General features: G+C 72.0%; 99 protein-coding genes and 1 tRNA gene (1 of these 100 running past the window's edge). 40 read left to right on the top strand and 60 right to left on the bottom strand.

Going from position 1 to position 115,343, the window contains the following annotated elements:
* Together AB0E05_RS07285 and AB0E05_RS07280 are read left to right on the top strand one after the other, a co-directional pair.
* Positions 1–434 carry the 3' portion of a class I SAM-dependent methyltransferase gene (locus AB0E05_RS07285; protein ID WP_361960215.1) on the top strand. It extends 424 nt beyond the left edge of the window, so the window shows 434 of its 858 coding nt (coding positions 425–858); the start codon falls outside the window, past its left edge; it ends in the stop codon at positions 432–434.
* A 157-nt stretch (positions 435–591) separates the two neighbouring features.
* Positions 592–3,261, top strand: a complete 2,670-nt coding sequence (locus AB0E05_RS07280; protein ID WP_361960212.1) for an ATP-dependent helicase C-terminal domain-containing protein — start codon at positions 592–594, stop codon at positions 3,259–3,261.
* Positions 3,262–3,292: 31 nt separating this feature from the next.
* On the opposite strand, the gene AB0E05_RS07275 is transcribed toward AB0E05_RS07280, so the two are convergent.
* The 4 genes from AB0E05_RS07275 to polA form a co-directional block, all read right to left on the bottom strand.
* A complete protein-coding gene (locus tag AB0E05_RS07275; protein ID WP_361960209.1) occupies positions 3,293–4,282 on the bottom strand; it encodes a DUF3068 domain-containing protein in 990 nt (329 codons plus the stop codon).
* 10 nt (positions 4,283–4,292) lie between these two features.
* A complete protein-coding gene (locus AB0E05_RS07270; RefSeq protein WP_361960206.1) occupies positions 4,293–4,430 on the bottom strand; it encodes an SPW_0924 family protein in 138 nt (45 codons plus the stop codon).
* 145 nt (positions 4,431–4,575) lie between these two features.
* Entirely contained in the window at positions 4,576–6,300 is a 1,725-nt protein-coding gene (locus AB0E05_RS07265) for a lytic murein transglycosylase (protein ID WP_361960203.1), read from the bottom strand.
* 219 nt (positions 6,301–6,519) lie between these two features.
* Positions 6,520–9,258: a DNA polymerase I gene (polA, locus tag AB0E05_RS07260; RefSeq protein WP_361960200.1), complete on the bottom strand. Its 2,739-nt coding sequence runs from the start codon at positions 9,256–9,258 to the stop codon at positions 6,520–6,522.
* Between the two features lie 232 nt (positions 9,259–9,490).
* Between polA and AB0E05_RS07255 the strand changes: the two genes are divergently transcribed.
* The 7 genes from AB0E05_RS07255 (at position 9,491) to AB0E05_RS07225 (ending at position 18,990) form a co-directional block, all read left to right on the top strand.
* Positions 9,491–11,767, top strand: coding sequence for an FdhF/YdeP family oxidoreductase (locus tag AB0E05_RS07255; protein WP_361960197.1), 2,277 nt, complete (start codon positions 9,491–9,493; stop codon positions 11,765–11,767).
* 159 nt (positions 11,768–11,926) lie between these two features.
* Positions 11,927–12,445 carry a hotdog fold thioesterase gene (locus tag AB0E05_RS07250; RefSeq protein WP_361960194.1) on the top strand — a complete coding sequence of 173 codons (519 nt, stop codon included), beginning with the start codon at positions 11,927–11,929 and terminating at the stop codon, positions 12,443–12,445.
* Between the two features lie 858 nt (positions 12,446–13,303).
* Positions 13,304–14,536 carry a branched-chain amino acid ABC transporter substrate-binding protein gene (locus AB0E05_RS07245; RefSeq protein WP_361960191.1) on the top strand — a complete coding sequence of 411 codons (1,233 nt, stop codon included), beginning with the start codon at positions 13,304–13,306 and terminating at the stop codon, positions 14,534–14,536.
* A 110-nt stretch (positions 14,537–14,646) separates the two neighbouring features.
* Positions 14,647–15,579, top strand: a complete 933-nt coding sequence (locus tag AB0E05_RS07240; protein ID WP_361960187.1) for a branched-chain amino acid ABC transporter permease — start codon at positions 14,647–14,649, stop codon at positions 15,577–15,579.
* A 5-nt stretch (positions 15,580–15,584) separates the two neighbouring features.
* Positions 15,585–17,327, top strand: coding sequence for a branched-chain amino acid ABC transporter permease (locus AB0E05_RS07235; protein ID WP_361960185.1), 1,743 nt, complete (start codon positions 15,585–15,587; stop codon positions 17,325–17,327).
* 5 nt (positions 17,328–17,332) lie between these two features.
* Positions 17,333–18,277, top strand: a complete 945-nt coding sequence (locus AB0E05_RS07230; protein ID WP_361960562.1) for an ABC transporter ATP-binding protein — start codon at positions 17,333–17,335, stop codon at positions 18,275–18,277.
* The gene (locus AB0E05_RS07225) at positions 18,274–18,990 is read left to right on the top strand and encodes an ABC transporter ATP-binding protein (RefSeq protein WP_361960182.1); all 717 of its coding nucleotides are present in this window, start codon (positions 18,274–18,276) and stop codon (positions 18,988–18,990) included. Before AB0E05_RS07230 ends, AB0E05_RS07225 begins: the two co-directional genes overlap by 4 nt.
* Positions 18,991–19,061: 71 nt before the next feature.
* Here the strand turns inward: AB0E05_RS07225 and AB0E05_RS07220 are convergent, their stop codons facing one another.
* Positions 19,062–19,715 carry a response regulator gene (locus AB0E05_RS07220; RefSeq protein WP_361960179.1) on the bottom strand — a complete coding sequence of 218 codons (654 nt, stop codon included), beginning with the start codon at positions 19,713–19,715 and terminating at the stop codon, positions 19,062–19,064.
* 99 nt (positions 19,716–19,814) lie between these two features.
* Between AB0E05_RS07220 and AB0E05_RS07215 the strand changes: the two genes are divergently transcribed.
* Positions 19,815–19,887: transfer RNA gene (locus AB0E05_RS07215), tRNA-Leu, on the top strand.
* Between the two features lie 70 nt (positions 19,888–19,957).
* Here AB0E05_RS07215 and pyk read toward each other — a convergent pair.
* From pyk to AB0E05_RS07175, 8 genes are all read right to left on the bottom strand, one after another.
* Entirely contained in the window at positions 19,958–21,391 is a 1,434-nt protein-coding gene (gene pyk / locus AB0E05_RS07210; RefSeq protein WP_361960176.1) for a pyruvate kinase, read from the bottom strand.
* A 132-nt stretch (positions 21,392–21,523) separates the two neighbouring features.
* A complete protein-coding gene (locus tag AB0E05_RS07205) occupies positions 21,524–22,264 on the bottom strand; it encodes an SIMPL domain-containing protein (protein ID WP_361960173.1) in 741 nt (246 codons plus the stop codon).
* Between the two features lie 233 nt (positions 22,265–22,497).
* On the bottom strand, positions 22,498–23,970 hold the full coding sequence (locus AB0E05_RS07200) for a SidA/IucD/PvdA family monooxygenase (RefSeq protein ID WP_361960170.1): 1,473 nt from the start codon (positions 23,968–23,970) through the stop codon (positions 22,498–22,500).
* Positions 23,967–25,370 (bottom strand): pyridoxal-dependent decarboxylase, encoded by a 1,404-nt coding sequence (locus AB0E05_RS07195; RefSeq protein ID WP_361960167.1) that lies wholly within the window; start codon positions 25,368–25,370, stop codon positions 23,967–23,969. Before AB0E05_RS07195 ends, AB0E05_RS07200 begins: the two co-directional genes overlap by 4 nt.
* A 194-nt stretch (positions 25,371–25,564) precedes the next feature.
* Positions 25,565–28,138 carry an aminopeptidase N gene (gene pepN, locus AB0E05_RS07190; protein WP_361960164.1) on the bottom strand — a complete coding sequence of 858 codons (2,574 nt, stop codon included), beginning with the start codon at positions 28,136–28,138 and terminating at the stop codon, positions 25,565–25,567.
* 179 nt (positions 28,139–28,317) lie between these two features.
* A complete protein-coding gene (locus AB0E05_RS07185) occupies positions 28,318–28,671 on the bottom strand; it encodes a chorismate mutase (RefSeq protein WP_361960161.1) in 354 nt (117 codons plus the stop codon).
* Between the two features lie 63 nt (positions 28,672–28,734).
* Positions 28,735–31,866: an endo-alpha-N-acetylgalactosaminidase family protein gene (locus AB0E05_RS07180; protein ID WP_361960157.1), complete on the bottom strand. Its 3,132-nt coding sequence runs from the start codon at positions 31,864–31,866 to the stop codon at positions 28,735–28,737.
* Positions 31,867–32,110: 244 nt separating this feature from the next.
* Positions 32,111–32,863: a serine protease gene (locus AB0E05_RS07175; protein WP_361960154.1), complete on the bottom strand. Its 753-nt coding sequence runs from the start codon at positions 32,861–32,863 to the stop codon at positions 32,111–32,113.
* A 502-nt stretch (positions 32,864–33,365) separates the two neighbouring features.
* Between AB0E05_RS07175 and AB0E05_RS07170 the strand changes: the two genes are divergently transcribed.
* Together AB0E05_RS07170 and AB0E05_RS07165 are read left to right on the top strand one after the other, a co-directional pair.
* A complete protein-coding gene (locus tag AB0E05_RS07170) occupies positions 33,366–34,292 on the top strand; it encodes a hypothetical protein (RefSeq protein WP_361960560.1) in 927 nt (308 codons plus the stop codon).
* A gap of 23 nt (positions 34,293–34,315) precedes the next feature.
* Positions 34,316–35,827 (top strand): ankyrin repeat domain-containing protein, encoded by a 1,512-nt coding sequence (locus AB0E05_RS07165; RefSeq protein ID WP_361960151.1) that lies wholly within the window; start codon positions 34,316–34,318, stop codon positions 35,825–35,827.
* Between the two features lie 81 nt (positions 35,828–35,908).
* Here AB0E05_RS07165 and AB0E05_RS07160 read toward each other — a convergent pair whose 3' ends face one another.
* The gene (locus tag AB0E05_RS07160) at positions 35,909–36,298 is read right to left on the bottom strand and encodes a barstar family protein (RefSeq protein WP_361960148.1); all 390 of its coding nucleotides are present in this window, start codon (positions 36,296–36,298) and stop codon (positions 35,909–35,911) included.
* Between the two features lie 22 nt (positions 36,299–36,320).
* Positions 36,321–36,722 (bottom strand): ribonuclease domain-containing protein, encoded by a 402-nt coding sequence (locus AB0E05_RS07155; RefSeq protein WP_361960145.1) that lies wholly within the window; start codon positions 36,720–36,722, stop codon positions 36,321–36,323.
* 131 nt (positions 36,723–36,853) lie between these two features.
* On the opposite strand from AB0E05_RS07155, the gene AB0E05_RS07150 reads away from it, so the two are divergent.
* Both AB0E05_RS07150 and AB0E05_RS07145 read left to right on the top strand, forming a co-directional pair.
* Entirely contained in the window at positions 36,854–37,396 is a 543-nt protein-coding gene (locus AB0E05_RS07150) for a GNAT family N-acetyltransferase (protein ID WP_361960142.1), read from the top strand.
* Between the two features lie 213 nt (positions 37,397–37,609).
* Complete coding sequence (locus tag AB0E05_RS07145) at positions 37,610–37,996, top strand: VOC family protein (protein WP_361960139.1); 387 nt, start codon at positions 37,610–37,612, stop codon at positions 37,994–37,996.
* Positions 37,997–38,044: 48 nt separating this feature from the next.
* Here the strand turns inward: AB0E05_RS07145 and AB0E05_RS07140 are convergent, their stop codons facing one another.
* On the bottom strand, positions 38,045–38,926 hold the full coding sequence (locus tag AB0E05_RS07140) for an SDR family oxidoreductase (protein ID WP_361960136.1): 882 nt from the start codon (positions 38,924–38,926) through the stop codon (positions 38,045–38,047).
* Position 38,927: 1 nt separating this feature from the next.
* Positions 38,928–39,683 (bottom strand): SDR family oxidoreductase, encoded by a 756-nt coding sequence (locus tag AB0E05_RS07135; RefSeq protein WP_361960133.1) that lies wholly within the window; start codon positions 39,681–39,683, stop codon positions 38,928–38,930.
* A 56-nt stretch (positions 39,684–39,739) separates the two neighbouring features.
* On the opposite strand from AB0E05_RS07135, the gene AB0E05_RS07130 reads away from it, so the two are divergent.
* From AB0E05_RS07130 to AB0E05_RS07115, 4 genes are read left to right on the top strand one after another with little or no spacing between them, the layout of a single operon-like run.
* Positions 39,740–40,516, top strand: a complete 777-nt coding sequence (locus AB0E05_RS07130; RefSeq protein WP_361960130.1) for an enoyl-CoA hydratase family protein — start codon at positions 39,740–39,742, stop codon at positions 40,514–40,516.
* Positions 40,513–41,352 (top strand): CoA-transferase, encoded by an 840-nt coding sequence (locus AB0E05_RS07125; protein WP_361960127.1) that lies wholly within the window; start codon positions 40,513–40,515, stop codon positions 41,350–41,352. The genes AB0E05_RS07130 and AB0E05_RS07125 overlap by 4 nt, the downstream gene beginning before the upstream one ends.
* Entirely contained in the window at positions 41,349–42,095 is a 747-nt protein-coding gene (locus tag AB0E05_RS07120) for a CoA-transferase (RefSeq protein ID WP_361960124.1), read from the top strand. The genes AB0E05_RS07125 and AB0E05_RS07120 overlap by 4 nt, the downstream gene beginning before the upstream one ends.
* A gap of 11 nt (positions 42,096–42,106) precedes the next feature.
* Positions 42,107–43,162, top strand: coding sequence for a nitronate monooxygenase (locus tag AB0E05_RS07115; protein ID WP_361960558.1), 1,056 nt, complete (start codon positions 42,107–42,109; stop codon positions 43,160–43,162).
* Positions 43,163–43,231: 69 nt separating this feature from the next.
* Here the strand turns inward: AB0E05_RS07115 and AB0E05_RS07110 are convergent, their stop codons facing one another.
* Genes AB0E05_RS07110 through AB0E05_RS07100 form a run of 3 tightly spaced genes read right to left on the bottom strand, consistent with a single transcriptional unit; the run spans position 43,232 to position 44,492 of the window.
* Positions 43,232–43,438 (bottom strand): DUF397 domain-containing protein, encoded by a 207-nt coding sequence (locus AB0E05_RS07110; protein WP_361960121.1) that lies wholly within the window; start codon positions 43,436–43,438, stop codon positions 43,232–43,234.
* 20 nt (positions 43,439–43,458) lie between these two features.
* A complete protein-coding gene (locus AB0E05_RS07105) occupies positions 43,459–43,659 on the bottom strand; it encodes a DUF397 domain-containing protein (RefSeq protein ID WP_361960118.1) in 201 nt (66 codons plus the stop codon).
* Complete coding sequence (locus tag AB0E05_RS07100) at positions 43,656–44,492, bottom strand: helix-turn-helix transcriptional regulator (protein WP_361960115.1); 837 nt, start codon at positions 44,490–44,492, stop codon at positions 43,656–43,658. Before AB0E05_RS07100 ends, AB0E05_RS07105 begins: the two co-directional genes overlap by 4 nt.
* A gap of 97 nt (positions 44,493–44,589) precedes the next feature.
* On the opposite strand from AB0E05_RS07100, the gene AB0E05_RS07095 reads away from it, so the two are divergent.
* Both AB0E05_RS07095 and AB0E05_RS07090 read left to right on the top strand, forming a co-directional pair.
* Positions 44,590–44,817, top strand: a complete 228-nt coding sequence (locus AB0E05_RS07095) for a hypothetical protein (RefSeq protein ID WP_361960112.1) — start codon at positions 44,590–44,592, stop codon at positions 44,815–44,817.
* 1 nt (position 44,818) lies between these two features.
* The gene (locus AB0E05_RS07090) at positions 44,819–45,193 is read left to right on the top strand and encodes a hypothetical protein (protein WP_361960109.1); all 375 of its coding nucleotides are present in this window, start codon (positions 44,819–44,821) and stop codon (positions 45,191–45,193) included.
* A 172-nt stretch (positions 45,194–45,365) separates the two neighbouring features.
* Here AB0E05_RS07090 and AB0E05_RS07085 read toward each other — a convergent pair whose 3' ends face one another.
* The 3 genes from AB0E05_RS07085 to AB0E05_RS07075 form a co-directional block, all read right to left on the bottom strand.
* Complete coding sequence (locus AB0E05_RS07085; protein ID WP_361960106.1) at positions 45,366–46,748, bottom strand: erythromycin esterase family protein; 1,383 nt, start codon at positions 46,746–46,748, stop codon at positions 45,366–45,368.
* 236 nt (positions 46,749–46,984) lie between these two features.
* The gene (locus AB0E05_RS07080; RefSeq protein ID WP_361960103.1) at positions 46,985–47,437 is read right to left on the bottom strand and encodes a hypothetical protein; all 453 of its coding nucleotides are present in this window, start codon (positions 47,435–47,437) and stop codon (positions 46,985–46,987) included.
* Between the two features lie 186 nt (positions 47,438–47,623).
* Positions 47,624–48,031 carry a MerR family transcriptional regulator gene (locus AB0E05_RS07075; protein WP_361960100.1) on the bottom strand — a complete coding sequence of 136 codons (408 nt, stop codon included), beginning with the start codon at positions 48,029–48,031 and terminating at the stop codon, positions 47,624–47,626.
* 49 nt (positions 48,032–48,080) lie between these two features.
* Here AB0E05_RS07075 and AB0E05_RS07070 point away from each other — a divergent pair, with 49 nt between their 5' ends.
* Positions 48,081–48,965 carry an NAD(P)-binding domain-containing protein gene (locus AB0E05_RS07070; RefSeq protein WP_361960097.1) on the top strand — a complete coding sequence of 295 codons (885 nt, stop codon included), beginning with the start codon at positions 48,081–48,083 and terminating at the stop codon, positions 48,963–48,965.
* Between the two features lie 143 nt (positions 48,966–49,108).
* On the opposite strand, the gene AB0E05_RS07065 is transcribed toward AB0E05_RS07070, so the two are convergent.
* The 4 genes from AB0E05_RS07065 to AB0E05_RS07050 form a co-directional block, all read right to left on the bottom strand.
* Positions 49,109–50,635, bottom strand: coding sequence for a glycosyl hydrolase family 18 protein (locus tag AB0E05_RS07065; RefSeq protein WP_361960094.1), 1,527 nt, complete (start codon positions 50,633–50,635; stop codon positions 49,109–49,111).
* 186 nt (positions 50,636–50,821) lie between these two features.
* Positions 50,822–51,289 (bottom strand): hypothetical protein, encoded by a 468-nt coding sequence (locus AB0E05_RS07060; protein ID WP_361960091.1) that lies wholly within the window; start codon positions 51,287–51,289, stop codon positions 50,822–50,824.
* A gap of 37 nt (positions 51,290–51,326) precedes the next feature.
* The gene (locus AB0E05_RS07055; protein ID WP_361960088.1) at positions 51,327–51,584 is read right to left on the bottom strand and encodes a hypothetical protein; all 258 of its coding nucleotides are present in this window, start codon (positions 51,582–51,584) and stop codon (positions 51,327–51,329) included.
* On the bottom strand, positions 51,584–51,952 hold the full coding sequence (locus tag AB0E05_RS07050) for a DUF2089 domain-containing protein (RefSeq protein WP_361960085.1): 369 nt from the start codon (positions 51,950–51,952) through the stop codon (positions 51,584–51,586). Before AB0E05_RS07050 ends, AB0E05_RS07055 begins: the two co-directional genes overlap by 1 nt.
* Before the next feature lie 340 nt (positions 51,953–52,292).
* On the opposite strand from AB0E05_RS07050, the gene AB0E05_RS07045 reads away from it, so the two are divergent.
* Both AB0E05_RS07045 and AB0E05_RS07040 read left to right on the top strand, forming a co-directional pair.
* Positions 52,293–55,037 carry an AAA family ATPase gene (locus AB0E05_RS07045; RefSeq protein ID WP_361960082.1) on the top strand — a complete coding sequence of 915 codons (2,745 nt, stop codon included), beginning with the start codon at positions 52,293–52,295 and terminating at the stop codon, positions 55,035–55,037.
* 193 nt (positions 55,038–55,230) lie between these two features.
* Positions 55,231–55,605 carry a beta/gamma crystallin domain-containing protein gene (locus tag AB0E05_RS07040; RefSeq protein WP_361960079.1) on the top strand — a complete coding sequence of 125 codons (375 nt, stop codon included), beginning with the start codon at positions 55,231–55,233 and terminating at the stop codon, positions 55,603–55,605.
* 151 nt (positions 55,606–55,756) lie between these two features.
* Here the strand turns inward: AB0E05_RS07040 and AB0E05_RS07035 are convergent, their stop codons facing one another.
* The 3 genes from AB0E05_RS07035 to AB0E05_RS07025 form a co-directional block, all read right to left on the bottom strand.
* Positions 55,757–56,914 (bottom strand): acetyl-CoA C-acetyltransferase, encoded by a 1,158-nt coding sequence (locus tag AB0E05_RS07035; protein ID WP_361960076.1) that lies wholly within the window; start codon positions 56,912–56,914, stop codon positions 55,757–55,759.
* A 79-nt stretch (positions 56,915–56,993) separates the two neighbouring features.
* Positions 56,994–57,605 carry a TetR/AcrR family transcriptional regulator gene (locus tag AB0E05_RS07030; RefSeq protein WP_361960073.1) on the bottom strand — a complete coding sequence of 204 codons (612 nt, stop codon included), beginning with the start codon at positions 57,603–57,605 and terminating at the stop codon, positions 56,994–56,996.
* Between the two features lie 43 nt (positions 57,606–57,648).
* On the bottom strand, positions 57,649–58,464 hold the full coding sequence (locus AB0E05_RS07025) for an SDR family oxidoreductase (protein ID WP_361960070.1): 816 nt from the start codon (positions 58,462–58,464) through the stop codon (positions 57,649–57,651).
* Positions 58,465–58,505: 41 nt separating this feature from the next.
* Between AB0E05_RS07025 and AB0E05_RS07020 the strand changes: the two genes are divergently transcribed.
* Positions 58,506–59,666 (top strand): acyl-CoA dehydrogenase family protein, encoded by a 1,161-nt coding sequence (locus tag AB0E05_RS07020; protein WP_361960067.1) that lies wholly within the window; start codon positions 58,506–58,508, stop codon positions 59,664–59,666.
* The gene (locus tag AB0E05_RS07015; RefSeq protein ID WP_361960064.1) at positions 59,666–60,631 is read left to right on the top strand and encodes an acyl-CoA dehydrogenase family protein; all 966 of its coding nucleotides are present in this window, start codon (positions 59,666–59,668) and stop codon (positions 60,629–60,631) included. Before AB0E05_RS07020 ends, AB0E05_RS07015 begins: the two co-directional genes overlap by 1 nt.
* Positions 60,632–60,736: 105 nt before the next feature.
* Here AB0E05_RS07015 and AB0E05_RS07010 read toward each other — a convergent pair whose 3' ends face one another.
* Both AB0E05_RS07010 and AB0E05_RS07005 read right to left on the bottom strand, forming a co-directional pair.
* Positions 60,737–61,165: a hypothetical protein gene (locus AB0E05_RS07010; protein WP_361960061.1), complete on the bottom strand. Its 429-nt coding sequence runs from the start codon at positions 61,163–61,165 to the stop codon at positions 60,737–60,739.
* A gap of 69 nt (positions 61,166–61,234) precedes the next feature.
* Positions 61,235–66,244 (bottom strand): RHS repeat-associated core domain-containing protein, encoded by a 5,010-nt coding sequence (locus tag AB0E05_RS07005; protein WP_361960058.1) that lies wholly within the window; start codon positions 66,242–66,244, stop codon positions 61,235–61,237.
* 295 nt (positions 66,245–66,539) lie between these two features.
* Here AB0E05_RS07005 and AB0E05_RS07000 point away from each other — a divergent pair, with 295 nt between their 5' ends.
* Positions 66,540–67,745, top strand: a complete 1,206-nt coding sequence (locus AB0E05_RS07000; RefSeq protein ID WP_361960055.1) for a hypothetical protein — start codon at positions 66,540–66,542, stop codon at positions 67,743–67,745.
* A gap of 188 nt (positions 67,746–67,933) precedes the next feature.
* Entirely contained in the window at positions 67,934–68,404 is a 471-nt protein-coding gene (locus tag AB0E05_RS06995) for a hypothetical protein (RefSeq protein WP_361960052.1), read from the top strand.
* 87 nt (positions 68,405–68,491) lie between these two features.
* On the opposite strand, the gene AB0E05_RS06990 is transcribed toward AB0E05_RS06995, so the two are convergent.
* From AB0E05_RS06990 to AB0E05_RS06970, 5 genes are all read right to left on the bottom strand, one after another.
* The gene (locus tag AB0E05_RS06990; protein ID WP_361960049.1) at positions 68,492–68,995 is read right to left on the bottom strand and encodes a pyridoxamine 5'-phosphate oxidase family protein; all 504 of its coding nucleotides are present in this window, start codon (positions 68,993–68,995) and stop codon (positions 68,492–68,494) included.
* A 43-nt stretch (positions 68,996–69,038) separates the two neighbouring features.
* Complete coding sequence (locus tag AB0E05_RS06985; protein ID WP_361960046.1) at positions 69,039–69,761, bottom strand: VWA domain-containing protein; 723 nt, start codon at positions 69,759–69,761, stop codon at positions 69,039–69,041.
* 158 nt (positions 69,762–69,919) lie between these two features.
* A complete protein-coding gene (locus tag AB0E05_RS06980) occupies positions 69,920–71,449 on the bottom strand; it encodes a glutamate synthase subunit beta (RefSeq protein WP_361960043.1) in 1,530 nt (509 codons plus the stop codon).
* Positions 71,442–76,010, bottom strand: a complete 4,569-nt coding sequence (gene gltB, locus AB0E05_RS06975; RefSeq protein WP_361960040.1) for a glutamate synthase large subunit — start codon at positions 76,008–76,010, stop codon at positions 71,442–71,444. Before gltB ends, AB0E05_RS06980 begins: the two co-directional genes overlap by 8 nt.
* Positions 76,011–76,736: 726 nt before the next feature.
* On the bottom strand, positions 76,737–77,465 hold the full coding sequence (locus tag AB0E05_RS06970) for a VIT1/CCC1 transporter family protein (RefSeq protein WP_361960037.1): 729 nt from the start codon (positions 77,463–77,465) through the stop codon (positions 76,737–76,739).
* Between the two features lie 250 nt (positions 77,466–77,715).
* On the opposite strand from AB0E05_RS06970, the gene AB0E05_RS06965 reads away from it, so the two are divergent.
* The 7 genes from AB0E05_RS06965 (at position 77,716) to AB0E05_RS06935 (ending at position 86,596) form a co-directional block, all read left to right on the top strand.
* The gene (locus AB0E05_RS06965) at positions 77,716–78,774 is read left to right on the top strand and encodes an ADP-ribosylglycohydrolase family protein (protein WP_361960034.1); all 1,059 of its coding nucleotides are present in this window, start codon (positions 77,716–77,718) and stop codon (positions 78,772–78,774) included.
* Entirely contained in the window at positions 78,771–80,270 is a 1,500-nt protein-coding gene (locus AB0E05_RS06960) for an ADP-ribosylglycohydrolase family protein (RefSeq protein ID WP_361960031.1), read from the top strand. The genes AB0E05_RS06965 and AB0E05_RS06960 overlap by 4 nt, the downstream gene beginning before the upstream one ends.
* Positions 80,206–81,402: an ADP-ribosylglycohydrolase family protein gene (locus AB0E05_RS06955; protein WP_361960028.1), complete on the top strand. Its 1,197-nt coding sequence runs from the start codon at positions 80,206–80,208 to the stop codon at positions 81,400–81,402. Before AB0E05_RS06960 ends, AB0E05_RS06955 begins: the two co-directional genes overlap by 65 nt.
* Positions 81,403–82,132: 730 nt before the next feature.
* Entirely contained in the window at positions 82,133–83,650 is a 1,518-nt protein-coding gene (locus AB0E05_RS06950) for an ADP-ribosylglycohydrolase family protein (RefSeq protein WP_361960025.1), read from the top strand.
* The gene (gene rbsK, locus AB0E05_RS06945; RefSeq protein WP_361960022.1) at positions 83,647–84,567 is read left to right on the top strand and encodes a ribokinase; all 921 of its coding nucleotides are present in this window, start codon (positions 83,647–83,649) and stop codon (positions 84,565–84,567) included. Before AB0E05_RS06950 ends, rbsK begins: the two co-directional genes overlap by 4 nt.
* Entirely contained in the window at positions 84,564–85,790 is a 1,227-nt protein-coding gene (locus AB0E05_RS06940) for a CoA transferase (protein ID WP_361960019.1), read from the top strand. Before rbsK ends, AB0E05_RS06940 begins: the two co-directional genes overlap by 4 nt.
* Complete coding sequence (locus tag AB0E05_RS06935) at positions 85,787–86,596, top strand: CoA ester lyase (protein WP_361960016.1); 810 nt, start codon at positions 85,787–85,789, stop codon at positions 86,594–86,596. The genes AB0E05_RS06940 and AB0E05_RS06935 overlap by 4 nt, the downstream gene beginning before the upstream one ends.
* A 448-nt stretch (positions 86,597–87,044) precedes the next feature.
* Here AB0E05_RS06935 and lgt read toward each other — a convergent pair whose 3' ends face one another.
* The 11 genes from lgt to hisI all read right to left on the bottom strand — a co-directional run bounded on the left by lgt (position 87,045) and on the right by hisI (position 96,418).
* Positions 87,045–87,995, bottom strand: a complete 951-nt coding sequence (gene lgt / locus AB0E05_RS06930; protein WP_361960013.1) for a prolipoprotein diacylglyceryl transferase — start codon at positions 87,993–87,995, stop codon at positions 87,045–87,047.
* Between the two features lie 167 nt (positions 87,996–88,162).
* On the bottom strand, positions 88,163–89,065 hold the full coding sequence (locus AB0E05_RS06925) for a thioredoxin domain-containing protein (protein WP_361960010.1): 903 nt from the start codon (positions 89,063–89,065) through the stop codon (positions 88,163–88,165).
* 87 nt (positions 89,066–89,152) lie between these two features.
* Positions 89,153–89,965, bottom strand: coding sequence for a tryptophan synthase subunit alpha (gene trpA, locus AB0E05_RS06920; RefSeq protein ID WP_361960007.1), 813 nt, complete (start codon positions 89,963–89,965; stop codon positions 89,153–89,155).
* Entirely contained in the window at positions 89,962–91,200 is a 1,239-nt protein-coding gene (gene trpB / locus AB0E05_RS06915; RefSeq protein WP_361960004.1) for a tryptophan synthase subunit beta, read from the bottom strand. Before trpB ends, trpA begins: the two co-directional genes overlap by 4 nt.
* 193 nt (positions 91,201–91,393) lie before the next feature.
* Complete coding sequence (locus AB0E05_RS06910; RefSeq protein ID WP_361960001.1) at positions 91,394–91,588, bottom strand: hypothetical protein; 195 nt, start codon at positions 91,586–91,588, stop codon at positions 91,394–91,396.
* 8 nt (positions 91,589–91,596) lie between these two features.
* A complete protein-coding gene (gene trpC / locus AB0E05_RS06905) occupies positions 91,597–92,406 on the bottom strand; it encodes an indole-3-glycerol phosphate synthase TrpC (protein WP_361959998.1) in 810 nt (269 codons plus the stop codon).
* 302 nt (positions 92,407–92,708) lie between these two features.
* Complete coding sequence (locus AB0E05_RS06900) at positions 92,709–93,140, bottom strand: DUF2752 domain-containing protein (RefSeq protein WP_361959995.1); 432 nt, start codon at positions 93,138–93,140, stop codon at positions 92,709–92,711.
* A gap of 143 nt (positions 93,141–93,283) precedes the next feature.
* Positions 93,284–93,562: an HGxxPAAW family protein gene (locus AB0E05_RS06895; protein WP_361959992.1), complete on the bottom strand. Its 279-nt coding sequence runs from the start codon at positions 93,560–93,562 to the stop codon at positions 93,284–93,286.
* A 163-nt stretch (positions 93,563–93,725) separates the two neighbouring features.
* Entirely contained in the window at positions 93,726–94,406 is a 681-nt protein-coding gene (locus AB0E05_RS06890; protein ID WP_361959989.1) for a TIGR02234 family membrane protein, read from the bottom strand.
* A gap of 6 nt (positions 94,407–94,412) precedes the next feature.
* Complete coding sequence (locus AB0E05_RS06885; protein WP_361960556.1) at positions 94,413–96,005, bottom strand: anthranilate synthase component I; 1,593 nt, start codon at positions 96,003–96,005, stop codon at positions 94,413–94,415.
* 17 nt (positions 96,006–96,022) lie between these two features.
* The gene (hisI, locus tag AB0E05_RS06880; RefSeq protein ID WP_361959986.1) at positions 96,023–96,418 is read right to left on the bottom strand and encodes a phosphoribosyl-AMP cyclohydrolase; all 396 of its coding nucleotides are present in this window, start codon (positions 96,416–96,418) and stop codon (positions 96,023–96,025) included.
* 120 nt (positions 96,419–96,538) lie between these two features.
* On the opposite strand from hisI, the gene AB0E05_RS06875 reads away from it, so the two are divergent.
* The gene (locus tag AB0E05_RS06875; protein ID WP_361959983.1) at positions 96,539–97,177 is read left to right on the top strand and encodes a TIGR03085 family metal-binding protein; all 639 of its coding nucleotides are present in this window, start codon (positions 96,539–96,541) and stop codon (positions 97,175–97,177) included.
* Between the two features lie 455 nt (positions 97,178–97,632).
* Here the strand turns inward: AB0E05_RS06875 and hisF are convergent, their stop codons facing one another.
* From hisF to hisD, 7 genes are read right to left on the bottom strand one after another with little or no spacing between them, the layout of a single operon-like run.
* Positions 97,633–98,388, bottom strand: coding sequence for an imidazole glycerol phosphate synthase subunit HisF (gene hisF / locus AB0E05_RS06870; RefSeq protein ID WP_361959980.1), 756 nt, complete (start codon positions 98,386–98,388; stop codon positions 97,633–97,635).
* Positions 98,385–99,113: a bifunctional 1-(5-phosphoribosyl)-5-((5-phosphoribosylamino)methylideneamino)imidazole-4-carboxamide isomerase/phosphoribosylanthranilate isomerase PriA gene (gene priA / locus AB0E05_RS06865; protein WP_361959977.1), complete on the bottom strand. Its 729-nt coding sequence runs from the start codon at positions 99,111–99,113 to the stop codon at positions 98,385–98,387. The genes hisF and priA overlap by 4 nt, the downstream gene beginning before the upstream one ends.
* The gene (gene hisH / locus AB0E05_RS06860) at positions 99,110–99,754 is read right to left on the bottom strand and encodes an imidazole glycerol phosphate synthase subunit HisH (protein WP_361959974.1); all 645 of its coding nucleotides are present in this window, start codon (positions 99,752–99,754) and stop codon (positions 99,110–99,112) included. The genes priA and hisH overlap by 4 nt, the downstream gene beginning before the upstream one ends.
* Positions 99,751–99,915, bottom strand: a complete 165-nt coding sequence (locus AB0E05_RS06855; RefSeq protein WP_361959971.1) for a hypothetical protein — start codon at positions 99,913–99,915, stop codon at positions 99,751–99,753. Before AB0E05_RS06855 ends, hisH begins: the two co-directional genes overlap by 4 nt.
* Positions 99,912–100,505, bottom strand: coding sequence for an imidazoleglycerol-phosphate dehydratase HisB (gene hisB / locus AB0E05_RS06850; RefSeq protein ID WP_361959968.1), 594 nt, complete (start codon positions 100,503–100,505; stop codon positions 99,912–99,914). Before hisB ends, AB0E05_RS06855 begins: the two co-directional genes overlap by 4 nt.
* A complete protein-coding gene (locus tag AB0E05_RS06845) occupies positions 100,502–101,656 on the bottom strand; it encodes a histidinol-phosphate transaminase (protein WP_361959965.1) in 1,155 nt (384 codons plus the stop codon). Before AB0E05_RS06845 ends, hisB begins: the two co-directional genes overlap by 4 nt.
* The gene (hisD, locus tag AB0E05_RS06840; protein ID WP_361959962.1) at positions 101,653–102,975 is read right to left on the bottom strand and encodes a histidinol dehydrogenase; all 1,323 of its coding nucleotides are present in this window, start codon (positions 102,973–102,975) and stop codon (positions 101,653–101,655) included. The genes AB0E05_RS06845 and hisD overlap by 4 nt, the downstream gene beginning before the upstream one ends.
* Positions 102,976–103,170: 195 nt before the next feature.
* On the opposite strand from hisD, the gene AB0E05_RS06835 reads away from it, so the two are divergent.
* The 4 genes from AB0E05_RS06835 to ybaK all read left to right on the top strand — a co-directional run bounded on the left by AB0E05_RS06835 (position 103,171) and on the right by ybaK (position 107,289).
* Positions 103,171–104,772 (top strand): oxidoreductase, encoded by a 1,602-nt coding sequence (locus AB0E05_RS06835; protein WP_361959959.1) that lies wholly within the window; start codon positions 103,171–103,173, stop codon positions 104,770–104,772.
* Between the two features lie 205 nt (positions 104,773–104,977).
* Complete coding sequence (locus AB0E05_RS06830) at positions 104,978–106,000, top strand: hypothetical protein (RefSeq protein WP_361959956.1); 1,023 nt, start codon at positions 104,978–104,980, stop codon at positions 105,998–106,000.
* Positions 106,001–106,011: 11 nt separating this feature from the next.
* On the top strand, positions 106,012–106,752 hold the full coding sequence (locus AB0E05_RS06825) for an LON peptidase substrate-binding domain-containing protein (RefSeq protein ID WP_361959953.1): 741 nt from the start codon (positions 106,012–106,014) through the stop codon (positions 106,750–106,752).
* 21 nt (positions 106,753–106,773) lie between these two features.
* A complete protein-coding gene (ybaK, locus tag AB0E05_RS06820; RefSeq protein ID WP_361959949.1) occupies positions 106,774–107,289 on the top strand; it encodes a Cys-tRNA(Pro) deacylase in 516 nt (171 codons plus the stop codon).
* Between the two features lie 519 nt (positions 107,290–107,808).
* On the opposite strand, the gene AB0E05_RS06815 is transcribed toward ybaK, so the two are convergent.
* The 4 genes from AB0E05_RS06815 to AB0E05_RS06800 form a co-directional block, all read right to left on the bottom strand.
* Positions 107,809–108,489: a hypothetical protein gene (locus AB0E05_RS06815; RefSeq protein WP_361959946.1), complete on the bottom strand. Its 681-nt coding sequence runs from the start codon at positions 108,487–108,489 to the stop codon at positions 107,809–107,811.
* Between the two features lie 34 nt (positions 108,490–108,523).
* Complete coding sequence (locus AB0E05_RS06810; RefSeq protein WP_361960554.1) at positions 108,524–109,330, bottom strand: ABC transporter permease; 807 nt, start codon at positions 109,328–109,330, stop codon at positions 108,524–108,526.
* A 20-nt stretch (positions 109,331–109,350) separates the two neighbouring features.
* A complete protein-coding gene (locus tag AB0E05_RS06805; protein ID WP_361960552.1) occupies positions 109,351–110,325 on the bottom strand; it encodes an ABC transporter ATP-binding protein in 975 nt (324 codons plus the stop codon).
* A gap of 107 nt (positions 110,326–110,432) precedes the next feature.
* Positions 110,433–111,677, bottom strand: a complete 1,245-nt coding sequence (locus tag AB0E05_RS06800) for an NYN domain-containing protein (protein WP_361959943.1) — start codon at positions 111,675–111,677, stop codon at positions 110,433–110,435.
* A 240-nt stretch (positions 111,678–111,917) separates the two neighbouring features.
* On the opposite strand from AB0E05_RS06800, the gene AB0E05_RS06795 reads away from it, so the two are divergent.
* Positions 111,918–112,094, top strand: a complete 177-nt coding sequence (locus tag AB0E05_RS06795; RefSeq protein ID WP_361959940.1) for a hypothetical protein — start codon at positions 111,918–111,920, stop codon at positions 112,092–112,094.
* Between the two features lie 138 nt (positions 112,095–112,232).
* Here AB0E05_RS06795 and dnaE read toward each other — a convergent pair.
* Positions 112,233–115,343, bottom strand: a 3,111-nt coding sequence (gene dnaE, locus AB0E05_RS06790; protein ID WP_361959937.1) for a DNA polymerase III subunit alpha, incomplete at its 5' end; no start/stop codon positions are given.

Raw genomic sequence — 115,343 nt, 5'->3', positions numbered from 1 at the left:
TGCCCTTCCAGGACGACTCCTTCGACCTCGCGTGCTCCGCGTACGGAGCCGTCCCCTTCGTGGCCGATCCGGTGAAGGTGTTCTCCGAGGTGCGCCGGGTACTGCGGCCGGGCGGGCGCTGGGTCTTCTCAGTCACGCACCCCATTCGCTGGGCGTTTCCGGATGAGCCGGGGCCGGAGGGTCTGAGCGTCAGTGCCTCGTACTTCGACCGGACCCCCTACGTCGAGCAGGACGAGGAGGGGCGCGCGGTGTACGTGGAGCACCATCGAACGCTCGGCGACCGGGTCCGCGACGTGGTGAGGAGCGGCTTCCGGGTCGTGGACCTGGTAGAGCCGGAGTGGCCCGCGTGGAACAGCCAGGAGTGGGGTGGCTGGTCTCCGCTGCGGGGCCACCTGATCCCCGGCACGGCGATCTTCGTCTGCGTCCGTGACTGACGCCCCCGACAGGGCACGGGTGCGGACGGTGTGCCACGGGCCCCTGTGCCTTCGCAGCTCGTCAGTCAACAGCCAAATTAGTCATATGAACAGCTGAGCCCACGGGGGCTGTGGGTAACTCTGCGCACGGCTCGCGGGGACGGATGACACTGAGCGCATGATCAGAACCGACGCACTCGACAGCCTCCCGGTGCGGCACGTACTGCCCGCGCTGCTGGCCGCGCTCGACGAGCACGGCACGGCGGTGCTGCACGCGCCGCCGGGTACGGGGAAGACCACGATGGTGCCGCTGGCGCTCGCCGGGCTGGTCGGTGGCGGGGCTGCGCGCAGATTGGTCGTCGCCGAGCCGCGGCGGATGGCGGTGCGGGCCGCGGCCCGCCGCATGGCCTGGCTGTTGGGGCAGGACGTGGGCGAGGCCGTCGGGTACACGGTGCGCGGTGACCGTCGCGTGGGTGCGGGCACCCGTGTCGAGGTGGTCACGACCGGGGTGCTGCTCCAGCGGCTCCAGCGCGACGCCGAGCTTCCGGGTGTGGACGTGGTCCTGCTGGACGAGTGCCATGAGCGCCATCTCGACGCGGACACCGCGCTGGCCTTCCTCGTGGACGTGCGGGCCGCGTTGCGCCCGGAGTTGCAGTTGGTGGCGGCCTCGGCCACGAGCGACGCGGAGGCGTGGGCGCGGCTGCTGACGTCCGCGGACGGTTCAGCGCCAGCGCCGGTGGTCGCCAGTCACGGCGTGGGGTTCGAGTCCCACGTCCACTACGCCCCTCCCCCTTCGGGGATCCGTCCCGCTCATGGGACCCGGGTGGATCCCGCGCTTCTGCGGCACGTCGCGGCGACCGTGCGGCTGGCGCTCGCTCGGCACGAGGGCGACGTGCTGTGCTTCCTTCCGGGTACGGGCGAGATCGCGCGGACTGCGGGAATGCTGGACGGGGTCGACGCTGAGGTGTTGCTGCTCCACGGACGGGCGCCGGCGGCAGTGCAGGACGCGGTGTTGCGGGGTGGCGGCGAGCGGCGTCGGGTGGTGCTGACGACGTCGGTGGCGGAGTCCAGCCTGACCGTTCCGGGTGTGCGGGTGGTGGTCGATTCGGGGCTGGCGCGTGAACCGCGGATGGATCATGCGCGCGGGCTCGGTTCCCTGACGACGGTTCCGGTGTCGACGGCGGGTGCCACCCAGCGGCTCGGCCGCGCGGGGCGGGAGGCTCCGGGCACGGTGTACCGGTGCTGGGCGGAGGCCGACGACGCTCGGCGCCCTCGGTTCCCGTCGCCGGAGATCCGCGTTGCGGACCTGGCCTCCTTCGCCCTGCGGGCCTCCTCCTGGGGTGATCCGTCGGCGGCGGGGCTGGCCCTGTTGGACGCACCGCCCGGTGGGGCGATGGCGGCGGCGGGGTCTGTGCTGCGGGCGATCGGAGCGGTGGACGATCAGGGGCGGGCCACGGCGCGGGGTGCGGTGATGGCCCGGCTCGGGTTGCATCCGCGGCTGGCCAGGGCGCTACTCGACGGGGCGTCGGAGGTGGGGGCCCGCAGGGCGGCCGAGGTGGTGGCGCTGCTGAGCGAGGAGCCGCCGCGGGAGTACGGGGACGACCTGGCCGCGGCTTGGCGGGCCGCGTGTCGGGGTGGCGACGCATATGCGGCGCGCTGGCGTACGGAGGCCCGACGGTTGGAGTCGTCGCTGTCCTCTGACGGAGTAACCGAAGCAGCCACCCCCAGCCGAGGCTCCGGCTCCGGCTCCGGCTCCGAAGGAAGGGGAAGGGGTGGCCCCGGCTCCGGAAGGCCGTCTTCAGGCCACGGGGTCGCCTCGGGTCATGGAGCTTCCTCCGGGACTCTTACCTCCCCTCAGCCCCTTTCTGATGATGCCGCCGCCGGCTTGGTCACCGCCCTGGCGTTTCCGGAGCGGGTGGCGAGGGCCCGTGGGGAGGGCGCGTTCTTGATGGCGTCCGGCACGGGCGCGGAGGTCACGGGCGGCTCCGTGCTGCGGGGCGCGGGATGGCTCGCGGTGGCCGTGGCGGATCGTCCTGCGTCGGCCGCTTCCGCGCGGGTGCGGCTCGCGGCGGTCATCGACGAGGACACGGCCCGGGCGGGCGCCGGGCATCTGTGGGAGACCGTCGAGGAGGTGCGCTGGGAGGACGGCGACGTCACGGCGCGACAGGTGCAGCGGCTGGGCGCGGTTGAGATGTCGGTGCGGACGCTCAAGGAGCCTCGACCACAGGCTGTGCGGGAGGCGCTGTTGGACGGGCTGCGCCGTGAGGGCCTGGGGTTGTTGGGGTGGACGCGGGAGGACGAGAGGCTGCGGGAGCGGTTGGCGTTCCTGCACCGGACCGTGGGCGAGCCGTGGCCCGAGGTGTCGGACTCGGCCCTGTTGGGGCGCGTGGAGGAGTGGTTGGAGCCGGAGTTGTCGCGGGCTCGGCGCCGGGGTGACCTGGGGCGGATGCGGGCGGGTGAGTGCATGCAGCGGCTGTTGCCGTGGGCGAGCGGTGAGGCTGCCCGGTTGGAGGAGTTGGCGCCCGAGCGCATCGAAGTCCCCAGCGGCTCGCGCATACGCGTGGAGTACGGCGGGGAGCAGCCGGTGCTGGCGGTGAAGTTGCAGGAGCTGTTCGGGTTGCAGCAGACGCCGCGGGTCGCCGGGGTGCCGGTGCTGGTGCATCTGCTCTCCCCCGCGGGGAGGCCGGTGGCGGTGACGGCTGACCTGGCGTCGTTCTGGCGGGACGGGTACCGCGCGGTGCGGGCGGAGTTGCGCGGTCGCTATCCGAAGCATCCCTGGCCGGAGGATCCGGCGTCGGCGGAGCCGACCCGGCACACCAAGGCCCGTCAGGACAGGCAGCGCGGTTGAGCGGTCCGGTGGGCGCGGACGACGGCCGGGGTCAGACGGGGACCGGGTGCGGTTCGGGCTCGGGCTCGGGGGCACGGGGGCGACGGTTGCGGGCTTCCAGGGCGAGGGACAGCACCAGGAGTCCGGCGGCCAGGACGAGGAAGCCCCAGGGCAGATAGGAGGTCATCAGGAGGACCAGGAGGCGTTGGGACTTGACCAGTTCGACGGTGTCGGTGACGTAGTCGGGGCGCATCTTCACATGGCCGGCGAAGGCAGTGACCTTGTCGCGGCCTCCGAGGAGGGTGCCGCCGCGGAGTTCCTCGGTGTGGATCTCCTCGCCGTTCACGGGGGCGCCGGTGACCGGGTCCACCCAGAACATGCGCTTGGTGGTGTACCACCGCGTGGTGCCCGTCTGCTTCTCCAGCGTGGTCGCGTCGACGCCGGGGATGGGCATCTTCTTCGGGAAGGGGACCTTGGTCCAGGGGATGGTCTGTTCGAAGTAGTAGACGTCGAGGCCGCGGTAGGTCCGGGTGCCCTTGTAGTGGATGGGGGCGGAGGTGCGGGTCTGGGCGTCGAAGTACTCGTAGTCCCGCTTCTCGGTAAGGAAGGGCCACTTGTACTCGATGCCTTCTCGGCGGACGGGGTCGCCGTCGACGGATTCGCCGGTGGCGTGGACCGGGGCCTGGCTGTGGGCGTCGAAGATGTAGCGCTCGGGGATCTGGGAGACCATCTTGCCGTCGGGGCCCTGGATGTAGGAGAGGGCGTCCCAGACGACGACGTCGCGGCCGGCGGCGCGTTCGATCTTCTCGGACTCCTCGACGTTGCCCTTGAGGGTCTGGACGATGGTGACCTTCTCGACCTCCTTCGCCTGGAGGGTGCCGTAGTCCAGGAGGGTCGCGGGCCGGGCCTCCAGCACCATCTCCTGGTACTGGCTGGGCGGGACCTTCGCGAGCCGGGGGAAGGCGTACCAGCGCAGCAGCGGGGAGAGCGCGGCGAAGAAGACGGCGAGGGCGAGGAGCACGAGGCTCGCGCGGCGGTGCACTGCTGCCCCCTTACTTCTTGGGGCCGGGGACGGTGGTCAGCAGCGGCTTGGGGGAGGTCTCCCCCGGTGGCGCGCCGATCGTGGTGGCGGTCAGGACGAGGGCGAAGGCGGCGGCCAGCCCGACGGCGGCTGCGACGAGGGCGCGCATGCTGGGCCTCCCGGGGATCGACTCCATCTGACGCAGCGTCAGAGCGGGGGCACCGTAGCAATCGAGCCGTGAGAAGAGAACACGCCCCACCGCCCCCTTCGCTGGGTGGCGAAGGGGGCGGTGGGAACGAGCGGTGGCCGGGGCGTCAGGCGGCCGGGGCGACGACCTTGAGTTCGATGGTCAGGGTCTTGCCGCCCGCGGCGGTCAGCCGGAGCACGAAGGTGCCCGTCTGGTCGTCGGTGAGGAGCTGCGGGAGCTTCACCACGCCGTCGGCGTCGGTCGTGAGGTCGGCGAGGACGTGGACCGGCCTGTCGTCGGCGCCCTTGAAGTAGGGGCCGGCCTTGCTCGGGGTCTGCTCGCCGTCGGCGCCGACCTCGAACAGTTCCGCCTTGACCGCGACGCCGGAGATGGCGGCGCCGCCGTGGGTGGCCTTGGCCTCCAGCAGGTGCTCGAAGCCGGCGCCGGGGGCCGCTGTCATCTCCTTGGCGTTCGCCCATTCGATCTTGTCCGCCTCGCGGGCGGTGACCTCGGCGGTGAAGTCGACGGGCGCCACCGTGCTGCCGACGACGCGGGCGCGCACCGTGAAGGTGCCCGTCTTGTCACCGGACTTCAGCACGGGGGCGGTGGCTGAGCCGTTCGCGCCCGTGGGGCGGACAACGGACTTCGTTCCGTCCGCGAAGGCGGCGTCCGTCGCGCCGACGATCTCGAAGCGCACGTTCTGCCCGGCCATGGCGCGGCCGGCGTTGCTCATGACGCGCACGGTGACCCGCTCGGTGAAGTCGCGAACGGTCATCGCGGAGAGTTCGCCCGTGCCCGCGTTGACGATCGAGGCGACCTGGACGGGCTTGGCCGGCTGCTTCGGCGGGGTCGGGAGCTGCGGGGGCTTGCTCGGGGGCGGCGTCGGCTTGGGCGGCTTGGTCACCGGCTCCTTTGCGGGGCCCTCCGGCTTGTCCCGCGGGCCGCTCGTCGGAGGCGGCGTGGGGGTGGTGGGGGGCGTGGCCCCGACCGGCGGGGTGGCAGTGGAGTTCGAGCCGCTGTCGGGGGTGCTGGAGCCGGGCAGCACGCCGGAGCCGTCGGGCACGGTGTGGGTGCCGCGCTTGTAGTAGTCGAACCAGGACAGCACCGTCGTCAGGTACTCGCGCGAGCGGTTGTAGCTGAGGATGGCCCGCTCCAGGTCCTGCGCCTGGGTCAAGTCGCGGTCGTTGGCGCAGAGGTAGCGGCCGGCGGCGAGGGCCGCGTCATAGATGTTGTTGGGGTCCTTGCGCCCGTCCCCGTTGGCGTCCTGTCCCCAGGAGGCCCAGGTGGAGGGGATGAACTGCATGGGTCCGACCGCGCGGTCGTGGGTGGTGTCCCCGTCGTACGCGCCGTTGTCGGTGTCCAGGATGTTGGCGAAGCCCACACCGTTGAGGACGGGGCCGAGGATGGGCGACAGCGTGGTGCCGTTCGCGTCGACCCGGCCGCCGCGCGCCTGTCCGGACTCCACCTTGCCGATGGCCGCGAGCAGTTGCCACGGAACCCTGCACCCCGGGTCGGAGGAGGCGATGGTCCGCTCCGCGCGCTTGTAGGCGTCGAGCACGGTGGCCGGTATGCCCGCCTCGGCCGACCCCTTGGTACCGCCGCTGGGCGAAGTGCCCTGCTTGTTGGGCGAGTCCAGGGGTGGGAGGTCCGTGTAGTAAGGGGAGTCGCCCGTGGCCGGTGTGCCGGGTGGGGGCGTTGCGCCCGATGCCTCGTCCTGGGACCCCTGGCTGTCACCTGAGATGGCGTGTGTGACACCTGGCGCCTGTGAGGCCGAGAGTGCCGCCACGGCTGCCGCCGCGACGGCGGTGGTGGTCGCTCCCCTGCGCAGCCGACGGCCGAAGTGCGCTGCCATACGTCTGTTTCCCTCCCCGGGCGGTCATCCGACGCTCACCAATGCGTCAACTCAGGCGACACTACGGCACCCTCGCCCGCCAGAACACCAGTGCGTGACCGGTTTTCACCGATTCGGCACCTCTCGTTAGCCCAGCGGACCCCCTCACTCCGCTACCGGGCCTCCCGGGCAACGGGTGGCAGCGGCAAGCGGCGTGCGGGGGTCCGCTGGGCGTACACGTCAGTGGGCCGCGGACTCCCAGTCCGACCCGACGCCGACGGACACGTCCAGCGGCGCGCTCAGCGAAGCCGCGGACGACATCTCCCGGCGCACCAGCGCCTCGACGTCGGCGCGCTCGCCGGGGGCGATCTCCAACACGATTTCGTCGTGCACCTGGAGGAGCAACCGCGAGGAGTGCCCGGCCTCCTGCATCGCGGCGTCCACCCGGAGCATCGCGATCTTGACGATGTCGGCGGCAGTGCCCTGGATGGGGGCGTTCAGCGCCATGCGCTCGGCGGCTTCCCGGCGCTGGCGGTTGTCGCTGTTCAGGTCGGGGAGGTAGCGGCGGCGGCCGAACAGCGTCGCCGTGTAGCCGGTGGCGCGGGCTTCGTCCACCACGTGGTGGAGGTAGTCGCGGACGCCGCCGAAGCGCTCGAAGTAGGTGTCCATCAGGGCGCGGGCCTCGGCCGCCTCGATGTTCAGCTGCTGGGAGAGCCCGAAGGCGGACAGGCCGTACGCCAGGCCGTACGACATCGCCTTGATCTTGCGGCGCATCTCGGCGTCCACGGCGGACGTCTCGACGCCGAAGACCTGGGAGGCGACGGTGTTGTGCAGGTCCTCGCCCGAGGTGAACGCCTGGATCAGGCCCTCGTCCTGGGAGAGGTGGGCCATCACGCGCAGTTCGATCTGGCTGTAGTCCGCCGTCATCAGGGACTCGAAGCCCTCGCCGACGACGAAGCCGCGGCGGATGGCCCGGCCCTCGTCGGTGCGCACGGGGACGTTCTGCAGGTTCGGATCGGTGGAGGAGAGCCGGCCGGTGGCCGCGACCGTCTGGCTGAAGGTGGTGTGGATGCGCCCGTCGGCTGCGATCGTCTTGATCAGGCCCTCGACGGTGGAGCGCAGCCGGGCCTGCTCGCGGTGGCGCAGCATGATGACGGGCAGCTCGTGCTCGGTCTGGGTGGCGAGCCAGGCGAGCGCGTCGGCGTCGGTGGTGTAGCCCGTCTTCGTCTTCTTCGTCTTGGGAAGGTTCAGCTCGCCGAAGAAGACCTCCTGGAGCTGCTTGGGCGAGCCGAGGTTGAACTCGTGGCCCACCGTCGCGTGGGCTTCCTTGACGGCCTGCTGCACGGCGCCGGCGAACAGCTGCTCCATCGTCTCCAGATGGGCGCGGTCGGCGGCGATGCCGTACCGCTCCATGCGGGCGAGGAGGAGGGAGACCGGCAGCTCCATGTCGTGGAGCAGGTCGGCCGCGCCGACCTCGGTGAGCTTGGTCGCGAAGGCGTCGCCGAGGTCGAGGACGGCGCGGGCCTGGGCCATCAGCGCGTCCGCTTCGGCGTGCTCGTCGGTGCCGAAGGCGAGCTGGCCGTCGGCAGCGGCGGGGGTCAGCTCCCGGCCCAGGTACTCGATCGCCAGGGTGTCCAGGGCGAAGGAGCGACGGCCGGGCTTGACCAGATAGGCGGCGAGGGCGGTGTCCATGGTGACGCCCGCGAGCTGCCAGCCGTGCTCGGGGAAGACCCGGAGGGACTCCTTGGCACTGTGCAGCACCTTGGGGCGGTCCGGGGCGGCGAGCCATGCGGTGAAGGCCCGCTCGTCGGCCTCGTCGAGCCGGGTCGGGTCGAACCAGGCCGCCTTGCCGTCGGCCGCGGCCAGGGCGACCTCGCTGACGCTGCCCACGCCGAGGGCCCAGCTCGCGACCGTGGCCAGGCCGAGCGGCTGGGCGCCGTGCTCGGCGAGCCAGGGTGCCAGCTCGCCGGCGGCGAGGACGGTGCCGTCCAGCTCCACGCCGGCCTCGGGCGCCGGGGCCTCGTCCTCGGCGGCGCCGGGGTCGACGGCGAGCAGGCGCTCGCGCAGGCTCGGGTTCCGGATCTCCAGGACCTCCAGGAAGCCCTGGAGCGCGGCCCGGTCATAGGGGGCGCGCTCCAGCTCGACGACGCCCTTGGGCAGTTCGACGTCGCGCACCAGCTCGGTGAGGTGGCGGTTGAGCTTGACCGCGTCCAGGTGGTCGCGGAGCGACTGGCCGACCTTGCCCTTGACCTCGTCGGCGCGGGCGACCAGCTCGTCGAAGGAACCGAACTGGTTGATCCACTTCGTGGCCGTCTTCTCGCCGACGCCGGGGATGCCGGGGAGGTTGTCCGACGGGTCGCCGCGCAGGGCCGCGAAGTCCGGGTACTGCTGCGGGGTCAGTCCGTACTTCTCCTCGACCTTCGCCGGGGTGAAGCGGGTCAGCTCCGAGACGCCCTTGGTGGGGTACAGGACGGTGGTGTGCTCGCTGACGAGCTGGAAGGAGTCCCGGTCGCCGGTGACGATCAGGACCTCGAAGCCCTCGGCCTCGGCCGCGGTGGCGAGGGTGGCGATGATGTCGTCCGCCTCGAATCCCTCCACCGCGAACCGCACCGCGTTCATCGTGTCGAGGAGCTCGCCGATCAGCTCGACCTGGCCCTTGAACTCGTCGGGGGTCGAGGAGCGGTTGGCCTTGTACTCCGGGAAGTCCTTGGACCGCCAGGTCTTGCGGGACACGTCGAACGCCACGGCGAAGTGCGTGGGCGCCTCGTCGCGCAGGGTGTTCGCCAGCATCGACGCGAAGCCGTAGATGGCATTGGTCGTCTGGCCGCTCGCGGTGGTGAAGTTCTCCGCGGGCAGCGCGAAGAACGCCCGGTACGCCAAGGAGTGCCCGTCCATGAGCAGCAGGCGGGGGCGCGCCGCACGACCACCGAGGTCGTCGGGCTTCTCTACACGGGTCTTCTTCGATGCTGTCTCAGCCACGGAGACGATCCTGCCACGTACCACTGACAACGCCGCCATCGCCGCGTCCGCACCCGCCCGCCGGACCGCCCCTCGCCGTGTGCGCACCGGTCCGCCGGCCCCTTCGACAACCGCGTCCGCACCCGGTCACGGGGCCGCTGTCAGTGGTCCGTGACACGATGGACGGCAGTAGGTGAAGCGGTGGTGGCACCGGGTGACCGGGCACTCGCCGGGGATATCGAAGGGGAGCACGATGGCCAGCAAGCCGCCCGCGGACGACCCGATCCAGGACGCCCCGCGCATCACCGCGCCCGAGCACGCCGCCGCGGGCATCCCGGCCATCGGGCACACCCTCAAGATCGCCCAGCAGCAGATGGGCGTGGGCCGCGCCACCAGGGCCCTGCTCAAGGTCAATCAGAAGGACGGCTTCGACTGCCCCGGCTGCGCCTGGCCCGAGCCTGACAAGCGCCATCACGCCGAATTCTGCGAGAACGGGGCGAAGGCGGTCGCCGAGGAGGCGACCCGGCGGCGGGTGACCCCCGAGTTCTTCGCGGCGCACCCCGTCGCCGACCTCGCCGCCCGCAGTGGTTACTGGCTGGGTCAGCAGGGCCGCATCACCGAGCCCGTGTACCTGCCCGAGGGCGGCGACCGGTACGAGCCGGTGAGCTGGGAGCGCGCCTTCGCGATCATCGCGGAGGAGCTGACCGCCCTCACCTCCCCCGACGAAGCCCTCTTCTACACCTCGGGCCGTACGAGCAACGAGGCCGCGTTCCTGCTCCAGCTCTTCGCGCGCGAGTTCGGCACGAACAACCTCCCCGACTGTTCGAACATGTGCCACGAGTCGTCCGGCTCGGCCCTGTCCGAGACGCTCGGGGTGGGCAAGGGAAGCGTGTCCCTGGAGGACGTGCACCAGGCGGACCTGATCATCGTCGCCGGGCAGAACCCGGGGACGAACCACCCGCGGATGCTCTCGGCCCTGGAGAAGGCGAAGGCGTCGGGCGCCCGGATCATCTCGGTGAACCCGCTGCCCGAAGCCGGTCTCGAACGGTTCAAGAACCCCCAGACGCCGCGCGGCCTGCTGAAGGGCACCGCGCTGAACGACCTGTTCCTCCAGATCCGCATCGGCGGCGACCAGGCACTCTTCCGGCTGCTGAACAAGCTGGTGCTGGAGACGGACGGCGCCGTGGACGAGGAGTTCGTCCGCGAACACACCCACGGGTACGAGGAGTTCGCCGCGGCGGCCAGGGCCGCCGACTGGGACGAGACCCTGGCGGCCACCGGGCTGGACCGGGAGGTCATCGAGCAGGCGCTGGCGATGGTCCTGGCGTCCCGGCGGACCATCGTGTGTTGGGCGATGGGCCTGACCCAGCACAAGCACGCGGTGGCCACCATCCGCGAAGTGGTGAACTTCCTCCTGCTCCGCGGGAACATCGGCCGCCCCGGCGCCGGCGTCTGCCCCGTGCGCGGCCATTCGAACGTGCAGGGCGACCGCACCATGGGCATCTTCGAGCGCCCCGCGCCCGGCTTCCTCGACGCCCTGGAGAAGGAGTTCGGCTTCGCTCCCCCGCGCCACCACGGCCTGGACGTCGTACGGTCCATCCGGGCGCTGCGCGACGGCGAGGCCAAGGTGTTCTTCGCCATGGGCGGGAACTTCGTCGCGGCCACCCCCGACACGGAGGTGACCGAGGCGGCGGTGCAGCGGGCGCGGCTGACCGTGCACGTGTCGACCAAGCTGAACCGCTCCCACGCGGTCACCGGGACGCGGGCGCTCATCCTGCCGACGCTCGGCCGTTCCGACCGGGACGTCCAGGCGGCCGGCCGGCAGTTCGTGACCGTCGAGGACTCCATGGGCATGGTGCACTCCTCCCGCGGCAACCTCCCGCCCGCGAGCCCGCACCTGTTGTCGGAGCCGGCGATCGTGGCACGGCTCGCGCGCGCGGTGCTGGGCCCCGGTTCGGCGACGCCCTGGGAGGAGTTCGAGCGGGACTACGGCACGATCCGCGACCGCATCGCGCGCGTGGTGCCCGGCTTCGAGGACTTCAACGCCAAGGTGGCGCGCCCCGGCGGCTTCACGCTCCCGCACGCGCCGCGGGACCTGCGCCGCTTCCCGACGGCGACGGGCAAGGCGAACTTCACGGCCGCCCCCGTGGAGTTCCCGCGGGTGCCCGAGGGGCGGCTGCTGCTCCAGACCCTGCGCTCGCACGACCAGTACAACACCACGGTGTACGGGCTCGACGACCGCTACCGGGGCATCCGGGACGGTCGCCGCGTGGTCCTGGTCAACCCCCTCGACGCCGAGGAGTTGGGGATGGCGGACGGGGCGTACGCGGACCTGGTCGGCGAGTGGCGGGACGGCGTGGAGCGGCGGGCGCCCGGCTTCCGGGTGGTGCACTACCCGACGGCGCGCGGATGTGCCGCGGCGTACTACCCGGAGACGAACGTCCTGGTGCCGCTGGACGCGACGGCGGACACGAGCAACACCCCCGCGAGCAAGTCGGTGGTGATCCGACTGGAGCCGGCCCGGCCTTAGAGGTCGTGTCTTCAAAGTCCCGTCCGGCATCCGCGCCCGGGTACGGATGCCGGGGCGCCGGGGAATGCACCCCAGCCGCTAAGCGTTCGCTCAGGCATCTGATAAGACGGTGCACGGAGCACTCATCCGCACTGGACGACCGAGATCGGAGCCGGGCCCATGGGCGAGCAGCGCACGACCAAGTTCCCTCAGGACATCATCGACGAGTACGCCGCGCTGGGGGTGGACCTGCCGGCGCTGTTCTCCGCGGGGCACCTGGGCCAGCGGATGGGCGTGGAGGTCCTGGAGGCGTCGGCCGAGCGGGTCGTCGGCACGATGCCGGTCGAGGGGAACACCCAGCCGTACGGGCTGCTGCACGGCGGCGCGTCCGCCGTGCTCGCGGAGACGCTGGGGTCGATCGGCTCGATGCTGCACGGGCGCAGCGCCAAGATCGCCGTGGGCGTGGACCTCAACTGCACGCACCACCGCGGCGCTCGGTCCGGGCTCGTCACGGGCGTGGCGACGCCGCTGCACCGCGGGCGGTCGACGGCGACGTACGAGATCGTGATCACCGACGAGCAGGACAAGCGGGTCTGCACGGCCCGGTTGACCTGCATGTTGCGGGACGTCAAGCCGGACGACACGACCCAGATGTCGGTGGCCGCCCGAGGCTTCGACGCCGGCACCGAAGGCACCTGACGGCGCACGCGCCCGATTCGTCGGGCGGTCACGGCACGACCCTCACGGCGCCGCGGCGGGGTACGACCTCGCCGCGGCGCCGTCGTCGTGGTCGACCGGCTCCCGACGCGGGCCACCGCACACGTGACCGTGGCCGTGCCCGTACTCTCCGTGATCCATCTGCCGCACGGCCGGACGGCTCCGCAGCCGCTTCCGGAACCACGGGCACCAACGGCACCACGGGGCATCGCCGCAGGGGCCAACACTTCACTCGTACGGGTGAGTTCACCGCCCGCACCCCCGGGCCTCACCCCGATTCGCTGGTCACGGTCCAGACCACTGCCCCGGCACCCCCCGGGCACCTCGGCCGCCCCGCCGCACCCGCCAACCCCGCACCCCCCGAACGGCATTGGACGATCACGTTCCAGTTAGCCGCCCGAACTCACCCGTCATGCCACGTGATATGTCACAGGCTGCCGATAATCTCACGCTGAGTAGTCACTCTCGGGTCGTAAAAACGGGCCGGAGCACCCCGCTGAGCGGCATCGATGATCATGGGAGGGCGAAAGATGTGATAGGCGCCCTGACAGCAGCATGATCACCTCAAGGGCCTTAGCGGAACAGGGCGTTCTCACCATGTGAGCAGGGGACCCGGCGGGGGATTGCCCGATGTGCCCACACTCAGCGCACCGATATCTGGCCTGGTCATAACAAGAGCGTCACATCCTGACTTCACTAGTGCCCCGCTCAACCACCTCCCCTTAGAGTCACCGCCAGTCACCGCGCCGCCGGGCGCATGAGGAGCACGGCGCACATCTGGCGGCCCGGCGATCTAACGGCACCTCTAGGGGGAGGGCCGTGCCAGGGAGAGGACACATCGTGCGAAACCGTTCCTTGCTCATACTCACCGCCGTGGTCACCACGGGAGCACTCACCCTCACAGCTTGCGGATCGCGCGACGACGACAAGAAGGGCGACAGCGGCGGTGACAAGACCACCGTGGTCATCGGCATGGACGGCCCGCTGACAGGTGCCCAGTCGGCGCTCGGCCAGGGCATCAAGAACTCGGTGGACCTCGCGATCAAGATCGCGAACGAGAAGAACGAAGTCCCCGGCGTGCAGTTCAAGCAGGAGGCGTACGACGACCAGGCGCTGCCCGCCTCCGGGCAGACGAACGCCACCAAACTGGTCGGAAACGAGGACGTGCTCGGCGTCGTCGGCCCGCTGAACTCCAACGTCGCCCAGTCCATGCAGGGCGTGTTCGCCCGGGCCGACCTGGTCCAGGTCTCGCCGTCCAACACCAACCCCGCGCTGTCCCAGGGCGACAAGTGGGGCTCCGGCGAGAAGAAGCGGCCGTTCAAGACGTACTTCCGCACCGCCACCACGGACGTGATCCAGGGCAAGTTCGCCGCCACGTACCTCTACAACGACGCCAAGAAGCGCAAGGTCTTCGTCGTCGACGACAAGCAGACCTACGGCGCCGGCCTCGCGGCGATCTTCGCCGACGAGTTCAAGAAGCTGGGCGGCACCATCGCCGGCGAGGACAAGGTCACGGTGAAGACCACGGACTTCGCGGCCACCGCCGACAAGGTGAAGGCGTCCGGGGCGGACTCGGTCTTCTACGGCGGTCAGTACCCCGAGGGCGGGCTGGTGGCCGACCAGGTCAAGAAGGCCGGCGCGAACATCCCCACCATGGGCGGCGACGCGCTCTACGACCCCGCGTTCATCAAGGCGTCCGGCCAGTCGAACGAAGGTGACCTCGCCACCTCCGTCGGCTACCCGGTCGAGCAGCTGCCGACCGCCAAGGAGTTCGTCGAGAAGTACAAGGCGGGCAACTACAAGGACCCGTACTCCGCCTACGGCGGCTACTCCTACGACGCCACCTGGGCGATCATCCAGGCGGTCAAGAAGGTCGTCGAGGAGAACGACGGCAAGCTCCCGAAGGACGCCCGCGCCAAGGTCACCGAGGCCATGTCCAAGGTCGCCTTCGACGGCGTGACCGGCAAGGTGTCCTTCGACGACTTCGGCGACACCACGAACAAGCAGCTCACCGTCTACACGGTGAAGAACGGCACCTGGCAGTCGATCAAGAGCGACACGTTCAACGACTGACCCGCTCCGGTCTCAGGCCCCCAGCCCCGCAGCACATGAACCAGCCGCGCGAGGGCGCCACAGCGCCCTCGCGCGGACTCATATCCGACACGCTCATCGGAGGCTCTGCGGTGAACGAACTGCCGCAACAGCTGGCGAACGGCCTTTCCCTGGGTGCCCTCTACGGTCTCATCGCCATCGGGTACACCATGGTTTACGGCATCGTCCAGCTCATCAACTTCGCCCACGGCGAGATCTTCATGATCGGGGGCTTCGGCGCCCTCACCGCCTACATCGCACTCCCTGACGGGACCTCGCTGGTCGTGGCGATACCGCTCATGATCATAGGCGGCGCGATCGCGGCGGTCGCCGTCGCAGCCGCGGCGGAACGGTTCGCCTATCGGCCCCTCCGAGGCGCTCCCCGACTGGCTCCGCTCATCACCGCCATCGGTCTGTCCATCACCCTCCAGCAGGTGATCTGGGCCTGGTACCCCGACGCCAAGAAGGCCCGGAGCTTCCCCGAGTTCACCGGCAGCTCCTTCCAGATCACGGACCACCTGGCGATCCAGCGCGCGGACGCCTTCGTCCTGATCATCGCCCCGCTGTGCATGCTGGCCCTCGGCCTCTTCGTCTCGAAGAGCCGCAGCGGACGCGCCATGCAGGCGACGGCGCAGGACCCCGACACCGCCAAGCTCATGGGCGTCAACACCGACCGCATCATCGTGATGGCCTTCGCCATCGGCGCCGCCTTCGCCGCGGTCGCGGCGGTCGGATACGGCCTCGACAAGGGGCAGATCCACTTCGAGATGGGCTTCATCCTCGGGCTCAAGGCCTTCACGGCCGCGGTGCTCGGCGGCATCGGCAACATCTACGGAGCCATGGTCGGCGGAGTGGTCCTCGGAGTCGCGGAGGCGCTGTCCATCGCGTACATCGAGGAGATCCCCGGCATGCAGCAGCTGGGCGGTGGCGCCTGGTCCGACGTCTGGGCCTTCGTCCTACTCATCCTTGTGCTCCTCGTGCGACCCCAGGGTCTGCTCGGCGAGCGCGTCGCGGATCGGGCGTGATAGCGATGACCACCGAGAACCAAGCCACTTCCCAGACCGCCGGCGCCACCCCCGAAGGCAGCGGCTCGCGAACCGCCCTGCTGCGTCGGCTCGTTGCGGCCGGTGGCCTCGCGACCTTCGCGAGCACCTTCCTGGCCTGGACGTACACCGACGAGTTCCCCGGTGACCTGACCGTCTACGGATACCCGGGCGGCCTCCAGGTGCTGAGCCTGGTCGGCGGAGTGCTGGTCACCGTGTTCGCCCTGGCGGCCCTCGGCCTCAAGGGCCTCGGCTGGCTGGTGCCCGCCGGCTCGTCCCGGGCCCTGCAGTTCTTCGCCCTCGGCGCCTTCGGCACCACCGGGTACACCGTGGTCGCCATCGCCGTCGACCTCGGCGGCCTGGTCAACCTGGAGCCGGGCGGCTACGTGGCGCTGGTCGCCTCGGCCCTACCGCTGGCGGCCTTCCTCCTGCCGGACGACACCCGCAAGGCCGGTCGTCCCCGCGAACTGCCCTCCTGGGCCGAGATCCTGATCATCATCGGGGTGTTCGCGCTCGGCCTGTACGTGGTGACGTACGGCATCGACACCGAGTACGCCGAACTCTTCACCGGCTACCTCGTCCTGGTCGGCTTCGCGGTGGCAGCGCTCGGCAAGGCCGGGCTGATCGCCCGGGTGTCGGCGCTGACCGCCAAGTACCGCCAGGTCACCGTGGTCGCCGCGTTCGCCGCGGCGGCGGTCTTCCCCTTCACCCAGAACACCGACACGTACACCCTGATCGCGGTCCAGATCCTGATCTTCGCCACCGTGGCCCTGGGGCTGAACATCGTCGTCGGCCTCGCCGGACTGCTCGACCTCGGTTACGTCGCCTTCCTCGGCGTCGGCGCGTACACCGCGGCCCTGGTCTCCGGCTCCACGGCCTCCGTGTTGGACGTGCAGTTCCCGTTCTGGGCGGCGGCCCTGACCGGCGCCGCGGTCTCGCTGATCTTCGGCGTGATCATCGGCGCGCCCACGCTGCGGCTGCGCGGGGACTACCTCGCCATCGTGACCCTGGGCTTCGGGGAGATCTTCCGGATCGTCATGCAGAACCTGGACGGCGAGTCCGGCCCCCAGGTCACCAACGGTCCGAACGGCATCCCCAACATCCCCGACCTGAAGTTCTTCGGCTTCGACTTCGGGGAGTCGCACAACGTCTTCGGCATCGAACTCGGCAGTTACGCCAACTACTACCTGCTGATGCTGCTGGTGACGATCATCGTCGTCCTGGTCTTCAACCGGGCGGGCGACTCCCGGATCGGTCGCGCCTGGGTCGCGATCCGCGAGGACGAGACCGCGGCGACGGCCATGGGCATCAACGGATTCAGGGTGAAGCTGATCGCCTTCGCCCTCGGCGCCTGTCTCGCCGGGCTCGCCGGCACCGTGCAGGCGCACGTCCAGCACACCGTCGTCCCGGAGATGTACCAGTTCGCCGGGCCGGTGCCGCCCAACTCGGCGTTCCTGCTGGCCGCGGTGATCCTCGGCGGCATGGGCACGGTCAGCGGTCCGCTGATCGGCGCGGCGCTGCTGTACATGATCCCGTCGAAGCTCCAGTTCCTCCAGGACTACCAGCTCCTCGGCTTCGGCCTCGCGCTGATCCTGCTGATGCGCTTCCGTCCGGAGGGCCTCGTCGCCGACCGGCGGGCGCAGTTGGAGTACCACGAGAGCGACCAGACCGACGGACCGGACAAGGGACTTCCGGAGTCCGGGGTCGGCCTCACCAAGGCGGGGGCGTGAACGCCATGACGACCAGCACCACCACCGCGAGCCCGGTCGCGGCCCGGACCGTGCTCGACGCCACCGGGGTGACGATGCGCTTCGGCGGCCTCACCGCCGTGCGCTCGGTCGACCTGACGGTCAGCGCCGGTGAGATCGTCGGTCTCATCGGCCCGAACGGCGCCGGGAAGACGACGTTCTTCAACTGTCTGACCGGGCTGTACGTCCCCACGGAGGGACGGGTCCAGTACAAGGGAGCGGTGCTGCCGCCCAAGCCGCACCTGGTCACCCAGGCCGGCGTGGCCCGTACGTTCCAGAACATCCGGCTCTTCGCCAACATGACGGTCCTGGAGAACGTCCTGGTCGGACGGCACACCCGGACCAAGGAGGGCCTGTGGTCGGCGCTGCTGCGCGGCCCCGGTTTCCGCAAGGCCGAGGCCGAATCGCGCGAGCGGGCCATGGAGTTGCTGCGGTTCACCGGGCTGGAGGCGAAGGCGGACCACCTGGCCCGCAACCTCCCCTACGGCGAGCAGCGCAAGCTGGAGATCGCCCGGGCGCTGGCGAGCGACCCGGGGCTGCTGCTGCTCGACGAGCCGACCGCGGGCATGAACCCGCAGGAGACCCGGGCGGCGGAGGTCCTGATCAATGCGATCCGGGACCAGGGCATCGCCGTGCTCGTCATCGAGCACGACATGCGCTTCATCTTCAACCTCTGCGACCGGGTGGCCTGTCTGGTGCAGGGCGAGAAGCTCGTGGAGGGCACCGCGGAGGACGTCCAGGGCGACGAGCGGGTCGTCGCCGCCTATCTGGGCACGCCCTTCGAGGGCGCGCCCGGTGCCGAGGAGGTGGCGGAGGTCGAGGCGGCCGAGGCCGTCGCTTCGGCCGCGGACCGCACCGGCGGCCCCGAGGACGCCAGCCCGCAGGACAGTGACACCGGCACCGCCAGCCGGCCGGAAGGAGAGACCCCGTGAGCGCACTGCTAGAGGTCGAGGACCTCCGGGTCGCCTACGGCAAGATCGAGGCCGTGAAGGGCATCTCCTTCAGCGTCGAGGCCGGTCAGGTGGTGACCCTGATCGGGACGAACGGCGCGGGCAAGACGACGACGCTGCGCACCCTGTCCGGGCTGCTGAAGCCCACCTCGGGGCGGATCGTCTTCAACGGCAAGCCACTGAACGGCGTTCCCGCGCACAAGATCGTCGCGCTGGGGTTGGCCCACTCCCCCGAGGGCCGGCACATCTTCCCCCGGCTGTCGATCGTCGAGAACCTCCAACTCGGCGCCTTCCTGCGGAAGGACAAGGCGGGCATCGAGCAGGACATCCAGCGGGCCTACGAGCTCTTCCCGATCCTGGGAGAGCGCAGCAAGCAGGCCGCCGGCACCCTGTCCGGCGGCGAGCAACAGATGCTCGCCATGGGCCGGGCGCTGATGTCCCAGCCGATGCTGCTGATGCTCGACGAGCCCTCGATGGGGCTGTCGCCGATCATGATGCAGAAGATCATGTCGACGATCGCCGAGCTGAGGGCGCAGGGGACGACGATCCTCCTGGTCGAGCAGAACGCGCAGGCCGCGCTCTCGCTCGCGGACCAGGGGCACGTGATGGAGGTGGGCCGGGTGGTGCTCTCGGGCAGCGGCGAGGAGCTGCTGCACGACGAGTCCGTCCGCAAGGCGTACCTCGGCGAGGACTAGGGCCAACGGGAGTACGCGACGGGCCCGCACCCCGACAGGGATGCGGGCCCCGTGCGTACGGGCTGCGGCGGCTACTGGCCCTTCGCGGCCTTCTTCTCCTCCGAGTCCGCGATGACGGCCTCGGCGACCTGCCGCATGGAGAGCCGGCGGTCCATGGAGGTCTTCTGGATCCAGCGGAAGGCGGCCGGCTCGGTCAGTCCGTACTCCGTCTGGAGCACGCTCTTGGCGCGGTCGACGAGCTTGCGGGTCTCCAGCCGCTGGGAGAGGTCGGCGACCTCCTGCTCCAGCGCCCGCAGCTCGGCGAAGCGGGAGACCGCCATCTCGATGGCGGGCACCACGTCGCTCTTGCTGAACGGCTTGACGAGGTACGCCATGGCGCCGGCGTCCCGCGCCCGCTCGACCAGGTCTCGCTGGGAGAAGGCGGTCAGCATCAGGACGGGGGCGATGGACTCCCCGGCGATCTTCTCGGCGGCGGAGATGCCGTCCAGGATCGGCATCTTCACATCGAGGATGACCAGGTCGGGACGGTGTTCCCGGGCGAGTTCAACGGCCTTCTGACCGTCGCCGGCCTCGCCGACGACCGTGTACCCCTCTTCTTCCAGCATCTCCTTGAGGTCGAGCCGGATCAGGGCCTCGTCCTCGGCGATCACGACGCGCGTCGTCAGCGGCGGAACGTGTGCGGTGTCGTCGTCCGGGACGGGATGTGGCTGGTCGGGGGCGGTCACGGGACTCCTCATTCCAAGGCAGGGTGCTCTCCAAGAGATTACCCAGCTCCTGTATGGTTAGGACACGAAGGGTGCTCTTGACCCTTCGTTTCTAAGGATGCCCCGGTAGCCCAGCGGTAGAGGCAATGGTCTCAAACACCATATAGCGTGGGTTCGAATCCCACCCGGGGTACTTTCCCTTTCTTTTCAAGGTCTGGCGTGTGAGGCCCCTCCGTGGAGTTCCCGGAGGGGCCTCATCGCGCTCAGGCGTCGAGTTCGGCGTCGCCGATGTGGTGCACCCGCACCAAGTTGGTGGATCCGGACACTCCGGGCGGCGAGCCGGCCGTGATCACCACGACGTCCCCGCGCTCGCAGCGACCGATCTTCAACAGCTCCTCGTCGACCTGCGCCACCATCGCGTCGGTGGAGTCGACGTGCGGGCCGAGGAAGGTCTCCACGCCCCAGGTCAGATTGAGCTGGGAGCGGGTGGCCGCGTCCGGGGTGAAGGCCAGCAGCGGGATCGGCGAGCGGTAGCGCGACAGCCGTCGGACGGTGTCTCCGGACTGGGTGAAGGCGACCAGGAACTTGGCGCCCAGGAAGTCGCCCATCTCGGCCGCCGCCCGCGCGACCGCACCGCCCTGGGTGCGCGGCTTGCTCTGCTCGGTCAGCGGGGGCAGCCCCTTGGCGAGGACGTCCTCCTCGGCCGCCGTGACGATCCGGCTCATCGTCCGGACCGTCTCCACGGCGTACTTGCCGACGCTGGTCTCCCCGGAGAGCATCACCGCGTCGGTGCCGTCGATGACCGCGTTGGCCACGTCGGACGCCTCGGCGCGGGTGGGCCGGGAGTTCTCGATCATCGAGTCCAGCATCTGGGTGGCGACGATGACCGGCTTGGCATTGCGCTTCGCCAGCTTGATCGCGCGCTTCTGGACGATCGGCACCTGCTCCAGCGGCATTTCCACCCCGAGGTCACCGCGGGCGACCATGATGCCGTCGAACGCGGCCACGATCTCCTCGATGTTCTCCACGGCCTGGGGCTTCTCGACCTTGGCGATCACCGGGAGGCGGCGGCCCTCCTCGTCCATCACCCGGTGAACGTCCTCGATGTCCCGCCCGCTGCGGACGAACGACAGCGCGATGACGTCGGCCCCGGTGCGCAGCGCCCAGCGCAGGTCCTCGATGTCCTTCTCCGAGAGCGCGGGCACGGAGACCGCGACGCCCGGGAGGTTCAGCCCCTTGTTGTCCGAGACCATGCCGCCTTCGACAACGGTGGTGCGCACCCGGGGGCCATCGACCGCGACCACTTCGAGGGCCACCTTGCCGTCGTCCACGAGGATGCGCTCGCCGGGGGTGACGTCGGAGGCGAGGCCGGCGTAGGTCGTGCCGCAGAGGTGGCGGTCACCGTCCGCGGGCTCGACGGTGATGGTGAACTCGTCGCCGCGTTCGAGGAGGACCGGGCCCTCACGGAAGCGACCGAGCCGGATCTTCGGACCCTGGAGGTCGGCGAGGATCCCCACGCTGCGTCCGCTCTCGTCGGACGCCTTGCGCACGCGCTGGTAGCGCTCCTCGTGTTCGGCGTAGGAGCCGTGACTGAGATTGAGGCGGGCCACGTCCATCCCGGCCTCGACCAGGGCCTTGATCTGGTCGTAGGAATCGGTGGCAGGGCCCAACGTACAGACGATTTTTGCTCGGCGCATGGTCTGAGCCTATGCCGTACCGATGGGTAGCGAATGGGCTCCACGTGACGACTCAACAACCTTTGCGTTAAAGGGTATTGACAATTCGCGGACTGTGCACAGGGGTGCTCCTTTGAGCGTTCGCAGCGGGGGTCACAACTGGGGTGGGGTGATCGTGAAGCGGGCGTTCACCTGGGCGTAAACCGTCTGTCGGTGGGGTTCCAGATCGAGGGCCGGGGCGGCCTCGACGCTCGCGCCGCCGTACGCCCTGGCCATGCCGGCGGGGGCCGGCGCCGCGTACGCCATGGGGGCCTCCGCGCCCAGGTCGGCGAGCTCCACCAGGGCGGCCAGGCTGGCGCCCAGCGCGCCCGCGTACTCCCGGGCGCGCTTGACGGCTTCGAGGACGGCCTCCCGGCGGGCCTCGCCGTGCGCCGGCGAGTCGGGGCGCAGGCCCCACCACGGGCCGTCGACGCTGGTGAGGTCCAGATCGGCGAGGCGGGTCGTCAGCTCGCCGAGGGCGGTGAAGTCGGCGAGCACGGCGGTGAGGTGGACCCGGCCGTGGTACGTCCGCACGCGCTCGCCCCTGCCGTGCCGGGACAGCTCGGGGGTGATGGAGAAGGCGCCCGTCTCCAACTTCTCCACCGCGTCCCCGTACGACCTGATCAGCTCCAGGGCGGCGAGATTGCGGCGCGTCAGGTCCTCCAGGGCGCTGCGGCGGTCGCTGCCGCGGGCCTTCACCGTGATCGCGATGCGGGCGATCTCCGGATCGACCTCCAGGCTGGCCTCGCCGCGCACGGCGACCCGGGGCGCCTCGGGCGTGCCGAAGGGGGCGGCGGGCGCGGCGGACGGGCCGGCCTGCTCGGCGGCGGAGTGGGGCGGGACTTCAGTGCTCATGACGGACTCCCTCGTACGGACCGCGGCGGCGCCGCTGCTGACGTACTGACACTCTCGCATCCGTCGCCGACACACCGCCTCCCCTGTGGACAACCTCCCGGATCGTCCCATCCGCCCAGGTCAACCGCGCGCCACCCGCGACCCCACCACACCGCCCTGCCAAACCACCCGCGACCCCACCACACCGCCCCGCTCCGAGCCCACCGACCCTCAGCGGTTGACGCCGCGCGCGCTCACCACCCCCGCACCAGCGGCGTCAGTCGCTTCCCCTGCCCCGGGATCTTCGGTGCCTCGCGCCGCTCAAGCCCGAAGGTGGTGAAGGAGGTGCGGCGCGGCAGCGGATACGGCTCGCGCCCCGTCAGCGAGTTCAGGATGCTCGCGCTGCGCCAGGCCGCGAGCCCCAGGTCGGGCGCCCCCACGCCGTGCGTGTGCGTCTCCGCGTTCTGCACGTACACCGAGCCCGTCACCGACGGGTCCAGGACCAGCCGGTGCTCCTCGTCGATGCGCGGCCGGTTCGCGGAGTCGTGCCGGACGTACGGGTCGAGTCCGGCGAGCATCCGGCCGACGGGACGCTCCCGGTAGCCGGTGGCGAGCACCACCGCGTCCGTCGTCAGCCGGGAGCGGGCGCCCTGCTGGACGTGTTCCAGGTGGAGTTCCACCCGGGTCGTCGCGACCCGCCCCGCCGTGCGCACCTGCACCCCCGGCGTGAGGACCGCGTCCGGCCAACCGCCGTGCAGCGACCGGCGGTACAGCTCCTCGTGGATCGCGGCGATCGTGTCGGCGTCGATGCCCTTGTGGAGCTGCCACTGGCGCGGGACGAGCCCGTCGCGGGTCTCCTGCGGCAGGGCGTGGAAGTAGCGGACGTAGTCCGGGGTGAAGTGCTCAAGTCCCAGCTTGGAGTACTCCATCGGCGCGAACGCCTCGGTCCGCGCCAGCCAGTGGATCCGCTCGCGGCCCGCCGGGCGCGCCCTGAGCAGGTCGAGGAATACCTCCGCGCCGGACTGTCCGGAGCCGATGACCGTGACGTGGTCGGCGGCGAGGATCCGTTCGCGGTGGTCGAGGTAGTCGGCCGAGTGGAACACGGGGGCGGCGGGCGCGTCCACGAGGGGCCGCAGCGGATCGGGGACGTACGGCTCGGTGCCGACGCCCAGCACCACGTTCCGGGCGTGGGTGCGGCCCAGGGCCTCCACCTCGCCGTCGGCGCCCACCTGGGTGAAGTCGACCTCGAACAGGTCCCGTTCCGGATTCCACCGCACCGCGTCGACCTGGTGCCCGAAGTGCAGGTCGGGCAGGTGCTCGCTGACCCAGCGGCAGTACGCGTCGTACTCGGCGCGGTGGATGTGGAGGCGCTCGGCGAAGTAGAAGGGGAACAGCCGCTCGCACGAGCGCAGGTAGTTGAGGAAGCTCCAGGGGCTGGCGGGGTCGACGAGGCTGACGAGGTCGGCGAGGAAGGGCACTTGGAGGGTGGCGCCGTCGATGAGGAGCCCGGCGTGCCAGCTGAAGCGGGGGCGCTGCTCGTAGAAGGCCACCTCCACGCCCTCGGCCTCGCCCCCCGCACCGCACGCGACGCCGGGCCGCGGCCGGTTGAGCCCGTCGGCCAGCGCCGCGAGCGAGAGATTGGCCGGCCCGATCCCGATCCCCACCAGGTCCAGGGGTCGTTCCGCGGGTCGCGTCCGGTCGGTTGGCGGTGCTGGCGTGTCGTTCATCGTCGGGTGCTGCCTTCCACGAGGGCGATCAGGTCGTTCAGGTCGCTGGTGGTCGTACGGGGGTTCAGCAGGGTCGCCTTCAGCCAGAGCCGGCCGTCCGCGCGCGCCCGCCCGAGCACGGCCGCCCCCGCGACCAGCAGGGTGCGCCGGGCGGCGGCGACCTCCTCGTCCGTGGCGCCGGCCGGCCGGAAGAGCACGGTGGTGAGCGTCGGCGGCTCCCACAGCTCCAGCCCCGGCCGCCCCGCCACCAGGCGCGCGAACTGCTCCGCGAGGTCCACGGTGCGGTCCACGAGCGCGGCGAGCCCGGTGCGGCCGAGGGCCCGGAGGGTGACGGCGACCTTCAGCACGTCGGGGCGGCGCGTGGTGCGCAGGGAGCGGCCGAGGAGGTCGGGGAAGCCGGCTGCCGTGTCGTCGTCCGCGTTCAGGTAGTCGGCGGTGGTGGCCAGCGGCGCGAGCCTGGCCCGGTCCCGTACCGCGAACAGGCCGGCGGCGACCGGCTGCCAGCCCAGTTTGTGCAGGTCGATGGCGACCGAGTCGGCCCGGTCCAGCCCGGTGAGCCGGGTCCGGTGCCGGGGGCTGAACAGCAGCGGCCCGCCGTACGCGGCGTCCACGTGCAGCTCCGTGCCGTGCCGTGCGCACACGTCGGCGATCTGCGGCAGCGGGTCGATGCGCCCGGTGTCCGTGGTGCCGGCGGTGGCGACGACGAGGTGCGGGGGCGGTACGTCGGTGAGCGCGCCGTCCAGCGCGGCCGGGTCGAGCACGTCCCCGGGCCCCGGTACGGCGACGGGCTCGGGCAGCCCCAGCAGCCAGGCCGCGCGTCGTACGGAGTGGTGCGCGGCGGCTCCGCAGACGACCTGGACCGCGCCGTGCCGCTCGCGGGCCAGCAGCAGGCCGAGGTGGTTGGACTCGGTGCCGCCGGTGGTGACCAGGGCGTCGGGGTGCGGCGCTCCCTGGACACCCGGTACGCCCGGGTAGACCTCGGCGGCGAGGGCCGCGGTGATCGCGGCCTCCAACTCGGCGGCGGCCGGCGCCTGGTCCCAGGAGTCCATCGACGGGTTCAGCGCGCTGGCCGCGAGGTCGGCGGCGACGGCGACCGCCAGCGGCGAGGTGTGCAGATGGGCGGTGCACAGCGGGTGCGCGGGGTCGGCGGCGCCGTGCGCCGTCACCCGCACCAGGCTGCGCAGCGCCTCCTCGGCGCCCGTGCCCCGCTGGGGGAAGGGGTCGCCGAGCGCGTGCCGCACCTCGGATCCGACCTTCTGGGGGCCGCCGGCGGGAAACGGCCCGTCACGGGTCACGGCGCCTTCGTGCAGCGCCGCCAGGACGACGTCGACGAGGGGCCGCAGCGCGCCGGGGCCCTCGGCCCCACCGGCCGCGGCGGCGTTCGAAGAGGGCACGGCCATCGCGCGGCGCTCCTTCGCGGGTCGTGGGCGGTGAAGTGCCCGGGACCCGGGACACCACGCTGCACAACGACGCCGAGGCCGGCGGGTGTTGGGCGGAGCCCGTGATGGCCCGGTGCGCCTGCGCGAAAAGGCCGCGGCCCGGACGACGGAGGATCGTCGTCCGGGCCGCGGCGCGAAACGCCTTCAGCGGGCGCTCAGGGCGTGGGCTGGGCACGCACCGCCAGCGCGCGGCGCAGGTCCGAGAGCTGGTCGACGAGCTGGCGCCGCAGCGCCGGCACCAACGCCGGGTCTTCGAGGGCCCGTTCGCCCTGCTCCAGCACCTCGTGGTCCACCGCGTGCAGCGGGAACGCCCAGCGCCCGGCCGCCGTGGCGATCGCGGGGCCCCGGCGGGCGCCGAGCGCGGCGGCGTCGGTGAAGTAGCGCGTCAGGTACGGGCGCACCAGCTCGGCCTGCTCGGACTGCCAGAACCCCTGCGCGGTGGCGTTGAACAGGTAGTTCGAGAGGTCGTCGGAGGCGAACAGGGCCTCCCAGGCCGCCGCCTTCGCGCCGGCCGTGGGCAGCGCGGCGCGACAGCGGGCCGCGCCCTCCTGCCCGGTGGCGCTGGGGTCGCGGTCGAGTTCGGCCGTGATCGCGGCTTCGTCGACCGCGCCGAGGACCGCGAGCCGGTACAGGATGCGCCAGCGCAGCTCGGGGTCGAGTTCGGGTCCACCGGTGACGCTGCCGTCGTTCAGCCACTCCTGGATGGTCTCGGGCTGGGACGTCGCGTCGATCACCTGGCGGACCGCGATCAGCCGCAGGCTGCTGTCGCTGCCGTCCTCGGTGCGGCGCAGGATGTCGCGGCAGACCGCACGGATCGTGCCGAGCGCGGCGGACCGTTCCTCCTCGGGCAGGTAGCGCTCCGCGATCTGGTGGTTGGCGAAGGCCAGCACGCCCTGCACGACCGCGAGGTCGGACTCCCGCGGCAGGTGGGCGCGGGCGAGTTCCAGGTACGCGGTGGGCGCCAGCTCCCCGTCGCGGACCATGTCGCGCGCCGCGTTCCACACCACGGCGCGGGTCAGCGGGTCGGGCACGCAGGACAGGGACCGTACGACCGTGTCCCAGGACGAAGTGTCGAAGCGGACCTTGGCGTACGTCGTGTCGTTCTCGTTGAGGACGACGAGGGAGGGGCGGCGGCCCGGCTGGGGCTCGGCGGCGGCGCCGACCGACGGCACGTCCACCTCGAACCGGCCGCGCGGCACCAGCCGGTCGGGGTCGACCGGGTCGGTGTCGTACGCGGCGACGGAGATCCGGTGCGGCCGGCTGCCCTGCCGCGCCACCTCCAGCGACCAGCTCCCGCCGCCGTCGGTGAGGACCGGGCGCAGGGTGTCCACGCCGTCGGTGCGCAGCCAGGACTCGGCCCAGGCGTGCACGTCGCGGTCGGTGGCCTGGGCGAGGGAGTCGATGAAGTCGGCGAGGGTGGCGTTGCCGAACTTGTGCCGGGCGAAGTGGATGTTGATGCCGGCGAGGAAGTCCTTCTCGCCGAGCCAGGTCACGAGCTGGCGCAGCGCGGACGCGCCCTTGGCGTACGAGATGCCGTCGAAGTTCAGCAGCGCGGACGCGGTGTCGGGCACGGCGTCGGTGGCGGGGGCCACCGGGTGCGTGGAGGGGCGCTGGTCGGCGTCGTAGCCCCAGCTCTTGCGGTTGGCGGCGAAGTCGACCCAGGTGTCGGTGAAGCGGGTGGCCTCGCTCAGCACCTGGTAGCCCATGTACTCGGCGAAGGACTCGTTCAGCCAGATGTCGTCCCACCAGGCGAGGGTGACCAGGTCGCCGAACCACATGTGCGCCATCTCGTGCGAGACGACCATGGCGCGGGTCTGGCGCTCGGTCTCGGTGACGGCGGAGCGGAAGACGAACTCGTCGCGGAAGACCACGAGTCCGGGGTTCTCCATCGCGCCCGCGTTGAACTCGGGCACGAACGCCTGGTCGTACGAGTCGAAGGGGTACGGCTCCTCGAACTTCTCGTGGTAGCGGTCGAAGCACTGCCGGGTGATCTCGAACAGCTCGTCCGCGTCCTCGTCGAGGTGGTGCGCGAGGGAGCGCCGGCAGTGCAGTCCGAAGGGGAGCCCGGCGTGCTCGGTGCGCACCGAGTGGAAGGGGCCGGCGGCCACGGCGACGAAGTAGGTGGCGAGCGGCGGGGTGGGAGCGAGGCTCCAGGTGCCGTCGCCGTCGTCGGTGGCGATCCCGTTGCCGAGGACGGTCCAGTCCCGGGGCGCGGTGACGGCGACCTCGAAGACGGCCTTGAGGTCGGGCTGGTTGAAGGAGGGGAAGACGCGTTCGACGTCGTCCAGGAAGAGCTGGGTGTAGACGTACGTCTCACCGTCCACGGGGTCGGTGAAGCGGTGCATGCCCTCGCCGGTGCGGGAGTACCGCATGCGGGCTTCGACGACCAGCTCGTGCTCCCCGGCGGTCAGTCCGGTGAGCGGATAGCGGTTGTCGTCGAGCGCGGCGACGTCGAGGGGGGTGCCGTCGAGGGTGATCGACAGCAGTTCGGCCGGTTTCACTTCGACGAAGGTGTCCCCGGCCGCGCGGGCGGTGAAGTGTATGACGGTCCGCGAGCCGAACGTCTCGGCTCCCGGCGCGTCCGCCGCCCCCGACCCGGTGTCCGCGGCGGCTGCTCCGGTGCCTTCGGCTCCTTCGGTCCCCGTGGTCAGGTCGAGGCCGATCGTGTAGCGGTGGACGTCGAGGAGCTGGGCTCGGGTCTGCGCTTCGTCACGCGTGAGTACGGGCATGGAGGCCATGCTGCCTGATGGGGGTCGGATCGCACACCGGGTGGGGGTTGCGCTCTGAGCGCACGGGATCGTGCGGGTGACGGTGGGCGTACGGAGCGTGCGCCTGCTGCGCCGGCCGGTGCGGGTCGGTACGCGGCGCTCGCGGATCCGGGCGGGCTCTCCCGGATCTCCCCCAACGGTCAGGAAGGCGCCCCCGAGTCGTCCCGAGCGGTCTCCGCCGCCGCCTCCGGGTCGCTCGCCAGTTGCTCGTGGTGGCGGATCACCTCCGCGATGACGAAGTTCAGCAGCTTCTCGGCGAACGCGGGGTCGAGCTTCGCGCTCTCGGCGAGTTCGCGCAGGCGGGCGATCTGGCGGGCCTCGCGGGCGGGGTCCGCGGGCGGCAGTTGGTGCTGGGCCTTGAGGCGGCCGACCTGCTGGGTGCACTTGAAGCGTTCGGCGAGCATGTGGACGACGGCGGCGTCGATGTTGTCGATGCTGCCCCGGAGGCGGTCCAGCTCCGCGGTGACGCTTTCGTCGATGTCCCTGGTGGTCATGGTCACCGAGCTTACGTCGGGGGCGGTGGGCGGGGCGGGGCAGCTCAGCTCGTGGGACACGGGTCAGTCCGCCTCCCGCACCTCGAAGCCGTCGAGGACGAACTCGGCCTTCCCGTCCGTCCCCGTCTTGCGCAGGCCCACCCACGTCTCGGCGCCGTCGCCGCCCTCGGGAGCGGTGAAGTCGTACGCGTACGTCGTCGGCGCGGTCGCCACCGGCAGCGCGGCCCGGGTCAGCTCGCGGTCGTCGACGCCGGTCACCCAGGCGTACTGCTCGGCCTTCTCGTTCTCGTACCGGAAGGAGACCCGGTAGCGGCGGCCCGGGACGAAGCGGACGGTGTGCTGCACGGTGCGGTACACCAGGCCCTGGTTCTCGCCGCGGGACTTCAGGGATTCGGTGCCGTCCCCGATGTCGAGGACGTCGTCGATCACTTTGCCGTTCCAGCCTCGCTGGGTGTACGGGGCGTGACGCTGGGCGATGTGGGTGCGGGGGTCGGTGGCGCCGCCGGCGTCGCCCTTGACGAAGACGCCCCAGCCCTGGGGGACGTGCTCGAAGTCCTCGTAGGCCACCGCGCCGGGCCGTGACGTGGCGGGGGCCGCGGCCACGACCCGGACGTTGTCGAAGCGGACGCGCGCGTCGCCGGCGTCGGCGCGCAGGGTGAGGGTGACGGGGCCGCCGCCCTCGGGGACGGTGAAGCGGGTGAACATCCGTTGGAAGCGGGTGCCGTGCTTGCGGTCGGCGGCGACGTGGTTCGTCGCGGTGGAGACGTCCGTCCAGTTCGCGGCGGTGATGCCGTCGGCGGTACGGACCTCCAGGCTCGCCCGCCGGCGCTGGCCGGCCCGCTCCCCCACCTCGACCTGGACGGACGCGGCGTACGTGCCGGGCGCGAGCCGGGTCAGCCGCTGGGCGACCGCGGCGGCGGGGCCGGGCGGCAAAGTGAGTTCACGGTCGCCGTGCGGGGTGACGGCGACGGCCGCGGCCCCGGTGACGGCCCACGCGTCGAGGGTGCCGGAGTGGAAGCCGGGGTCCCTCAGCGCGGTGCCCTGGCCGAAGCGCGGCGGGCGCGGAGCCGGCACGCGGGTGCGGTGGACGACGTAGGGCTGTCCGGGCTCGGCGTCGATCGTGACCTCTCCCCCGGCCCGTACCCGCAGGTCGCGCACGTGCACCCGGCCCTGGTCGGTGAGGCGGTACAGCGCCGGTCGGCTGCGGCCGGCCCAGCCGCGCGGCAGCCGCCAGGTCGTCGTCCCGCCGGCCGGGTTGTAGTGGTACAGCTTCGCCGGGTCGGTGGCGTCCCGCGGCTCCCACGGCAGCAGATAGGTGCCGCCGTCGTAGACCGTACGGCCGTCGGTCACGATCCGACGCGTGCCGTCGGCGTCGGACACGGCGGTCGCCTCGGGGCCGAAGAAGGTGATCTCGTGGTCCGTCCACCGCTTGATCGGGCGGGCCTGGAGGTACTTCGCAGGAAGCGAATCGGTCCAGATCTGCCGGTGGAAGACGGTCCAGTCGACCTTGCCGACCCAGCCTTCGTAGTTCCCGGTGCGCGGGATGCCCAGCAGGGTGGGCCACTTGTCCGCGAAGACGTCCTTCTGGTGGTTGCGGATGAAGCGGATCAGCTTCGAGTTGATGCCGCGGGAGGTGTCGGGGCCGTAGTCGGTCTCGGTCGCCCAGTGCGCCCACAGCGCGGAGCGCTCCAGGCCGTGGCCCCACTCCGTGGTGATCAGCCAGCCCTGGTCGCGCAGGGCGCGCTGGAGCCGGTCCGAGGTCCAGCCGGACTCCCGGAAGACGTCGATGTACAGCATGTTCAGCGCGGGGTCGGTCTCGGCGCGCAGATCGGCGAAGCGGCGGACGACGTCCCCGGAGGTCAGGTCGCGGCGCTGGTCGATGCGGTACGACTGGTCGAGCCAGTCCCATTGTTCGTTCGTCTTGTCGACGAGGGTCTCGGAGAAGGCGTTGGCGACGGGGTACGACTCGGTGACGTTGACGTGCACGCCGAAGTCGCTGCCCCAGGCGCGGCCTTCGCGCACCAGCGCGTTGAGGTCGGCGAGCCCGCCGGCGCGCTTGTTGTGGTTGCCCGCGTAGTCGGGGTGGGCGGAGTCGTGGCCCTCGGACTGGTAGCCCTTCAGCAGGGTGTACTGGCGCAGCCCGTCGGTCGCCAGTGAGATCCGCTTGACCTCGTCGAGGGTGGCGAGGAAGGGATTGGTTGCCTGGGACGCGAAGTTGAAGGGGATGTGGGGGACGACCCTGAGGTGCTGCTCGTCGGCGCCGAGCGGTTCGACCATCACGTCCCGGAACGCGATCGCCGCGTCCTGCCAGTCCACGACGCCGTCGCCGTTGCGGTCGCGGGTGACGATCACCGTGGCGTACGGGAGGGGTTCGACGTCCGCGATCTCGGCGCCGGCCGCGCGGTGCGTCCACTGGCCGGGGCCGAGCCGGGCGGTGCGGTGGCCGTCGCGCTCCACGGTCTGCCGCCACAGCCGGCCGTTCTCCCAGGTCGTGCCGGCGGCGGAGGTCGGCTTGTCGTAGACGGCGTTCGTCTCGACGGCGCCACCGAGCCGGTCGTGGGCGACGACGGCGTACGCGCAGCCCGTCGGGGCCGGCTCCGTCGGGGTCCCGGGAGTGAGGGCGACGAGGGTGTCGCCGCTGCCCGCCTTGTCGAGGTGGATGCGCGCGGCGTACAGGGCGGCGCCGGGCTGGTCGCTGCGGACGGCGAGCAGCGGATGGGCCTGGAGGGTGCCCACGCGCAGCTCGGGGGTGTCGGCGAGGCGCGTCACGCGCCAGTGGACCTGCCAGCCCTCGACCCGTATCTCCACGTCGATCTCGGTCGGTCCGAAGAAGAGGGTGTACGCGATCCGGTCGGCGCGGGCCCGGGCGGTGACGGAGCCGGGGGTGCGGGCCACGGAGTCGATCGTCAGGGACGTGACGGGCTCGTCCAGGCCGTGCAGGACGGCGCCGGTGCCGCGGTCGGTGTACGACACGATCCGCGGGAAACGGCTGTCGACGAGCACGTCCAGCTGGCGCGAGCGCAGCACGGTGGTGTTGGCCGTGCGGGAGTACGGGGCGTAGGGAGCGGCGGCCCGGGCGCTGCCGGGGGCGGCGACGAGCCCGGTGGCGGCGGCGAACGCGGCCGAGGCGACGACGGTACGGCGCCGGGGGCTGCTTGAGGTGGAAGCCGTACCGGCGGTCGGGTCGTGGTGCACGCGGGGTCTCCTCGAACTCGCCGGACAGCGGCGGGACTTTCCGGCCACGCCCGCACCGGACCCGCCGGACTTCCAAGGCTTTCAGGCTTGCGGACTTCCAAGGCTTTCAAGGCTTTCAAGTCGTGCAGGCCCCACAGGGCTTGTGGCGGGCGGGCGCTCGGGCGACGACCTATCCGGCTGGCAGCGAGGGGCAGGCCGTGGACCCGAGGTCCACGCGCCTGCCCGCAGGTGGTGCGCGTCGCTGCTACAGGCTCGCCGCGGCCGACTTGATCTGGGCGGCGAAGTTGGAGACCTCGGCGTACACGCCCGGGTAGTTGGGCCGGGCGCAGCCCTGGCCCCAGCTCACTATGCCGACCTGGACCCAGGCGTTGGCGTTGTCCCGGCGGAACATGGGGCCGCCGGAGTCGCCCTGGCAGGTGTCGACGCCGCCCTGCGGCAGTCCGGCGCAGATCTCCTCGTTGGCGACCAGACCCGGGTACGCCTGGCGGCAGGTGGCGTCGGAGACGAAGGGCACCGTGGCCTTCAGCAGGTAGCGCTGCTGCGCCCCGCCCTCGCGGGCCGCGCCCCAGCCGGCGACGGTGAAGTTGCCGGTGTTGTACTGCGCGGTCTCGGCGATCTTCAGCGTCGGCAGGTTGATCGGCTGGGCGAGCTTGATCAGCGCCCAGTCCTTGCCGGTGCCGTTGTAGCCCGGGGCCTGGAGGACCTTGGTCGAGCGGACCTTGATGGCGCTGCTGCTCTGGAGGTCCACGACACCGGCGGTGGCGGTGATGCTGGTGTTGTTGCCGGAGCCGCTGACGCAGTGCGCGGCGGTGAGCACGATCTGCTGGGTCAGCAGGGAGCCGCCACAACCCATCGAGAGCCGCACCATGAAGGGGAACTCGCCCTGCGCGGCGCGCGTGCCGCCGACGACCGGCGGCGGGGCGGCGAAGGCGGCGGTGGGCTGGAGGCTGACGGCGGCGAGCACGACGGCGCCGGCGGCGACGACTCTCTTGAACATGCTGAGGAGCTTCAAGGCTCTGCCCTTCGTGGGGGGTCGGTGTCCGACTGACGTGACCATGACAGAAGAGGGGTGATGAATCTGTCATGGGCCCGACAAGACGTGATCCGGATTATGGAGAGTCCGCCACGGGCGCCACAAGGCGCGGTTTTCAGCCATGGCTCGGACCGGCGCCCGGCCCGGCGGACGGGCTCGACGTGCCGACGGACGCCGTCCCCGTACAGTGGATTGCGGGCCGACCGTCGTACAGGGGGTACGGGACGTGGTGGCGAACGACAGGGGGACCGCCGGGCACGGGAGCGCCGCCGCAGCGGCCGGAGCCGTCGGCAGGGCCGGGGGCGCGGGTACGGCCGAAACCATCCGCACGACCACAGCGGCGAGCCCGGCCACGGCCGTGAGCGCGGCCGAAACGACGAGCCCGGCGGCCACCGCGAGCCGTGTGACGACCGTGAGCGCGGCCGGAACGGCGAGCGCCACCGCAGCCGCCGGCGCCGCCGAAGCCATCCGCACCGCCAACGTCGCCGGCACCGCCGGCGCCGTCGCCCACGGCTTCCCCCACCTCCGCACCGTCCGCGCCGCCATCACCGCCCTGCACCGCACCCTGCCGCCCGACGCCCTCCAGGCGTACGCGCTCAGCGTCCTCCCCGCCGACGTCGCCTTCTCCGACGTCGACGACCTGCACCTCGGCGCCCAGCGCGTCGCCCGCGCCCTCGTGCGCCACCTGCGCCTGCCCGACGCCCGGATGATCGTCAGCTTCTGCCCCATGGAGCACGCGGCGAGCGTCGAACTGACCGACGGGCCGGAGTACTTCATCGAACTGAACGACCGCTTCCGCACCCACCGCAGGGACATCGGCGCCGCCCTCGCCCACGAGGTCACCCACGTCCTGCTGCACCGCCTCGGCCTGTCCTTCCCCGACACGGGCGCCAACGAGATCCTCACCGACACCGTGACCACCTACCTCGGCGCCGGCTGGCTGCTGCTGGACGCCTTCCGCGAGGACGCCCTGACGAGCCAGAAGCTCGGCTACCTCACCCCCGAGGAGTTCGGTTACGTCCTCGCCAAACGCGCGCTCGCCTTCGACGAGGACCCCTCGCCGTGGTTCACCTCGCCCCAGGGCTACACGGCGTACCGCAAGGGCCGCGCGCACGCGCTGCGCGACGCCCAGCAGCCGCCGCTGACCACGGCCGGCTGGACCGGCCGCCACCGCTACGCCAAGGACCGGCGCCACGCGCGCGAGTCCCCCGAGAGCCTGCGGCCGGCGTGCGCCGTCGAAGGCACCGCTGAGTACGCCTTCGAACACGGCCCCGACGGCCTGCGGGTCGCCTTCCCCTGCCCCACCTGTCACCAGCGCATCCGCGTCCCGGTCCGCGGCCGGGTCCGGGCCCGCTGCGGGCTGTGCCGGACCATTCTCGAATGCGACACGTGAACGATCTTCCGTACGCTCGGATCATGCGAGAGGGAGAGAGCGTGGGCGTGGGACCGGAGGCGCTGTTCGCGGCGGTCCACGAAGGCGACGCCGACGCGGTGGTGCGCGCGCTGCGGTCCGGCGTGCCGGCCGACGCCACCGACGAGGACGACCAGACCGCGCTGTACGTGGCCGCCCTCCACAACGACCTCGACGTCGTGCGCCTGTTGCTGGCGGCCGGCGCCGACCCGGAGCGCCCCAGCGGCGACGACGGCGGCGACCTCCCGCTGTGCGGTGCGGCCGTCGGCGGCCACGCACAGGTCTGCCGGGCGCTGTTGGCCGCGGGCGCCCGCCCCGACACCGCCGAGTCGATGGGCTTCCGCGCGCTGACCTGGGCGGTCCAGCAGGGGTACGCGACGACCGCGCGGGTCCTGTTGGAGGCCGGCGCGGACCCCGACCTGCCGGGCCCGGGCGGCGAACCGCCCCTCGTGGTCGCCGCGCGCCGGGGTTCGCCCCGGACCGTGCGCGCCCTGCTCGACCACGGCGCAGCGGCCCACCGGGCGACCCTGACGGCGGCCCTCGCGGAGGCCCGGCCGTGGCTGGAACGCGACGTCGCCCAGGAGGTGCGCACCACGCTCCTCGACACCTGGGACGACGTGTCCGGCACGGTCACCCGTCGCATCACCGAGGAGGGCGGGGTGACCGTCGTCGTCGAAGTCCTGCGGGACGGGCGGACGGTCGGCGGTCGCGAGTCCCAGACCGGGCACCCCGCGGTCGTGACGCTGCTGGAGTCCGCGCTCGGGATACGCACGCCCTACGCGCAGTTGGCGGACCGGGCGCTGCGCTGCGGCCACCGCGCCCAGGACAACTGGACCGAGCAGGTGCTGGCGCTGTGGGCGCGCGGCGACGAGGAGACGTTCCAGGCCGCGCAGGCGTGGTGCGCGAGCACCGATCCGCTGCGGCGGGCCTTCGGCGCGGACGTCCTGGCCGAGTTGGGCGGCCCCGACGGCGCGCTGGCGGGGCGCGCGGTGCAGGAGTTGCGCACGGTCGCGCGGGAGGCGAAAGAACCCGTACTGATCGAGACGACCGTCGCGGCGCTGGGCGTACGGGCGGACGCGGCGGCGCTCCCGGAGGTCCTTCGGCACGCGGCCCACCCGTCCCCCGCCGTCCGCCTCCAGGTCGCCCGGTCCCTCGCGCACCTGGTCACCGGCGACGCCGGCGAGGGCGTCACCGCGCTGATCACGCTCAGCACGGACGCGGACGCCGACGTACGGGACCGGGCCACGGCATCGCTCGCGAAGTCCCCCGCGGACACCCCGGAGGTCCGCGAGGCCCTGGCCGCCCGCCTCGACGACCCGACCCCCGCGACGTCCGCGGAGGCCGCGGGCGGCCTGGCCCGCCGCCAGGACCCGCGCGCCGTCCCGGCCCTGGTCCGCCTCCTGGCGGACGGCGCCCCGGACAGCCCGGCGTACGAAACGGCCCTCGCAGCGGTGGACACCGTCACGGACGAACCGACCCGCCGCCGCCTGGAGTCGACGGTGCCGCGCTGTCGCTAGGGAGTGTCTTCAAAGTCCCGTCTGCCCGTCGTGCCCTGGTGCCCGCCCAAAGGGCGGACGACGCTACTGTGAAGACACTCCCTAGCGCAGGCGCACCCCGCCCGGGTGGCGGCGCTCGATCGTCTCCACCAGCCGGTCGAAGAGCGTGGGTCCTTCGCCCGCCTCGGCGTGCGCCAACTCTTCCCGGATCGCAGGATGGTTGGAGGGATGGGCCCGACGCAGCTTCTGCGCCAGATATCGGGTGGTCTCCGGATGCCCCAGGGCGGTGCGGGAGTGCTCGTGGTCCCGCCACTCGAAGACGACGTCGTCGTCATCGTCGGGGGTGCCGTAGCCGCCGCTGAGGCAGTCGGCGAGGGCGTCGAAGTTGCTGCCGAAGTAGCCGCCGGGCCCGTTGACGGCCTCGCCGATCGCCCGCCAGAAGTCGGGCAGACCGGCGATGGTCGAGCCGTCGATCACGTACGTGGTCGTCATGGTCCCTGTTTTACCGCCAGGGCTAACAGCCGTGGTCGACCAGGTCGAACGACGCGTAGTGGTCCCGGGTGTAGTAGTCCTCCTGGTGCTGCTCCCCGGTGACGATGCGCCGGGTCCCGCGGTTGCTCGCGCCCGGCGTCTTGACGGTGTACTCGTGGTAGTACGCGGCGGGCTGCTGCGGCAGCAGCCCCTCCCGGTTCTGGAACACTCCCCCGTCCTGCGGGTACGGGAAGGGTCCGTCGGACTCGATGAGCCGGAGGGTGGTGTGGGCTTCGGGCGGCAGGGCGGAGTAGCAGATCTCGCCGAATCCGGCGGCGGACGCGGGGGTCGCGGTGGCGGGGGTCGCGGTGGTGACGAGGAGGGCGGCGGCGAAGGCCGCGCCGAGGGCGGCGATGCGTCGGTGAATGCGGTGGGGGATGCGCATGCGCCCATGATGGCCCGCATGGGCATGCACGCATCAACCCCATGTGCGGTGTGTTCGCCGGACGTTCACCCGAAGGCCGGAGCCCGGCTCGCGCCTTGATCGCCCACGAGCGGGCTGATTGGCTGACCGGCATGACCGACCTCGGCACCTCCGCCCCCTGGCCGCCCGCCCCGATCACGACCGAACGGCTCGTGCTCCGCGAGTCGCAGGCGCGGGACCGGGCGGCGTTCGTCGACCTGTTCTCCTCCCCCGAGGTCAACACCTATCTGGGCGGCCCGCAGCCGCGCGACGCGCTCGAACGCGACATGCCCGCGGTGCCGGGCCGCCGTTCCGGCCTGTTCGTGGTCGACCTCGCCGGAACGATGATCGGCCAGGTCATCCTCACCCGCGACTCGGGCCACCTCCCTCAGGCCGCGGGCCGCGTGGAGTTGGGCTACCTGTTCCTGCCGTCCGCGTGGGGCCGGGGTTACGCCACGGAGGCGTGCGGGGCGGCCCTCGCCTGGTTCGACTCCACGCACCCGGGCGAACCGCTGGTCCTGGCGACGCAGACGGCGAACGCCGCGTCCATGCGGCTGGCGGCGAGGCTGGGCTTCGAGGAGGTGGAGCGCTTCGTGGCGTACGACGCGGAGCAGTCCTTCGCGCTCCGCCCGCCCACCACCACTGGCCTGACCTGACCTCCCGGGCAGCCGGCCGCACCACCTGACGCCCGCGCCGTGGCCGTGCGGGCACCTGCCCCAGCGTCGTGGTGGGGCGGTCCGCGGAGGTCGTCGCATCCCTCCGGAGGGTGGGACGGCTGTCGACGAGGCCCCAGGGGCCGCCCGGCAAGCCATACTCGTCGCCTGTGGATCGGCCCACCTCGCCAGCGGCCGTTCCTGAAGGGAATCAACGTGGCATCCATCAAGGACATCGTCTTCGACAGCCCTCATCCGGCGTCGGCCGCCCGATTCTGGGCACAGGCCCTGGATGACTACGCCATCGCGCCCTACGACGAGGAGGAGTTGGCCCGGCTGCGCTCCCTGGGCGTCGACGACCCGGAGGACGACCCCACCGTCCTGCTCGTCGGCGCGGACGACAGGCTGCCTCGCATCTTCTTCCAACGGGTACCGGAGGAGAAGCGGACCAAGAACCGGGTCCATCTCGACCTCAGCACGACCGATGCAGCCGCTGAGGTCGAGCGGCTACGTGCGCTGGGAGCGACGGTTCAGGCCGAGCGCGACGACTGGATCACGATGCAGGACCCCGACGGCAACGCATTCTGCGTCATGCGCTCGTGATCGAGGGCGAGACCGTCAGGCGGCGCCGCGGCCCGCACGGTGCGAGCCTCATCCCGCCCCGTACACCCGCCCCGGATCCTCCGACGCCGCCAGCAAGCCGCGCACCACCTCCCCCGTCTCCGACGGCGTGCGACGGACAGACGCCTCGTCCGTCGGGCCCGGACGCCAGCCCTCCATCACCGTCAAACGGCCCGCCTCCGACTCGAAGACGCGGCCCGTCACCCCCTCGCTCGCCGCCGAGCCGAGCCACACCACCAGCGGGGAGACGTCCTCCGGCAGCGCGGCGAGGTCCGTGAAGACGCCCTCCGTCATGCGCGTCCGCGCCGCCGGGGCGATCGCGTTCACCTGGACGCCGTAGCGCGCCAACTCCGCCGCGGCGACGAGCGTCAGGCCCACGATGCCGGCCTTCGCCGCGGAGTAGTTCCCCTGGCCGACGCTGCCCAGCAGGCCCGCGCCCGACGTCGTGTTGATCACCCGGGCAGCAAGGGCCCGGCCCGCCTTCGACTCCGCCCGCCAATGCGCCGCCGCGTGCTTCAGGGGCAGGAAGTGGCCCTTCAGATGCACGCGGACGACCGCGTCCCAGTCGTCCTCGTCCAGGTTCACGAGCATCCGGTCCCGCACGAAGCCCGCGTTGTTGACGAGGGTGTCGAGTCGGCCGTACGTCTCCAGCGCGGTCGCGACCAGCGAAGAAGCGCCCTCGCTCGTCGCGATGTCGCCGCCGTGCGGCACCGCTTCGCCTCCCGCCGCGCGGATCTCCGCGACGGCTTCGGCCGCGGGGCCGCGGGACGTGCCCGCACCGTCGAGGGAGGCGCCGAGGTCGTTGACGACGACCCGTGCTCCCTCCGCGGCGAAGGCGAGCGCGTGCGCCCGCCCGAGCCCCCGCCCCGCACCCGTGATCGCCACGACTCGGCCTTCGCACAGTTCCGTCATCTCAAGCCTCCCCGGAGTCAGTTGTGGCCGCGGCGAGGAACGCCGGACGTTCGCCCCCGCCGTGGACGTGCAGCGACGCCCCGCTGACGTACGCGGCCCGCGCCGACGCGAGGAAGACCGTGGCTTCCCCGACGTCGGACGGCTCGGCGAGCCGCCCCAGGGGCACGGTCGCGCCGACCGCCGTGACGCCGGCCGCGTCGCCGTAGTGCACATGAGAAAGCTCCGTGCGGACCATCCCGGGCACGACCGTGTTCACCCGCACCTCGGGCGCCCACTCCACGGCCATGGACCGCGCCAGGTTCGCCAGCCCCGCCTTCGCCGCGCCGTACGCCGCCGAGCCAGGCGAGGCCCGGTCCGCGCTGACGCTGCCGATCATCACGATCGAGCCGCGGGCCGCCCGCAGGTGCTCGTACGCCGCGAGGGACGCGGTCAGCGGCGCGGTGAGGTTGAGTTCCAGCACCCGTACGTGCCGGGCGACGGGCGCGTCGGCCAGCGCCCGGTGCGGCGTCCCGCCCGCGTTGTTGACCAGCACGTCCAGCCGTCCGTACCGCGCGGCGACGTCCGCGAAGAAGTCCTCGACGGCATCGGGGTCCCGCAGGTCGAGCGGGACGAACTCGGCGCCGTCGACCGGGACTTCGGGCGGGCGCCGGGCGCAGACCACGACCGTCGCCCCGGCCCGCAGCAAGGACCGTGCGATGCCCGCGCCGACGCCCCGCGTGCCGCCGGTGACGACCGCGACCCTCCCGTCCAGCTCCATCCGCTGCTACCTTCCTCACCTAACAAATGTTTGGTGGAAAGGTAGCTGATCCTGTCATGGGTGTCTCCACCACGAGCACGGTCTCCGCCACGGACACCGCACCGGGCGTGCGGACGGTCACCGTCGACCGCCCGCCCGTCAACGCGCTGCCCGCCCGCGACTGGTACGCCCTCGCCGACGCGGTCCGCGCCGCCGGCCGGGACCCGGAGGTGCGCTGCGTCGTCCTCGCCGCCGCCGGCCGCGGCTTCAACGCGGGCGTCGACATCAAGGAACTCCAGGCCGCCTCGGACAGCACCGCGCTGATCGACGTCAACCGCGGCTGCGCGGAGGCGTTCGCCGCGGTGTACGAGTGTGAGGTCCCGGTCGTCGCCGCGGTCGCCGGCCACTGCCTCGGCGGCGGCGTCGGCCTCGTCGGCAACGCGGACGCGATCGTCGCCGCGGACGACGCGACCTTCGGCCTGCCGGAGTTGGACCGGGGCGCGCTGGGCGCGGCGACGCACCTTTCCCGGCTGGTGCCCCAACACCTCATGCGCACGCTGTACTTCACCTCCCGCACGGTGAGCGCGCACGAGTTGCACGGCCACGGCTCGGTGTGGCGGGTGGTGCCGCGCGCGGAACTCGACGCGGCGGCGCTGGAGCTGGCGCAGGAGATCGCCCGCAAGGACGGCACGCTGTTGCGGCTCGCGAAGACGGCGCTCAACGGCATCGACCCGGTGGACGTGCGCCGTAGCTACCGCTTCGAGCAGGGCTTCACTTTCGAGGCGAGCGTCAGCGGGGTGGCAGACCGGGTCCGCGCCGCCTTCGGACGGTCGGAAGGGGGCGAAGGAGCATGAGCGACAAGGTCATGTCACTGGACGACGTCGTCGGGCGGCTGCGCAGCGGAATGACCATCGGCATCGGCGGCTGGGGCTCGCGCCGCAAGCCGATGGCGTTGGTGAGAGCACTGCTCCGGTCCGAGATCACCGATCTCACCGTGGTGTCGTACGGCGGCCCGGACATCGGCCTCCTCGCCGCCGCCGGCCGGATCCGCCGCCTGGTCACCGCCTTCGTGACGCTCGACTCCATCCCCCTCGAACCGCACTACCGCGCCGCCCGTCAGGCCGGCGGCTTCCCCGTCACCGAGATCGACGAGGCGATGTTCATGTGGGGCCTGCACGCCGCCGCGAACCGGCTGCCGTTCCTGCCGGTACGCGCCGGCATCGGCTCGGACGTGCTGCGGCTCAATCCGGAGCTGCGGACGGTGACGTCTCCGTACGAGGACGGGGAGGAGTTCGTCGCCGTGCCCGCGCTGCGCATGGACGCCGCCTTCGTGCACCTCAACCGCGCCGACCGCCTCGGCAATGCCTGCTACCTGGGCCCCGACCCGTACTTCGACGACCTGTTCTGCGAGGCCGCGGACACGGCGTACGTCTGCTGCGAAGCGCTGGTTGACACGTTCGGGGACGTCCCGCCGCAGTCCCTGCTGGTCTCCCGCCACTCGGTCACGGGCGTGGTGGAGACCCCGAACGGCGCGCACTTCACCTCCTGCGCCCCCGACTACGGGCGCGACGAGGCGTTCCAGAAGACGTACGCGACGACGCCCTGGGAGGAGTTCGCCGCGCGCTTCCTCGACGGTGACGAGAAGGCGTACCAAGCAGCCGTCGCCCGCTGGCAGGAGGGTGCCCGATGAGCATCAAAACCACGGCGACCCGCGCCGAGTACTGCGTCGTCGCCTGCGCCGAGGCGTGGCGCGGCGACGGAGAAGTGCTGGCCAGCCCCATGGGCCTGATCCCGTCCGTCGGCGCCCGGCTCGCGAAGCGCACCTTCTCCCCCGACCTGCTCCTGACCGACGGCGAGGCGATGCTGGTGGGGCTCGACGGGTCGGTGGAGGGCTGGCTGCCGTACCGCCGCCACCTCGCGATGGTCACCGGCGGGCGCCGGCACGTGATGATGGGCGCGAGCCAGCTCGACCGCCACGGCAACCAGAACATCTCCGCCATCGGCCCCGACTTCGCCCGCCCTTCCCGCCAACTCCTCGGAATGCGCGGAGCGCCCGTCAACACCCTCAACAATCCAGTCAGTTACTGGGTCCCCAAGCACTCGACGCGCGTCTTCGTCCCAAAGGTGGACGTGGTCTGCGGAGTGGGTTACGACCGCGCCGCCGCGGCCGGGCCGAGCGCGACCCGCTTCCACCGCATCCCCCGCATCGTCACGGACCTCGGCGTCTTCGACTTCGCGACGCCTGATCGCGCGATGCGGCTGGTGTCCGTGCACCCGGGCGTGACGGTGGCGGACGTACGGGCCGCGACCGGTTTCGAGCTGGTCGCGGACGATGTGGTGCCGACCCGGGAGCCGACCCCCGAGGAGCTACGGCTGATCCGCGAGGTGATCGACCCGGACGGCCTGCGCGAGCGCGAGGTGAAGGCCGGATGACCGGCGCGGTGCTGGAGACGGCGCTGACCCGGCTGACCGGCGTGCGCCATCCGATCGTGCAGACCGGCATGGGCTGGGTCGCCGGCCCCCGCCTGGTCTCCGCGACGGCGAACGCGGGCGCCCTCGGCATCCTCGCCTCCGCGACGATGACCGTGGACGAGTTGCGGCACGCCGTGCGCGAGGTCGCCGCCCGCACGGACGCCCCCTTCGGCGTCAACCTGCGCGCCGACGCGGCGGACGCCCGCGAACGGGTGCGGATCATCGTCGACGAGGGCGTACGCGTCGCTTCGTTCGCCCTCGCGCCCTCCCGGGACCTGATCGCCGAACTCAAGGACGCTGGCGTGGTGGTGATCCCGTCGGTGGGCGCGCGTCGCCACGCGGAGAAGGTCGCGGCGTGGGGCGCGGACGCGGTGCTGGTGCAGGGCGGCGAGGGCGGCGGCCACACCGGCGCGGTCGCCACGACCGTGCTGGTCCCGCAGGTCGTGGACGCGGTGGACATCCCCGTCGTCGCGGCCGGCGGCTTCCACGACGGCCGCGGCCTGGTGGCCGCGCTCGCGCTGGGCGCGGCGGGCGTCGCGATGGGCACCCGCTTCCTGCTGACCTCCGACTCCACCGTCCCGGCCGCGGTGAAGGCGCGCTATCTGGCGGCGACGGTGAACGACGTGACGGTGACGCGGGCGGTGGACGGCCTGCCGCACCGGATGCTGCGTACGGACTTGGTCGCGGCCCTTGAACGGCACGGCCGCGCCCGCTCCCTGGCGCTGGCGGTACGCCACGCGGCGGCGTTCCGGAAGCTGTCCGGGCTGACGTGGCGGTCGATGGTCCGCGACGGCCTCGCGATGAAGCACGGCAAGGAAATGACGTGGGGCCAGGTCCTGTTGGCCGCGAACACCCCGATGCTGCTGCGCGCGGCGATGGTCGACGGCCGGACGGATGTGGGTGTGATGGCGTCGGGCCAGGTCGCGGGCGTGCTGGACGACCTGCCGAGCTGCGCGGAGCTGGTGGAGCGAGTGGTACGGGAAGCGGACGCGGTGCTGCGCGGGCTGGGCGGGTCGGGGACGCGCTGAGCCCCGTACGACGTGTGCCGTACGGGGCTCAGGGAGTGCGGGTGGCGCTGTGTGCGGTGGAGCTACGGGCTACAGCGCGGCGCCTCGCGCGAGGGCCACCAGCCCGGCGAACGCATCAGCCGACACAAGCAGCGCGGGCCCCTCGGGCCGCTTGCTGTCCCGGACGGGCACGGTGCCGTGGGTGGCTGCGTATGCGGAGGCCCATTCGAGGCAGTTGCCGCCGTTGCTGCTGTAGGAGGACTTGGTCCATTGAGCTGTGGCGAGTTCGACGCTCATCGTGCAGCTCCTTTGAAGACTTACAGCGCGGCGCCCCGCGCGAGCGAGACGAGACCGGCGAAGGCGTCCGCGGACACGACGAGGACCGGCCCACCGGGCTGCTTGCTATCCCGGACGGGAACGACCCCGGTAGCGACGACGTTCACGGCGACCTCCACACAGTCACCGCCATTGCTGCTGTAGGAGGACTTGACCCAACGGAGTTCGGTCGTGGTCGTCATGGAGTGCCCTTCCGTACCTGATTGATCATGTCCACAGTCGCTGCCGACGACAGCGAGACGGCCTGCAACTGATGGTAGGCCGCCAACAGGGGCAGAATGACGGGGATTTCGCGCTCCATGTGCCCCTGCATCTGGGACTCAGCGTACGCGACCATGGAGAGGTCCGGCAGGGTCAGCAGGTTCAACGGGAGGTTGAACGGCCGGCGCTCTCCTATGGCGTACGGCGCGATGTGCAGCATCGCATTGGGCTGCTCGGCGAACGCCATCAGCCGGTCGAGCTGGGCGTCCATCACCTCACGGCTGCCGACCTGTCGGCGGATGCAGCTCTCGTCCATGACGACGAACATCATGGGCGTCCGGTCGCGTACCAGGGCGGCCTGTCGCTTCATGAGCACGCTAACTCGCTCCTCAGCCTGGTCGGCCGAGATGGAACCTCGCTGCACTTCGCCGCTTTCGAGGGCGGTTGCGTACTCCTGCGTCTGCAACAGCCCAGGGATGATCCCGATTTGATACAGCCGCAGCTCGACGGCCCGCCCCTCGTACCCCAGGTACTCCGGGAAGCCTTGCAGCAGCGCACCATGCCGGATCTCTCTAAACGCACGTTCGAACGTGTCAGCCGCACCTTCGAGTTCGAAGACCTTGTCGGCACTCAGCGAGAATTGGCGCGTTGGCGTTCTCCGGCCGGTTTCGACGGCTGAAATGTGCCGCCCCGAGTACCCCATAAGGGATGCGAGTTCGTCCTGAGTTAACCCTCGCCCATCGCGCAGACTGCGTAACCGTGCTCCGTACGCCGCCTGAGCAGATGCTTCAGGATTCAACTCCTTGCGGTTCACCAACGTGCTCTCCTCGCCCGGTCGCGTTGAGGGGAGCACCAACCTTAGGCCAATCTGACTGCGCCCGGTAGCGGTTTGGCTACAGAGAGGAGCAGTCATGTGCAGTGACCTTGGTGAACTCAGCGTCGGCGAACTCGCGTACGACACCGAGACCCGGGAACTCGGCGTGGTGATGGAGGTGTTCAGGAACTACTACGCCCTCCGCCCGCCCCGGGGCGGCATCGAGTGGGACGCCCTGCGCGACCTCACCCGTAGGGCGACGAACAACGACCGGATCACGCCGGCCCTCAGCGAGCGCAACGCCAACAGCAGTCAGCGGAGCTGACATGGGATCCCCCCACATCCCCGACCCGCCCCGCACCTGCCGCGCCACCGCCGTACTGCCCCCGGAATTAGTGCTCGACGCCCGGGACGCCGAGGGCCACGCGCCCGAAACGCTCATGGCGATCCAGACGCGCCTCGCCTGCGAACTCGAAGCGCACGAGGACGGGCCGCACGCCGCGCTCGTCCGCCTGCTGCCGGCCCCGCACGGCGAGAACCTGTGGACCCACTGGACGGACGACCGCGCCCCGGAACAGATCACCGCCCTCACCGACTGCGCCCGGACGAACGGCGCGCCTTCGGGGCGGGACGACGTCTGCTTCCTGTACGGGAACCACCCGGGCCGCTGCTCGTTCGACCTCGCCACCCCCGACCCGTGACTCCCGACCCGTAACTCCCCCCACCCCCAATCGCCCGCCGGCCATCGCCCCGGCCGCGCGGGCCAGCCCGCCCCGAGGTCACTGCCCCCGACCTCCGGGGCGGGCCCCAAGCCGCCCGTCCGGCCCACCTGGGCAAGGGTCAGGGCCGGACGGGCCCACCGAACCAACCCGGTCACGGCTTGCGCGGGTCGGCCTCCCTGACGTCGTGCAGGTGGATCAGGACGTCGAAGGAGCGGCCGAGCGCCAGGTCGTACAAGGGGTAGTTGGCGTCGAAACCGGTGCCGATGGTGCGGGTGGGACGCGCGGTGTCCAGCCAGCGGCGCGCGTTGGGCGCGGCGGCGCGCAGATCGGCGTAGTAGTCCTCGTGCCGGACCCGGTCGAGGGTGTGCTCATTGGTGCCGGGAGCCGCGGCGCCGACGGTGAACTTCTTCCAGTCGCCGCCGATGCCGGTCTTCTGGGCGAGGAAGGAGCCGCGGTCGAAGGTCATGCCGATCGGCAGGTAGTTCCGGCCCAGTGCGTCGCGGAGGAGGGACCCCTGGGTCTTGGGGTACATCGAGGCGGTGCCGGCGATGAGGCCGAGGTGGTCGTTGTGCGCGGAGACCAGCATCTTGTGACCGGTGCGCTTCTGCCACCACAGGACGTTGTCGGCCATGGCCTTGTCACGGATGCGCTGGAAGTCGGGCATCTTCGCGGGGTCGCTGGGATCGGCGGTCAGGAACCTGGTGGTGTCGGCGACGGAACGGGCGTTCTGCACGGCCCACTCGTGGGCGTTCCGGTCCTTGCCGCCCGCCGCGCTGATCAGGTCGAGTGCGCGCTGGGCCCGGTCGGCGAAGGCTTGGCGCTCGGCGAGCGGCTTGTTGAGGTAGGCGAAGACGTCGTCGAGGGGGCGCAGCCCCGTGTAGAGCTCGTCGATGCGCGGTGCCAATGTCGGGTGGTGCTGTTCGACATAGCCGGTGATCCGGGCGAAGAAGTCGTCGGTGATGGCCGGGCCGCCGAGGTCGTTGCCGACGAAGTGCACGGTGCGGGTGGGGTTGCGGCGGTTGTGCTCGCGCATCCACTCGATGAGGTCGACGAACTCTTCGCGGTCCCAGGGGGTGCCGCCGAGGGTCTCCTTGACGACCTGCCGGGCGTCGCCCTTGCCGGTCTGGAGGTAGTCGTTGATCCGCAGGCCGGCGGGCCAGCTGAACTCCAGGGAGAAGGCGCGGAAGCCCTTCTCCTGGACGAGGTAGCGGAAGAGTCGCTCCTTCATGGTGAAGAACTCGTGGGAGCCGTGGGTGGCCTCCCCCAGGCCGACGACCTTGGCACCGCCGATCATCGCGCCGAGCGCCCGCAGGTCGGTGCTCTTCCCGCCGGGCTCGGTGGAGCGCAGCGGGTGGGCGATCCGGTCCAGCGCGCGGACCACGGGGTCCTGGGCCTGCTCCCGAGCGGCGGCCCGCGGCGCCCCGTCCGCGACCGGGGCGGCGTACGCCGCCCCGGCGACGAGGGCCGCCCCCATGACGCCCGCCGTCGTGGCGAGCAGTGCCCTGCGGCCGATGCGCTGGTGGTACCTGGTCATGCTGGTGAGCTCCTTCTGTTCGTCGCCGAAGACCTGAAGGAATCCTCACCGCGCCGAGCCGGCGGCGCACGGGGGCAGCCTCTCCGGTCTTAGGGGAGCTAGCTCCCCCTGAGGGAAGCGACCGCACGCGAAACCAGGGCCCCCGACGGGCCCGAAGCGCGTCGCTCTCCGGGCAGCCGTGCGGCCCTGGCTTCACTCGCATCCGGCCCGCTCATTCAGCAGGCCGGAAAATCGCGCTACGAAATCCCGTTACAGTAGGCCGTGCTCCCGCCGGGCGTTCCGACAGAGGTGTACACCTTGCGCCCCTCAGGGATATTGAACGTGTGGGTCTGGGAGCCACCGGTCCCAAGGCTCATCTCCCAAGTCCTTTCCATGCGGCTGCCGTCCGCGGTCGCCCACTGGAGCTTGAAGCGCATCATGGCCCCCGACCAGTTCCTGATGGTCAAGGTCTCACCATTGCCCTTGAAGGACGAAATGGCGCCCTTACTTGAGTCACCCGTCTTGTAGATCATGGCGATCAGGTCGTGGGCACCCGGATCGCCCGGCGCAGGCGACTTGTCGCAGTCCACGGTCCAGTAGGCGGCTTCCGCCGCGTGCGCCTGGCCCGGCATCGTCAGGACGCCGGCAGCCAGGGCCGCAGCCATCAGACCGACAACGCCGGTGAGGTTCTTCCTCTTCAGAATCTGCATGACCGGTTCTCCCTCTCTCGCACCTGAGTGGTCCCTACAGCGATAGAGACTCCCCCAAGGGAAGGCCATGGATCAACAGATCACCACGTGATTCCCCAATTTAATGGGCGCGCGCCCATCAAATGGTGAGTGAATGATGAGAGGGCGAGTCCCACTCACCTGGACGGGCCGACGGTCCCCGACGGCTCAGGTGGAGACGGGCTCCAGGTCGGCGCCGTCGAAGGGGGGATAGCTCTCACCGCCCATGCGCTCGGCCGCGTCGATGTAGCTGGCGAGAGCGTCGCGGGACTGGGCGAGGCTGTCCATCTGCTCGTCCAGTCGCTGGAGCCGTGACCGCATCGCAGCGACCAGCTCGGGACACCCGGGCAGCTGCGGGTCCTCCCCGACGGCGCAGGGCAGCACGTACGCGATGTCCTCGGAGGACAGACCGGCACCGAGCAGATGTCGGATCTGTCTGACCCGCAGCACGGCGTCCTCGTCAAACTCGCGGTAGCCGTTCGTGCCGCGGTCCGCCTCCAGCAGGCCCTGGGCCTCGTAGTAGCGCAACTGATGGGTGTTGACGCCCGTCCGGCGCCCCAGTTCCCCGATCCGCATCGCAACCTCGCTTGACCTTCACACCGGTATGAACGTTGACGATGCTGCCATGGACAACACGACCGAAACACCTGTGACGATCATCGGCCTCGGACGGATGGGCCAGGCGCTGGCCAGCGCGTTCCTCAAAGCCGGCCACCCCACCACCGTGTGGAACCGCACGGCCGCCAAGGCCGACCAGTTGGTGGCCGAGGGTGCCCTGCTGGCGCCGACGGTGGGCGCCGCGCTCAAGGCGGGCCCCCTGACGATCGTCTGCGTCAGCGACTACCGGGCCATGCGCGGTCTGCTCGGGGCGGACGACGTCGAGCTGGACGGCGTGACCTTGGTGAACCTGACCTCGGGTGACTCGACCCAGGCCCGGGAGGCCGCCCGATGGGCCGAGCAGCGCGGCGCCCGCTACCTGGACGGCGCCATCATGGCGATCCCGCCGGCCATCGGAACCGCTGACGCGGTGATCCTGCACAGCGGGCCGCAGGCCGACTTCGAGGCGCACAAGACCACACTCGACGCGCTCGGCACCGTCACCCACCTCGGTGCGGACCACGGGCTGGCGTCGCTGTACGACGTGGCGGGCCTGGCCATGATGTGGAGCGTCCTGAACGCCTGGCTCCAGGGCACGGCCCTGCTCAGGACGGCCGGTGTGGACGCCGCGACGTTCGCGCCGTTCGCACAGCAGATGGCCACCGGAGTGGCCGCATGGCTGCCGGGCGAAGCCGAGCAGATCGACAGCGGCTCCTTCCCTGCCGATGTGGCGTCCCTGGAGACCCATGTCGGGTCGATGGCACATCTGATCGAGGAGAGCGAGGCGGTGGGCGTCAACGCCGAACTACCGAAGTTGATCAAGGCGATGGCCGACCGGGCGGTCGCCGCCGGACACGGCGGGGAGCAGTACGCCGTGCTGATCGAAGAGTTCAGCAAGCCCCGCGCCGAGTGACCGGACCCGGCACCGGGATCTCCCCTCGGGCCTCAGGGCACGCCGCTCCCGGGACGGACGCCCGGGAGCGGCGCGGTGCGCGCCCTTGAGGGACACAAGGGTTCGCAGGGGTTCGCAGGGGTTCGGAGCGGGCCCTCAGTGCCTCAGGGCTTGAAGGCGTTGGTCAGGGCGGTGAGGAGCTCGCCTCGTGAGGTGTCGCCGCGGAGGTTCGACAGGAAGCCGCCGCCGAGTCCGTACCGCTTCATGTACGCGACCTTTCCGGTGACCGTGGCCGGGGTGTCGTAGGTCCACAACTGGCTGCCGCAGACCGCGTAGGCCGTCTTCCCCATTTCGCCGGTCGGGGCGCAGCGGGCGCTGACCGTCCGGTAGTCGTCCAGTCCCCGCTGGGAGGGGCCGTCCACCGGGCCGTCGGCGTGGTACTGGCCCGGCGGCCCGCTGGGGCTGCGGATGCCCTGCCAGCCCCAGGCGTGGGTGGGGAGGCCGACGACGACCTTGTTCGGGTGGACGCCCTTCGCGGTCAGGTTGCGGAGTTCGAAGTTGGCGTCCCGGCCGTACTCCAGGCCGTTCCAGGAGGAGTCGAGCGGGGCGGCGGGGGCGGTCTTCTGGGCCCAGTGCGGATCCAACGGCGTGTAGTAGTCGAACGTCTTCACGTTGTACCAGTCCACCAGGGGCGCCGCCCCGGCGAAGTCGGACTGCCCGTAGACGCTGTCGCCGCCGCCGCGGCGGCCGAAGGTCACCGTCAGGGTGCGGTCCTTGCCCAGCACGGTGCGGAGCTGCGTCGCCAGGGCCTTCACCGAGCCCGCGCCGCCGAGGTCGCAGGGGGCAAGCTGGCAGGGCGGGTACTCCATCGCCAGGTCGATCCCGTCGAAGAGACCGGCCCAGCGCGGGTCGTCGATCAGCCGCTGGCAGGAGGTGGCGAAGGCACCCGGGCGCTGCCGGGCCCCGGCCCAGTCGCCCGCGCGCTCCGGCCCGCCGAAGGACCACAGGAGCTTGAGATTCGGATGACGGGCCTTCAGCTCGCGGAGTTGGTTGAGGTGTCCGCGCAGGGGCTGGTCCCAGGTGTCGGCCCGGCCGGACACGCTCTGCTCGGCGGTGAAGGTCCGCTCCAGGGCCGCGTACCGGTCTCCGATGCCGCACTGGCCGCCGCTGACCGTGCCGTACCCGTACGTCAGATGGGTGAGCCGGTCCGCCGAGCCGCCCGTGTGCAACTCCTTTACGTGGAAGCCCCGTTCATAGCTGTCCTCCTCGGCGAAGACGCCCATGGCGACCGGTTTCGCGGGCATCGGCGGCACCGTGCCCGTCGTCCGGACGGGCATGTGACGGCTCGACCAGCCCGACCCCGGGCCGCTGACGGCGACCACGGCGAAGTGGTACTCCGTTTCGACGTTGAGGTGCGTCGCCGTGAAGGTGGTGCCGGTCGTGATCCCGATGTCCGTGCCGAAGTCCTGTTCGATCCGGTAGTACAGCACCTCGTCGGGACGAGGCGGCGGGTCCCACTTGAACGTGACGGTGGTGTCCGTGACCGCCGTGAAGACGGGCGGGCCGGGGTGGTTGGCCTCCTCGGCGTACGCCCGGCCCGAAAGGCCCGCGAGTAGTCCCAGCAGCGTCGCGAGCCCTGCCAGCGCGGCGACGATCCTGGTTCTCGGGCCGGATAAGAGACGCGTTTCCATCGCTCCTCCAGACATGGACGCGACGGACACCGGGCCACTCCCGGGACGTTGCGGAGCGCCGCCTTCCGTCGCGAGTCGGGGACACGGTAGGAGGGGCGGGTCTGCGTGGTGTTGAAGATGAGGCAACTCCCATGGGGATGAGGTCACTTCTCATCCCCATGGGTCGGGCTCACGGGCCCGGTGGCGTCACTCGCAGAAGACCTGGACCGTGGAGTCGGGGTCGTCCACGTTGACGTGGATGTCGTCGAGGTGCTCGACGAGTTCCTCAAGGTGCTGCGGCTTGAGTTCGGCGAGGTCGATCGGGATCCCGTTCCGGTGCAGTTGCTCGTTGACCTTGGTGAGCGCCTGTGGCGGGATCAGGCTCGCGAGCCGGACTCCGGCGCGCAGCAGTTGCAGCGGGATGCGGACGTTGATCCGGCTGGGGCCGTCGCCGCCGGGCTCGTCCGAGTGGACCACCACGCGCAGGTACTTGGGGCGGCGGTCCTTCGGGCCGGACGCGGCGCCCGGCGACGTCGTCGGCTGCTGGCGCTCCAGCGCGTCGATCAGCCGTCCCGCCTCGTCAGCGGTGATCTTGCCGTCGGCCAGCATCTCCAGGATCTGGCGACGCTGCTCGTTCGGTACCGTACCCGCGCTCGCACCCGTGCTCGTACTCATGTCGTACTCCCCCTCTGTCTCAGCTCTCTCAGCTGCCTCAACTGACCTTGATCAGCACGGCCGTCCGGCCCTGCTGCATGTCGAACCGGGCCCCGGGCAGCGCCCACAGCAGCCGCCCGACCCCGCCCAGCGCGCCCACCGGGCGGATGCCGAAGACGCGGCAGGCGATCAGCCCGCCCACCACGGCGAGCAGCACCAGCGGCGAGAGCACGAGCAGCAGCGGGAGGACGGGGACGTACAGCCGTCGCGTACGCCCGTCGGCACGGCGGTAGCGCGCCGTCACCAACTGCGGCATCACCGCGGACCCTCCAACTCCGCCAGCGCCTCCTGCACACTGATCTCACCCCGCTGGAGGCGGTCCACCACGTCAGCGGTGCCGGCGGTCGGCGCGGGGTCGGTGTCGACGAAGTCGAGGCGCTGCGCGATCCGGTTCAGCCGGGACTTGACCGTCGGGTAACTCACCCCGAAGACCCGCTCCATCTCCTTGATGGAGCCGTGCGCCCGGACGAACGCGGCGACGAACACCTGATCGTCCACGTCGAGCTGAGCCAACTGCGGCGGCTCGAACCGCCCCTCGATCGCGACATCACTGTCCGCGAGGCGCACCCGCTCGACCACGAACGACCGCCCCTGCGTCAGGTCCGTCAGCTCCTGCCACTCCACCCGTGGGCTCCCTCGAAACTCGGCGACGCGCACTCGGCGCACCCGATGGCGCACCCTGCCCTTCATTTATAGCTTGAGTTTTTCAAGGGAGCAACGAGGAGACCTTGATTTTCTCAACTTGCACCTGAGGAAAGGCGAGGTCGACAGCTCACCACTTCGACGGTCGTCACGTCCGGGACCCGGGAGGAGCACGCGGCGGTGACGGCGGTCCACCCGCTCGGCCGACAATCGGCCAAGAGAACGCGGACCGGCATATTCATGGGTGCCGGACGGGGAGAGGGAGACAGATGGGCCGCCAGTCCGGCCGACCGTCTGCCGTCACCCCGGGGAGAGCCAAGAGATGCTTGTGGGCCGAGACACAGAGCGCAAGGCGATCGAAGAACTGGTTGCCGGAGCGCGGGCCGGCCGCAGTGGCGTGCTGGTGGTGTGCGGTGAGATCGGCATCGGCAAGACCGCGCTCCTTGAGCACGCCCGCGGTGTCGCATCGGGGTTCCGGGTGGAGCGTGCGGCCGGCGTGGAGTCCGAGACGGGGTTCGCGTTCGCCAGCCTGCACCAGTTGTGTGCGCCGTTGTCGGACCGGCTGGGTGCGTTGCCCCGTCCGCAGCAGGCCGCCTTGGAGGTGGCGTTCGGGGTGCGCGACGGCGACCCGCCGGACCCGTTCCTGGTGGCGCTGGCCACCTTGGGGCTGCTGACCCGGGCAGCCGGGGAACGGCCGCTGCTGTGCCTGGTGGATGACGCCCAGTGGTTGGACGCGGCATCCGCGCAGGCACTTGCCTTCGTGGCGCGGCGGGTGGAGGCCGAGCCGCTGGGGCTGGGGCTGGTGTTCGCGCTGCGCGACCCCGACCTCGGCCCCTGCGACGTACATACGTTCGCAGGGCTGCCGAAGCTGGGCCTGGCCGGGCTCGGTGAGGCGGACGCACGGAAGTTGCTCGCCACGGCGGTCAGGGCGCCCTGGGACGAGCGGATATGTGACCGGGTCATCATCGAAGCGGGGGGCAACCCGCTGGTTCTGACGCAGTTGCCCCTGAGCGCGGAGCCGGCGAAGCTCGCGGGAGGATTCGGATTGCCGAACGAACTGAGCGTGCCGCGCAAGATCGAGGAGTGCTTCCAGCGCCGGTCGCGCGGCTTACCGGCCGAAACACGGTTGCTGCTGCTGGTCGCGGCGGCCGAGCCGCTCGGCGACACCGCGCTGATGTGGGCCGCGGCCGAGCAACTCGACATCCGCGCTGACGCGGCCGCACCGGCGGAGACGGCAGGGCTGGTGGAGGTCGGCACCTGGGTGCGGTTCCACCATCCGCTGATGCGTTCGCTGATCTACCGGGCGGCCACGTCGTCCGACCGCCGCCGCGTGCACCGCGCCCTGGCCGCGGCGACCGACGCCCGGGCCGAACCCGACCGCCACGCCTGGCACCGTGCGCAGGCCACACCCGGGACCGACGAGACGATCGCCGCGGACCTGGAGCGCTCGGCCGATCGGGCACGGGCCCGCGGCGGGCTGGCCGCGGCAGCCGCGTTCCTGGAACGGGCGGTCGTGCTCACCCCCGAGCCCGGCGACCGTGCCCGCCGTGCGCTGTGCGCCGCGGGCGCCAAGCACAAGGCCGGCGCGCCCGACGCCGCTCTGGAGCTGCTGACCCTCGCGAAGACCGGGCCGCTGCCTGCCGCGGAACGCGCCCGGGTGAAGCTGCTGGGTGCCGAGATCGCGTTGTACACGACGGGGAACGACGACGTGCTCGGGATGCTGCTGGACGTCGCGACGGAACTCGCCCCGCTGGACGCCCCGCTGGCCCGCGAGACCTTCCTGCAAGCCCTGGAGTCCTCCCACATGCCCGGTTCGTCCAGACGCGGGGTGCTGGACGTGGCCGAAGCCGCCCGGGCCGCGCCGGCACCGTCGACGCCGACACGGGCGGTGGACCTCTTCCTCGACGGGCTGGTGGCCAGAGCCACCCACGGATACGAAGCATCCGTACCCGTCCTGAGGCGGGCGCTGACCTCACTCGGTGACAGCGGTCACGACCCCCGCCAGCCACAAGGAGACGACGCCGACAGCCGTTGGCTGCTGCTGGGGTGCCGCGTCGCGATGGCGCTGTGGGACGACGAGGCGCTCCACACGCTCGCCGTTCGCCGTGTCCGCCTCGCCCGGGAGGCCGGGGCGCTGGCGACGCTGCCCACCGCGCTCAACTGCCTCGCCGCCGTGTCCTTGTTCACCGGCGAGTTCGCCCGGGCCGCCGAGCTGGGAGCCGAGGCCACCGCGTACACGCGGGAGACGGGTGCCGCGCCGCTGCCCAGCAGCGACATCCTGCTGGCGGCCTGGCGCGGCCGGCGGGCCGCGGTCGACACGCTCCACGCGGTCATCGTCCGGGAAGCCACCGGGTACGGCGGGGGTGGTCTGGCCCAGTACTCCCTGGCGGTGCTGCACAACGGCCTGGGAAACTACGACGTCGCCCTCGCCGCCGCGGTACCGCCGTGCGAGTCCGACGAGCTGGTGCACAGCAGCATGGTGCTGCCCGAGCTGATCGAGGCGGCCGTCCGCGCCGACCAGCCGGACCGCGCCACCACCGCCCTGGAACTGCTGAGTTCGCGAGCGCGCGCCAGCGGTACCCAGTGGGCCCTCGGGCTTGCGGCCGTCTCACGCGCGCTCACCAGCACCGGGCCGGCGGCCGAAGCGTCGTACGGCGAGGCGATCGAGCGGTTCGGCCGCTGCCGGATGGTCGCCCATCTCGCCCGCGCCCACCTCGTCTACGGCGAGTGGCTGCGCCGCGAACGCCGCCGTCAGGACGCCCGCGAGCACCTCCGCACCGCTCACCAGATGCTGTCCGACATGGGTGCGGAGGGGTTCGCCGCCCGCGCCGCCCGCGAGTTGCGCGCCACCGGTGGGCAGTGTCACCAGCGGGCCGCCCGACCGGCCGACGCGCTCACCGCCCACGAGCTGCACATCGCGAGGCTGGTGGCCACCGGGGCGACCTCCAAGGAGGTCGGCACCCAGTTGTTCCTGAGCCCGCGCACCATCGACGCCCACGTGCGCAACATCTTCCGCAAGCTCCACATCACGTCCCGCCGCCAGCTGCGCGACCTGCCGCTGACCTGACCCGCGGGCCGACCCGCGCGAACTCCCGCGAAGGATCTCCGGGTGGATCGCCGGGTGTAGGCGATGTTTGCCGATGCGACGGCGGTACCGCGGTGGCGACCATGGAAACGCGTCCCGGGACGACCGCACCGGATCCATCGCGGCCGGGCTCCTGGACGTACGGGCACGTGTCCGCATCCAAGAAGGAGCAAGCATGAAGCTGTCCATACGTCGGCCTCTCGGAGTCGCTGTCGCCACGGTGGCCGCGATGGCCGCCATGGCCGTACCCGCCGTCGCGAGTACCCCGAGCGACGACTTCTCCACGCTCATCAACGGCGTGCCCTGCAACCAGACCGACTTCCTGGAGATCCACAACAACAACGGCCAGAGCACCCTCTGCTTCGCCAACGGCGGGTGGATGGCCGTCGCCATCTACGGCGTCAACTGGGTCGAGTCCGGCAACAACCGGGTGAAGCTCCAGTTCCAGCGGAACCTGAGCAACCCGACGCTCGAAAGCGTCACCATGGCGAAGTGGAGTTCGTGGAACCCCGGCCACGTCCACAAGATCATTCGGATCGAGATCTACTGACGTCCGAGGGGTGAGCGTCCCGCTGTGACGCCGTGTCCCCGGGCGGGCGCTCCAAGGGCCGCGCCCGCACGGGGACCGTGCCCGGCCCCGTGACGCGCATCGTGGGCGTCGACCCCGACCACCCCCCTCGGCGCCACCGGGGCACGGGTCGTCAGATCCGTTCGATGATCGTCACGTTCGCCTGGCCCCCGCCCTCGCACATCACCTGGAGGCCGAGCCGGCCGCCCGTGCGCTCCAACTCGTGCAGCAGGGTCGTCATCAGCCGGGCGCCGGTGGCGCCGAGGGGGTGGCCCAGCGCGATCGCACCGCCGTTGACGTTCACCTTCGCCGGGTCGGCGCCCGTCTCCTTGAGCCAGGCGAGGACGACCGGGGCGAACGCCTCGTTGATCTCGACGAGGTCGACGTCGTCGAGGGAGAGACCGGTCTTCTTCAAGGCGCGGGCGGTCGCCGGGATGGGGGCGGAGAGCATCCGGATGGGGTCCTCGCCGCGGACGGAGAGGTGGTGGATGCGGGCGCGCGGGGTCAGGCCGTGCTCGCGCACCGCGGCCTCGCCGGCGAGCAGCAACGCCGCCGCGCCGTCGGAGACCTGGGAGGAGCAGGCGGCGGTGATCGTGCCGCCCGGCACGACCGGGTCCAGGGCGGCCATCTTCTCCAGGGACGTGTCGCGGCGCGGGCCTTCGTCGCGCACGACGTCGCCGTACGCCACGGTCTCGCGCTCGAAACGGCCTTCGTCGACGGCGCGGGCTGCGCGCTCGTGGGAGCGGAGCGCGTACTCCTCCTGGTCGCGGCGGCTGATCCCCCACTTCGCGGCGATCAACTCGGCGCCGTGGAACTGGTTCACGGGCTGGTCGCCGTAGCGGGCGCGCCAGCCCTCGCTGCCGGCGAAGGGGCCGTCGGTCAGCCCGAGGGGGTCGGCGGCCTGGCGGGAGGCGTACGCGATGGGGATCATCGACATGTTCTGGGTGCCGCCCGCTACCACCAGGTCCTGGGTGCCGGAGAGCACGGCCTGCGCGGCGAAGTGGACGGCCTGCTGGGACGATCCGCACTGGCGGTCCACGGTCACGCCCGGCACCTCCTCCGGCAGCCCGGCCGCCAGCCACGCCGTACGGGCGATGTCGCCGGCCTGCGGGCCGACGGCGTCCAGGCAGCCGAAGACGACGTCGTCGACGGCGGCCGGGTCGATGCCGGAGCGTTGGACGAGCGCGGTCAGGACGTGGGCGCCCAGGTCGGCGGGGTGGACCCGGGCGAGTCCGCCGCGGCGCCTGCCGACCGGGGTGCGGACCGCTTCGACGACGTATGCCTCGGCCATCGCACTCTCCTCCTACGGATCCATGTGCGTACGGTTCATGTGCGTACTCATGTGTGCCTGCGGTTCATGTGCCTGCGGTTCACGTGCGTACGGCGATGCCGTCCAGGACCATCGACAGGTACTGGCGGGCGATCTCCTCGGGGCTGTGCAGTCCGCCCGGGCGGTACCAGGACGCGGCGACCCACACCGTGTCGCGCACGAAGCGGTACGTCAGCCGGACGTCGAGGTCGGCGCGGAAGACCCCCTCCGCCACGCCGCGCTCCAGCGTCCCAAGCCACGCCTGCTCGAACTTCTGCTGCGAGTCGGTGAGGTAGTGGAAGCGGGGCTGGGCGGCCAGCGCCCGGGACTCCTTCTGATAGATCGCGACCGCGGGCCGGTGGCGGTCGATCTCCCGGAAGGACTCGGTGACCAGCGCTTCGATGGTCTCGCGGGGGCCGAGGTCGGCGGCGAGCACGGCGTCGTACCCCTCCCACAGCTCGTCCAGGAAGGTGGAGAGGATCTCGTCCAACATCGACTCCTTGGAGTCGAAGTGGTAGTAGAGGCTGCCGGCGAGCATGCCGGCCTCGTCCGCGATGCGGCGGACGGTGGTCGCGTTGTACCCCTGGGCGGCGAACACTTCGGCGGCGAGCTGGAGCAGTTCGCGACGGCGCTCCGGCGAGGCCGTCACCTGGGTCTTCTTCGTCTTCGGCACGACTCCATTGTCTTCTCTCGGGGGAACTGCCCGTCGGAGCGGGTCAGGCGCGCTGGCTGCTGACCGAGACCACCTCGCCCGTCAGATAGGACGCGTAGTCGCTGGCCAGGAAGACGATGGTGTTCGCGACCTCCCACGGCTGCGCGTACCGGCCGAACGCCTCCCGCTCCGTCAGCTCCGCCAGCAGTTCGGCGGAGGTCACCTTCGCCAGGTGCGGATGCACGGCGAGGCTGGGGGCGACGGCGTTGATCCGTACGCCGTGCTCCGCGGCCTCGATCGCGGAGCAGCGCGTCAGGGCCATGACGCCGGCCTTCGCCGCCGCGTAGTGCGCCTGGCCGGCCTGGGCGCGCCAGCCCACGACGGACGCGTTGTTGACGATCACTCCGCCACGGCCGGTGTCGCGGAAGGCGCGCAGGGCGGCGCGGGTGCAGCGGAAGGTGCCGTTCAGGGTGACGTCCAGGACCCGGCTCCACTGGTCGTCGGTCATGTCGACGACGGTGGCCGTGCCGCCGAGGCCGGCGTTGTTGACGACGACGTCCAGCCCGCCGTGCTCCTCGGCGGCGCGCGCGAAGAGGGCGCCGACCTGGGCTTCGTCGGTGACGTCACAGGGCTGCGCGGTGACCGCGTCCGTACCGAACTCGTCGGCGAGGGCGGCGCGCGACTCGCCGAGGCGGCGTTCGTGGGCGTCGCTGACCAGGACCCGGGCGCCCTCCTCCAGGAAGCGGCGGGCGGTCGCACCGCCGATGCCGGCGCCGGCCGCCGCGGTGATCACGGCGGTGCGGCCGGCGAGCAGGCCGTGGCCCGGTACGTACACGGGCGGCTGCGCTGGTCCCGGTGCGTTCGGCTCCCTGTTGCTCATCACCCCGGCACGTTAACCTACCAAACACTTGTTAGGGAAGAATGGGGGTCGCTGTGGACCTGGAACTCGACGCCGCGCAGGAGGCGTTCCGCCGCGAGGCCCGCGACTGGCTTGCGGCGCACGTGCCCCGTGACCCCCTCCCGTCCCTGGAGACGCGCGAAGGGTTCGCCGAACACCGCGCGTGGGAGGCGGAGTTGGCGGCGGACCGCTGGTCGGCGGTGTCGTGGCCGGTCGCGTACGGCGGACGGGGCGCCGACCTCGTGCGCTGGCTCCTCTTCGAGGAGGAGTACTGGGCGGCGGGCGCGCCCGGCCGGGTCTCGCAGAACGGCATCAGCCTGCTGGCGCCCACGCTCTTCGACCACGGCACCGCCGAACAGCGCGCCCGGGTGCTGCCGTCGATGGCGAGCGGCGAGGTCGTCTGGGCGCAGGCGTGGTCCGAGCCGGAGGCGGGGTCCGACCTCGCGGCGCTGCGGTCGCGCGCGGTGCGCACGGAGGGCGGCTGGCTGCTGCGGGGGCAGAAGACCTGGTCGTCCCGGGCCGCCTTCGCGGACCGCGCGTTCGGGATCTTCCGCACGGACCCGGAGGTGGCGGCGGACCGGCCGCACCGGGGGCTGACGTATCTGATGTTCGACCTCACGGCGCCGGGCGTGACCGTGCGGCCGATCGGACGGCTCGACGGCAAGCCGGCCTTCGCCGAACTCTTCCTCGACGACGTGTTCGTCCCCGACGAGGACGTCATCGGCGAACCGGGGCAGGGCTGGCGGATCGCGATGTCCACGACCGGCAACGAACGCGGGCTCACCCTCCGCTCCCCCGGCCGCTTCCTCGCGGCGGCGGACCGGCTCGTGGCGCAATGGCGCACGGCGGGGGCGCCGGGCGGGGCGCTGCGCGACCGGGTCGCGGACGCGGTGATCGGGGCGCGGGCGTACGAACTCTTCACGTGGGCGGCGGCGTCCCGGTTCGCCGGGGGCGAGCCCTTGGGGGCGGAGTCCAGCCTGAACAAGGTCTTCTGGTCCGAGTACGACATCGCGCTGCACGAAACCGCGCTCGACCTGCTGGGCGAGGAGGGCGAGTGCGGTGACACGGCGTGGGCGGAGGGCCACCTCTTCGCCCTCGCCGGCCCCATTTACGCCGGGACGAACGAGATCCAGCGCGACATCGTCGCCGAGCGGCTGCTCGGCCTTCCGAAGGGCCGCCGCTGATGCGCTTCTTGCTGACGGACGAGCAACGCGCCTTCGCCGCTTCGCTGGACGCGCTGCTGACGGCGGGGAACGCGCCGGCCGCGGCGCGTGCGTGGGCCGCGGGCGACCGGGAGCCGGGGCGCACGCTGTGGGCGCGGCTCGCGGAGACGGGACTCTTCGCGCTCGCGGCGGACGAGGCGTACGGGGGCGTGGGGCTGCTGCCGCTGGAACTGGCTTTGGGTTACGTGGAGTTGGGCCGCCATGCGATGCCGGGACCGGTGGTGGAGACGGCGGCGGCTGCGGCTTTGTTGAGCGGGGTGGGTGCGGGGCGGTCGTTTCCCGGCCGGTTGCTTCCCGGTGTGGTGCGCGGCGAGACCGTGGCGACGGTGGTCCTGTCCGGCGGCGGTCGCTTCGCGCTGGACGCGGACGCGGCGGACGTGGTGCTGGTCGAGTCGGACGGGGTGCTGCGGGTGGCTCCCGGGCACGGCCCGGTCCGGGTCTCGTCCGACCCTGTGCGGAGGTTGGCGGTGCCGGAGGGGGGCGGCGAGGTGGTGGCGTCGGGCGTGGACGCGGGTGCGGCGGCGCGGCTCGCCCGCCTCCTGACGGCGGCGCAGTCCCTGGGCGTGGGCCTGGCCCTCCTGGAACGCACGGTCGCGTACGTGACCCAACGCGTCCAGTTCGGCACCCCGATCGGCTCCTTCCAGGCGGTCAAGCACCGCCTCACGGACACCCTGGTGGGCCTGGAGTTCGCCCGCCCGCTGGTGTACGGGGCGGCGCTCACGCTGGACCGGAGGGATGTGGCGGCGGCGAAGGTGGCGACGGCGGACGCGGTGTACGCGGCGGCGAGGGCGGCGCTCCAGCTCCACGGCGCGGTGGGCTACACGGACGAGCTGGACCTCGCGCTCTGGCTGCGCAAGGCACGCCCGCTGCGGGGGGCGTGGGGCACGCCGGCGGCGTGCCGCGAGGTGGTGCTGGCGGGTGGGTGAATTCGCCGCAGGGGGCCGTGTGCGGTCTCCGCGGCCCGTCTGTGGCTGATCGCGCACTTCCGCCCCCACACCCTGAGGGCGTGGGGGCGGGTTGGGGAGTGGGGGTCAGAGGGCCTTGATGGTGATGGGGGTGTGGTACTTGCCGTTCTCGGAGTCGTAGACGGCCTCGCCCGCCGGTGGCTTCACCTTGACGCCCAGCTTGAGGGGGTTCTTGGTCGGCTTGGAGAAGTGGTGGATGTCGTACTTGATCGTCTGCACCCCGTCGTGTGACGTCATGTGCTTCAGAGGCTCGTAGGACCAGTCCGGGTCGACTCCCGGTTCCTTGCGGGGGATCTCCTCGTCGTCCTGCACGTAGTCGACGAGGTGCACGTCCGCGTACAGGTCGTCCTCGGACACCTCGATCGACTTACCGTCCTTGCCGCCCGGCCTCAAGCTGACCAGCACGGTGACCGTGTCGCCCTCCTTCACCTCGGCTTCGTGTTGCCCGGTGCTCAACACCAGGGAGAGATCCTTGACCGATGCCCACTCCGCCATGCCTTGCCTCCTGTTGATTTGCGCTCATGGGTGCGTTCGCCCCGCTGCCGTCCGCGTCGACGATGCCGACTACGACCCGACGTACGAGACGCTGGGCTGCAGTTCGAGGATCTTCCGCAGCCGGTAGTCGTTGCGGCTGAAGCAGAACGCCGCGATGACCGAGGTGTGTTCGCGGTTGAGGATCCGCGACAGCTTGTTCTCCGTCAGGTCGGGGAGGTTGTAGACCTTCACGCCCTGCTGGAGCAGACGCTGGTCTTCCTGGAAGAACGCCGGTTCGATGTGCCGCGACGTCCGGTTCCCGCTGGCGGAGCCGTGGGTGCCGGAGAGGATGGCGACCTTCTCGCCGTGCGTCAGCGCGTCGTCGACCATCTCGTCGAGTTGGGCGCCGACCGCCTCGTACTCGGTGAGGTGGACCCGCTGGCCAAAGCGGTTGTGCACGTACTCGAACTTCCGGTCCCGGTACCAACGGGAGCTGGTGATCCCGACCTTCTTCGGCTTGCCGTGGCCGAGGCCGCGCGCGAGGTGCTTCCCGACGCCTGCGGCGTCGTCCGCGGAGCCCGCCACGACACCGGCGACGCGGTAGGACGTCGTGCCCGCGAGCACGGCCATCCCGGCCTTCCCCATGCTCACCAGGCCGGGAACGCCGGTGCCGAACGAGACCCAGCCGAGGATCGAAGACGCCTTGGGCGCCGCCTTTTCGAGCGCGCCGCTGGCGATCCCGGTCACGCTGGACGCGATGCCGACGGAGAACATCGCCCACTCGGTCGCGTTGGAGGCGATGATCCCGCTGGTGCCGACGGCCAGCGTCGTCGCCTCGGACGCGCTCAGCGCTGCGCCCACGACGCCCGCCATCGCCATCGACGCGCCGCCGCTCACCACCGCGAACGCGATGCTCCCGATCCCGATGGCGATGCTCGCCCACGCTCCCCAGCTCAGGTGCCCGGACGGGTCGTTCCGGTTGACGGGGTCCCCCAGGCAGTACGCGTAGGGGTTGATCCCGCCGGCTCCGAACGGGCTGAGGCTGTCGGGCGTGGTGAACCGCATCAGCACGGGGTCGTAGGCGCGGTAGCCGTTGCCGAGGTGGAACCAACCCAGGGCGGGGTCGATCCGCTGGCCGTCGTGGCCCAGGACGCTGCCCTTCGCGTTCGCCTTGCGGTAGCCGTAGGCGGTGTAGCCGTACTCGTCGTGCTGCTGCCCCGCGCTCGACACCAGCACGGTCCGCTTGCCGTCCGTGCCCAGCAACCGGGTCTCGGTCTGGTCTCCGCTGCGGATCTGGGCCATGCAGCCCTCACCGGAGCGCAGGAACCGGGTCTGCTGCTTGCCCTCGGTGACGGCCGCGAGCTCCTCGCGCCGGTAGGAGAGCACGCTGGTGGTGCCGTTCGCCTGTTGGGTGAGCAGCCGGTCCAGCGGGTCGTAGGCGTAGCCGCCGAGCACGGTGTTCCCGGAACTCACGGACGCCAGGCGGCCCAGGGCGTCGTACACCAGCTTCCGTCCGGCCGCGTCGACGGTGAGCCGGCCGGCCGCGTCGTAGGTCAGCTTGGTCTGCGACGTCGGTTGGGTGTGCGTGACGCCCGTGAGCTGGCACGGGTCGTCCTTGTTCTCGTACGCGTACGTCGCGGTGTCGGAGCCGCTGGGGAACGTGGTCGTGCAGGTGGTGACGTTGCCGAAGCCGTCGTAGGCGAAGGTCTGCCGGGTGACCTCGTCGTCGTGCTCGTCCCGGGGGCGCGCCGAGCCCGTGCAGGCGTACTCGGTGAGCCGGTTGCGCTCGTCGTAGGTGAAGGCTTCGTCGCGGAGCGTGGACGTGCCGCTCTTCAGCGTCCGCTTGCCGAGGAGGTCGTTGGGGAGCCAGCCCTGCGTCAGGGTCCACGTCGCGCCGTGGCCGTCGCTGATCGTGCGTTCGACCTCCCGGCCGAAGTCGTCCCGCTTCAGCTCCGTCGTGAGGGTGTTCTTCGCCTTGTCGGTGGTCGTCCACCCGGACACGCGGTCCGCGTCGTCGTAGCGCGCCGACACCACCGCGGCCGGGTCCTTGATCTCGGCGATCCGGCCGTGCCGGTCCCTGGCGATCTCCTCGGCGGCGCCGTCCACGCCGTGGTAGCTCAGTTCGGAACCGTTCAGCGTGTACGTCGTGCTCGCGGTGCCGTTGGAGTGGCCGGCTACCTCGGTGATGTCGTCCTGGAGGCGGCCCGAGGCGTGGTAGGTGCGCTTGACGGTGGCGCTGCTGCCCTGCTCGGCCGTGGTCAGCAGGCCCGATCGCTCGTCGTACGAGAACTTCTGGGTGACGTCGCCCGCCGTGAGCTGGGCGAGGGCGTTGCCGAGCTCCTTGACGTACGTGTAGTGGACATCGTGGTCGGGCGCCTTGGCGACCGAGGGGAGCGGGCACTCCGCCTTGTCGTACGTGTAGGACCAGGAGCGACCGCCCGACGTGGCGGCGCGCAGTCTGCCCAGCCCGTCGTAGGACTGGGTGCCGTAGGGCGTCTCCTTGCCCTGGGTCTTCACCGTGAGCCCGGTGATCAGGTCGTCGGGCGAGAAGGGCGCGTGGTCGCGCGTGATCTGCGTCGTCCCGTCCGGCAGCGTGGTGCGGACGAGTCGGCCGCGGGCGTCGTACTCGTAGAGCGTCTTGTGTCCGCGCTCGTCGGTGTCCCGGCGCAGCCTCCCCCAGCCGTCGCGCTCCAGCAGGCGCGTGGCGACGGGCTTCTTCGGGTCGCCCTTCGCGTACCGCTCCACGCGCACCACCGAGCCGCGCAGGTCGTGGGTGGTCACCTCGGTGCCCGAGACCGTGCCCTTGTCGCCCGTCAGCTGGGTCGTCGTGGTCTGGTGGACGGGGTCGCTGCGGGTGAGGTGGGTCGCGCCCGTGCTGGAGGCCGCGGTCAGGACCTGGCCCCAGTCGTCGTAGGTGAAGGTGCGGACGGTCTCGTACGTGCTGCTGCCCGCCCGGTCCCCGACCGTGACGGTCGACACCTCGCCCTGCTCGTCGTAGCTCACCGTCCGGACGGGGTACCACTTCTTGTCCCCGTCGAGGTCCAGGCGGTCCTGCTGGAGAGACCGCCCCGCGCCGTCGAAGCTCTCGCGGAGCTGGTTGCCCCGCACGTCGGTGGAGGTGTGGACGAGCCTCTTCTTGCCCCCGTCCACCGTGTAGGCGTGGGTCGCCTGGGCCTCGTACGGGGTGCCGGGGTTGTCGACGCGCGTCAGCAGGCGGCCGAGCCAGTCGTAGCTCGCGTCCGTGGTGTTGCCCTGTGCGTCGGTGGTGGACCACAGGCGGCCCGTGAAGGGCGAGCGCTTCTCGGTGCGCGTCACCGCGAGCGCGTCGTGGGTCCGCAGCTCGTGGGTCTGGACCAGGGCCTTGGCCTTCGCGGTGCCCCACTCCTTGACCTCGAAGGTGAAGGAGTGGGTCGTCGCGTACTGCTTGGCGTCGTCTCCGTGCTCGGTCTCGACGCACCTGACCAGGCGCCCGAACTCGCCCTTGTGCTGCGCGTCGGTGGCGGTGCTGTAGGTGAACCCCTTCTGCTGGAGGACCTTGCCGTCCGCGCTCTCCTGTTCCCCGGTCTTCAGCACGACGGTCTTCACGTCCGTGTCGGCGGTGGGGTAGGCCCCGTACTGGTAGGTCGTCGTGTACTCGGGAGCCTTGAGAGCGCCGTCGACGCCCAGCGTCGACGGCTTGCGGGTCATGCTCTTGACCAGGCGGGTGAAGCCGTTGGGGTCGTCGGCCGCGCCCTTGGACTTGTCACCCTTGGCGTCGTAGTACTCCCAGATCGTCACCCTGCCGTCGGGGTCGGTCTGCTTCGTCGGATTCCCCGAGGTGTCGAACTCGGTCGTGGTGATCTCGGGTTGAGTGCGGGACTGCCCCTGTGCGTCCGTCCAAGTGACCTTGCGTTGGTAGGGGAGCTGGAACTGCTTCAGCTGGTCCTTGAGGGCCTTTCCCGGCACCGCGTAGTACTGGGTTTCGACCAGCCGGACGCAAGCCTCCTGCTCTCCCGTCCAGGCCGTGGTCCGCTCGGACTTCTGGAGGTGGAACTGGTTGTAGGCGCGCTCGATCTCGGTCGTCCTCTTCCCGCAGATCCGCTTCTCCGTGGAGGTGTAGCCGTAGTCGGTCACCAGGTCGTAGAGGTTGTCCTGCTTGGACTTCCAGTCGCTGGTGTGGGAGAGGCCGCCGACGAAGTTCTCGGCGGAGTACGAGTAGGACGCCTCGATCTTGAGCTGGTCGCCGCCGGGCACCTGGGTGAAGGCGGTCACGTAGGGAAGCTTCTGCGACGGGCCACCGTCGGGAAAGGCGTGCCCGTCCTGGCGGTACTCGGCGGACTCGGACATCAGGACCGTCCCGGACGCCCCGTCCTTCATGGTCACACCGGTGATCCAGTTCCCCCAGAACCCGTCATCCCCCATCGACTTCTGCTGGAACTCCCATACGAGCGACTCCTTGAAGCCCTTCGGGCCGTGGCGCACCGTCCCCAGCAGCCCGTTGTCCAGTGACAGTTCGACGACGTGTGCCTCCCCGGACTCCGGAAGGACGTGCACGGTGGCCTTGGCGCTGGTGTCGTCGTACTCCACGGTCAACAGGGGGCCGTACGCGTCCCGGACCTCCTTCAGGCGCGGCGGCTGCTGGGTGAAGTCCCACGACAGGGTGAGCCGGTGCCCGGCGGGCGTCAGAAGGTCGGTCGGCACCTTGAGGGGGTCGGCGTTGTCGGGACCGGTGAGGAGTTCCACGCTGCCGGACTTGTGGACGACCCGGTACGCCGACTTCTCCTTGGTGACGTGGACCGCGTCGAGCGTGTTCTGTTGCAGCACCACGCTGTCGCCGACCTCGTCGACGACGTACTGCCCGCCGGCGGACAGGCTCAGCACCCCGCTCTTGGTGTCGTAGGTGGTGAGCCCCAGCGAGACGCCCTGTCCGAGGCCCATGTTGGTCCAGGTGAGCGGCGAGTAGCTCAGGTCCAGGGGGAAGGACGGGCCGAGGTTGCGATTGCCGACGAGATTGCCCAGCGCAAGACGGACGTTGAACGTTCCGGTACGGGGATCGACACCCCCTGCCGATCCGCTGCTGAAATTGGTCGCATGCGTGAAGAAGTCAGAAGTCGAACCCACGCCGGAATCCTCCCGATGGCAGCCGTTGCCGAGCCCTTGGAGTCAATCATCACCATCGACTCCGACGCACCGCCCGCACAGGGTCGCCACCTGAACGAGTGCCCTCCCCGAAATGCCGCCGACCGCCCTTCCTGCGAAAAATCGTTCCGTTCACGATCGAGCGAATTGACCTTTACGGGTGACCGCTCGCCGATAATGCCGCGTCGATGCCTCGATTCAACTTCGATGGGCTCACCGCAAGGACGGAAATTCGCGTGAATCGTGAACATTTTCGGCAGTGACAGAGAGGTGTTTCATGCGTGTACTTTTCGGGGCCACGGCGGGAGGGGCGGTCCTCGCACTGACCGCGGCCCTCCTGGGGCCATCGGCCGCGGGCGCCCACGGCACCGGGCGGGCGGCCGTCGACGCCGACAGCGCCGTGATCGCGCTCGGGGACAGCTTCATCTCGGGGGAGGCGGGCCGTTGGCGGGGCAACGGGAACACCCCCGACGGCTCGGCGTACGGCACCGACCTCGCCACGATCCCGTCCTCCTGCGACGAGACCGAGGAGAGCTGCGCCAACGACCCCCACCGGGTGTACGGAGACACCTACGACCCCGCCGGGAAGAACGGCTGCGACCGCTCGGTGTGGTCGGAGATCACCTACGCCGAATCGGTCAAGGTGGGCGGCGTCGACTACGCGATCCCGAAGGCGAACCGCCTCAACGCGGCGTGCTCCGGGGCCACCACCGAGGCCGTCGTCAAGGACGGCTTCAAGGGGGAGAAGGCCCAGACCACGACGCTCCGTCAGCACGCGGCGAGCAAGAAGGTCCGCATGGTCGTGCTCTCGATCGGCGGGAACGACATCGGGTTCGGCGCCATCATCGCGGACTGCATGAAGGGCTTCATGGAGGGCAGCATCTTCGGCTGGCACTGCCACGAGTACCACGACCCCGACATCGACGGCATGAAGGAGCGCGTCCGCGGGGCCGTGCGGGCGATCCGCTCGACGATGAAGACCGCGGGCTATGCCAAGGACTCCTACCGCCTCGTCCTCCAGTCCTACCCCGCCCCGATCCCCCGCGGCGGGGAGTTCCGCTACCAGGAGAGCGGCTACGACCGCTACACGTACGGCGGTTGCCCCTTCTGGGACGACGACGCCACCTGGGCCCACGACACGCTCGTCCCCAAGATCGCCGACGCCCTGCGCGACCTGGCCACGGAGGAGAGCAAGACGGGCGAGGGGGACGTCGGCTTCCTCGACCTGCGTCGGGCGCTCGCCGGACACGAGGCGTGCGCCAAGGCCCCGGTGGGGCAGTCCGTGCCGGGGAACACCCTGAGCAACCCGCGCAGCGAGGCCACGAGCGAATGGGTCCGCTACTACGGAGGTTGGGTCGAGCCGCAAGGGCAGGAACAGGAAACCCTGCACCCGAACTTCTACGGCCAAAAGCGCCTGGGTGCCTGCCTCAACCAACTCGCCACCCGGGCGGACCGCGTCTATTCCTGCCCGCAACCTTCCTGACCACCGGTCATAAAATGCAACCAAGGAGCACCGAATACCGGAACCAGGTGTCGAATAACTCGACTGGCCCTCGCAGTCAATATCTCTACACCCGAACCGATCGACACGGAGCAAAAGCCCCGTTCCCCTTCCCGCGCATGCGATAGAAGAGGAGCGTAAACCGTCACCTAATGACCCAGGAGGTCATCGTGAAGACTCTTCTTCACGTCTCACGCAAGGCAGCAGCCGCTGCCGCACTGAGCGCCGTCGGGGCGCTGCTGCTTCCGTCCACCACCACGGCACAAGCAGCCGCCGTCCCTTCCTACGAGATCACCTTCCACATCAACTTCTCCCAGCCGGGCGACCCGGGGGGGCACCCCGAGCCCTATGGCTACGTACGGCTCGACTTCGAGGGCGGAACTCACCACACCCTCTGGGAGCAGTCGGAAGACAACGCGTCCACCAGAGAGACGTACGGGCCGGAAACGTACACCTACACGGGTGACCTGAAGAACATCAAGTCCATCAGCGCCGACGTGGACGAGGACGACGCTTGGCCCAACGGGGACGACTCGATCGGTTACGGGACCGAGCCCTGGCGCGGGCAGGGTGACTACACCTTCACCGAAGACGACGGGTCCACCACGGTCGTCATCGAGCGGGTCAAGCCGTTGAACTAGGCGGTACGCACCTGCCCGGACGGCTCCGCCCGGGCAGGTGCACCAGCACCGCCACCGCCTCACCTACGAGGTCGCGGCGCGGCGGCCTTACAACCGGCGGTGGGTACGGATCGCGGCGCCCGGGCGCCAGGCCCGTACCACCAGTTCGTCGCCCTCCACCGACGTGCGGACCACCTCCGTGAGGTCCGCGCGGAAGAGGTGGAAGGGCTCCGGCGGGCGGACGCCCGCCACGAAGCGGCTGAACTCCTCGGGGTCCGTCACCGGCACCGCGCGGCCCGACACGCGGACGTCGCCGAGTCGGGACGCCGTATCGCCCTCGCCCGGGTTGCCGTGGAGGGCGAAGCGCGGGTCGCGCAGGAGGTCCTTCGCCTTCCAGGAGTCCTGCATCATGCCCAGGTACAGCTCGCCGTCCCGGAAGGTGACCTCCAAGCCGCTCACCCGCGGTGAACCGTCCTTGCGGAGCGTCGCGAGGACGTGGTGGAGGTACTGCTGGAAGCGGGCCCGGACGAGGTCCGCGAAATCGGGCTCGGCCGCGTGGAGGTCCGCCCAGGAGGTGCGCGCAGACGGCTGCGGAGGGGTCTCGGTGCTCATGGAGCACAGTTCAGCACCCCATCCGGACACCTACCGTCTGGATTCAGCGCACGATCCCCTGCGCCCGCGCCGCCGACAGCCACCTCGGGAACTCCGCCAGCATGCGGTCGTACAGCTCCGCGTCCGGGACCTTCGACGGCTCCGCGCCGGCGTGGAAGAAGCCCGCGTTGTCCACGGCGCGCTTGGTGGGGACCGGGAGGTCGTCGAGCTTGCGCAGGAAGTCGAACTGGGTGCTGCGGGTGTTGCCGAAGCCGACGAACTGCCAGAACAGCGGCAGCTTCGACGACTTGCACAGATAGCGCTCGGCCGCGAGCTTGTTGATCGGGCCGCCGTCGGTCTGGAAGACCACCAGCGCGGGGTCCCTCGCACCGCTGTCCATCTGGTCGACGTAGTGGTCGATCACCGCGTCCATCGCCAGGTGGTAGCTGGTCTTGCCCATGTGGCCGAGGCCGGCGACGATCTCGGCGATCCGGCCGTGGTGGTTGTCCAGGGAGATCTCGGTGACGGCGTCGACGTCGGTGGAGAAGAAGACCGTGGGCACCCGGCCGTCGTCGTCGAGGTTCGCCGAGAGGCTGAGGACCCGGTCGGCGAACGCCTGCACGCTGCCGTCCCGGTAGTAGTCCTTCATCGAGCCCGAGTAGTCGAGCACCAGGTAGACCTGGACCCGCTGGCCCTCCATGCCGCGCTGGCGCAGCGAGCGGCCGGCTTCCTTGTAGAGGCTGACGAGCGCGGGGGCCGTCTCCTGGACCTTGCGGAGGTCGATCATGTCGCGAGATTACGCCATCTGTGGGATATCACCGGCAGGATCACCCGAACACCTGTCGCACACACGCCGCGGCGCCCACCCTCAGTCCGGTCGGGGACAGGGCGAGCGCCGCGTTCAGTTCCGTACGCCGTTGTACGGGACGTCTGTGGGGTGTTCCGTCAGACCGTGAGCGCGCGGTCCGTCGGGCGGATCGGCGCGGGCAGGTCGCTCGCGCCCGTCAGGTAGCGGTCCACACCGCGCGCGGCCGAACGCCCCTCGGCGATCGCCCACACGATCAGCGACTGACCGCGGCCCGCGTCACCCGCGACGAAGACCCCGTCCACGTTCGTGGCGAAGTCGGCGTCGCGCGCGACGTTGCCGCGCGCGTCCAGCTCCAGGCCGAACTGGTCGACCAGGCCGTTGGACTGGTCGATGCCGGTGAAGCCCATGGCCAGGGTGACCAGCTGCGCCGGGATGCGGCGCTCGGTGCCCGGCTTCGGGGTGAACTTGCCGTCGACGAACTCGACCTCGACGAGGTGGAGCGCCTGGACGTTGCCGTCCTCGTCGCCCTCGAAGTGGGTCGTCGAGACCGAGTACACCCGTCCCTCCTTGCCCCCTGTCGGGCAGGAGGGTCCCTGCTCCGACGCACCGTCACTCCTCATGCGCGCCAGCTCCGTGGTCTCCTCGTGCGCCGAGGTGACCTTGTACAGCATGGGGAACGTGGGCCACGGCTGGCCGGTGCTGCGCTCCTCGCCCGGCCGGGGCATGATCTCCAGCTGGGTCACGGACGCCGCGCCCTGGCGGTGCGCGGTGCCCACGCAGTCCGCGCCGGTGTCGCCGCCGCCGATGACGACGACGTGCTTGCCCTCGGCGGTGATCGGCGGGGCGACGAAGTCGCCCTCCTGGACCTTGTTGGCGAGCGGCAGGTACTCCATCGCGTAGTGGATGCCGGCCAGTTCGCGCCCGGGCGCGGGCAGGTCGCGGGAGACGGTGGCGCCGGCCGCGATGACCACCGCGTCGTACCGGCGGCGCAGGGCGGCGGCGTCGATGTCGCGGCCGATCTCCACCTCGGTGCGGAACTTGGTGCCCTCCGCGCGCATCTGCTCGATGCGCCGGTTGATGTGCACCTTCTCCATCTTGAACTCGGGGATGCCGTACCGCAGCAGCCCGCCGATGCGGTCGGCGCGCTCGAAGACGGCGACGGTGTGGCCGGCGCGGGTGAGCTGCTGGGCCGCGGCGAGCCCGGCCGGGCCCGAGCCGATGACGGCGACGGTCTTGCCGGAGAGCCGCTCCGGGGGCTGCGGGGTGACGTCCCCGGAGTCCCACGCCTTGTCGATGATCGAGACCTCGACGTTCTTGATGGTGACCGCGGGCTGGCTGATGCCGAGCACGCAGGCCGCCTCACAGGGCGCGGGGCAGAGCCGGCCGGTGAACTCCGGGAAGTTGTTGGTGGCGTGCAGCCGCTCGGACGCGGCGGTCCAGTCCTCGCGGTAGGCGAAGTCGTTCCACTCGGGGATCAGGTTCCCGAGCGGGCAGCCGTTGTGGCAGAACGGGATGCCGCAGTCCATGCAGCGGCCGGCCTGCTTGCTGATGATCGGCAGCAGGGAGCCGGGGACGTAGACCTCGTTCCAGTCCTTGACGCGCTCGGCGACGGGGCGGGTCTCGGCGACCTCGCGCCCGGTGGTCAGGAAGCCCTTGGGGTCAGCCATTGGTCGCCGCCTCCATCATCTTCTCGGTGGTCTCCTGCTCGGAGAGACCGGCGAGCTCAGCGGCGTCCTTGGCGGCGAGCACTGCCTTGTACGTGGACGGGATGATCTTGCTGAACCGGTCGGCGTTCGACGCCCAGTCGGCGAGCAGCTTCTCGGCGACGGTGGAGCCCGTCTCCTCCTGGTGGCGGCGCACCACGTCGTGCAGCCACTGCTTGTCGGCGTCGCTCGGGGCCTCGACGGCGGCCAGGTTGCCCGCGTTGACGTTGTCCTTGTCGAGGTCGATGACGTACGCGACGCCGCCGGACATGCCGGCCGCGAAGTTGCGTCCGGTCTCGCCGAGGACGACGGCGTGACCACCGGTCATGTACTCGCAGCCGTGGTCGCCGACGCCCTCGGAGACGACGGTCGCGCCGGAGTTGCGGACGCAGAAGCGCTCGCCGGTGCGGCCCCGCAGGTAGATCTCGCCGCCGGTGGCTCCGTACGCGATGGTGTTGCCCGCGATGGTGGAGTACTCGGCGAGGTGGTCGGCGCCGCGGTCGGGGCGGACCACGATCCGGCCGCCGGACAGGCCCTTGCCGACGTAGTCGTTGGAGTCGCCCTCCAGGCGGAGGGTGACGCCACGCGGCACGAAGGCGCCGAAGGACTGGCCCGCGGAGCCGGTGAAGGTGATGTCGATCGTGTCGTCCGGCAGGCCCGCGCCGCCGAAGCGACGGGTGACCTCGTGGCCGAGCATGGTGCCGACGGTGCGGTTGATGTTGCGGATGGCGACCTGGGCGCGCACCGGCTCGGCGGCTTCGGCGGAGTCCGCGGACAGCGCGTCGGCGGCCAGCTTGATGAGCTGGTTGTCGAGCGCCTTCTCCAGGGCGTGGTCCTGGGCCACCAGGGCGTGCCGGACCGTGCCTTCGGGCAGCTCGGGCACGTGGAACAGCGGCGCCAGGTCCAGGCCCTGGGCCTTGAAGTGGGTCACGGCCCGCTCGGTGTCGAGCAGTTCGGCGTGGCCGACGGCCTCCTCCAGGGTGCGGAAGCCCAGCTCGGCCAGGAGCTCGCGGACCTCCTCGGCGATGTACTCGAAGAAGGTGACGACGTGCTCGGCCTTGCCGGCGTACCGCTCGCGCAGCACCGGGTTCTGGGTGGCGATGCCGACCGGGCAGGTGTCCAGGTGGCAGACGCGCATCATGACGCAGCCGGAGACGACCAGCGGCGCGGTCGCGAAGCCGAACTCCTCGGCGCCGAGCAGCGCGGCGATGACCACGTCGCGGCCGGTCTTGAGCTGGCCGTCGGTCTGGACGACGATCCGGTCCCGCAGGCCGTTGAGCAGCAGGGTCTGCTGGGTCTCGGCGAGGCCCAGCTCCCAGGGGCCGCCCGCGTGCTTGAGGCTGGTGAGCGGGGAGGCGCCGGTGCCGCCGTCGTGGCCGGAGATCAGCACGACGTCGGCGTGCGCCTTGGAGACGCCGGCGGCGACCGTGCCCACGCCGACCTCGGAGACCAGCTTCACGTGGATGCGGGCCTGCGGGTTGGCGTTCTTCAGGTCGTGGATGAGCTGCGCCAGGTCCTCGATCGAGTAGATGTCGTGGTGCGGCGGCGGGGAGATCAGTCCCACGCCCGGGGTGGAGTGCCGGGTCTTGGCGACCCAGGGGTACACCTTGGGGCCGGGCAGCTGGCCGCCCTCGCCGGGCTTGGCGCCCTGGGCCATCTTGATCTGGATGTCGTCCGCGTTCACCAGGTACTCGCTGGTGACGCCGAAGCGGCCGGAGGCGACCTGCTTGATAGCGGAGCGACGGGTGGGGTCGTAGAGGCGCTCGGGGTCCTCACCGCCCTCGCCGGTGTTCGACTTGCCGCCGAGCCGGTTCATCGCGATGGCGAGGGTCTCGTGGGCCTCGCGGGAGATGGAGCCGTACGACATGGCGCCGGTGGAGAAGCGCTTGACGATCTCGGAGACGGGCTCGACCTCGTCCAGCGGCACGGGGGTGCGGTCGGCGGCGAAGCCGAACAGGCCGCGGAGCGTCATCAGCCGCTCGGACTGCTCGTTCACCCGCTGCGTGTACTGCTTGAAGACGTCGTAGCGCCCGCTGCGGGTGGAGTGCTGGAGGCGGAAGACCGTCTCCGGGTCGAACAGGTGCGGCTCGCCCTCGCGGCGCCACTGGTACTCGCCGCCGATCTCCAGCGCGCGATGCGCCGGGGCGAGGCCGGAGGCCGGGTACGCCTTGGCGTGGCGGGCGGCGACCTCGTCGGCGATCACCGCGAGGCCGGCGCCGCTGATCTTGGAGGCGGTGCCGTGGAAGTACTGCTCCACGAAGCCCTCGTCGAGGCCGATCGCCTCGAAGACCTGGGCGCCGCGGTAGGAGGCGACCGTCGAGATGCCCATCTTGGACATCACCTTCAGCACGCCCTTGCCGAGGGCGTAGATCAGGTTGCGGATCGCCTGCTCGGACTCGATGCCGTCGATGAAGGTGCCCGCCCGGACCAGGTCCTCCACGGACTCCATGGCCAGGTACGGGTTGACCGCGGCGGCGCCGTAGCCGATGAGCAGCGCGACGTGGTGCACCTCGCGGACGTCGCCGGCCTCGACCAGCAGTCCGACGTGGGTGCGCTGCTTGGTGCGGATGAGGTGGTGGTGGACCGCGGAGGTCAGCAGCAGCGAGGGGATCGGGGCGTGCTCGGCGTCCGAGTGGCGGTCGGAGAGCACGATCAGCCGGGCGCCGTCCTCGATGGCCGTGTCGACCTCGGCGCAGACGGCGTCGAGGCGGGCGGCGAGGTCGACGTGGCCGCCGCCGACGCGGTAGAGGCCGGAGATCGTCGCGGCCTTCATGCCCGGCATGTCGCCGTCGGCGTTGATGTGGATGAGCTTGGCCAGCTCGTCGTTGTCGATCACCGGGAACGGCAGGGTCACGCTGCGACAGGACGCGGCCGTCGGCGCGAGCAGATTGCCGCCCGGGCCGAGGGAGGAGTGCAGGGAGGTGACCAGCTCTTCCCGGATGGCGTCCAGCGGCGGGTTCGTGACCTGCGCGAAGAGCTGGGTGAAGTAGTCGAAGAGCAGCCTGGGCCGCTCGGAGATGGCGGCGATCGGGGAGTCCGTGCCCATGGAACCGATGGGCTCCATGCCGGCGCGCGCCATGGGGGCGAGCAGGACGCGCAGCTCCTCCTCGGTGTAGCCGAAGGTCTGCTGGCGGCGGGTGACGGAGGCGTGGGTGTGGACGACGTGCTCGCGCTCGGGCAGGTCGCCGAGGCCGATGATGCCGGCCTGGAGCCACTCCTGGTAGGGCTGCTCGGCGGCGAGGGTCGACTTGATCTCGTCGTCCTCGATGATGCGGTGCTCGGCGGTGTCCACGAGGAACATCCGGCCGGGCTGGAGGCGGCCCTTGCGGACGACCTTCGCGGGGTCGATGTCGAGGACGCCGACCTCGGAGGAGAGCACCACGAGGCCGTCGTCGGTGACCCAGTAGCGACCCGGGCGCAGACCGTTGCGGTCCAGGACCGCGCCGACCTGGACGCCGTCGGTGAAGGTGACGCAGGCGGGGCCGTCCCAGGGCTCCATCATCGTGGAGTGGTACTGGTAGAAGGCGCGGCGGGCCGGGTCCATCGAGTCGTGGTTCTCCCACGCCTCGGGGACCATCATCAGCACCGCGTGCGGCAGGGAGCGCCCGCCGAGGTGGAGCAGTTCGAGGACCTCGTCGAAGGAGGCGGAGTCGGAGGCGTCCGGGGTGCAGACGGGGAAGATCCGCTCCAGCTCGCCCTTGCCGAAGAGGTCGGTGGCGAGCTGCGACTCCCGGGCCCGCATCCAGTTGCGGTTGCCCTTGACGGTGTTGATCTCGCCGTTGTGCGCCACGAAGCGGTACGGGTGGGCCAGCGGCCAGCTCGGGAAGGTGTTCGTGGAGAACCGCGAGTGCACCAGGGCGACGGCGGTGGCGCAGCGGCGGTCGGAGAGGTCCGGGAAGAACGGCTCCAGCTGCCCGGTGGTGAGCATGCCCTTGTAGACGATGGTGCGCGCGGAGAGCGACGGGAAGTACACGCCGGCCTCGCGCTCGGCGCGCTTGCGCAGCACGAACGCCTTGCGGTCCAGGTCGAGCCCGACGCTGGAGCCGTTGCTGACGAAGAGCTGGCGGAAGACCGGCATGGTGGCGCGGGCGCCGTTGCCGAGCAGGTCGGGGGTGGTGGGGACCTCGCGCCAGCCGAGGACGGTCAGACCCTCCTCCGCGGCGATCGTCTCGATCCGCGAGACGGCCTCTTCGGTGCCGTCGGTGTCGTCGGCGGGTAGGAAGGCGATGCCGACGGCGTACGAGCCGGCCTCGGGCAGCTCGATGCCGCTGACCTCGCGCAGGAACGCGTCCGGCACCTGGAGCAGGATTCCGGCGCCGTCTCCCGAGTCGGGCTCGGAGCCGGTGGCACCGCGGTGCTCCAGGTTCCGCAGGACCGTCAGCGCCTGTTCCACCAGCTCATGGCTGGCAACACCGGTCAGGGTGGCCACGAACCCGACGCCGCATGCGTCGTGTTCGTTACGGGGGTCGTACATCCCCTGAGGGGCGGGGCGACCGTCCATGGGCGACCAGGCGTCGGAACGCATCGGCTCTCCCGTCGTCGTCGTGGCATGTGCTGTGCCGAGGGACGACGTTGGCCCTCTGCGAAATTTCGTGCAGGTTACATGATGGACTGATTCCCGGAAAGTGGATTCTGCATTCCAACATGCGGACATGTGGTGGGGTCCCAGGAGGCCCCACGAGGCTTCACGGGGTGCCACGGGGGGAGGGAATCAGGGAAGTCAGAGATCTGGTGCTGGCGGCGCGAGCTTCGTTGCCCGTAGCGCTTTCGGCTCATGCCCCGTGGTGAGTGGGTCGAAACCGCGATGTCCGCGAGGTTTCCCGGACGTCACGCACAGTCTCTCACCCCCGGGGCGTCCCGTCCCCTGGAGCTACGTCACACTGCACCCGTGCGGGTCGCGACCCACGCGTTTCCCTGCGGGAACGCTGGCCTCTGCGGGTGCGTGGTGGCTTGTCGCGCAGTTCCGCCCCCTGTGCCCTGCGGGCACGGGGGCCCCCAGCGCCCCTGAAAACCCAACCCCCAACCCGCAGGCGAGTGACGGGGGCAGCGAAACAGGGGCGCTGGGGGTCCCCCATGCCCTCTGGGCATAGGGGGCGGAACTGCGCGAACAGGCCCCACCGACCCGCAGAGACCGACGCTCCTCAAGGAAACGGCGAGGACGTCCAGGGGCGCGCCCCGCAGCCCGGGCGCGGGGGTGCGGGGCGCAGCCCGGGCGCGGGGGTGCGGGGCGCAGCCCGGGCGCGGGCAACCGCTAGAGCGCTGCGCCCAGCACCGTGCCCAGGGCGTACGTCAGCGCCGCCGCGACTCCGCCCAGCACCAGCTGTCGCAACCCGCTGAACCACCAGCTCCGCGCCGTCACCCGCGCCACCAGCGCACCCGCCGCGAAGAGGCCCAGCAGCGCCAAGAGCACCGCCGGCCACAGCGCACTCGCGCCCAGTAGGTACGGCAGCACCGGCACCAGCGCGCCGAGGGCGAACGCGCCGAAGGAGGAGACCGCCGCGACCAGCGGCGACGGCAGGTCGTCCGGGTCGATCCCCAGTTCCTCCCGCGCATGGATCTCCAGCGCCTGCTCGGGGTCCTTGGAGAGTTGCATCGCGACCTCCCGGGCGAGCCCGGGCTCCACGCCCCGCGCCACGTACAGCGCCGCCAGCTCCTCCATCTCGTCCACCGGGTGCCTGCGCAACTCGCGGCGCTCCACGTCCAGTTCCGCCTGGACCAGCTCCCGCTGGGAGGCGACCGAGGTGTACTCCCCCGCCGCCATCGAGAACGCGCCGGCCGCGAGCCCCGCGAGCCCGGTGATGACGATGGTCTGCGAGGATGCCGCACCGCCCGCAACGCCGGTCATCAGGGCGAGGTTGGAGACCAGCCCGTCCATCGCGCCGAAGACCGCCGGCCGCAGCCAGCCGCCGTTGACGTCCCGGTGCGTGTGGTTGTCGCGGTGTGCCTCGTGCAGCGTCGCTGCGGACTCGATGATGGACATGCCTCTCCCCTGGCTTCCCCGTCCGTACCCAGCGGAACTGATCGTTCCGCTCCCTCGAACACCATCGAAAATACGCGCGATGTAAGGGGCGCGCTAGCAAGGTAGGCCGTACTTACCTGGGCTGGCGCGGAGCTGTCTGAGCTCTCCCGGGTGACAGTTGGGGTGACTGGGACGCAACTCAGAATCGTCCCGCGCCGCGTGTGGCACAGATGCAGGCATCAGGCTCGCGCGCGCGAAAGGGGCCCTCCTCATGGAGCTGGTTGCATGCAGTCCCGCCGATCCGTTCGACCCCGCGCCACGGCCGTCGGCCGCCCCCGCACCGACCCTGCGCGACCGCGCCTGCGGCGCGCTCCTCGGTCTCGCGGTGGGCGACGCGCTCGGGGCGCCCGCGGAGAACCTGCGCCCCTCCGAGATCCGTCGCCGCTGGGGCCGCATCGAAGGCTTCGTCGAGGACGACCCGGCCGGTACGGACGACACCGAGTACGCCATCTTCTCCGGCCTCCTGCTCGCCCGGCACGGCTCCGCGCTGACCGTGGCGCACGTGGAGAAGGCGTGGCACCACTGGATCGCGGACCTGGACGAAGGGCCCTTCAGGGGCGCGGGCTTCAGCGAGCGCGGCACGTTGGAGAACCTCCGGCGCGGGCTCGCCGCCCCCATCTCGGCCCAGCACCGCCACGCGTGGAGCGACGGACTCGCCATGCGGGCCGCGCCGTTCGGCGTGTTCGCGGCCGGGCGCCCTCTGGAAGCGGCCCGGCTGGTGACCATCGACGGGTCCGTCAGCCACGACGGCGAGGGCATCTACGGCGGCCAGGCGGTCGCCGCGGGCGTCGCCGCCGCGATGACGGGCGCGGGGCCGGCCGGGGTGATCGGGGCCGCGCTGTCCGTGATCCCGATGGACTCCTGGACGGCGCGTTCGCTGCGCCGCGGGGTGGTCACCGCCCAGCGCACGTACCCGGACACCCTGACGATGGAGCGCGCCGTGCGGTCCTCGGTGGTCATCGGCGGCTACCCGTGGACGGACCTGGCGCCGGAGGCGGTGGGGCTGGCCTTCGGCGCGTTCGCGGCGGCCCGCGGCGACTTCCGCGCCTCGGTGCTGACCGCGGTCAACATGGGCCGGGACGCGGACACGACGGCGGCGGTCGCGGGCGCGCTGGCCGGCGCGGTCCACGGGACGGCGGCGATCCCGGAGGCATGGGCGTCGGCGATCGGGCCGGTGCGCGGCAGCTGTCTGCCGTCGATGGCCGGTCAGCACGTCCTCGACGTCGCCGACTTGCTCACCCCGGACGACGACCCGAAGGCGGCGTCGTGACCACCGGAGCGCAGGCCGGCGGCGAGGGCGCCGGACACACCGCGTCAGCCCGTACGCGTACGAGCACGAGTACGGGTGCAGGTACGAGTGCCGGCAGGGAACGGACGCTGCGCACCGCGTCCACCGCAGGAACGGTCCGCCTCCCCGAGGCCGCACCGAGGCCGACAGCGACCCCCGAGGGCGCCCGCGTCCTCATCGCCCCGTCCATCGCACCGCCCACTGACGCCTCCTCCACCACGGCCGGCCCGAACACCCGCCACCGGAACCCGCGCGGCCGGCCCGCGGTCGAGCGTCCCGTGGAGGGCCTGCTGCTCGGCCTCGCCGCGGGCGACGCCGCAGGCTGGCCCGCCGCGCGGCACCGGGCCGCCCGGATGCCCGAGTGGACCCGGCGGCTGACCCGGGAGTTGGACACCTTCGCCGAACAGAACGCGACGACCACCCTCCCCGTCCCCATCGCCCTCAACCAACCCCCCGAGCCCCTGCGCCTCGGCCCGTCCGACGACGCCGAATGGGCGGCCTTCGCGGCCGAGACGGTGCTCACCGCGGCCGGCGACCTCTTCGCGAACCTCGCGCCCGGCGAACGGCTGCGCGCCGCCGTCGACCTGGCGTGGAACGCACTCGCCGCGGAGGTCGCCGCCGCCGCGGCCCGCGCGCCCGAGGTCGAGTCGGCCGTACTGCCGCTGCGCGCCCGGATCTCCGTACGCGCCGGGCTCGGCAACCTCGCGACCGGGCTGCGCCCGCCGGCGACCGGCCACGACAACCCGCACTACTTCGACGACGCCGCGTGCGTGCGGGCCGCCGTCCTCGCGGTCGTCCACCCCGGGGACCCCGACTCCGCCGCCGCGCTCGCGGAGTTCGACGCCCGCTACACCCAGGACGGCGACGGGGTCCACGGCGCCCGTGCGATGGCCGCGGCGGTGGCCGCCGCCCTCGGCGGCGCGGGCGTGGACGACGCCGTGGACGCCGCCCTCGCCCAACTGCCGGACTCCACCGAGATCGGCCGCAACGCCCAGCACGCGGTGCGGCTCGCCCGCTCCATGGAGGGCGACTGCGGGGCGTTCGCCCTCGTACCGCTGTTGGAGCACCAGATCGTCGACCACGTCTACAGCTACGGGATCGCCGCGGCGGAGACCGTTCCGGTGGCACTCGCGGTGGTGACGGCGGCCGGCGGACGGGTCGCCGAGGCCGTGCCGACCGCGGCCTGCCTCTCCCGCGTCGCGGACTCGGCGCCCGCGCTCGCGGGGGCGCTCACCGGCGTCCTGGGCGGCGGCGGAGCGATCCCCGACACCTGGCGGCAAGCCTGCCGCACCCTCGCGGGCTGCGCCCTGCCGCGGCTCGCGGGCACGGACCTGGTCGAACTCGCCGAGCGGCTGGCACCCACGGAACCGACCACCCGAGGTGGACAATCCCGGCATGACACAAACGGCACCAATGACGCCAAGCGCCCTAACTCCACCAATTCCCCCCATCACCCCCGCGTCGCCGGGACTCGATGACCGCATCGCCGGCGCCCTGGTCGGCGCGGCCGTGGGGGACGCGCTCGGCGGCCCCGTCGAGGGGTACGCCCCCGAGCAGATCGCCGAGCGCCACGGCGGCCGGGTCCAGGGCGTCGTCGGCCCCTGGAACGGCGCCGAATGGCGCACCGCCCGCCCCATCGCGCCGTACCACAAGGGCGACGGGCACGTCACCGACGACACCCTGATGACGCACGCGCTGATCCGGGTGTACGCCACGGTCCGCGACCACCTCGACGCGTACGCCGTCGCCGACCACCTGGTCCCCGACCTGATGACCACCCCGCGCTGGATCCCCGAGCTGGAGGCGGAGGCGCTGCCGCTGCAACGGCTCTTCCTCGCGGAGAAGTGGCTGGTGGCCCGGGTGCACTACGGCCACGTCGACCCGCGCGAGGCGGGCGTGGGCAACATCGTCAACTGCGGCGCCGCGATGTACATGGCGCCCGTGGGCCTGGTGAACGCGGCCCACCCGGCCGCCGCGTACGCCGAAGCCCTGGACGTCGCCGGCGCGCACCAGTCCTCGTACGGGCGGGAGGCGGCGGGCGTCTTCGCGGCGAGCGTGGCCGCGGCCTGCGCCCCCGGCGCCACCCCGGCGTCCGTCGTGGACGCGGCGCTCGCCCTGGCGAAGGACGGCACGCGCACCGCGATCGAGGCGGTGGCCGAAGTCGCCGTACGACATACGGACTTCGAGCCCGCGCTCACCGCGCTGCGCGCGGCGGTCGCCCCCTTCGACACGGTGGGTCCGGACTACCGCGCCCCCTCGCTGGGGGCGCGGCGACCGTCGCGGCTGCACGCGATCGAGGAGCTGCCGATCGCCCTCGGCATGCTGTTGATCGGCGGCGGGGAGTACCGGCGCACGGTGCTGGGCTCCGTCAACTACGGCCGGGACTGCGACTCCATCGCCACCATGGCGGGCGCGATCGCGGGCGCCCTGCACGGCGAGTCGGCGATCCCGCAGGAGTGGTCGAAGACCGTCGCCGGGGCCAGCCGCCTGGACCTGCACGCACCGGCCCGCGAACTGGCCGCGGTCGCCCGCGAGGTCTTCGCCCGCGACCTCGACCGCCGCCGCGCCCACGAGGACCACTTCGCCCTCCTGGCGGGTGACCCCACGTGAGCACACCCGCGCCGCGGGAGCGCGCTCCGCACACACCCCCGGCCGCCGTTCCGGCCGGGGGTGGCCGCCCGCACCCGCTGACGATCCCGTCCGACGGAGTACAGGGGAGAGCGCGCGTCCCGGGCATCGCAGGCCGGGCGCGCCCTTCGCACCCCGTCCCGGCAGGAGGCCGTGCCCACCGTCGAACGCCCCGCGCCGCGCGCCGACCCGGCACGGCCACGCCACGGTGCCACTGCCCCCGCCTGAGGGCGCGTCCGATGGACCTCGCCGGGCTGACGCTCCCCGGCACCGCACCTCTCCCCGTAGCCCGTCGGGCAGGGACGGGGGACCCCGGCGTCGTCGCGCACCCCTGGCCCCCTGTGCCCCGCGGGCACGGCGGCACCCCCACCGCAGGAACCGTCCCCCCGGGTCCGTCAGCGCGGGCGGTACGGTTCCGGCCCGCCCCGACGACGTCGCGCGGAGCCGCGGGGCGCACTGGGCCGACGCCCTGGGGACCGTGCGCCTGGGTCGTACGTCCCCGGCGCACCCACGCACCGACGACGGCACCCGGTACGGCGGGGCCCTGCGAGCGGGCTCCCCGCGGAAGCGGGCCCGGGCTCCGCGGCCGGCACGCGCGGACGACGCCGTACGGCACCGCCGAACACGGCAGGCGCGGCGGGCCGCGGGCCGCAAGCCGCCGACGACGGGCCGTGCGCCCACCGCTCACGCACCTCGCGGAAGGCGTGGCGTCATGACCTCGATCGTGGCCACCGTCGCGGAGACGGGGGACGAACGGCCCGTCGTCGGGCGGGGCGATGCGCTGCGGGTGACGTGGGTGCAGCCGGAGGACCTGGTGGGGCACGAGTTGCGGCAGGCCGGGGAGGACGGGCGGGATCCGCGGGCCGTCGGCGTCGTCGCGGAGACCTGGCGGGACGCCGGTGGCGCACCCGCGCCCGCCGCGGCCGGCGCGTCGCCGAGCCCCGCCACCCCGCGGCTGCGGGCCCTCGCGGAGCGGCTGCTGGACGATTTGGCCGCCCTGCCGGGGCGCTGCGCGGACCGCGAGCCCACCGACCTGGCGGCGATCCTCGCCGCGTGCCCGGACTGGCCCGCCGCGCCCCGGTGCCGCAGCCAGGGCGTGCCGGTGGACGACGACGCGCCGGGCGCGGACGTGACGGTCGGCTCCCGGCACCTCCCCCGCCCGGCCTCCCCCGGGCACGGCCGCGTCGACGCCCTGCACGCCGCCTGGCTCGGCCGGGCCGTCGGGTGCCTGCTGGGCAAGCCGGTGGAGAAGCTGCCCCTCTCCGGGATCCGGGCGCTCGCCGCCGCGACCGGCAACTGGCCGCTGCGGACCTGGTTCACCGCCGAGGGACTGCCGGACGACCTGGCCCGCGCCCACCCGTGGAACCGCCGCTCCGCCACCACCTCGCTCGCCGAGAACATCGACGGCATGCCCGAGGACGACGACCTCAACTACCCGCTGCTCAACCTCCTGCTGCTCCAGCGGTACGGACGGGGCTTCACCACCCGCGACGTGGCCGCGCTCTGGCTGGACGAACTGCCCGCCGGCCGGACCTTCACCGCCGAGCGCATCGCGTACCGCAATCTGCTGGCCGGGGTGGAGCCCCCCGAAACGGCCCGCCACCACAACCCCTTCCGGGAGTGGATCGGCGCCGCCATCCGCGCCGACGTCCACGGCTGGACCCACCCGGGCAACCCGGGCGCCGCAGCCGCCCAGGCCCATCGGGACGCCGTCCTCACCCACACCGCGAACGGCGTGTACGCGGCGATGTTCGTCGCCGCGACGATCGCCGCGGCCGGCGGCGGCGCCGGGGTCCACCAGGCGCTGGCCACCGGTCTGACCGTGGTGCCCCCGGAATCCAGGCTCGCCGGCGCCGTCCGCCTCGGCATCGAAACGGCCCGCGCCGAAGCGGAGTTCGACGCGGTCGTGGACCGGCTCCACCGGGCGCTCGGGCACTACCACTGGGTGCACGCCGTCCCCAACGCCGCCGTGCTCGCCGCCGCGCTCACGCATGCCGACGGCGACTTCGGCGGCACCGTCTGCCGCGCCGTGTCGGGCGGCTGGGACACCGACTCCAACGGCGCCACCGCCGGCTCGATCAGCGGTCTGCTCGCCGGACACCCCGCGGGCCTCGGCGAGCGGTGGACCGGCCCGCTGAAGAACCGGCTGGCCACCTCCGTCGGCACGTTCGACGGGATCGGCTTCGACGCCCTCGCCCACCTCACCCACCAGGAGGCCCAACGCCCATGACGACGATCGTGGTGCTCGGCAGCACCAACATGGACCTCGTCGCCTACGTCGCCCACCCGCCCAAGCGCGGCGAGACGGTCACCGGACGCGCCTTCCGCACGGTCCCCGGCGGCAAGGGCGCCAACCAGGCCGTCGCCGCCGCCCGCGCGGGCGGGGACGTGGCCCTCATCGGCGCGGTCGGCGCGGACCCCTTCGGCGAGCGGCTGCGGCACGCGCTGGAGGCGTCCGGCGTCGACACCGACCTGCTGCGCACCGCGGAAGGCCCCTCCGGCACGGCGCACGTCGTGGTCGACGACGACGGCGGCAACGCGATCGTCGTCGTCCCCGGCGCCAACGGCACCGTCACCGCCCTCTCCCCCGGCGACGAGACCCTGATCGCCGCGGCCGACCTGCTCCTGCTCCAACTCGAACTCCCGCTCAGCGCCGTGCTCGACGGCGCCGCCGCGGCCCGCCGCCACGGCGTACGGACCGTGCTCACGCCCGCGCCCGTCCAGCCGCTGCCGCCCGAACTGCTCGCCGTCACCGACCTGCTGGTGCCCAACGAGCACGAGGCGGCGCGGCTCACCGGCGTCGCCGACCCCCGCGCCGCAGCACGGGCGCTGCTGCGCCAGGTGCCCGAGGTCGTCATCACCCTGGGCGCGGCGGGCTGCCTGCACGCCCGCCGGGACGGCGAGCCGATCGCCGTGCCGGCGCCACGGGTGACCGCCGTGGACACCACCGGCGCGGGCGACACCTTCACCGGCGCGCTGGCCGTGGCGCTCGGCGAGGGGCGGCCCGTGCGCGAAGCCCTGCGCTGGGCGTCCTGCGCCGCCGCGCTCTGCGTCCAGCGCGAGGGCGCGTCCACCTCCATGCCGTACCGCCCGGAGATCGACGCGGCCTGCGCCCCGACCCCCGCCCCGGAGGACGACCCCCGATGACGCCCACGCCGCCCACGCCCCCCGCCCCGCACGCCCCGCACGCTCCCCTGCGCGACCTGCGCGTACTGGACCTCGCAACGCTCTTCGCCGGCCCCCTCGCCGCAACGATGCTCGGTGACTTCGGCGCCGAGGTGATCAAGGTCGAGCACCCCGAGCGCCCCGACCCCTCCCGGGGCCACGGCCCCGCCAAGGACGGCGTCGGCCTGTGGTGGAAGCTGCTCGGCCGCAACAAGCGCACCATCACGCTCGACCTGTCCTCCCCCGGCGGCCGGGACGCCCTGCTGAAGCTGGCCGCCACCGCGGACGTCGTCATCGAGAACTTCCGCCCCGGGACGCTGGAGCGCTGGGGCCTGGGCTGGGACGAACTCAGCCGGGCGAACCCCCGGCTCGTCCTGACCCGGGTCACCGGCTTCGGGCAGTTCGGCCCGTACTCCCACCGCCCCTGCTTCGGCACCCTCGCCGAGGCCATGAGCGGCTTCGCCGCCGCCACCGGCGAGCCCGACGGCCCGCCGACGCTGCCCCCCTTCGGCCTCGCCGACTCGATCGCGGCCCTCGCGACCTCCTACGCCGTGCTCACCGCGCTCACCGCCCGCGCCACCACCGGGCGCGGCCAGGTCGTCGACATGGCGATCATCGAACCGATCCTCACCGTCCTGGGCCCCCAACCCCTCTGGTACGACCAGCTCGGCTACGTCCAGCCGCGCCTGGGCAACCGCTCCCGCAACAACGCCCCCCGCAACACCTACCGCACCGCGGACGGCTGCTGGGTCGCCGTCTCCACCTCGGCGCAGTCCGTCGCCGAACGCGTGCTGCGGCTCGTCGGCCGCGCCGACCTCGTCGACGAGTCCTGGTTCGCCAGCGGCACCGGGCGCGCGGAGCACGCCGACGAACTCGACGCCGCGGTCGGCGGCTGGATCGCCCGCCGCCCCCGGTCCGAGGTGCTGGCCGCCTTCGAGAAGGCGGAGGCCGCGATCGCGCCCGTCTACGACGTACGGGACGTGCTGGACGACCCCCAATACCGCGCGCTGGACACCGTCACCGAGGTCGACGACCCGGAGCTGGGCCCGATCCGGATGCAGAACGTCCTCTTCCGGCTCTCGGAGACCCCCGGCGCCATCCGCTGGGCCGGCCGCCCCCACGGCGCCGACACCGAGGCCGTCCTCACCGAGCTGGGCATGAGCCCCGACGAGATCACCGCACTCCGCACCCAGGGCGCGCTATGAACATCTCCCTCACCTATCTCTACGCCCCGGGCGACCGCCCCGAGGTCGTGCGCAAGGCGATCGACTCCGGCGCGGACGTCGTGATCGTCGACCTGGAGGACGCGGTCGCCCCCGACCGCAAGAAATACGCCCTCGCCGCGACCGTCGAACTCCTCACCGACCCGCAGCCGCTGCCCGTCCACGTCCGCATCAACTCCCCCCGCTCGCCCGAAGAGATCGAGACCCTGACCGGACTGCCCGGCCTGGCTGCCCTCCGTGTTCCCAAGGTGACACACGGCACTGACATTCCCCCCGTCGCCGCCCTCGCGCCCGGCGTCCCGCTCTATCCGCTGCTCGAATCCGCGCTGGCGATCGAGCACGCGTACGCCATCGCCAGCGCGCACCCGGCCGTCCGCGGCATCGGCATCGGCGAGGCGGACCTCCGCGCCGACCTCGGCGTGCGCGGCGGCGCGGGGTTGGACTGGCCGCGCACCCGGATCGTGGTCGCCGCGCGGGCGGCGGGCCTGGCGCCGCCGGTGCAGTCCGTCTTCCCGGACATCCGCGACCTGGACGGCCTGTACGCGTCCTGCACGCACGGCCGGGCCCTCGGCTTCGTGGGCCGCGCGGCGATCCACCCGCGCCAGCTCCCGGTCATCGAGCGCGCCTTCCGCCCGACGCCGGAGGAGATCGCGGCGGCGGTGGAGGTGGTGCGGGCGGCGGCGCGGGCGGAAGGGGCGCAGGCGTTGCCGGACGGCCGCTTCGTGGACGCGGCGATCGTCGCGACGGCGGAACGCGTCCTATCCCTGGCCCGCCGAGTGGCTCCCTGACGTGAGCGGCCTCTGGGGCGGGGTGCCGCTTCCCCACGGGAGCACTCCCGCCTGCGGCTGATCGGGCCCTGGCCACCCCCGCCGTTGCCCTGCGGGAGCGTTGATCCCCGCGGCCCGGTGGGGGCTGTTCGCGCAGTTCCCCGCGCCCCTAGACCCCCCGTTCGTCTGCGGACCGTGGGTGGCTTGTCGCGCAGTTCCGCCCCCCCCTATGCCCAGAGGGCATGGGGGGGGACCCCCAGCACCCCTAAACCCCCACCCCGGCACGCAGGCGAGTGGCGGGGGCAGCGAATCAGGGGCGCGGGGAACTGCGCGAGCACCATCCACGGTCCGCAGGGGACCAACGTGCCCGCAGGGAAACGGCGAAGGTGTCTAGATAGCCTCGCGCCCCCGTACCCGCAAGGGCACAGGGGCGCGAAAACGGCGCGGACGAGCCTTCGTGAGCGCAGGGCTACTTCGGGGCTTCCGTTGGGGTCGGGGAACCCGGGGATTTTGCCGGGGCCTCGGGCTTGGGGTCCGTGTCACCGTCCGCGTCAGCGGACTGCGCGGGGTCCGGGGTCTCCAGGGACTCCTGGGCCCCCTGGGACTTGGCGTCCGGCTCCACGATCTCCTCGCGGCCCGGCCGCACCCGCGACGAGATCACGATGTACGCCACCGCCAGCACGAACACCACGATCGCGGTCCAGACGTTCAACCGCAGGCCCAGGACCTCGTGCGCCTCGTCCACCCGCATGTACTCGATCCAGCCGCGACCCGCGCAGTAGCCCGCCACGTACAGGGCGAAGGCCCGCCCGTGGCCCAGCTTGAAGCGACGGTCCGCCCAGATGACCAGGACCGCGACGCCGATGCACCACAGGGACTCGTACAGGAACGTCGGGTGGTAGAGGCCGGCCTCGCGGTTCGTCCCCTCGCTGATCTTCAGCGCCCACGGCAGGTCAGTCGGCTTGCCGTACAGCTCCTGGTTGAACCAGTTGCCCCAGCGGCCGATCGCCTGCGCGAAGGCGATGCCCGGCGCGAGCGCGTCGGCGTAGGCCGGCAGCGGGATGCCGCGGCGGCGGCAGCCGATCCAGGCGCCGACCGCACCGAGGGAGATCGCGCCCCAGATCCCGAGGCCGCCCTCCCAGATCTTGAAGGCGTCGACCCAGTTCTTGCCCTCGCTGAAGTACAGCTGGTAGTCGGTGACGACGTGGTACAGCCGGCCGCCGACGAGGCCGAAGGGCACGGCCCAGACGGCGATGTCGGCCACCGTGCCGGCTTTGCCGCCGCGGGCGATCCAGCGCTTGTTGCCGTACCAGACGGCCACGAAGACGCCGATGATGATGCACAGTGCGTAGCCGCGCAGCGGCAGCGGTCCGAGGTGGATCGCGCCGGACGACGGGCTGGGAATGTAGGCAAGGTCCATGGCAGGTCCGACGCTACCTTGCTTAGCAGTGGGAGCGACAACCTCCCCCGGCAACTTCTGCATAACTCTGCGCACACGAAGGCCCCGTGCGCGCCCGGGCGAGCCGGTGGAGAACCGGCGTACGACCCGGGCGGGGCACGGGGCCGACACGCTCCGCGAGCGCGTCCTTACGAGGTCGCGGGCCCGGGCTCGGAAGACCGCCCGGTGTCGGTCCCGGCGCCCGATTCGCTACCGCCCGGCTCCGCGCTCCCGGTCTCCTTGCCGGGCTCCTTGCCCTTGTTCGCCTCGGTGACCCACTTCTTCAGGTTCTCCGGGGAGATCTGCTTGCCGTCCTTCGTCGGGAAGATCGACTCGCCGTTGAGCAGCACCGTCGGGGTGCCCTGGAAGCGGCCCTCGGCGAACGCCTCGTTCGACTTCGCGACCCAGGAGTCGTGCGTGCCGTCCTGGACGCAGCTGCGGAAGCCGGGGGTGTCCAGGCCGTCGACCTTCTTCGCCAGGTCGAGCAGCTTGTCGTTGTCCGCGAAGGCGTCGTCCGGCTCCGGCGGCTGGTTCCGGTACAGGACGTCGTGGTACGGGGCGAACTTGCCGACGTCCTGGGCGCAGGCCACCGCATTGGCCGCGCGCAGCGAGCCGCTGCCGCCCATGTTCCCGTCGATGATCGTCGCGAAGTGGTACTCGACCTTGAGGTCGCCGGACTTCTCCAGGTCCTGGACGGCGTCCCGCATCACGTTCTCGAACTGGGCGCAGACGGGGCAGCGGAAGTCCTCCCACACCGTGAGCGTGGAGGGCGCGTCGGTCGCGCCGACGCGGATGGCAAGCTGCTCCTTGCCCTCCGCCCCGGCGGGGGCCAGCAGCGGTCCGGCGGTGTTGTTCCCGCTCTTGCCGCCCTTGTCGCCCTTGTCGGCGTTGGCCGCGACCACGCCGACCACGGCGGCCAGCCCGAGGACGCCCACCACGCCCGCGGACACCACCAGCAGGCGCCGCCTCTTCTCCTGGGCCTTCTCCCGCTCGCGCTCCTGCTGCATCCGCTCGCGCACGGTCCTCTTGGGTTCCTGATTCTTCTCGCTCACACCCCGCAAACGAACCGGGGAGGCGCACCCGCGCCTCCCCGGTCCCAGATCCACCCGTACGAGCGATCCGTACGAGAAGCGTCCGTTTCAGCCCGCGCGCACGCCCTCGGCGAGCTCGGCGGCCAGCTTCCGGACGCCCGCGGTGCCGGCCGCGGCGTCCGGCGCGTCGAGGATCCGCTGGACGAACGCGGAGCCGACGATCACGCCGTCCGCGAAGGCGGCGACCTGACGGGCCTGGGTGGCGTCGGAGACCCCGAGGCCGACGCAGACCGGCAGGTCGGTGGTGGCCCGGGTGCGCCGCACCAGGTCCTCCGCCTGGGCGCCCACGGACTCGCGGGTGCCGGTGACGCCCATCAGCGACGCCGCGTAGACGAAGCCGGAGCCGGCCTCGGCGATCCGGGCGATGCGGGCGTCCTTGCTGCTGGGTGCGACGACGAAGACGGTCGCCAGACCGTGCTTGTCGGCGTGCTCGCGCCAGAGGTCGGACTCCTCGACGGGCAGGTCCGGCAGGATGCAGCCGGCGCCGCCCGCCTCGGCCAGCTCGGCGGTGAACCGGGCAACGCCGTAGCGGTCGATCGGGTTCCAGTACGTCATCACCAGCACGGGCTTGCCGGTGGCGGCGTGCGCCTCGCGGACCGTGCGCATCACGTCCGCGATCCGCACCCCGCCGCGCAGGGCGATGTCGTCGGCGGTCTGGATGACGGGCCCGTCCAGGACGGGGTCGCTGTGCGGCAGCCCCACCTCGACGACGTCGGCGCCGCCGTCGAAGACGGCCTTGACCGCCTCGATGCCGCCGTCCACGGTCGGGAACCCGGCCGGGAGGTAGGCGATCAGGGCGGCCCGGCCCTCGGCCTTGGCCGCGGCCAGCGTCTCGCTGAGCAGCGTCGCGTTCCCGCTCACTGGGCGTCCTCCCCGTCGTACAGCCCGAAGTAGCGGGCGGCGGTGTCCATGTCCTTGTCGCCGCGGCCGGACAGGTTGACCACGAGCAGGCCCTCCGGGCCCAGCTCCCGGCCGACCTCCAGGGCGCCGGCGAGCGCGTGCGCGGACTCGATCGCCGGGATGATGCCCTCGGTGCGCGACAGCAGCCGCAGCGCCTGCATCGCCTGGTCGTCGGTGACGGGGCGGTACTCGGCCCGCCCGATGTCCTTGAGGTACGAGTGCTCGGGGCCGATGCCCGGGTAGTCGAGCCCGGCGGAGATCGAGTACGGCTCGGTGATCTGGCCCTCGTCGTCCTGGAGGACGTACGAGCGCGAGCCGTGCAGGATGCCGGGCTCGCCCACGGTCAGCGTCGCCGCGTGCTCGCCGCTGTCCACGCCGTGGCCCGCGGCCTCGCAACCGATCAACCGGACGGAGGCGTCCGGCACGAAGGGGTGGAAGAGCCCGATGGCGTTCGAGCCGCCGCCGACGCAGGCCACGGCCGCGTCCGGGAGGCGACCCACGCGCTCCAGGATCTGGCGGCGCGCCTCGACGCCGATGACGCGGTGGAAGTCGCGGACCATCGCCGGGAAGGGGTGGGGGCCCGCGACCGTGCCGAAGAGGTAGTGGGTGCGGTCGACGTTGGCGACCCAGTCGCGGAACGCCTCGTTGATGGCGTCCTTGAGGGTCCTGCTCCCGGAGGAGACCGGGACGACCTCGGCGCCGAGCATCCGCATCCGGGCGACGTTCAGCGCCTGGCGCTGGGTGTCGACCTCGCCCATGTAGATGGTGCACTCCAGGCCGAAGAGGGCGCACGCGGTGGCGGTGGCCACGCCGTGCTGGCCGGCGCCCGTCTCCGCGATCACCCGCGTCTTGCCCATGCGCTTGGTGAGCAGCGCCTGCCCCAGCACGTTGTTGATCTTGTGGGACCCGGTGTGGTTCAGGTCCTCCCGCTTGAGGAAGATCCGCGCCCCGCCGGCGTGCTCGGCGAACCGGGTCACCTCCGTCAGCGGGCTCGGGCGGCCGGTGTAGTGGACGAGGAGGTCACCGAGTTCGGCCGCGAAGGCGGGGTCGGCCTTCGCCTTCTCGTACTCGACGGCGACCTCGTCGACGGCGGCGACCAGGGCTTCGGGGATGAACTTCCCGCCGAAGGCGCCGAAGTAGCCCGCGGCGCTCGGGACCTGGCCTTCCGGGTCCGGGATGAAGAAGTCAGAGGACATCCGACGTACTCCTTGGGGGCACGTGCCCCCGCTCAAGGGTGGATGGATCGATGGGCCGGTACGACCGCCGGCAGCGCCGACGGCGCCCCGAAGGGGCCGCGGGCGTGCGGGTACGGCGAACGGCCGGGCAGCGGCCCGGGGCGCTGGGGGGTCCCACCGTGCCCGCAGGGCACAGGGGCCGGATGCGGTCGTCTCAGCCGACCGCGCGGACGGCGGCCGTAGGCCATCGCATCCCGTTGACCTGGCCCGGCTCGGAGCCGATCACATAGCGCACCCTGCGCCCGTGCACCCGCCGTGCCGGCGCGCGGCAGCCCCGGGGACGGCAGCCGCGCGCGAGGCGGGCGTACGCGTCACCGGAGGCCGGCGCGGGAGGGCGGGCGAGGGACACGGGCTTCCCTAGTTCCGGCCGTGGCGCAGCGCGGGGTGCGCGCCGGCGGCGACGAGGTCGGCGACGGCCGTCTTGGGGTCGCGGCCGGTCACCAGGGACTCGCCGACGAGGACGGCGTCCGCGCCGGCGTTGGCGTACGCGATCAGGTCGTGCGGCCCGCGGACGCCGGACTCGGCGACCTTGACGATGCTCGCCGGGATCTCGGGGGCGACCCGCTCGAAGGTGGTGCGGTCGACCTTGAGGGTCTTCAGGTCGCGGGCGTTCACGCCGATGATCCGGGCGCCGGCGTCGACGGCGCGGTCCACCTCGTCCTCGTCGTGGACCTCGACGAGCGGGGTCAGACCGATGGACTCGGCGCGCTCGATCAGGGAGACCAGGGCCTCCTGCTCCAGCGCGGCCACGATCAGCAGCACGAGGTCGGCGCCGTAGGCACGGGCCTCCCAGAGCTGGTACGAGGTGACGATGAAGTCCTTGCGCAGCACCGGGACGTCGACCCGGGCGCGCACCGCCTCCAGGTCGGCCAGCGAGCCACCGAAGCGGCGCTCCTCCGTGAGGACGGAGATCGCGGCGGCGCCGCCCGCCGCGTAGTCGGCGGCGAGTCCGGCGGGGTCGGCGATCGCGGCCAGCGCGCCCTTCGACGGGCTGGAGCGCTTGACCTCGCAGATCACGGTGACGCCCTCGCCGCGCAGCGCTGCGGCGCCGTCCTTCGCGGCGGGCGCCTTGGCCGCGCGCTCCTTGAGCTCGTCGAGGCTGACCCGCGCCTGCCGCTCTGCGAGGTCGGCGCGGACGCCTTCGATGATCTCGTCGAGCACACTCACGCGAGCGGCCCCCTTCCGGGATGGTGATGATGGTCAGGGATCAACCACCTCGATGGTATCCGCAGGACGGCCCGGACTTCGCATCCGGTGGTCCGCCGTCCCACTGACTGGGACCGTGGGGGACCCCCCGTGCCCTCAGGGCACAGGTGGGGGTCCCCCCCACGCCCTCTGGGCGTAGGGGGAGGAACCGCGCGACGAGCCATCCACCGGGCTGCGGTCGCCAAGCCCGCTTGGCCATCACGGCGCTACTGCGCCCGTCAAGGCAACGGCATCGCCCCCACCGTCGGTGGCGGGCGCGGCGGTCACGGGGCCAGCGCGGAGCCGAAGGGCAGGTTCCGTACGACGCTGAAGACGAGCACGGCCGCGCCCGCCAGCCACCACCACAGGGGCCGGACGGTGACCTTCCAGGTGGCGCCGGGGGTGCCCCGGACCACCTGGACCAGCCACAGCGTCCACAGCACGGCGAAGACGCCGTAGCCGACGACGGCGACCGCGTTCGCCCCGAAGGCGGTCGCCAGGTCACCGTGGACGAAGGCGTGGGCGCTGCGCAGCCCGCCGCAGCCGGGGCAGTAGATGCCGGTGACGGCCAGCAGCGGGCAGGTCGGATAGTGACCGGATTCGTTCGGGTCGACGGCGCCGACGTACGCGAAGGCGGCGCCGACGGCGGCGAGGGTGGCCAGTGGCACGACCAGCCGCCGCGCGAGGGGCGCGGGCCGGGGAGCGGCGGCGGTCACGGGGGGTGTCGAAGGCGCTGGGGGCACGGTCGGAGGGGGCACCGTGCGATTCTCCCCGCTCGTGCGAAAAGGCGCAGCCCGGCGGTGCCGGTCTGCGCCTCGCGTCGTACGGCCGCGGTCGACCGCGGCCCCGGAGCGGGTGGTCAGATGGTGGACTGGGCGGCCACGCGCTCGGCGACCACACGGCCGGCCTGCTCACGGGCCTGCTTGCGCTCGGCGGACTCCTTCTGGGCGCCCATGCCGGCGGCCTTCATGCCGTAGCCGACGACACCGCCGACGAGCGTGATCGCGATGCCGCCCCAGAACCCGAGGGGGTTCGCCGCGACCATGAAGACACCGGCGACGCAGAAGCCGATGAAGGAGATGGTGACGCCGGTCCAGGCGGCCGGGGTGTGTCCGTGTCCGTGGGCGCTGCCCGCCATGAGTTGCTCCTCGTTGCTGAGTGCGCGCTGACGCGCGGGGTACTGCGAACGCGGCGGCGGTCCGTCGCGCTCCGGGGGGGGTCGTCAGACCCTTCCGTCCTCCATTGTCCCGTACTCCATCCGTGGTCGGGAGGCAGGGTGACGCGTCTGACAGTTCCGGCGGTCAGGTGCCCCGGGCGGGGTCGTCGGTGGGGTCCTCGCCGCGGTCGAGGGCCTTCCACACGTCCTCGGGGCGGTCCGGGTCGACCTTGGGCGCCTTGCGGGGCCGGGGCGTGCCGTCGCGCTCGTAGCGGCCGGACATCGCGGGCCAGAGCTTGCCGTACCGGAGCGCCAGCAGCCCGGCGAGCAGGATCAGCAGGCTGGCCGCGGCCGTCACGTACGGCCAGGGCGTGTGCGTCACCCCGGAGACGGCGGCGGCGGTGTCGCTGGTGTACTTGGCCGCCTGCTCTTCGAGCGCGTCGGAGTCGCCGGCGCCGACGAGGGCGGCGACGGTCGCGCCCGCGCCGCTGAGCGCCAGCAGCCCGGAGACCACCAGTCGGCCCTTGCGGCCCACGGCGAAGACGGCGACGAGGGCGGCGAGGCCGACGATGGCGAGGGCGGTGGGCACACCGGTGACCTCACCGCCGTCGACGTCCACCGGCAGGGTCCCGCCGGGGACCGTGGCACCGCCCTCGGCCCACGTCTGGCCGGCGGCGAGCAGGACGACGGTGGCGCCGGCGGCACCGAGGAAGAGGGCTGCGCCGAGGGTCCGCCGGCCGGTGTCCGCGTTCTTCGCGGCAGTTGCGGCCTGGGAGTGAGCCCCGGCGCGGGGCTGGGGTACGGGAACAGCGCTCACGCACCCCACTATCCCTTACGCGCCCGCGGCCTCCGCAGCCGCCCTCCGGCCGTCGTCGTTCCCGCTGGTCGTCGCCGCGGCGGCGAGACGGTTGGCGGTGTGCACGGCCCGGAGCACCGCGGCGGCCTTGTTGCGGCACTCGGTGTCCTCGGCGACGGGGTCGGAGTCCGCCACCACGCCCGCGCCGGCCTGGACGTACGCCGTGCCGTCGCGCAGCAGGGCGGTGCGGATGGCGATCGCGGTGTCCGAGTCCCCGGCGAAGTCCAGATAGCCGACGCAGCCGCCGTACAGCCCGCGCCGGGAGGGCTCCAGCTCGTCGATGATCTGCATCGCGCGGGGCTTGGGCGCCCCGGAGAGGGTGCCGGCGGGGAAGCAGGCCGTGAGCACGTCGAAGGCGGTGCGGCCGGCGGCGACCTCGCCGGTGACCGTGGAGACGATGTGCATCACGTGCGAGTAGCGCTCGATCGACATGAAGTCGACGACCTCGACGGTGCCGGGCTCGCAGACCCGGCCCAGGTCGTTGCGGCCGAGGTCGACGAGCATCAGGTGCTCGGCGCGCTCCTTGGGGTCGGCCAGCAGCTCCTCGGCGAGGTCGTGGTCCTCCTGCGGGGTGGCGCCGCGCGGCCGGGTCCCGGCGATGGGGTGCAGCAGGGCGCGCCCGTCCTCGACCTTGACGAGCGCTTCGGGGCTGGAGCCCACCACGTCGAAGGTGCCGCCGTCACAGTCCGGGAAGCGGAACAGGTACATGTACGGGCTGGGGTTGGTCGCCCGCAGCACCCGGTAGACGTCCAGGGCGCTCGCCGCGCACGACGTCTCGAACCGCTGGGAGGGCACGACCTGGAACGCCTCGCCGGCGCGGATGCGCTCCTTCACGTCCTCCACGGCGTCCTGGTACTCCGGGCCGCCCCACCGCGCGGTGAAGGGGGGCAGCTCGGACGGCGGCAGCGCGACCGGCGCGGACGCCAGCGGGCGGGCCAGGTCGCGCTCCATCGCGTCGAGCCGGGCGACGGCGTCCGCGTACGCCTCGTCGACGCCGGTGTCCAGGTCGTTGTGGTTGATCGCGTTGGCGATCAGCTGGACGGTGCCGTCCCAGTGGTCCAGCACGGCGAGGTCCGAGGTGAGCAGCATCGTCAGCTCGGGCAGCTTCAGGTCGTCTCGCTCGCCGGGGCCGATCTTCTCCAGCCGGCGCACCACGTCGTAGCCGAGGTAGCCGACCATGCCGCCGGTGAAGGGCGGCATGCCGGCGTCCAGGTCTCCCGTGGGGGTACCTCCCGCGCCGCCAGGTGTAGGGGGAGTGTGCAGGGTCTCGACCGTGGCGCGCAGCGCGGCGAGCGGGTCGCCGTGCGCGGGGACCCCGACGGGCGGGGTGCCCAGCCAGTGGGCCTGGCCGTCCCGCTCGGTGAGCGTGCTGGCGCTGCGCACCCCGACGAAGGAGTACCGCGACCACGACCGTCCGTTCTCGGCGGACTCCAGCAGGAAGGTGCCGGGCCGCTCGGCGGCGAGCTTGCGGTAGAGCGCGACGGGGGTGTCCCCGTCGGCGAGCAGCCGACGGCTGACGGGGATGACGCGGCGGTCCGCGGCGAGCTTGCGGAAGGTGTCGAGGTCCATTGTCATGGGGCCGGACCCTACTTTCCGGGCTCTTCGACGGGCAGGACGAGGGGCCCTACGTCCAGCACGTCCGCGTCGAAGCAGGTGCGGTCGCCGGTGTGGCAGGCGGCACCGACCTGGTCGACCTTGACGAGCACGGTGTCCGCGTCGCAGTCGAGGGCGACGGACTTCACGTGCTGGACGTGCCCGGAGGTGTCCCCCTTCACCCAGTACTCCTGCCGGCTGCGGGACCAGTAGGTGGCGCGTCCGGTGGTGAGGGTGCGGTGCAGGGCCTCGTCGTCCATCCAGCCGAGCATGAGCACCTCTCCGGTGTCGTACTGCTGGGCGATGGCGGGCACGAGCCCGTCGGCGCTGCGCCGGAGGCGGGCGGCGACCGCGGGGTCGAGGGAGCTTTCGGGGACGCGGCTGGTCATGCGGCCATTGTGCCGCGTCGGGTGCGGCGGGCGGACGGCCCGTCCACGGGCCGGACCCGGTGCGCTCCCCACCGCGGGGCCACTGGGCGCAGGCGGTCCGCCCGCCGTACGCTGGCGGACATGTCGACCCATGCGAAGCGTGAACGGCTCATCCTCGCCGACCTCCTCGAAGGCGTCGGCCCCGATGCGCCGACCCTGTGCGACGGCTGGCGGACCAGGGACCTCGCGGCCCACGTGGTGGTGCGCGAGCGTCGCCCGGACGCGGCCGGCGGCATCCTGATCGGGGCGCTCAAGGGCCGGCTGGCGCGGGTCCAGGAGGAGTTCGCGGCGAAGCCGTACGAAGAACTGATCCAGCTGATCCGCACCGGGCCGCCGCGGATGTCGCCGTACGGCATCAAGCAGGTGGACGAAGCGGCGAACACGGTCGAGTTCTACGTGCACGCGGAGGACGTCCGCCGGGCGCAGCCCGACTGGACCCCGCGCCCGCTGGACCGGGTGTTCGAGGACGCGCTGTGGGCACGGCTGGAGAAGGCAGCGCGACTGCTGGGCCGCAAGTCGCCGGCGGGCCTGGTGCTGCGCCGCCCCGACGGCCAGACGGTGGTGGCGCACCGGGGCACGCCCGTGGTGACGGTGACGGGCTCGCCGGGCGAGCTGACGATGTTCGCCTTCGGCCGCCAGGGGGTTGCGCAGGTGGACACGGAGGGCGAGCAGACCGCGATCACGAAGGTCCGCGACTCGTCTCTGGGCATCCCGCTGTAGCCCCGGCGCCGGGGCGGGCCGCGTTGCCCCCTGCGGGCCGCCTGTGGTTCCCGCGCAGTTCCGCCCCCCATGCCCAGAGGGGATGGGGGGACCCCCAGCGCCCCTGGACACCCCCGCCGTTTCCCTGCGGGAACATTGGTTTCCGCGGCCCGGTGGCTGGCTTGTCGCGCAGTTCCGCCCCCTATGCCCAGAGGGCATGGGGGGACCCCCAGCGCCCCTGAAGGCCCACGCCCTGCGGGCGTAGGGAGGTCCACGCTTCCCGCAGTTGAACGACGGCGGAAGCACAACAGGGGCGCGGGGAACTGCGCGACCAGCCACAGACCGGCCGCACACGACCACCGGTGGTCAGGCCAACGGCGCGATCCACACGCCCCAAGCCCCGCTCTGAAGCGACAGGCTGAGCAGGTCAGGGGCGCTGGGGGTCCCCCATGCCGTCTGCGCCCGCGCTCAGCGGGCTAGCGGACCGCGTGGCCCGCTTCCCGGAGCGCCGTCTTTACCTCGGAGATGCGCAGGTCGCCGAAGTGGAAGACCGACGCCGCCAGCACCGCGTCCGCTCCCGCCTCCACCGCCGGGGCGAAGTCCGAGACGCGGCCCGCGCCGCCGCTCGCGATCACGGGGACGGTCACATGGCGGCGGACCGCCGTGATCATCTCGGTGTCGTAGCCGTCCTTCGTGCCGTCCGCGTCCATGGAGTTCAGCAGGATCTCCCCGGCCCCCAGCTCCGCGGCGCGGTGCGCCCACTCCACCGCGTCGATGCCGGCGCTGCGGCGACCGCCGTGGGTGGTGACCTCGAAGGAGCCGGACGCGGTGCGGCGCGCGTCCACCGACAGCACCAGCACCTGGCTGCCGAAGCGCTCCGCGATCTCGCGGATCAGCTCGGGGCGGGCGATCGCCGCGGTGTTGACGCCCACCTTGTCCGCGCCGGCACGCAGCAGCCGGTCCACGTCCGCCACGGAGCGCACCCCGCCGCCGACGGTGAGCGGGATGAAGACCTGCTCGGCGGTGCGGCGCACCACGTCGTACGTGGTCTCGCGGTTGCCGGACGACGCGGTGATGTCGAGGAACGTCAGCTCGTCGGCGCCCTCCGCGTCGTACAGCTTCGCCATCTCGACCGGGTCGCCGGCGTCCCGCAGGTTCTGGAAGTTCACGCCCTTGACGACCCGACCCGCGTCCACGTCCAGGCAGGGGATCACCCTGACGGCGAGGCTCATGCGGAGGCCACCGTCGCCAGGGCCTCCTCCAGCGTGAACGCCTTCGCGTACAGCGCCTTGCCGACGATCGCGCCCTCGACGCCCTCGGGGACGAGGCCGGCGATGGCCCGCAGGTCGTCCAGGGAGGAGACGCCGCCGGAGGCGACGACGGGCTTGTCGGTGGCGGCGCAGACGTTCTTCAGCAGCTCCAGGTTGGGGCCCTGGAGGGTGCCGTCCTTGTTGATGTCGGTGACGACGTAGCGGGCGCAGCCCTCGGAGTCGAGGCGGGCCAGCGTCTCGTAGAGGTCGCCGCCGTCGCGGGTCCAGCCCCGGCCGCGCAGGGTGGTGCCGCGGACGTCGAGCCCGACGGCAATCTTGTCGCCGTGCTCGGCGATGACCTTGGCGACCCACTCGGGGGTCTCCAGCGCGGCGGTGCCCAGGTTCACCCGGGTGCAGCCGGTGGCGAGGGCCGCGGCGAGCGAGGCGTCGTCGCGGATGCCGCCGGACAGCTCCACCTTGATGTCCATCGCCGCGGTGACCTCGGCGATCAGCGACCGGTTGTCCCCCGTGCCGAAGGCGGCGTCCAGGTCGACCAGGTGCAGCCACTCGGCGCCGGCTCGCTGCCAGGCGAGGGCGGCCTCCAGCGGGGAGCCGTAGGAGGTCTCCGTGCCGGACTCGCCGTGCACGAGGCGTACGGCCTGGCCGTCGCGGACGTCGACGGCGGGGAGGAGTTCGAGCGTGGTCACAGGGTTCCGATCCAGTTGGTCAGCAGCTGGGCACCGGCGTCGCCGGACTTTTCGGGGTGGAACTGGGTCGCCCACAGCGCACCGTTCTCCACGGCGGCCACGAAGCGTTCGCCGTGGGTGGCCCAGGTGACGTGGGGCGGGCGCATCGCGGCGTTGGTGATCTCCAGCTCCCAGTCGTGCACGGCGTAGGAGTGCACGAAGTAGAACCGGGCGTCGTCGGGGACGCCGGCGAACAGGGCGCTGTCGGCGGGGGCGTCGACGGTGTTCCATCCCATGTGGGGGACGACGGGGGCCTTCAGCGGGCCGACCGTGCCGGGCCACTCGTCGAGCCCTTCGCTCTCCACGCCGTGCTCGATGCCGCGGGCGAAGAGGATCTGCATGCCGACGCAGATGCCCATCACGGGCCGCCCGCCGGAGAGCCGGCGGCCGACGATCCAGTCGCCGCGGGCCTCGCGCAGCCCGCCCATGCAGGCCGCGAAGGCACCGACGCCGGGCACCAGCAGCCCGTCGGCGTTCATGGCCCGGTCGAAGTCGCGGGTGATCTCGACGTCGGCGCCGACCCGGGCGAGGGCCCGCTCGGCGGAGCGGATGTTGCCGAAGCCGTAGTCGAAGACGACGACGGACTTGCGCGCGGCGCTCATGACCACACGTCCAGGCGCATGACGCCGGCGACGAGCGCCATGGCCGCGCCGATCGACAGCAGGACGACGACGCCCTTGGGCTGCTCCTGCTTGACGAACGCGTACACGCCGCTGAGGAGGAAGAGCCCGACCGCGATCAGGATGGTGGACAGGCCGTTCACAGCGCTCCCTTGGTGGAGGGGAGGATGCCGGCGGCGCGGGAGTCGCGCTCGCTGGCGTAGCGCAGGGCCCGGGCGAGCGCCTTGAACTGGCACTCGACGATGTGGTGAGCGTTGCGGCCGTACGGCACGTGGACGTGCAGCGCGATCTGCGCCTGCGCCACGAAGGACTCCAGGATGTGCCGGGTCATCGTGGTGTCGTAGGTGCCGATCATCGGCGCCATGTTCTCCGGCTCGGTGTGCACCAGGTACGGGCGGCCGGAGAGGTCGACGGTGACCTGCGCCAGCGACTCGTCCAGCGGCACGGTGCAGTTGCCGAAGCGGTAGATGCCGACCTTGTCGCCGAGGGCCTGCTTGAAGGCGGCGCCGAGGGCGAGGGCGGTGTCCTCGATGGTGTGGTGGGTGTCGATGTGCAGGTCGCCGTCGGTCTTGACGGTGAGGTCGAACAGTCCGTGCCGGCCGAGCTGGTCGAGCATGTGGTCGTAGAAGCCGACCCCGGTCGACACATCCGTCCTGCCCGTGCCGTCGAGGTCGATCTCGACGACGACGGCGGTCTCCTTGGTCGTTCGTTCGACCCGCCCAACGCGGCTCATGTGCTCTGCTCCTTCTTCAACTCAACGGCGGCGTCCAGGAACGCGTCGTTCTCGGCGGGGGTGCCCGCGGTGACCCGCAGCCAGCCGGGGACGCCGTTGTCGCGGACGAGGACGCCCCGGTCGAGGATCCGCTGCCAGGCGCGGTGCGCCCCGTCCGGGCCGTCGAACCGTCCGAACTGGACGAAGTTCGCGTCGGACTCGGTCACCTCGTAGCCCATCGCGCGCAGCTCGACGACCAGGCGGTCCCGCTCGGCCTTGAGCTGCTCGACGTACCCGAGCAGGGTATCGGTGTGCTCCAGCGCGGCGAGCGCGGTGGCCTGGGTGACGGCGGAGAGGTGGTACGGCAGCCGGACGAGCTGGACGGCGTCGACGACGGCCGGGTCCGCGGCGAGGTAGCCGAGCCGCAGCCCGGCGGCGCCGAACGCCTTGGACATGGTCCGGGAGACGACCAGGTTCGGACGGCCCTCGATCAGCGGCAGCAGGCTGGGGCGGTGGCTGAACTCCACGTACGCCTCGTCCACGACGACCAGCGAGGGCCGGGCGGCCTGGGCGGCGTCGTACACGGTGACGACGGTGTCCGCGTCGACCGCGGTGCCCGTGGGGTTGTTGGGCGAGGTGACGAAGACCACCTCGGGGCGGTGCTCGGCGATGGCCTGCACGGCGGCTTCGGTGTCGATGGTGAAGTCGTCGTTGCGCGGGCCGGAGAGCCAGCCGGTGCCGGTGCCGCGGGCGATCAGCCCGTGCATCGAGTACGACGGCTCGAAGCCGATGGCGGTGCGGCCGGGGCCGCCGAAGGTCTGCAGGAGCTGCTGGATGACCTCGTTGGAGCCGTTGGCCGCCCACACCTGGGCGGGGGTGACCGGGTGGCCCGCGGTGCGGGTCAGGTACGCGGCGAGCGCGGTGCGCAGCTCGACCGCGTCCCGGTCGGGGTAGCGGTTCAGCCCGCGGGCCGCCTCGCGCACCCGCTCCGCGATCCGCTCGACGAGCGGCTCGGGCAGCGGGTAGGGGTTCTCGTTGGTGTTGAGCTGGACGGGGACGTCGAGCTGGGGTGCGCCGTAGGGCGACTTGCCGCGCAGCTCGTCCCGGACCGGCAGGTCGTCGATCCGCACCCGGCCGACGCCGGGCGTGCGCTGGTCGTGCGTGTCGTTCACTCGCTGGGCACCTTCCAGGCGAACCGGGCCTTCAGGGCGGCGCCGTGTGCGGGCAGGTCCTCCGCCTCGGCGAGGGTGACCACGTGGTGGGTGACCTCGGCGAGGGCGTCGCGGCTGTAGTCGACGATGTGGATGCCGCGCAGGAAGGACTGCACGGACAGGCCGGAGGAGTGGCAGGCGCAGCCGCCGGTGGGCAGGACGTGGTTCGACCCGGCGGCGTAGTCGCCGAGGGAGACCGGGGACCAGGGGCCGACGAAGATCGCGCCCGCGTTGCGCACCCGGGCGGCGACGGCCGCGGCGTCGGCGGTCTGGACCTCCAGGTGCTCGGCGCCGTACGCGTCGACGACCCGCAGGCCCTCCTCGACGCCGTCGACGAGGACGATCGCGGACTGCCTGCCGGTGAGCGCGGGCACGATCCGGTCCTCGACGTGCCGGGCCGCGGCGACCTGCGGCTCCAGCTCCTTGACGACCGCGTCGGCGAGGTCGGTGGAGTCGGTGACGAGGACGGCGGCTGCCATCGGGTCGTGCTCGGCCTGGCTGATCAGGTCGGCGGCGACGTGGACCGGGTCGGCGGTGTCGTCGGCGAGGACGGCGATCTCGGTCGGGCCGGCTTCGGTGTCGATGCCGATGCGGCCGGTGAAGTAGCGCTTGGCGGCGGCCACCCAGATGTTGCCGGGGCCGGTGACCATGTTCGCCGGGGCGCACTCTTCGGTGCCGTACGCGAACATCGCGACGGCCTGGGCGCCGCCGGCCGCGTACACCTCGTCGACGCCGAGGAGCGCACAGGCGGCGAGGATCGTGGGGTGCGGCAGCCCGCCGTGCTCCTTCTGCGGCGGGGAGGCCAGCGCGATCGAGGGGACGCCGGCTTCCTGTGCCGGCACCGCGTTCATGATCACGGAGGAGGGGTACACGGACCGGCCGCCGGGGGCGTACAGCCCGACGCGCTCGACGGGGACCCACTTCTCGGTGACGGTGCCGCCGGGGACGACCTGGGTGGTGTGCGCGGAGCGGCGCTGCGCGCGGTGGACGATCCGGGCGCGCCGGATGGACTCCTCCAGGGCGGCGCGGACGGCCGGATCCAACTGCTCCAGGGCCTCGGTCAGCGCGGTCACGGGCACCCGGATCCGCTCCAGGGCGACCCCGTCGAACCGCTGCGCGTAGTCGATCAGCGCCGCCGTGCCGCGATGGTGCACGTCCTCGCAGATGGGCCGCACCTTCTCCAGGGCGGCTTCCACGTCGAACTCGGCACGGGGCAGCAGGTCGCGCAGGGCGGCCCCCTCGGGGAGGGCGTCGCCGCGCAGATCGATTCGGGAGATCACACGCCCAATTCTCGCAGACCCGGAACGGCGGCCGTCGTCCGTATCACTGGCTGATACGGACCCCCGGGGCGGGAAGCGGTGCACACGAACGTGCCATGACCACTAGCGTTCACCCCGTCACTCAGCGGGAATAACGGCTGTACGCACCCGGGTACGGGAGTCGCGCGACGCCGTCGAGGAACGGGGGAAGCGCAAGTGAGCGAGCCGTCGGACGACGGTCCTCCGGACGGGCTCAGCCCGACCGAGCAGCGCATGTGGAACGCCTTCAGGAACGGCAGCACCTTCGACCTGAGCGATCCCGATCCGCTGCGCAACGATCCCTTCTCGCCCCACCCGTGGGGGCCGGAGCGCCAGGTCCGCGCCTTGGTGGTGGCCCTGCTGCTGCTGGCCGGCCCCTCACCGCACCCCGGGCGCGTCGCCGCGCTCAAGCTCCGCGGGGTGCAGGTCACGGGCACGCTCAAGCTCGCGGGCGGCACCGTGGGGCCGTACGTCGAGCTGCACGCCTGCCGCTTCGACAGCGAGATCCTGATGCCGGAGGCGCACGTCACGACGCTGCGCCTGGTGGGCTGCGTCTTCCCGCGGCTGGAGGCGGCCCGGCTGCGCACCGAGGGCGATCTGCACCTGCCGCGCTGCCGGGTCGAGCACGGCATCCGGCTCACGGACGCACAGATCGGCACGGACCTGCTGATCAACCAGATCCACGTGCGGCCGGACCGCCGCGGGCGGGCGATCACCGCGGACGGGCTCTCGGTCGCCCAGGACCTCCAGGCCGAGCTGATCCAGACGTACGGCGAGTTCAGCCTGCGCGGCGCCAAGGTCGGGGTGTCGCTGAGCCTGCGCGGCAGCAAGCTGCGCGCGGCGGCCGACCGGCGCGCGCTGAACGCGCCCCAGCTGTCGGTGGAGCGGACGCTGTACCTCACCGGTGCGTGGGTGAGCGCGGCGACGGGCGACCCGGGGACCACTCCGGCGTACGGCGTGATCCACACCTCCGGCGGGCGGCGCGGCACCCGGCTCCAGCCCTTCGAGTGCCACGGCGGGGTGCGACTGGACGACGGCCGGTTCGGCGACGCGATCGACCTGCACCGGGCGCGGTTCCTGATGAACGCGGGCGAGGAGCTGTCGCTGCGCCGGATAGTCAGCCCGGAGCTGCGCTTCAACGCGGAGCGGCCCGAGGAGGGCCGGGTGGTGCTGAACGGCGCGAAGGTCGTCACGCTGGTGGACGTGGCGACGAGTTGGCCCGGCCCCGGCGGCCTCGCGATGGGCGGCTTCGTCTACGAGAACCTCGTCCCGATCGACTCCTTCCCGCTGAACCGCCGGCTGGCGTGGGTGGAGTCGGCGACGCCGGAGTACTCCCCGGAGCCGTACGAGCGGCTGGCGACCGTGCTGCGCAACAGCGGCGAGGACGCGGATGCGCGCGAGGTGCTGCTGGCCAAGCAGCGGCGCCGGCGCGAGACGCTGCCGCTGGCGGGGAAGGCGTGGGGGCACATCCAGGATCTGACGGTGGCGTACGGCTACCGGCCGGGGCGGGCGGCGCTGTGGATGGCCGTGCTGTGGGCGGCGGGCGCGCTGGTCTTCACGGGCAACCGCCCCGCGCCGATGAAGCCGGGGGAACACCCCGAGTGGAGCGCCCCGCTGTACGCCCTGGACCTGCTCATCCCGGTGGTCAACCTCGGCCAGGACGGCTATTGGCGTCTGGAGGGCGTCTGGCAGTGGGCCGCCGCGGGACTGGTGATACTGGGGTGGATCTTGGCAACGACTGTGGCTGCTGGTGCGACGCGCTTGCTGAGCCGCAACTAGCCGGGCCGGAATCAAAGGCTCCGAACTGATCGTGCTTCCGTACGCCGGGGGCGCACGGAAGCACGATCAGGTCCTCACTTTCTCCATGGGTGCCCCCAGATCAGCGCCTTTCTTTACGCTCTCTTGGCCTTGGTCAGAACAACCTTTCGGCCACCACCAAAGCTTCACACCGATTCGCTGGCGCCGCCCCCACCTGCGGTTTTCAATGGTCCGCACCATGTCATTGCTCCGCGCCCTGCTGCGCACCGCACGCATGATCCGCCACACGCCCCGGCTCGCGGACGGACTGCCGCCGGACGACGCGGTACTGCTCGACGCGCCCGACGGGCGCATGGCCCCGTCGTTGGTGGCCGCCGCGCTCGGTGACTGGGAACCGGCCGCGCAATTGCTCTCGGACGTACGGGAAGGCGCGGACTGGGAGAGCCGCGACCGCTACGTGTCCCGGCTGTCGTCCTTCGCGTACGCCCGCGACGACTGGCTGGCCCGCTGGCTCGCGCACGCCCCGCGCGACCCGGACGCGCTGGTCGTGAAGGCCGAGTTGGAGGTCCGCAGGGCGTGGGCCTCCCCCGCGCGCGCCGAGCGGCTGCGGGAGATCGGCCCCTTGATCGACGCCGCCGCGGACGGCGCCCCGAAGGATCCGGTGCCCTGGCGGATCGCGCTGGACCACGCGCGCGGCACCCACGCCACGCACACCGCCTTCGAGGCGCTGTGGGAGCGGGCCGTGCGCCGCAGCGCACACCACTACGGCTGTCACGTCGCCGCGCTGCGCTATCTCTCCGCCCAGTGGTACGGCTCCCACGGCGAGTGCTTCGACTTCGCCGAGAAGGCCGCGGCCGACGCGCTGCCGCACTCCCTGATCCAGGCGCTGCCGGTGCACGCGGCGTTCGCCCGGCTGCTGAACGGCGAGGGCAGCTCCGTGCACCAGGACCGCATCGACGAGGCCGCGGACCGGGCGATCGCGCTGCTGGCGGCCTACCCGCCCGCCGAGCCGTGGCCCGCCGAGGTGCGGAACCTGACCGCGGCGGTGCTGGTGCGGCGGGGACGCTGGGAGGCGGCGCTGGAGCAGTTCCGGCAGATCGGCCCGTACGCGACGACGTTTCCGTGGTCGTACTTCTCCGACGACCCCCTCGGTCGCTTCCTCGCCGCGCGCCAGGGAGTACGGCACCGACTGGCGTCCACGACGCCGTTGCGGACCAGGGCCGCCCGGGGCGGCGCCGCGGACCATTAGGCTTGTCCGTCGTGACCACCGCACGTCTGCCGCTCTTTCCCTTGAACTCGGTGCTGTTCCCGGGGCTGGTACTGCCCCTGAACGTCTTCGAGGAGCGCTACCGCGCCCTGATGCGCGAGCTGTTGAAGACCGACGAGTCCGAGCCGCGCCGCTTCGCCGTGGTCGCCATCCGCGACGGGCACGAGGTGGCGCCGACCTCACCGGGCATGCCCGACCCGACGGCGCTGCCCGAACGAGGGCCCGCGGCCGGCTTCGGCGCGGACCCCCTCGCGGCGTTCCACACCATGGGCTGCATCGCCGACGCCGCGACGATCCGGGAGCGCGCCGACGGCGGCTTCGAGGTCCTCGCCACCGGCACCGTCCGCGTCCGCATCCACTCGGTCGACGCTTCGGGGCCGTTCCTGACCGCCGAGGTCGAAGAGGTCCCCGACGTCATCGGCGAGGGCGCCGGCACGCTCGCGGAGGGCGTGCTGCGGGCCTTCCGCACGTACCAGAAGCGGCTCGCGGGGGCGCGCGAGGCGACCCTGTCCGCTCCCCCGGACCTCCCCGACGACCCGTCCGTCGTCTCGTACCTCGTCGCCGCCGCGGCAGTGCTCGACACCCCGGCCAAGCAGGAGCTGCTGGAGGCCGCGGACGTGGCCTCCCGGCTGCGCCACGAGCTGACCCTGCTCCGCTCGGAGACGGCCGTGATCCGGCACCTCCCGTCGCTGCCCGCGGTGGAACTGACGCGGGCGCCGACCAACCCCAACTGACGTCATCAGGAGCGTTGCGCAGTGGCGAAGAAAGCGAAGAAGCCGGCGAACGGCGCGGGCGGTGCGGGCGGGACCCCGGCGACGGTCGCGCTGACGGCCGCGGGCACCCCCTTCACGGTGCACGCGTACGACCACGACCCGTCGTCGCCCTCGTACGGCGAGGAGGCGGCCCGGGCGCTGGGCGTCTCCCCCGACCGGGTCTTCAAGACCCTCGTCGCCGACGTCGACGGCCAACTCACCGTCGCGGTGGTGCCCGTCGCGGGCCAGCTCGACCTCAAGGCCCTGGCGGCGGCGGTCGGCGGCAAGCGCGCGACGATGGCGGACCCGGCGGCGGCGGAGCGCACCACGGGGTACGTACGCGGCGGCATCTCCCCGCTGGGCCAGCGCAAACGACTGCGCACGGTCCTGGACGCGTCCGCCTCCGCGCACCCGACGATCTGCATCTCGGCGGGCCGCCGCGGGCTGGAGGTCGAGCTGGCCCCCGGAGACCTGGCGGGCCTGACGGGAGCGGTGGTGGCGCCGATCGGGCGCGCGTAGGGGGTCGACGCGGATGCGTTCCTCCGGTACGACCGGAGGAGGCGTCGAAGAAGGGACCCCGCGATGTCCAAGCGCACCCGCAAGCGCAAGTGGCGCACCCGCAAAGCCAACCACGGCCGCCGCCCGGCCTAGCACCCGCGCCTTGTGGCTCGGCTGCCCCAAGAAGCCTCCTCGCCCCGCGCCGCGGCGTGCGGGTACGAACGCTCCCGCGGGTAGACGGCGGGCGTCTCTTTTTGGGGGCGCGAGGAACTGCGCGAGCAACCCTCCACGGTCTGCAGAGGCCAACGTTCCCACGGGAAAACGGCGAGCACGTCCAGGGGCGCTGGGGTCCCCCATGCCCTCTGGGCGTAGGGGCGGAACTGCGCCCTCAGCCCTCCACGGCCAGTGGAGACCAAGGCTCCTGCGGAGAACGCCGCGGTCTGCGCTGCACGGCCTTCGGCTGCCAGTCGTGGTGGGCTGGTCGCGCAGTTCCCCGCGCCCCTAGGCACCCCCACGCGCCGTCGCGCGCAAAGGCGCCGGCTACGTCAGAGGGCCCCAGTGGGGCGGGGCGGCCGGTGGGGGCAAGGGGTCGCGGGGACCCAGGAGTCCCGTGAGGGCCAGGTGGACCACCATCGCCGCCAGGGGCCACGCCACCAGCACCCCGTACGCCCGCAGCTCCAGCGGGCCGTCGAAGGGCACGTTCGGCCCCACCGACTTCGCGTGTGCCACCAGGTCCGTCGTCGGGCCCAGCCACACCCCCACCCGCCAGGCCACCAGCCCGCCGATCAGCCCGCCGAGCGCGAGCGCGACCACCAGGACGATGCCGCCGCGGCGGCGCCACCAGAAGACGCCCGCCGCGCTGATCGCGCCGAAGGCGAAGCCGAGCAGGGCGAACGTGCCGTCCGCGCCGATCGCCTCCTCGCCCTCCGTGTCCCGGAGGTAGATCTCCCGGCCGTTGGAGATCAGCTGCACCTTGGGCGCCAGCCACAGCCACAGCAGCCCCAGGGCGACCCCGAGGACCGCCAGGGCCACCACCGTCACGGCGCCGTCACGCAGGTCGGCCCGGAGCTCTTCGCCGGCGGACGGGTCATCGCCGGTCGGGGCGGGGCTCCCGTCCTCCACGGGCGGCGCGGGCCAGCCCCCGGCCTGCGGCGCCCGCCAGGGATCGGGTTCGCCCGACTCGTGGTGCGGCTGGTGGGACGGTGTCAGCGGTGCGGTCACTCCGCCATCGTGCCAGGCGTGTCGCGACCGCGCCTCATCGGACCGCCGCCCGGCGATACGCCCAGGTCGCGACCGTCAGCGAAACGACACCCACGGCCGCGCAGACGCCCAGGTCGAACCCGACCGCTGCCCAGTCGGGGCTCGCGTCGAACGTCCCGGCCAGCGCCTCGACGCCGTACGTCGACGGCAGCAGGTCACGTGCCCACACGATCGGCTCGGGCAGCCGCGAGGCCGGCAGCACGCCCAGCAGCAGCGCCGCGGACATGCCCAACTGGCCGAGCAGCGTGGCCAGTTCCTGGCGGGGTGCGAGCAGTCCGAGCGCCGCGCCGAGGCCGGCCAGCGCCGCGCCGGAGATCGGGATGACGGCCACCAGCACCCACAGGTGCGTCATCGGCAGCCCGAACAGGACGCTGCCGGTGACCGCGGTGACGACGGTGCCCGGCGCGGTGAAGGAGGCGTACGCCGCCGCCGCGCCCAGCACGACCGCCGCGGGCGGCACGGGCAGGGTGGCGTAGTGGTCGAGGCCGCCACTGGCCCGTAGCTGGCCGAAGTACTGGGCGAGCAGGTTCAGCGCCACGAAGGCGACCACCAGCACCGCCGAGCCGGCGACCACGGCCCGCGCCTCGTCGCCCCCGTCGACGACCCCGCGCATCAGGATCATGATCCCGACGGACTGGAAGGTCGCGACGAAGAGCAGCGGAATGCGGGCGACCCGGGCCCGGGAGAGCTGCGCCCGGTACACCGCGGCGAGCGAGGGCAGCAGCCGCGCCCGGGGCGCGAGCGGGGCCGGCAGCGGCGGGGCCGCGTCGTCCCGTTCTCTGTTGCGCGTCCCGGTGGACACCGCAGCCGCGGGCACGATGCTCACGCTTTGACCAGCCCCTTCGTCATGTTCCCCCCGAGCGCCAGGTACACGTCCTCCAGGCTGGGCGTGGCCAGCGTGAAGTCGTCGAGCGCCGCGAAGGCCGCGCCGCCCGTGACCGCCGCGACCGCGGCGCGCGCCTCGTCCGGTGCGAGTCGGAGCACCCAGCGGCGCCCGGACTCCTGTGCCGAGCCCCGGAGCGCCGCGACCTCGGGCACGTCCAACGGTGCGCGTTCGCGCCACACCAGTTCCACCCGTACCTCGCCCGCGATCCGGTCCTTCAGGCCCCCGGGGGTGTCACAGGCGATCACCCGCCCGCGGTCCAGCACGGCGACCCGGTCGAGCACGGTCTCCGCCTCGATCACGTTGTGGGTGACGAGGACGACGGTCGTGCCGCGCTCGGCCCTGCGGCGGTCCACCGCGGCCCACACGGCACGCCGGGCGACCGGGTCCATCCCGGTGGTCGGCTCGTCGAGGACGAGCAGCGATCGCTCACCGACCAGGGCGGCGGCGACGCAGGCGAGTCGGCGCTCCCCGCCGGAGAGCTTCTTCAGGGCCCGGCCCGCGAGCGCGGTCAGGCCCAGTTCCTCCAGGACGGCGTCCCGTTCGGCGCGCGCGTCGGCGACGGAGAGCCCGCGCAGCCGTCCGGTGGTCTCGGCGGCGAGCGAGACGGTCAGTTCGTCGAGCGCCGTCGACTCCTGACCGAGGTAGCCGATGAGCCGCGCCGCCCGCTCGGGGTGGCGCACCAGGTCGTGGCCGAGGACCTCGACGCTGCCGGCGTCGGGCCGCATCAGTCCGGTCAACTGGCGTACGAGGGTGGACTTGCCGGCGCCGTTGGGCCCGAGGAGCCCGAAGATCTCGCCGCCCTGCACTTCGAGGCTGATGCCGTCGGTGGCCCGCACTTCGGGGGTCGCGGGAACCCCGCGGCGGGCGCGCATGGCAGGGTACGTCTTGACCAGTCGCCGCACCACGCACACCGTTCTCACGAGGTATGAGGGTACGGGGTCGCCCGGGGCCCTCCGTCCGCGGGGGCGGGCGTAGCAAGGGCGCTGGCGCCCCCACCTGCGCGGCGCCGGGACGGGGCCTAGTCGGCCGCGGGGACGTGGTCGGCGGCGGTGCGGACGTCGATCTCGCGCCAGAAACCGGCCCGGATCGCGTAGCGGTCGTGCTCGTCGATCTGGTCGTCCTTGTGGGCCAGGAGCCCGAAGCGGGCGGCGTAGCGCAGCAGTTCCCCGTCGATCCGGTGCGGGATGCGGGGGTAGAGGGTGGCGAGCTTCTGGACGTGGCCGCTCTCCGGGAGCCGCGCCATCCAGCGGCGGGCGAAGACCTGGCCGACCTCGAAGGGGTCGCCGCCGACGGTGGTGATGTCCTCCTCGCGGTCCGCCCAGCGCTGTTCGGCGCTGGTGAGCTGGGCGAGGGTGGGCAGGGACGCGGTCTCGGGCGGCTCACCGAGCGCGCCGGCGCCGGGGCGGTCGATCCAGCCCTTGTCGGACGACCAGCGCAGGGTGGCGCCGGCCAGGGGCTGCGCCGACTGCGGCGGTCCGGGGGCGCGCAGGCCCGCCAGGTCCTTGGGGGTGGGGACGCCCTTGGCGGCGGGCGCCGGGGCGTCCGCGCCGGTGGGCTCGGGCGCGGGCCGCTCCCCGTTGCTGTTCACGGACCGGGCGGCGCGCTCCTGGGCCGCGGCGGCGAGCGCGGCCTCGGGCAGCGGGGCGGAGAGGATGGCGGCGATCTCGGGCCGGGGCACCGGCGGGGGCGCGCAGATGCCGCCGATCTCCTTGGCGCGCACGGCCCGGGTGATCCAGGCGCGGTCCAGTACGCGGCGTTCGTCGGCCTCCGCCACCAGGTCCTCGGACTGGTTGTAGTCGCCGTCGGCGGCTTGCACGGCCCAGAGGTGGACGGCGACGCCGTGCTCCTTGGCGGACATCAGCCCGGGCAGCAGGTCCCCGTCGCCGGTGACGAGGACGACGTCGGAGCAGGCGCGATTTCTGGCCAGCTCGGTCAGCTCCGCGTGCATGGCCGCGTCCACGCCCTTCTGCGCCCAGCGGCCGTCACTTCGGGTGAGGGCGCCGAGCCGGACGGTGACCCGGGGCATCACGCGCAGCCGGCGGTGCTCGGGCTGCGGAACCCGGTCGGGCGCGCCGTCGAACCAGTAGATACGGAGCAAGGGGCGCTCGGTGTCGCCTTCGGCGAGCTCCCGCAGGCCCTGGATGAGGGCGGCGTGGTCGACCGTGATCCGGGACCGCGCCGGCTCTCCGGCGAGCAGGCTCGCGGCGGCACCCAGGAGATACCCGGCATCCACCAGGACAACGCAGCGGTCCACGCGCTCCACCCTCTTTCGGGAGACTTCCGGGCCGGTCGGGAGGTTCTTCCGGGTTCACGACGAGTCTGCCCGACCTCGCGACGCTTAACGGCCGGAACTCGATCAACGGCGTGGCGGAACCCTGAAATCAAGCCCTTGACAAGGAGCCCTTACCCACCGCAATGATCCAAAATGCGCTGTATGCCCCCATGTGTGAGTCTGGCAGCGGCCCCAAGAGGCACCCCCGAACCGCTGATGGAGGCATCCGTCATGGCCAAGAACAAGAACCGCAAGGGAAGCCACCGAGATCGCACGCCACCGGTCGAGCACGGCCGGGAGCAGGCGAAGTCGACCGCCTACGAGTCCCAGGCCCAGCCGCAGTCGCAGGCCCAGGGCAGCCCGGCGGACGTGGCCCGCAAGCACCAGCGCCGCTTCGGCCACAACTGAGCCCGCCGCCCCGCAGCCTTCCCCGTACGCACGGGGGAAATGCCGGGCGGGGGATCAGACGACAAGGATCAGGGATACGACACAGGGGCGCGCCCGTGACGACGGGCGCGCCCCTTGTCTGCCTGCGTACGTCCGGGTTCAGCCGGCCAGGCAGGCCGGGCCGAGCAGTACCTTCAGGTCGCCGAAGAGTGCCGGGTCGGGCTGCACCCGGTGGCGGTCGAGCCGGAGGACCGTGGTGGAACGGGGGCCCTGGAGCTTGATCCGCACCTCGGTGTTGCCCTTGTGGTGGCTGAGGATCTCCCCGAGGCGGGTGACCATCGGCGGATTGACCTTGACGGTGGGGATGGTGACGATCACCGGCGCGTTGGTCCCGGCGTTCGAGAGGTCGGGGACCTGCATCTCCATGGCGACCAGCCGGGGCACGTCCTCGCGCTTGTCCAGGCGGCCCTTGACGAAGACCACGGTGTCCTCGACGAGCTGGGTGGAGACCAGCTGGTAGGTGGCGGGGAAGAACATGCACTCGATGGAGCCGGCCAGGTCCTCGACGGTGGCGATGGCCCACGCGTTGCCCTGCTTGGTCATCTTCCGCTGGAGGCCGGAGATGATGCCGCCGATGGTGACCACGGCGCCGTCGGCGTGTTCGCCGCCGGTGAGCTGGGAGATCGCGGCGTCGGACTTGTCCGACAGCACGTGCTCGATGCCGAAGAGCGGGTGGTCGGAGACGTACAGGCCGAGCATCTCGCGCTCCTGCGCGAGGAGGTAGGACTTCTCCCACTCCACGTCGGAGAACTCGACGTCGAGTCCGAAGCCGGGCTCGTCGCTGGACTCGTCCCCCATGCCCCCGAAGAGGTCGAACTGCCCCTCGGCCTCCTTGCGCTTGACCGCGACCACGTTGTCGATCATGGGTTCGTGGTGGGCGACCAGGCTCTTGCGGGTGTGGCCCATCTCGTCGAAGGCGCCGGCCTTGATCAGCGACTCGACCGTCCGCTTGTTGCAGACGACCGCCTCGACCTTGTCGAGGAAGTCGGGGAAGGTGGAGTACTTCCCCTTGGCCTTGCGGCTGCGGATGATCGACTCCACCACGTTCGTCCCGACGTTGCGGACGGCGGAGAGGCCGAAGAGGATCACGTCGTCGCCCTGCGCGGCGAAGTTCGACTGCGACTCGTTGACGTTCGGCGGGAGCACCTTGATGCCCATGCGGCGGCACTCGTTGAGGTAGACGGCCGACTTGTCCTTGTCGTCCTTCACCGAGGTCAGCACGGCGGCCATGTATTCGGCGGGGTAGTTCGCCTTCAGGTACGCGGTCCAGTAGGTGACCAGGCCGTACGCGGAGGAGTGCGCCTTGTTGAAGGCGTAGCCGGCGAAGGGGACCAGCACGTCCCACAGGGCCTGAATGGCCTCGTCGCTGAAGTCCTTCTTCCGGGCACCCTCTTGGAAGAGCACGAAGTTCTTCGCCAGCTCCTCGGGCTTCTTCTTGCCCATGACGCGACGGAGGATGTCGGCTTCGCCCAGGGAGTAGCCGGCGATGATCTGGGCGGCCTTCTGCACCTGCTCCTGGTACACGATCAGACCGTGGGTGAGGTCCAGGACCTCCCTCAGCGGCTCCTCCAGCTCCGGGTGGATCGGAGTGATCTCCTGCTGCTTGTTCTTCCGCAGGGCGTAGTTCGTGTGGGAGTTCATGCCCATGGGGCCCGGGCGGTACAGCGCGGAGACGGCGGAGATGTCCTCGAAGTTGTCGGGCTTCATCAACCGCAGCAGCGAGCGCATCGGGCCGCCGTCGAACTGGAAGACGCCGAGGGTGTCACCGCGGCACAGCAGTTCGTACGTCTTGGGGTCGTCGAGGGGGAGGGAGAGCATCTCCAGGTCGACGCCCTTGTTCGCCTTCACCATCTTGACGGCGTCGTCCATGATGGTGAGGTTGCGCAGGCCGAGGAAGTCCATCTTCAGCAGGCCCAGCGACTCGCACTGGGGGTAGTCCCACTGGGTGATGGTGACGTTGTCGGTGTGCCGGACCCAGATCGGGGCGTGGTCCACGATCGGCTCGCTGGACATGATCACACCGGCCGCGTGCACGCCCATCTGCCGCACCAGGCCCTCCACACCGCGCGCGGTGTCGATGACCTTCTTCACGTCCGGCTCGTTCTCGTACATCCCCCGGATCTCGGCGGCCTCGCCGTAGCGGGGGTGCGCGGGGTCGGTGATGCCGGAGAGGTCGATGCCCTTGCCGAGCACGTCGGCGGGCATCGCCTTGGTGAGCCGGTCGCCCATCGCGTACGGATAGCCCAGCACGCGGGCCGAGTCCTTGATGGCGTTCTTCGCCTTGATCTTTCCGTACGTGCCGATCATGGCGACCTTGTCGGAGCCGTACTTCTCCGTCACGTACCGGATGACCTCGACGCGCCGACGCTCGTCGAAGTCGATGTCGACGTCCGGCATCGAGACGCGCTCGGGGTTCAGGAACCGCTCGAAGATCAGCCCGTGCTCGATCGGGTCGAGGTCGGTGATGCCCATGGCGTACGCGACGATCGAGCCGGCCGCGGAGCCGCGGCCGGGGCCCACCGCGATGCCGTTGCGCTTGGCCCACATGATGAAGTCGGCGACGACGAGGAAGTACCCCGGGAACCCCATCTTGATGATGACGTCCATCTCGTACTCCGCCTGCCGGGTGCGGTCGTCCGGGACGCCGTTCGGGAAGCGGCGCTCCATGCCGGAGCGGACCTCGGCCTGGAACCAGGTGGTCTCGGTGTAGCCGTCGGGAATGTCGAACTTCGGCATCAGGTTCCGGGACTCGAACATCCCGGACGTGTCGATCTGCTCCGCGACCAGCAGGGTGTTGCGGCACCCCTCCTGCCACGCGTCCGACGAGTCGACGGCGTACATCTCGTCCGTCGACTTCAGGTAGTAACCCGAACCGTCGAAACGGAACCGATCCGGATCCGAAAGATTCTTCCCCGTCTGAATGCACAACAACGCATCATGCGCCTGCGCCTCATGCGCATACGTGTAATGCGAGTCGTTCGTCACCAACGGCGGAATCCCGAGCTTCTTACCGATCTCCAGCAGCCCGTCCCGCACCCGCCGCTCGATCTCGATCCCGTGATCCATCAACTCCAGGAAATAACGGTCCCTCCCGAAGATGTCCTGATAGTCCGATGCCGCCTGCAACGCCTCCTCGCGCTGCCCGAGCCGCAACCGCGTCTGCAACTCACCCGACGGACACCCCGTCGACGCGATCAACCCCTCCGACCA

This window comes from Streptomyces sp. NPDC048057 (assembly GCF_040653095.1).
In the GTDB taxonomy this organism is placed as follows: domain Bacteria; phylum Actinomycetota; class Actinomycetes; order Streptomycetales; family Streptomycetaceae; genus Streptomyces.
Note: the sequence above shows the minus strand (reverse complement) of the source record. Positions and strands in the feature narration are given on the sequence as shown.

Bases quoted from the DNA above. Each gene is read 5' to 3' on its own strand.
- AB0E05_RS07205 (WP_361960173.1), bottom strand. From the start codon at position 22,264: ATGAGCACTGAAGTCCCGCCCCACTCCGCCGCCGAGCAGGCCGGCCCG.
- AB0E05_RS07010 (WP_361960061.1), bottom strand. From the start codon at position 61,165: ATGGCGGAGTGGGCATCGGTCAAGGATCTCTCCCTGGTGTTGAGCACC.
- hisH (WP_361959974.1), bottom strand. From the start codon at position 99,754: ATGAGCGCCGCGCGCAAGTCCGTCGTCGTCTTCGACTACGGCTTCGGC.
- pepN (WP_361960164.1), bottom strand. From the start codon at position 28,138: ATGCCCGTACTCACGCGTGACGAAGCGCAGACCCGAGCCCAGCTCCTC.
- AB0E05_RS06830 (WP_361959956.1), top strand. From the start codon at position 104,978: ATGGTCCGCACCATGTCATTGCTCCGCGCCCTGCTGCGCACCGCACGC.
- AB0E05_RS07090 (WP_361960109.1), top strand. From the start codon at position 44,819: ATGGGATCCCCCCACATCCCCGACCCGCCCCGCACCTGCCGCGCCACC.
- AB0E05_RS07015 (WP_361960064.1), top strand. From the start codon at position 59,666: ATGCGCTTCTTGCTGACGGACGAGCAACGCGCCTTCGCCGCTTCGCTG.
- AB0E05_RS07235 (WP_361960185.1), top strand. From the start codon at position 15,585: ATGACCACCGAGAACCAAGCCACTTCCCAGACCGCCGGCGCCACCCCC.
- AB0E05_RS07065 (WP_361960094.1), bottom strand. From the start codon at position 50,635: ATGGAAACGCGTCTCTTATCCGGCCCGAGAACCAGGATCGTCGCCGCG.
- AB0E05_RS06980 (WP_361960043.1), bottom strand. From the start codon at position 71,449: ATGGCTGACCCCAAGGGCTTCCTGACCACCGGGCGCGAGGTCGCCGAG.
- AB0E05_RS07160 (WP_361960148.1), bottom strand. From the start codon at position 36,298: ATGACGACCACGTACGTGATCGACGGCTCGACCATCGCCGGTCTGCCC.
- AB0E05_RS07095 (WP_361960112.1), top strand. From the start codon at position 44,590: ATGTGCAGTGACCTTGGTGAACTCAGCGTCGGCGAACTCGCGTACGAC.
- AB0E05_RS07125 (WP_361960127.1), top strand. From the start codon at position 40,513: ATGAGCGACAAGGTCATGTCACTGGACGACGTCGTCGGGCGGCTGCGC.
- rbsK (WP_361960022.1), top strand. From the start codon at position 83,647: ATGACGACGATCGTGGTGCTCGGCAGCACCAACATGGACCTCGTCGCC.
- AB0E05_RS06955 (WP_361960028.1), top strand. From the start codon at position 80,206: ATGACGCCAAGCGCCCTAACTCCACCAATTCCCCCCATCACCCCCGCG.
- AB0E05_RS07280 (WP_361960212.1), top strand. From the start codon at position 592: ATGATCAGAACCGACGCACTCGACAGCCTCCCGGTGCGGCACGTACTG.
- AB0E05_RS06965 (WP_361960034.1), top strand. From the start codon at position 77,716: ATGGAGCTGGTTGCATGCAGTCCCGCCGATCCGTTCGACCCCGCGCCA.
- AB0E05_RS07250 (WP_361960194.1), top strand. From the start codon at position 11,927: ATGGGCGAGCAGCGCACGACCAAGTTCCCTCAGGACATCATCGACGAG.
- AB0E05_RS06935 (WP_361960016.1), top strand. From the start codon at position 85,787: ATGAACATCTCCCTCACCTATCTCTACGCCCCGGGCGACCGCCCCGAG.
- AB0E05_RS07230 (WP_361960562.1), top strand. From the start codon at position 17,333: ATGACGACCAGCACCACCACCGCGAGCCCGGTCGCGGCCCGGACCGTG.
- AB0E05_RS06940 (WP_361960019.1), top strand. From the start codon at position 84,564: ATGACGCCCACGCCGCCCACGCCCCCCGCCCCGCACGCCCCGCACGCT.
- AB0E05_RS07035 (WP_361960076.1), bottom strand. From the start codon at position 56,914: ATGGCCGAGGCATACGTCGTCGAAGCGGTCCGCACCCCGGTCGGCAGG.
- AB0E05_RS07120 (WP_361960124.1), top strand. From the start codon at position 41,349: ATGAGCATCAAAACCACGGCGACCCGCGCCGAGTACTGCGTCGTCGCC.
- AB0E05_RS07060 (WP_361960091.1), bottom strand. From the start codon at position 51,289: ATGAGTACGAGCACGGGTGCGAGCGCGGGTACGGTACCGAACGAGCAG.
- AB0E05_RS07045 (WP_361960082.1), top strand. From the start codon at position 52,293: ATGCTTGTGGGCCGAGACACAGAGCGCAAGGCGATCGAAGAACTGGTT.
- AB0E05_RS07080 (WP_361960103.1), bottom strand. From the start codon at position 47,437: ATGCAGATTCTGAAGAGGAAGAACCTCACCGGCGTTGTCGGTCTGATG.
- AB0E05_RS06795 (WP_361959940.1), top strand. From the start codon at position 111,918: ATGGCCAAGAACAAGAACCGCAAGGGAAGCCACCGAGATCGCACGCCA.
- AB0E05_RS06885 (WP_361960556.1), bottom strand. From the start codon at position 96,005: ATGGACCTCGACACCTTCCGCAAGCTCGCCGCGGACCGCCGCGTCATC.
- lgt (WP_361960013.1), bottom strand. From the start codon at position 87,995: ATGGACCTTGCCTACATTCCCAGCCCGTCGTCCGGCGCGATCCACCTC.
- AB0E05_RS07000 (WP_361960055.1), top strand. From the start codon at position 66,540: ATGCGTGTACTTTTCGGGGCCACGGCGGGAGGGGCGGTCCTCGCACTG.
- AB0E05_RS07175 (WP_361960154.1), bottom strand. From the start codon at position 32,863: ATGTTCAAGAGAGTCGTCGCCGCCGGCGCCGTCGTGCTCGCCGCCGTC.
- AB0E05_RS07105 (WP_361960118.1), bottom strand. From the start codon at position 43,659: ATGACGACCACGACCGAACTCCGTTGGGTCAAGTCCTCCTACAGCAGC.
- pyk (WP_361960176.1), bottom strand. From the start codon at position 21,391: ATGCGCCGAGCAAAAATCGTCTGTACGTTGGGCCCTGCCACCGATTCC.
- AB0E05_RS07020 (WP_361960067.1), top strand. From the start codon at position 58,506: ATGGGGGTCGCTGTGGACCTGGAACTCGACGCCGCGCAGGAGGCGTTC.
- AB0E05_RS07075 (WP_361960100.1), bottom strand. From the start codon at position 48,031: ATGCGGATCGGGGAACTGGGGCGCCGGACGGGCGTCAACACCCATCAG.
- AB0E05_RS06990 (WP_361960049.1), bottom strand. From the start codon at position 68,995: ATGAGCACCGAGACCCCTCCGCAGCCGTCTGCGCGCACCTCCTGGGCG.
- trpB (WP_361960004.1), bottom strand. From the start codon at position 91,200: ATGTCCTCTGACTTCTTCATCCCGGACCCGGAAGGCCAGGTCCCGAGC.
- AB0E05_RS07265 (WP_361960203.1), bottom strand. From the start codon at position 6,300: ATGGCAGCGCACTTCGGCCGTCGGCTGCGCAGGGGAGCGACCACCACC.
- hisB (WP_361959968.1), bottom strand. From the start codon at position 100,505: ATGAGCCGCGTTGGGCGGGTCGAACGAACGACCAAGGAGACCGCCGTC.
- AB0E05_RS07130 (WP_361960130.1), top strand. From the start codon at position 39,740: ATGGGTGTCTCCACCACGAGCACGGTCTCCGCCACGGACACCGCACCG.
- AB0E05_RS07155 (WP_361960145.1), bottom strand. From the start codon at position 36,722: ATGCGCATCCCCCACCGCATTCACCGACGCATCGCCGCCCTCGGCGCG.
- AB0E05_RS07135 (WP_361960133.1), bottom strand. From the start codon at position 39,683: ATGGAGCTGGACGGGAGGGTCGCGGTCGTCACCGGCGGCACGCGGGGC.
- AB0E05_RS07185 (WP_361960161.1), bottom strand. From the start codon at position 28,671: ATGACCACCAGGGACATCGACGAAAGCGTCACCGCGGAGCTGGACCGC.
- AB0E05_RS06970 (WP_361960037.1), bottom strand. From the start codon at position 77,465: ATGTCCATCATCGAGTCCGCAGCGACGCTGCACGAGGCACACCGCGAC.
- AB0E05_RS07195 (WP_361960167.1), bottom strand. From the start codon at position 25,370: ATGGCCGTGCCCTCTTCGAACGCCGCCGCGGCCGGTGGGGCCGAGGGC.
- AB0E05_RS07110 (WP_361960121.1), bottom strand. From the start codon at position 43,438: ATGAGCGTCGAACTCGCCACAGCTCAATGGACCAAGTCCTCCTACAGC.
- AB0E05_RS07025 (WP_361960070.1), bottom strand. From the start codon at position 58,464: ATGAGCAACAGGGAGCCGAACGCACCGGGACCAGCGCAGCCGCCCGTG.
- AB0E05_RS07070 (WP_361960097.1), top strand. From the start codon at position 48,081: ATGGACAACACGACCGAAACACCTGTGACGATCATCGGCCTCGGACGG.
- AB0E05_RS07150 (WP_361960142.1), top strand. From the start codon at position 36,854: ATGACCGACCTCGGCACCTCCGCCCCCTGGCCGCCCGCCCCGATCACG.
- AB0E05_RS07255 (WP_361960197.1), top strand. From the start codon at position 9,491: ATGGCCAGCAAGCCGCCCGCGGACGACCCGATCCAGGACGCCCCGCGC.
- AB0E05_RS06985 (WP_361960046.1), bottom strand. From the start codon at position 69,761: ATGATCGACCTCCGCAAGGTCCAGGAGACGGCCCCCGCGCTCGTCAGC.
- AB0E05_RS07200 (WP_361960170.1), bottom strand. From the start codon at position 23,970: ATGAACGACACGCCAGCACCGCCAACCGACCGGACGCGACCCGCGGAA.
- AB0E05_RS06895 (WP_361959992.1), bottom strand. From the start codon at position 93,562: ATGGCGGGCAGCGCCCACGGACACGGACACACCCCGGCCGCCTGGACC.
- AB0E05_RS07055 (WP_361960088.1), bottom strand. From the start codon at position 51,584: ATGCCGCAGTTGGTGACGGCGCGCTACCGCCGTGCCGACGGGCGTACG.
- AB0E05_RS07040 (WP_361960079.1), top strand. From the start codon at position 55,231: ATGAAGCTGTCCATACGTCGGCCTCTCGGAGTCGCTGTCGCCACGGTG.
- hisF (WP_361959980.1), bottom strand. From the start codon at position 98,388: ATGAGCCTCGCCGTCAGGGTGATCCCCTGCCTGGACGTGGACGCGGGT.
- AB0E05_RS06950 (WP_361960025.1), top strand. From the start codon at position 82,133: ATGACCTCGATCGTGGCCACCGTCGCGGAGACGGGGGACGAACGGCCC.
- gltB (WP_361960040.1), bottom strand. From the start codon at position 76,010: ATGCGTTCCGACGCCTGGTCGCCCATGGACGGTCGCCCCGCCCCTCAG.
- AB0E05_RS07085 (WP_361960106.1), bottom strand. From the start codon at position 46,748: ATGACCAGGTACCACCAGCGCATCGGCCGCAGGGCACTGCTCGCCACG.
- hisI (WP_361959986.1), bottom strand. From the start codon at position 96,418: ATGACCAGCCGCGTCCCCGAAAGCTCCCTCGACCCCGCGGTCGCCGCC.
- AB0E05_RS07270 (WP_361960206.1), bottom strand. From the start codon at position 4,430: ATGCGCGCCCTCGTCGCAGCCGCCGTCGGGCTGGCCGCCGCCTTCGCC.
- AB0E05_RS06875 (WP_361959983.1), top strand. From the start codon at position 96,539: ATGTCGACCCATGCGAAGCGTGAACGGCTCATCCTCGCCGACCTCCTC.
- AB0E05_RS07140 (WP_361960136.1), bottom strand. From the start codon at position 38,926: ATGACGGAACTGTGCGAAGGCCGAGTCGTGGCGATCACGGGTGCGGGG.
- AB0E05_RS07165 (WP_361960151.1), top strand. From the start codon at position 34,316: ATGCGAGAGGGAGAGAGCGTGGGCGTGGGACCGGAGGCGCTGTTCGCG.